Genomic DNA, 88,401 nt, shown 5'->3' on the forward strand with positions numbered 1-88,401 from the left:
AAAATAGTTGCTAATGTTTCAACACTATACGTTGAACGAATCATTTCTTCTTCTTCAGCTGTAAATTCAATTCCTTGTTCTGCAGCTGCAGTTTTAGCTTGGTCGATTGCATCATTGATTAATGCGTCCATATCAACTGCTGATTCTAAATCAGCCCATAATTCGTTAGCATCGATACCTTGTTTTAAAGTAAAGACATAATCAGTATCCGTTTCAGTCAGGTCTGCATATTTGTCAACTAAAGCTAGTTGATCTGCCGTTAATTCAGTTTGATTGGCTTGTGCTTCGTTGATTGCAGTGTAAACTTGGTCTGAAATTTCATATTCTTGTGAAGAATAGTCTTCTACAGTCCACTCATTGTTTACTCCATCAAATAAGTAAGCAATACCTTCTGATGCCCATGCTGATAAAGTATAAGCTTCAGAACCTAAGAATGGAGACACGATTTCACCTTGGAATTCCATTGCGAAACGCGGATCTACGTTATAAGATAAGTCAAAGTTAAATTGACCGATATCTGCTGATTGTTCGCCTGACACAAATGCTACTGAAACAAAACCATTAGCATGCATTGACTCCAACGCAGCCGTTTGGTTAGCTGCATTAATTTCTGAGAAAACTTCGCCTGCAGTTGATTGTGCAGAAACAGACGGTAGTACGTTTAATGCCATTAACAGAGCTACTAATAAGCTACTTAGAAGTTTAAATCCTTTTTTCATTAATATCACCTTTTCTTTCTTTATTATGTGTTAATTATAACACAGACATTTTATCCATGACTAATCAAAGGCCTTACGATTTTATTACAATCTTGATAATAATATAATCAAAACACTGTCAGAATATGCTTTCATTACTGATTTCCTTTCAGATTTCCTCTTAATCCTTTGTCATATTTATCAATGTTTTAACTCGAATGTCCTTCGCCTAAACTTATTCTATCTCAGCAAATTCAATCGCTCATTCAGTGTAATAGTCTGTAATATATTCGATACTATGCTGCGAAAATTTATAGTAATTGGTCAGAATTTATCTTTAATATCCAGTCATTGACAGTCATTGATATCGTTAACTCGTGAGTTCATTCGCCTAAAAACGTGAATTTTGCCCAACTTTACCTATTGAAAAGAGCATCATCCAAGAGAAGATAAGGCTTCTCAATATTAATTTAATCCCTATCACTGCTCACCTCACTTTATCAAAAGTATAGCATGTATAGACTGACATTCCTAACGAAACGCTAACCTATGCCTTTTGAGGCTTCGACCAGATAGCTATTCGTCCTATTTTGCTCAAAAAGCTGATGAGATGCTTTTGAGCACTCACCAGCCTTTGATGTTTAATGAATAATTTTAACACGGTCTTCGTAATCATTCCAACTTGGTTTAGCCATCGATTCGGCCTCAACTCCACGTGAACTGACTTTATCAAATAAGATTTTAACTGTTTGGAATAACAATTTGAAATCAAAGGCCATCGAATAGTTCTTAATGTACAACAAGTCAAAATTCAGCTTACTGTTGAAGTCTGTACTGTACTTGCCATAAACCTGCGCATAACCTGTAATTCCTGCACGCACATGGTGTCTTAGCGAATAATATGGATTTTCTGCTTTAAACTGATTCACGAAAAACGGACGTTCAGGGCGTGGGCCCACTAAAGACATGTCGCCTTTTAAAACATTAATCAATTGCGGTAATTCATCAATTCGAGTGCTACGAATGAATTTTCCAACTTTTGTGATACGGCTGTCATTTGAAGAGGCTAAGACTGGCCCAGATTCTGCTTCAGCAGTTGATGACATCGATCTAAATTTAAGGATATTAAATGAGCGGTGGTTCATTGTAATTCGCTCTTGCTTATAAAAAATCGGTCCTGGTGAATCTAACTTTACAACAATTGCTGTAATTAATAAGATTGGCGAAGCGATCACTAGTAAAACTAATGACACTAAGATATCCATCAGACGTTTTATAATTTCTTCTTCGCCAGAAATTTTAAAAGGTGACACTTCTATAATACTTTCATCTTCAAAATTCATAATGTTTGGGTTTACCATCATTAAGTTTTGGAATTCTGTACTAATGAAGAGCTTTTTATTCTGTCTCATTAAAAAATCATAGATTTTAATTCGTTCTGATTCTTCGATAAAACCAGTTAAGTAGACGATATCTACTTTGTCTGCCAACTCTCGAACGTGATAGAAATAATTTGATAAGACGACATGCGTTACCTCGTGACGTCGGTTTTCCATCATATCAAAGTTACGCATGGCTTCAAGGGCACGCTCTTGATTACCGACAACGAGAATGTGCTTTTTCCCTCGTATCCGGTGGTATAGGAGGTAAGCGACCACGTTATAAATATAAATACCCGCTGTTCCGACAAAAAAGTTCACCAAAATGACTGAACGTGGAAAGGTTAGCCAACTCCCTGCATAAGTTAAGGCCATCATAAACACACTTAACATAAACTGACTCAACATCGTAAAGTAGAATAGGTCTAATAGCGATTTGTTATAGAAAACATAAGTTTCAAATAACATGTTGATAAAAATAAATCCGATTAATATCCAGATGTAACTTCCCTCAAAGGCTCTAAAGTTACGTGCCGGGATATCTCCCCAGAATTTCAAATAAAACGAAACATAAATACACAGTAAGGAAACAAGGGCACCCAGAATCACTACACCGAGTCGAAGGAAATTATTCCATTCATAACGGTTTTCAATCTTATTCATTTTTCTGTCCTCCAATCGTTTGTTCGATTATTATATAATTTTTTTATGAATCACACCGTTGCATCTTAACTAGTTCTCGTCCGATCAACGACTGAAGTTTTCTTCGCTCGTCCAGTCAACGACTGAAGTTTTCTTCGCTCGTCCAATCAACGGAGGTTATGTCGATATGATTTTATTTTGCTTAAAATTCAACAGTTCCTATCATAGCATGACTTTGCCAGAAAACAATCATTTTTTCATCCTTACCATTATATTGTTTTCTTCAATAATTTGCTACTTTAGTGCCGTAAAGGGCTAGTCAAGGTTTAGTTGGTCGACTGAGACGAAAGTGAATTCTGGCAAGTGAGCAGTGATGTTAAACCTGTGTATTGCATGAGGTTAGTTAGGCCTTTATGCACATAAAAAGCGCTATGAGTACACTTTCGCATACTCACAACGCTTTATTCTTCATTTTGACATTAATGACTTACTTAATTTCCCGTCAATTAGTCGATCATTTTGAATTTTTCAACAAATAATGGACTCACTGAACGGTTTTCGTGAATACGTTTGATTGCTTCACCAATTAATTGAGATACAGAAACAATTTCCATATTAGGTAACAGACGATCTTCTGGTAATAAAATCGAGTCTGTTACGATAATTTTCTCAATCTCAGAATCTCTTAGACGATCAATTGCTGGTCCAGATAACACTGGATGTGTACAACATGCAAAGACAGCTTTAGCACCTTTTTCTTTCAAAGCTTTTACTGCTAAAGTAATTGTCCCCGCTGTATCAATCATATCGTCGATTAACACACACGTTTTACCTGAAACTTCACCAACAATATTCATCACTTCCGCCACATTCGCTTTTGGACGACGCTTATCAATAATGGCAATAGGTGATTTTAAGAATTCAGCTAATTTTCGTGCACGCGTTACACCACCGTGATCAGGAGAAACAACAACAACGTCGTCTCCGTGTAAACCATTATCTAAGAAATAGTTCGCCAATAATGGCGCGCCCATTAAATGATCAACTGGAATATCGAAGAATCCTTGTATTTGAACAGCATGTAAGTCCAATGTAACCATTCTTGTTGCACCAGCCATTTGTAGCATGTTTGCTACTAACTTCGCAGTGATTGGCTCGCGTGATTGAGCTTTACGATCTTGACGAGCATAACCATAATAAGGCATTACGACGTTAATCGTCTTAGCGCTCGCACGTCTTAAAGCATCAATTGTAATTAACAATTCCATTAAGTTATCGCTGACCGGGAAAGAAGTTGATTGAATAATATAAACATGGTCTCCACGTATACTTTCCTCAATATTTACCTTGATTTCTCCATCTGAGAAATGCGAAATTTCAATTTCTCCTAAGTCTAGCCCGATTGCCGCAGCAATCTTTTCTGCTAAAGGCTCGTTAGAACGTAATGAAAAAATCTTTAATTTCGGATCATTATAATGTTTTATAGCCACTTTTTTTTGCCCTCCGTTTGGTATGATTTCTTGCCGTCTGTTAGTTATATTATAACCCTGATAGGGGTTAAAACCTATTTAAATTGCTTACTTTTTCGAAAGTTTTTCCCAATAATTTGGTACGTTTTTTTGCTCTGTACGAGATATTGCTAATGCTTCAGCTGGAACATCATTGATAATCGTTGATCCCGCAGCAACAAAGCCTTTCTCGCCAACGTTTACTGGCGCAACTATGTTCGCATTGCTACCGATAAACGCTTGATCTCCAATGTTAGAACGTGCTTTACTTTTGCCATTATAGTTAACAAAAATAGTGCCACAACCTACATTGATTTTCTTGCCTAAATCCGCATCTCCGATATAAGCTAAATGACCGGCCTTTGTTTCATCACCGACACGACTATTCTTAACCTCTACAAAGTTACCAATATGTACTTCTTTTCCTAAGACACTATTTGGACGAATATGAGCAAAGGGTCCAATGTCTGTACGCTCGCCAATTATTGATTCTTCAATAACTGATTGAGTAATCGTCACATGATCAGCAATTTGACTATCGACAATTTCAGAATTCATTCCTACGAAACAGTTTGATCCGATGATCGTTTGTCCTTTTAAGTGAACTCCCGCTTCAATTACCGTATCATTACCAATCACTACATCTGGCTCAATATAAGTTGAATCAGCGTTACCGAATGTCACACCATTACGCATATGTGCTAAATTAATACGACGCATCATCGTTCTTTGTGCTTGACTTAAGGCCACTCGATCGTTTACACCAATTGCTTCATCCATATCATCCATAATATGAGCAGATACAACATCGCCATCTGCTTTAATTAATTCGATCACATCTGGAAGGTAATATTCACCTTGAGCATTATCATTTGTAACATGACTCAATGCATTAAATAGTGCTTGGTTATCAAAAACATACGTTCCTGTATTAATCTCTTTAATCGCTAATTCAGCTGCTTGCGCATCTTTTTGCTCAACGATTTTAGCAACTTCATCATTAGCTGAACGAACAATTCGTCCATAACCTGTTGAGTCATCAGCAATTGCCGTTAAAATTGTCGCCTTGGCACCACTTTTCTCATGAGTATCAAATAGCTCAGTTAAAGTCTCACCAGTTAAAAGAGGCGTATCCCCACAAATGACTAAAGTCGTTCCATCAAGTGTACCTAGCAAGTCTTTCGCTTGTAAGACTGCATGACCCGTTCCTAGTTGTTCTTCTTGTAAAGCATATTGAGAATGATCACCCAAAACTTCCTGTACCTTCTCTGCTCCATGTCCAACAATTGTCACGATTTGACTGACACCACTCTGCTTAACAGAGCGAATGACATGTTCCACCATTGGCAAACCACACACGGGATGCAATACTTTATATAAACTAGACTTCATCCGCGTACCCTTACCTGCGGCCAAAACGATCGCCATCCGATTACTCATTTTTACACTCCTCATTCTAAAACGAATTATTTATTAATTTTCCATTACTTATTATAGCTATTTGAATACCATAGGTCTATTGATTATTTTCCATCGAAAAAATTTCCTGGCAACATCTGAAGCTCAAAGTGCCCTGCGTCTTTATTGTAAACTATTTCAATCTTTAAGAAAGAAACATAATTTTCAATATGTACACGCTCTTTATGCGTGTTTTCAGCGAACACACAAACCCCGGCCGGCTGACAATCGAACTCATCCAACAAGGATATTAAACCACTCACTGTTCCACCATTACGCAAAAAGTCATCAATAATTAAAACTTTACTACCAGCCTTCAGACTACTTTTAGTCAATTCCATCTTCTTAACCGTCTGATGTGACCCCGAAATATAGTTAATCGAAATCGTTGAACCCTCTGCTTCAGCAGAATCGCGACGAACAATCACATGTGGCACATTTAAATAACGAGCCACCGCAACAGTTAAACCAATCCCCTTGGTTTCAATCGTCATTACTGCATCAATCTCTTCTTCTTGATAGAAAGACGCAATATGACGTGCGATTAAATTTAAGGTCTCAGCTTCCTGAAGGATATCCGCCAAATAAATATAATTACCTGGCATGATACGCTTACCCGTTTGTAACTTCTCCTCAATCTCCGCAAGCAACTGATCCGTCTCTATCTGAGCCACTTGAGGATAAAAAATAACCCCACCAGCAACCCCCGCTACCGTAGAAATTTGACCAATCTTATTAAAAGCAAAAACCTCTCGAATAAAATCAATATCTTCACTAATCGAAGACTTCGCACTACCAAAATACTCAACAAAATAAGATAAACTGATTAGCTTGTTGGGACGCTCTGTTAAATAGTTACTAATATATAAAATACGGTGATTCCTCTTAATCTTAACTGGACTTTCAGCCATGGCGCTACTCCTTATCTCTCGTTAATACCCCTAGTATAACAAAATAATTAACGTTAAGATATATTTCTAGAGAATAGTTCGTATAAGAATCAATCTATCACAAGAAAAATGACCGAATGTTACTTCACTCTTACTCCCCTTGTCACCTCAAAAGACTCGCTTTTTATTGGAATCTCTCAATAAAACACACTTGTCAACCACACGTCCTCTGCCACTTCAAAAAAGACTATCAGGCTTTTTTTTTCAGCGTGATAGTCTCTTAAAAGGCTTATAAAGTCTCTACAGCGGCCTTAATTTCAGCCACTAGACTCGATTCTTCAATTCCTGTTACTTGTTGAATCACTACATCTAACGGTTTCTCAGCTAGTAAAGATTGTAGCTCAACGCTTTGCTCATCTGTTTCTTCATCGTATTTAAAGATACGTGCCACCGTCGCCAATAAGGCTTGATAACTTAAGCCACGCTCACTGGCTTCTCTTAGAGGACGAATGAAACGCTCATCATAACCTAATTTACGAATAGGTGTACGTGCCACACGTGTATTCAAGTCCGAAATATAAGGGTTTTCGAAACGACCAATAATTTTTTCAATATACGCTTGATGTGTTTCATGGTCAAACTGCCATTTAGCTTCTAATAAGGCACCAGTCTCATTTAAAACCGCTTTTAATAAAGCTAACACTTCTGGATCACCCATGGCTTCATCAATCGTTTCAAAGCCCTTATAGCTCCCGTTGTAAGCCACAGTCGCATGCCCAGTATTTACTGAGAATAATTTACGTTCAATATAAGGTTCTAAATCCACCACATATTCAACACCTTCTAAATGACTCTCTTTCGCTTTACTATGCGTCGCATCGATGACCCACTCACTAAAAGGCTCAACCGAGACAAATAAAGGGTCCTCATGTGATTGCAATGGTACAATCCGGTCAACCGCTGCATTCGGGAAGCCGACATATTCTTCGACATAAGCTAAATCTTCTTCAGTTAAGAAACCAAGGACTTTTTCTTTTAAGAAATCTGAGCCGCCAATCATGTTCTCACAAGCTATCACATCGATTGCTTGCATGACATTATTGGCACGGCGCTTTTGCAAGCCCTTAGCAATCAATTCAGCAATAAAGGGTAACACATTCGGCCCGATGGCTGTTGTCACAAGGTCTGCTTCTGCAACAGCTTTTACGACAGCTTCTGGTTCTGTTTGATTGTTTAAGCCCGTCACGCCGGTCACTGTGATTCTCTCTTTAGATTCATCTGCTAATTCAATCTCATAAGTACCACGCTCTTTTAAAGCGTCAATCAACGTCGCATTGATATCCACAAAGGTAATTTCAAATCCATTTTGAAATAAGATTTCCCCTATGAAGCCACGTCCAATATTTCCTGCGCCAAAATGTACATTCTTCATTATATTTCTGCCTCCCCAAGCATTGCGATCACTTCTTCTTCCGTTTGAGCATCCGCTAAACGCACAACATTATCCACATCTGAACAAAAGACTGCTATTTTAGCCAATAAATCTAAATGTTCATTGCCAATGCCTGCAATACCAAAAATCGCCATCGCTAATTTCTCTTCATCTTCGCCGGAAGCAAAATCGACCCCTTCTGGCACTGTAATTAAAGCTATCGCCGTTTTCTGCACGTGTTTTTTTCCTTCATCCGTTCCGTGAGGAATCGCAACAAAGTTCCCCATGTGTGTCGTGACAATTGTTTCACGTTCAAGCATCGATTCAATATAACTTGGATCCACTGCACCCCCTGCGACTAACAAGTCACCGACCGCGCGAATCACCTCTTCTTTACTTGTATAGGATTGGTTCAGTTTAATCATTTCATGTGTTAATTCCATTATTTATCCTCCTCGCTTCATTTCAAGTCAAGCGTCTTTAATCTATTTTTCGAATCTCGTCGACCAATAACGAACTTAATAATTGATAAATCAGTTCTTTAGACCCTGACTTATATATTTCAGTATTTAAATCACTTTCAATAATCGAACTACTGATTTTACCTAATAACATTTCATTTGTTGTTGATAACGGTTCAGGTGCCAGCATCAAAAGAATTCGCTGCAAATCAATACTGCGTCGATCCATCCCCATAATCGGGAAGGTCCGGTCCAAATCAAAAATGGCAAAATAGGGCTCTGAGACCCACCGATTCGTACTATGAAACAGTGCAATATTAGAATTCGGAATGCCGATCGGCGCTTGCAAATATCTTTGAACCACTTGATTCGTCACTTGCGTGGCATCCGTCACAATAAAGCCCTCTATCTCAAGTAAAATTTGATATAAGCTATCCTCTAAAGTCTCTAAGCTGTTGCTTTGTTTCACATCAAAGCGCTGCAAAAGGTTATTCGCAATTTTCATGGTTTGATACACATCTTCAAAGTTTTCGGCCGACTTTGGCGCCTCTGTAGGAGCTTCTTTTCTTGGTAAATCATTGAGTAATGCCTGTTTCATATATTCTCGGATCTCACGTACTTCATCATCTAATAATAAAGGTGAAATCACCCGGTAGCTATGCTGGAAACCTGGTAAAAAGATAGTCGACAAAATAATATCGTAATGTTCGAAATGGATGTTATCCATCTGAGATATTTTCGAGACATCCACTACATTAATTTCAGGTAAATATTTCAGAATACGACTTTCCAAAATTTTAGACGTCCCAATACCACTCGAACATAATACTAAGGCCGTTATATTACGATTTCCTGGATATCTTTCTAAAGAAGAGGCGAAATGAATGACAATATAAGCCATCTCTTCTTGTGATAATTTTTTATCCGCAAAAATTTCTCGCCTGGCAACTTTGACCCCTTCGTAAATTAAGTCGTATTCATCTAAAATTTTCTGGAGCAAGGGATTGTCAATTTTCTGAACCAGAGAAATCGGACGTTTAATGGCTGCTTTGATATGAGCCATTAAGTCTTCATACAATGTCTCGTCTTTACGAAAATCGTAGCCTGTTTCCTGAGAGGTAATCCGAATAAACTCCTTAATTTGATAAGATATTTCAGCATTAAAACTCTCGATAAAAATGTTTTGAGGCGTCTTATAATTCAAGCCTTCCAATTGTAAGGCAAAGAAGTGACGTTCGTTCATGTTCACTGGACACTTCAATATCGTCTCAATAAAACCCAAAATTTGATGGGACAACTTAATAATATCGGTTGGGATGTCCCGTGCAACAATCGCAGTATCAATAATAGACCCTTTTAAAATCCGATCAATCGACAAAGCGAGAATAATAATAATTTGCTGCAACTGATTATCCGTCACACTATCAAAGAGATCTTTGGTTTCGTTCATAATGACTTTTCTTGCTAAATATAGAGCATTAGGTGACATCACATTAATAAAGAAATGATCACTAAATGGTAAATCTTGAGCGGTCAGTTGGTGTAAATATTGAAAGAAATCATATTCGTTAATGTTCCCATAAAGTAAACTGCTCACAATTTGCCGCCGCTCTTTTTCCCCACCTTTGACATGAATGCCTCGTGTTTTCAAGCGTTCAATTTTAAGGGCAAAACCCTCTAGACTTTCGTCAATCATACTTAAATCTGCATGGATGGTCCCGACACTGACTTCGAAATCATAAGCGAGTGCGTCCATCGTAATAGCCTCATCCGCTAACAATAAAGTAATGGCCAAGGCATGCTGACGCTGAATCATATCAAAACTTGTATGAGTTGTTTGATATACTTTCTGCTTTAGAGTTTGAATTTGAAAAGGTTCGCCCATTAAGCGATAACCCGCTCCTCGAGGCTTGTTAATTTGAAGTTGAAATTTAGCTAGACTTGCTTCGATACTAGCAATTTCGCGGTAAATAGTGCGTTTACTTACATTGAGAATTCGTTGCAGTTCTTCCAATGTCACACCATTTGGATATTCTATTAAAAGTTCAAGAATTATTTTCTCACGATTTGTAAAATACACTTTATCCCCCCTCAAACAGCTTCAAGCAGTGAATAATGTCCACTGCTTAAGGCTCCTCAATTGCTTATTTAAATTTTAACACAAGATCACGGTATTGACCTTCTTCATGTAATGAAGCAAGCGTTAAGTGTTGCGCTGACGGTGCAGTTTCTTTAGCTGCTGCACTCAAATCAGCTACAGTAATAATTAACGAGTGTGCATCATCGGCAATATTTGCTAATGGAGACGTGGTCACAACAAGGTTTAAGCCTTGTTTTTTCGCTTGATTGCGTAGTAGAGACGCACCCATTGCACTAGAAGCTATTTGGTCGCCGTGTGCAAAGATGACGCGTCTTACTTTAGTGTAAGGAGCAGCTGTTTCTGTAACTGTATCCGTTGCTTCAACGACTGCCTCAGACTTTTTTACTGATGATGGCCCACTTTGCATATCTGCCAGTATTTGGTCATAGCGTTTATCATCTAAGAAATTCTCTACAGAAACATGAGTTGACGAAGGTGCTTGTTTACGCGCACGAGTCGTTAATTCTTCTTGCGTAATCACTAATGTTTTACCATCATCTTTTAAACTGTTAATCGCAGAGTTAGTTACTAATAAACCTAAACCAGCTGCTTTAACTTTCTTACGTAGAAGTGAAGCTCCCATGGCACTTGAACCCATCCCAGCATCACACGCAAACACGATGCGATCAATAGTATCTACACTTGGTACAGCATCAGATTTAACCACTGTATCACTTGGTAAGCCTTTTGATTCAGCTTTAGCCGCTGCGATTGCTGCTTGTGATTGTTCAAAACTATCGTCTGCTTCAACTGTTTTATCTGCTTTTAAAATGACTGCTCCGACTAAGAATGATACTAATGCCCCTGTCGCAACCCCTGCAAGAACAGCCACATGACTACCTGGTGCTGTCATACCTAAAATTGCAATAATTGAACCTGGTGAAGCTGCGCCACTTAAACCAGCGCCTAATGTTTGTAAAACAAATGTCCCTGAAACCCCACCGGCAATAACCGCCAAGAACATTAAAGGTTTCATCATCACGTATGGGAAGTAAATTTCATGAATCCCACCTAAGAAGTGAATAATGATTGCTCCTGGAGAAGAGGCTCTAGCTGAACCTTTACCAAAGAACATGAAGGCTAATAAGACACCTAAACCTGGTCCAGGGTTCGCTTCTAATAGATAAAGTATTGATTTTCCGACTTCTGCCACTTCTTGAGTCCCTAAAGGCGTTAAGATTCCGTGGTTAATCGCATTGTTTAAGAATAATATTTTGGCTGGTTCGATAAAGACATTAGCTAAAGGTAATAAGTTTGCTTCAACAATCGTATTTACACCTGTTGCTAACGCATTTGTCATTGACGTTACAACTGGTCCAATCGCATAGTAACCAATGATGGCTAAGATGAAACCAATGATACCTGACGAGAAGTTGTTGACTAACATTTCAAATCCTGATGGAATGTTGTCAGCAAACTTTTCGTCAAATTTCTTCAATACCCAAGCAGCAAACGGTCCCATTAACATTGCACCAATAAACATTGGCACTGAAGACCCTACAATCACTCCCATTGAAGCAACCGTTGCAATCACTCCACCACGATGTGCGTGTACCATATTACCTGCTGAATAAGCAATTAATAAAGGTAAAAGATACGTTTGCATTGGTCCCACTAACGATGATAGTTCCTCATTCGGCAACCAACCTGTTGGAATAAAGAGTGCTGTAATGATCCCCCAAGCGATAAACGCTCCAATATTCGGCATAACCATGCCACTTAAGTGACTTCCTAGTTTCTGCACGCTTGCTTTAAAGCCTTTGTTATTCTGCGCCATAAAACTTCCTCCTTTTATTTTAATTTCATCCTAATTGTACGGCTTAATGGTTGCGTTTTCAATTTCTTTCACCTATAGTTTTGGCACAAAGCTTAGTGACACACTTCTAGATAACCCAATTGACAAAATAGGACATCGATTGTTATAGTTGATATATAACAAGCGGTCGTAATAAATGAGAGGTGATGAAATGTTTTTCGAAATTGATCCCAATAGCCAAGTTCCTTTATATTTGCAACTGACCCAACAGATTAAACAAGCTGTCGTCAATGGACAAGCTGAGATTGGTCAAGCACTACCAAGCGTACGTATTCTTGCTAGTGACTTAGGTGTGAATATGCACACCGTCAATAAAGCTTACAATATGTTAGTAGATGAAGGGGTTCTCAGAAAAAATCAACAAGGTTATAGCATCTACTTAAACAAGATTCAGTTGGAATCACCGATGTATCAGCTTGAACTCAAAGAACAACTGAAAAACCTGATGATTAACAGCTTCATTCATGGTGTGAATCTGAAGGAATTTACTCAATGGACACACGTTATTGCGCAAGAACTTAAAGAAACACCAAAGGAGAGATGAGTATGTGGATTTTTAATATTATTATGATACTAACCATTGTTGCAACTGGCTTTTTAGTAGGTATCACCCCATTAATCAGCCGTCAGTCTACTCCTTTTGGTGTGTCTTTACCTAGTCAATATGTTCAAGATGACAAAATCAAACAGGCTATTAAACAATATACTTACTGGACGATTGGTGTCAGTATACTGGCTGTTTTCCCCTTGTTGTTTGTTCCTTTTGTCATTCAAGATGACAAACAATTAGAATTTTTCTTGACAATTTATTCAACGTTTGTGATCATCTTGCAAATGGTTGGATCTTTCTTTCTATATTTAAGATACCGTCGAAGTATTCTTAAATGGAAACAAACATTACCAGCTGAAGCTTTCGCACAGAGAAGTAAAACCGTTGTCGATACAAATTATCACGAAAAATTAACGACGATTAGCTTTAAAACCTTCTTCTTATCTCAAATCGCCATCATCATCGTGCCGATTGTTCTAGCAGTTATTTATTTCGACCGTATTCCTGAGCAAATCCCCTTCAATTGGGATATCAATATGGAAGTGAATCGTTATGTCACTAAAAGTTGGTCCTCAGTCTTGGCAATACCCGCTTTACAATTACTGCTGATTCCAGTTTTACAGTATGCTTACTACAGTTTTATTAAATCACGTCAAAAGTTATCTCCCGTTTCACCACAAGTTTCAAGTGAGAAGAGCCGTTTGTTTAGAGAAGCATGGTCACGCCTCTACTATATTACTGCTATTTTGACTCAATTGTTACTTTCTATAATCTTTCTATATTCGATGTTTATCCAAGAAGGTTATTTCGGTTGGATAATTACTTTTATCGTCGTCTTTCTCGTCGTTATTATTGGCGCCTCGCTTTATTTGTCCGTTCGCTATGGGCAAGCGGGTGAAAAATTACATTTACCTGGTGATCGCCCAGAAGATGTACAGCCCTATTTTGACAATGAGGATGACTCGCGTTGGCTCGCGGGGATGATTTATTATAATCCTGACGATGCGGCGATTTTTGTTGAAAAGCGTTATGGTATTGGGTCGACGCTGAATATGGCTCGTTGGCAAGCATGGCTAGCAGTCGTTGGTTTGCTGTTGTTTATCGTTTTAACAATTGTATTATCACTCAATTTAGATTAGTTCTTATAAAACCCCTAATTAACGATAATCACCGTTAAATAGGGGTTATTGTTTTACTTAACTATTAATACTTGATTCACGTAGATTACATTGGTCGTTAAAGCATTCCAATTTTTCAATTGTTCAATTGTGCTACCAAATTGCGTCGCAATTTTCCATAAGGAATCGCCTGTTTTAACTGTATAAGTCACACTTGGCAAACTCACACTCAACTGTTGGCCAATCGATAGAAAGCTAGATGTTAGCTTATTCCAAGTCATCAGCTGATTGACTGTCACACCATAGCGGCGACTAATCGCCCACAAGGTATCACCTGATCGAACGGTGTAACGTGTGGTCGTCGGTGGATTTGCTGTAGCTTCACCAGCCACAATCAATCTTTGTCCAACTGACAATAGGTTCGTCGTTAAGGCATTCCACTCTTTCAAGTGGGCTACAGTTACGCCATATCGGGTCGCAATACTCCATAGAGTATCGCCAGAACGAACAGTATAGCGTGTGTCATCCGTTGGGGGCGGCGTTGGGGTTTGGGTGCCGATGCTCAACCTTTGTCCGATGGATAGGAAGTTGGTTGTTAAATGGTTCCATTGTTTAATTTGATTGACTGTCACACCATAACGGCGACCAATTGCCCATAAGGTATCGCCGGAACGGACGATATGAACTGTCACTTCTTCTGGTGGATCCTCAGGGTCAGTTGGTTCTGGTGCTGGAACTGGCGGAATAAGTTTCAACTCCTGACCAACCCTCAAGATGTCGTTCGTCAGATGATTCCATAAACGAAGGCTATTTAAACTCACATCGAAGCGGTTACCAATACTCCATAAAGTATCGCCAGCTTTTACAATATAAGTCACAACATCTCCACTATGGTCATCCGGATCTTCAGGGTAGGTTGGGTCGGTAATATCGGGAATCAACTTCAGTTCTTGACCAATTTGTAACAGATCGGTCGTTAAGTGATTCCATAAACGTAAATCATTTGTGCTGACCCCAAATCGTGTCGCAATGGCCCATAAAGTGTCCCCAGCTTTAACGATATAACTCACAACATCACCGCTATGATCGTCATCATCTGCCGGAGGGTCAGTTGGTGTTGGCGTTGGGGTAAGCGTGGCTGGTATAATTTTTAATTCTTGTCCAATCTGTAATGTATCGCTCGTCAGATGGTTCCACAAGCGCAGTTCGTTTGCTGTCACACCATAATTACGAGCAATTAGATTAAGATACTCACCGGCTTTTACCACATGAATCACAACGGTCCCACTACTGTAATCTTCCTCAACACTAGCTACTTGCAGTGTTTGAATGTCGGTCGTTGCAACGGGCTGGGCTTCTGGAGTGGCGGCCTCTTCTTGAGCCGCTACCGTCATCATTACCGGCTCGACAATTTCAGTTTCATTTGGTACTTTTACATCTACTGCTGTTTCTGCTGTTTCTGCTGTTTCTGCTGTTTCTGCTGTTTCTGCTGTTTCTGCTGTTTCTGCTGTTTCTGCTGTTTCTGCTGTTTCTGCTGTTTCTGCTGTTTCTGCTGCGTCAGGGTCAGTGATTAGATCGGTTTCGACTAACTCGGATTCAATTGTGTCAGGGGCGGTAACTAGGTCCGTTTCGACCAATTCAGATTCGATTGTTTCCGAGTCAGTGACTAAGTCCGTTTCGACTAAATCAGATTCGACAACATCAGATTCTGGACTGGTGACTAGTAATTGTACGCCAACGTGAATGTCATCACTTGCTAAATGATTCCATTCTTTCAATTGACTGACTGATACACCATATTGTTGTGCGATTGAATAGAGGTACTCTCCTGCTTGGACGGTATGTGAATTTGTTTGGGCTAGAACGGGTTGACTTGCCATCGCCAAAATGATTGCACTTGTAATGAGCGATAGCGGAAACGCGATAACTTGACGTTTAGATTGCCGCTTTTTCATCTTTCACACCTCTTTCTATTGTTACAAAAAGATTACACTCTCTTTAATTTCATTTTACGCCCAATCAGATGAAATCTCAAGGTAAGCGAATTCATTTTTATATTTTTCCTATAAAAAACCTAAGAAAGTTCACACTTTAACGTAATAAAATCTAAATCCGTTACTTTTAGTCAGAATACGCTTCCTTTTGGGCGCCTAATAAATCTTTGAGATATTTTCGAAAACTCTAGATTGGTAATTTTCTATTATCCTTTAACATTAATGTCAACGACTGAAACTTTCTTCGCTCGTCCAGTCAACGACTGAAGTTTTCTTCGCTCGTACAATCAACGACTGAAGTTTTCTTCGCTCGTACAATCAACGACTGAAGTTTTCTTCGCTCGTACAATCAACGACTGAAACTTTCTTCGCTCGTCCAGTCAACGACTGAAACTTTCTTCGCTCGTCCTGTCCAAGAGTGGAATCTTCCCCACTCTCACAGCCTCTTAAACTCCACTCAATATACTCCACCCAATAAACTGGACACCTTATGACGAGGGGCTAGAATTATTGGTCAAGAACAAATAAGCACCCAGCTTCTCACATATAGCGAGTCACTAGGTGCATTAGATTATTGTTGGGTAGGTTCTGTAATTGAGCCGGCCATCTTGATAACTGACATGGCTTCAAAATGGCTGACGCGGTAAACTACTGTTCCTTCTTGCCAAATTGTAGTGCTTGCGTTGAAGTCATCTTTAGAAGAGGCTTCTAACGTAATTTGCCCCGCTGTTTCTGGGGCTGGCAAGTAGACTTTTTCAAGGTATTCTACAACTGCTTGGCCTAGTTCAACAGGATCCTCTTCTTCAGCATTATTCGCTCTGACTATTAGACTCCAGTTTCCTTCTTGCCAATTCAAGTAAGTTGATCCGGCGGCTCCTTGTAGATAGCCGGTCAAATTGTAACCAAGATCGACTTCTTCTCCTTGTAAATCAATAATCTGGTTAACTGCTTCAATCGCTTCTTGTTCAGTTTCATAAGTTAGTTTTTGATAAGATGCGATGGGTGTCAGTTCATTGAGCACTTGATTATCAACAGCAATCGGGTCATCTTGCGCATAATATAAAATATTGAAGTTGTCTTGATCAGCTGATCCTGTCGTGGCAGCAGTTACATAATTGGGCGTTTGTTCAGTTAAGACAAATGTCGGGAGTTGCGCACTCGGATACAACTCTTGTAAGGTCGCAATAATTTTTTCAGCATGTTCTTTTGGCAAGAGAGTCTGATCATAAGTAGTGGCAGCGTCTGCTGTTTGGAGAGCAAAATTAGTCTGGCTTAAATTAGTTAAGTTAATGCTCGCTGTCCCCGTGACGATGAGTGCTGCCAATAGTATGATGCTTCTTCTTTTTACATTTCTCATAAAAGTTCCCTCCTAGTAAAATCATACCACTCACTTTCTTAAGCAACTATCGATATGAACTTCCTTGAAAATTTGTCATGACTCTTTTATAAGAGGATTTTCGAGACAAGATAATCATGCTAAAATTTTTCACAGACAATTGAATCAGCCTTCAATTTGTTGCACAAACAAAAAGCATTCGACAATTTGTCGAACGCTTTGAGGTTATCATTACTATTTTGTTAGAATTAACGGTTCATTCGGTGTTTGAGGGCTGTTGCGATTGAAACTATAATGAAAATAATGACAAAGCCGATGGTGATTGAGGCGCCTGGTGGGGTGTCAAATTGGTAAGAGGCGCTCAGACCGCCGAATATGCCGATAATATTGATAATGACCCCGAATAGAATCGTCTGTGTGAAGCTTTTTGAGATTTTAATCGCGGTCGCTGAAGGTATCACAATTAAGGCGGATACTAATAGAGCGCCTACGATTGGCATCATGATACTGATGGTGACTCCTGTGACGATTGAAAATGCAATCGTAATAAAGCGAACGGGCAAACCTGCAGTTTTAGCAGATGCTTCATCAAAACTCATGACATAGAGTGGCTTTCTGAAAATCGTGTAGAGTACGATTAAAATCAAGGCCAAACCGATTAACATATTGACTTCTTCCGTTGATATTAAAATAATTGAGCCGAAGAGGTATTGGTCAATTTGGAAGGAGCCGGCATTTGTATTTAAGCTCATTAAAATTAAGGCCACAGCCATTCCGGATGCCATCATAATCGCCACGGACACGTCGGAGAAATCTCGGTAGATTTGACGTAAGTATTCAATCAGAATCGCTCCAATTATAACAACTACTAGAGTGGTGTAGGTCGGAACGATACCTAGAAAGGTCCCCAAAGCGACTCCTGCTAGTGAAATGTGCGACAAGGTATCAGCCATTAAAGATTGTCGTCTTAGGATTAAAAACAAACCTAAAATCGGCGTGATTAACGAGATGGCTGCGCCGGCAATGAATGCGCGTTGGATGAAGTCATACTGAAACATCTCCATGGGGAGCCCTCCTCTCTTACTAAACGAATTTCTCGGCTATAATAGCCTTCAATTTCGGTGTCCGCATGGGTCACCATTAAAATTGTTTTATTGTGGTGATCGATATTGTGTTTCAATAGCTTATAAAAAGCGCGTCTTGATTCAATATCCATTCCGGTAGTTGGTTCGTCTAAAACAAAGACATCCGGATCGGTCGCAAAAATTCTTGCTAAACTGATTCTTTGCTTTTGACCGCCTGATAACTCTCCGATTTTCTTATGACGTAATTTATCCATGCCGACCGATTTTAATGCACGGTCTACATGTTCATAATCTATTTCATCTAAACGTTTGAACCAGCGGCCTTTAGGGTAGCGACCAGATTCTACGAATTCCTGGACGGTACTCGGAAAGCCAGCATTGAATGATGACACATTCTGTGCGACATAACCAATCGATAATTTCTCGCCTTCATGATTCACTTTGGCTAGTTTGACAGAGCCAGTGGCCGGTTTAAGTAAACCAATGACATTTTTAATCAAAGTCGACTTGGCTGCGCCGTTCTCACCTGTCAAAATAACAAATTCGCCTTGGTCTACAGTAAAGCTGATATCGTTCAAAACTTTCTCATTATCATAATAGTAGGAAAGATTAGATACTTCGAGAATTGACAATTTTTTCACCCTTTTCTTTCATTGATTTTACACAATAGTAACCGAACAAAGTAAGCCATAGTGTGCTGGCTGTTTGTTCGGTTAAGTCTTTACATGTTTATATTTTACTGACTACTTTAGAAGCATAGGCGATTTAACGGGTTAATTCAACTAAATTATCGCGCATAATTGAAAAATAATCGACGCCTTGAGCTTCTTCATCAGTTGAAACAAATTCAAGTGTTCTTAAAGGACGTAACTCAACCTCACTGTCGCTTGTGACAGCCTTTGCGATCGCTGAATCAAGGGATGGTTCAACGAAGACAACATTGACTTGCTCTTTTGCTATAAAATCTTGCATCGTGGCTAATTCTCGTGCGCTAGGCTCTTGAGTCGTTGAAATCCCTGCAATGGCAACCTGCTGTAAATCATAAGCATGGGCTAGATAACCAAAGGCTGCATGTTGGACAACCATTCGGCGATTTTCTAAAGCACTCAATTGCGTCTTGAATTCATCATTTAGTTGAGTCAATTCTTCAATCAATTGGGCTGCATTCTCTTCAAAGACGGTTTGATTGGCTGGATCTAGTTCAATCAGAGCATTTTTAACATTATCGGCTTGCTTAGCATAAATCATTGGGTCTAACCAAGTATGTGGATCATACTCGTGTGAATGTCCGTGATGATCATCTTCATGGTGATGATGGTCTTCGTCGTCTTCGTGATGTTCGTCTTCGTGGTGTTCTTCTTCATGGTGTTCACCTGCTAACAAGTCAATCGAAGCCGTAGATTCCAATACTTGAACAGCTTGCGTATCGATTAAGGTCAATAAACTGCTGACAAAATATTCCATTTCGTCATTTTGATAAATAAACAAATCGGCTGCTTGGGTTCTCGCTGCATCTTTAGCACTCACTTCATAGTCATGAGCACTTTGGTTACCTTCCAACAACATCGATACTTCAACTGCATCGCCTCCGATACGTTGGGCTAAGTAATAGACGGGATAGAAAGTTGTCATCACTTCTTTCTTATCTTGTGCCACAACAGTTGGTAATTGTCCTAGTCCAAAGCACAGGACAGCTAGTAGGGCCAATAATCGCTTGGTTAATTGCATTGTTTTTGTTTTCATAAGATCTCCTCAAATTATCTAATTCGTAACAGTTACCATTTACATTAAAGTATATTACTGGACCGCTTATCATTTGTCAACAGTTTATCCTTAGCCCTTATCTTTAAGTTTTCCAATGGCCGTATGCTATAATAAGACGACTTTTCTATCTGCTAGACTATAAAATATTCAGCCGTTAGTATGATTTTATAACTTTCTACAACTCACGCCTGATTTCTTTAGGACTGAATCATGCGATACTGACCTTATCCAATCATCACACCCGATGAATTGCTACCTATGAAAGGACGACCTATAATGAATGAAGCTATTTTAGAAGTAAAACAATTAACGAAACGTTATGGCAAACAACTTGCCTTAAATAACTTTGACCTGACCGTCAACAAAGGAGATATTGTCGGAATTGCTGGACGAAACGGAGCTGGTAAAACAAGTTTTTTCCGAATTGTAACCGGGCTGACTCCTGTTTATTCTGGTTCCCTCAGTTTGTTTGGCTCTTTAGATGAGAAAGGAACACAAGACAATCGTCATTTTGTTGGAACAATTATCGAATCACCTGCTTTTTTCCCGGATTTAACAGCCAAGCAGAATTTAGAATTCTACCGTATTCAACGAAACGTGAATGAAAAAGAACGCGTTCAAGAAATGTTAGAACTCGTCGATCTTGCGGATACAAATCGCAAAAAATTTAAAGAGTTTTCTTTAGGGATGAAGCAAAGATTAGCCATAGCACTGGCTTTATTACATCGCCCTCAATTACTGATTTTTGATGAGCCAACTAATGGGTTAGATCCAACAGGTATTATCCAAGTGAGAGAGTTATTGATTAAATTGGCTAAAGAGGAAGACTTAACGATCTTGGTTTCTTCTCATATTCTGTCAGAATTAGAACACTTAGCCACACGTTTCGTCGTGTTAGAGCAAGGTAATAAGATTGATGAATTTACTAAAGAGGAGTTGCAGGAGAAAATCCAAAGCTTCTATGAGATTAAAGTAGATAAGCCCTTGCAAGCCATTAATTTATTACAAAACCACTTTAGCGAAGCTAAAATGGATTTAGGTAATGACCAAACGATTAGAGTTTACGAACTGAGTATACTTGCAGAAGACATGGCGGATCTTTTGATTCATAATGATTTCAAACTTTCGCATCTTGTACGTAAAACACATAACTTAGAAGAAGTCTTTCTCAATATGATTCATGCGAAAGGAACGGTACTAAAAGATGATTGATTTAATAAAAGCTGAATTTTACCAATTGAAGATTCGTCGTTCATCTAAAGTTTGGCTATTGATGGCTATTTTGATGAGTGTTGCCATGGTGTTACTTCCTTATTTTCTGGGGGCAAACTTTGATTCTCAAATGATGATTCCTAGTTTTATCATCGTTAGTACCTATGCTGACTTTGCGACTGCTATGGCTCCTTATTTATTACTAGGTTTAACCATCACAGCATTTAACAATGATAATAAACATCGAACAATTGTTAACAGCGCGAGCGTGGGCTATTCCAGACCCAGCCTATACTTTAGTAAATCAATGGTTGCTTTAGTTTTTGCTCTTGTCTTCTTATTGATATCCTTTTTATCATTTGCCATCACGCTTCAAATTTTCTATCCAACTGACTTTCAACTGCTGTTCGATAGGATTGTTATGGATAATTTCTTAGCATATTTACCTATTTGGCTAGCCTATCTGTCATTATATATAGCTGTGTTATTTGTATCCGATGGTGCGATGCCAATGATTGTACTCATGACATCACTCGTGATGATGCCGATGATTTTAAGTTTAGGTTCCCTTGCGACCACTATCATTCGCAACATTAGACCCTATGTTCTGACTGAATTAAGACCCACGAGTAACGTTTCACTGTTTGGTGTTGAGAATGCAGGGAACTTACTCGCCATTCTTTACATTCTTAGCTTCACTTTTATTGGAATGACTTTATTTAAACGTAAAGAAATTAAATAATAATCGCAATGAATAAAAAGCCTTGAGATTTTTCTCAAGGCTTTTGCATTTGACTGCTAAGCGTACAAACTGTTCCAAATATAAAACTTCCTTTACACTTTATGCCGCATAAAGTGTAAAGGAAGTTAAATGTATCTATCAATCGCAAGATTGACTATAGCTATTTAATAAAGTAGTCTAACCATTCAGGCACAAAGCGGTTTTTTATTGAGTCAGGCAGAATATCCGATACAATAGCAAGTTGATCTTTCAAACTCTGATTCATCAGCTTTTGAATTTCGACTAACTTCAGATCTTGACCTGTTGCTTCAGCCATTGCAATTCGCTTTAGCACTTCGATATAACTATAAGCCAAAGTGACGGTTAACACACTAGCTGTCGCGCCGCTAATCACACCACCAGTAATTGTCCCAATACCCGGTATGACTTTAAAAGCTGAGCTAACAAGGAATTTACCGAATAGAGTTGCCCCACCTGTTCCACCGATACCTGCAATCATACTTAATATTTGAGATTTGTCTAATGACAAACCAAAGATTGCTGTAATATGACCTAGCATTGTAATCTGCATCGGAACCAGCAAACTTGCATCTGCAATCGGGATTGGTGTAAAGCCCACTCCAAAAGCAGACGAAATATATGTTTTAGCCCAACTCTTAGCACTGTCTTCTTTAAGTTGGATATCTATTCGTTGGGCGTTGATAAAAGCCTTATGGACCTCAGACGGAATCACTTCAAGTGTGATATCAATCAGTTCTTGTAGACCAAACGATTGAATACTGTAACTCTTCTGTATTCGGTAATCTTTAGCTAATACAGGGACAATTGCTTCAACCGGCAGTGCCATTGATTGCAGATACTGTTCAAAGCGCTCAGTTTCTTCCCCAATTGTTTGTGTCAAAACCAGTATGACTGGTAACTGTTGTGCAATAGCAGAAATTAATTCTATTTCATAAGATTCAATTCGTGACATATTTGCATTTAAACAATAATAAGCAAGGTGCAACTGATGGCGCTCCCCTTTAGCTTTTTCTTGTTTAATCAAAGCGGATAAACTAGTCAATACGTCATGTTGAACGTCCACATTTAACTCTAAACCTTGTGTGTCAAACAGTGTCAAAGGAATACCTTCTTTTGTCAACTTTTGTACCTCTTGTGTGATGGGCATACCAACACCTGTTTCTGCAATTTTTTCTCGAAAGAGTGCATTGATGAGGGTACTCTTACCACTCCCAGTTTTTCCGGCAATCATAATATTGATAGGCTGCATCTTGCTGAGTTCAGCATGAGACTTTGCAAGTAAGTCCTGCGCTAGCTGGGGATTCATGTTTCTTTTCTTCATCTTCGACCATAAACTCATCGCAACATTCCTCCTAATAAATCTCTAATTTCTACGTCTGTTTGAAATTAAAATTAAACGCAATAACTGTAAGGCTGTACTTAGTGTCGCCGCAATATAAGTAAAAGCAGCTGCATTCAAGACTTTCTTCGCACCTGGCACCTCGCTAGCAAGGATAAAGCCGCCATCTTCAAGAATCGTTAGTGCACGTTTACTTGCATCAAATTCTACTGGCAAAGTAACTAATTGAAAGACGAGTACTAAGGAAAATGCAATAATCCCTAATGTGACAAGCCCCATCCAGCTAAGAATCAGACCGATGAAAATTAGAGGCATCGCAATCGTTGATCCAATTTGTGTCAAAGGTGCGAGAAAACTACGTAACTTTAGATAATGATAATTTTGCGCATGTTGGACTGCGTGTCCACATTCATGAGCAGCTACTGCTACAGCAGCAATCGAATTTGAATTATACGTTGCATCTGACAAACGCAACACTTTATTTCTTGGATCATAGTGATCTGTCAAATTGCCTTGGATGTGTTCTATCGTTACATCATGGATATTACTGTGTTGTAGAATAGCCCTTGCAATATCGCGCCCTGTCATGCCATTGACTACCTCAACCGAGTCAAACTGTGCAAACGTAGACGTCACTTTGTGTTGAGCAAACATAACAATTCCCATGCCAATTAAGACTAAAATATATGTCGAATCAAAATACATAACAATTCCTCCTGTGTTTATAAAATTTTAGTGGATAAAAGACATAATAAGTTTATCACGTCCTAGTCACTGCAACAATATAATAACATACTTAAAAAAACTGCATATGAACTAATACTCGCTCACATGCAGTTTATTCATTATATTTGGTGAGTGAATTTCATTATACTTCACTCACAGCTGACTTGCGTCACGCTTAAGACTGATTTTTTTTAAGATAAAAGCATGGCATCATTCGTAATACTTTCACCTGATTCACGTTTAAACATTTCTAATAAGTCGGTTACTGTCATATTAGCTTTTTCTTCACCTTTTACATCAAGAATAATACGTCCTTGGTGTAACATAATGGTACGATTACCATAGGTTAAAGCATCTGCCATATTATGAGTAATCATTAAAGCAGTTAATGATTGTTCTTGAATAATTTTATTTGTTAAATTGAGAACCATTTCACTCGTTTTAGGATCTAGAGCCGCTGTATGTTCATCTAAAAGTAATAATTCTGGTTGGCGTAAAGTAGCCATTAACAATGTCAACGCTTGACGTTGGCCACCTGACAAATACATAACATCCGTTGTTAAACGGTTTTCTAGACCTAGTTCCAAGGTAGCTAAACGCTCACGCATCATTGCTTTGTCATCAGCTTTTACACCTTTTGTCAAACCACGCTTTAAACCACGTTTGTTTGCTAAGGCCAAATTTTCTTGAATGGTTAAACGAGCTGCTGTACCCATCTTCGGATCTTGGAAGACGTGTGAGATAAGTTTAGACCGTTTGGCAGTGGAAAGTGCCGTTACATCTTGATTATCAACAATGACTGAACCTGAGTCTGGTGACAAGGCTCCTGTGATGGTATTTAATAAAGTTGATTTCCCTGCACCGTTCCCACCAATAACTGTGACAAAGTCACCTGCATCAAGTGTCAAATTCACACCTTTTAATACATGGTTTTCATTCACTGTGCCAGCTTCAAATGTTTTATGAATATCTATTAATTCTAATCGTTTTTCTGCCATCGTTATCTTCTCCCTCTAGCAAGTTCTCGACGTCTTTTACTACCCGCTTGTTGTTTTTTAAACTCCGGCAAGTAAAGTACAAGCATTAAGAGAAGTGCTTGGAATAATCTTAAATCGGTCGCCTTGACACTGATAAATGGCTGATTCAAGATGGTGTCAATAATTAGACGATAGACAAAACTTCCGAGAATCACTGTTGTTAGTCGTTTGCCTAATGATAAGTTTGGAACAACAACTTCAGCAATAATAACTGAAGCTAAACCAATAACGATTGTACCTGTTCCCATACCTATATCAGCGAAACCATTATTCTGAGCCAGCATTGCCCCAGATAAGCCAATTAAACCATTACCAATCATATAGCCAACAATCTTCATACGGTTCGTGTTAATACCATTTGCTTCACTCATCTTGTCATTGTCACCTGTTGCTCTTAAGGCTAAACCAATCTCTGTATGTAAGAACAAGACCAATAAACCAATGATTAACAGTAAAATAAGAAGCGTCACAATGGCAACCACTGTATTTTTATCTAAACCTGTTGCTGCTTGTAGACCTGTAAAAATTGTCGTTTTTCCAAGTAAAGCAATATTAGGACGTCCATCCATAATGTTTAGGTTGATTGAATACAATCCTGTTAAAACTAAAATACCAGTCAATAGAGGAGGTATATTTAATTTTGTATGAATCAAACCTGCTGCGAACCCTGCGATTGACCCTGCAAAAAACGCGGCTAATGTTGCTAAAAACGGTATATATGGTGCGAGTTCTTGACTGTACTCCATTGAAATAATCGAAGCACTAACGGCTGCACCAAGCGGAAATACCCCTTCAGCTGATAAATCTGCAATGTCCAACAAACGGAAAGTAATATACACCCCGACCGCCATGACTGCCCAAAGCAAACCTTGGGTAAAACTTGATGCGATAACATCTAACATAATGATTTTCCTCTTTTCTAACGTGACTAATTAATCTATTTAGTTGTTTAACACAACTAGTCTAATCCTACCAATGAACTTGGTTCAATTCCAATTTCTTCAGCAAATTCTTCATTCACAATCATAACAAAATTTTCACCTATTTCAACAGGCATTTCTGCAACAGTTAAGTCTTCTTCGATATAACGAATCGCCATTTCTGCTGTTTGGATACCATAATCAATATATGAATTTGAAATTGTCATTAAACCATTGGCTTTCACAACCGAATCAGAAGATCCTACAGTTGGAACGTCGGCTTCTTTAGCCATATCTCCGACTAAAGCGATTGAGCTGTCGACAGTATTGTCCGTTACCATAAATAATACATCAATTTCCTCGAGTAGGGAACTCAATACTTGCTGAATATCATTAGTACTTGTAATAGTTCCTAAGACTGGTGTTAATTCCTTTGCTTCCATGGCTTTCGTGGCGATATCTACTTGATGTTGTGCATTCACTTCACTTGAATTATAGAGTATGCCAATCTTTTTAGCTTCTGGGAAGTTCTTGATTAGTAACTCAACATGATCTTCAATTGGCCCAAGGTTAGTGGTTCCTGTTAAGTTGCGTCCTGGTTCATCCATTGAGTCAACCAAGCCAGCTTGTAAAGGTGCGGCGACTGCTGAAAAGAAAATTGGTTTTTGCGTTTCAACAGAAGCTAACGTTTGAGCTGCAGGCGTCGCAATCGCATAAAGAATGTCACTTTCACGGGCTAATTTTTCTGCAAGTGATTGAAGCCCAGCAATATTCCCACTGGCATTTTGAATATCCCAAACAATACGATCACCGTATTCTTCATTCATTCGATCAATGAAGCCTTGTTGCGCATCATTTAACGCTTCATGCTCTACGTGTTGTAAAACCCCTATTTTAATCGGTGTTTCTTCTTGAGCGGACACAGTATGATTAGGCGTCGTAGCAAGCACTGATAATAAGGATAGTGATGTGGCTATTGTCGCTATTTTTTTTATTAATTTCATCTTTTGCACCTCATTTCTTTCGATTTATTTGATTGATTCTGGATCGATTCCAATGGCTTCCGCAAATTCTGGGTTCACCACAATATTAAATTCTTTCGCTAATTCAATTGGCATGTCACTTGCATCTAACTCTTCATCTAGCATACGAATAACCATCTCGGCTGTTTGAATGCCGTAATCCTCATAAGAACTAGAAAGTGTCGCTAAACCATTTGTTAGCACAACCGAATCGGATGATCCAATGGTAGGAATACCTGCTTCTTTGGCAATATCTCCTACTAAAGCAATCGAGCTATCAATTGTATTATCCGTCACCATAAACATAGCATCGACTTTTTCAACTAGTGACGTCATATTCTGTGCAATATCATTCGTGTTGGTCACTGTTGATATTTCTACTGTGAGACCTGCTGCTTCTAAAACTTTTGTCGCAACCTCTGCTTGAACTGTTGAATTCACTTCACTTGAGTTATAAATAATCCCTACTGTTTTAACATCAGGAAAATTTCTAACGAGTAAATCTACTTGCTCATCAATGGGTGCCATATCACTTGTTCCTGTCACATTTCGTCCAGGTTTTTCTAAAGAGTCTGCGAGTCCCGCTTCTACAGGATCTGTTACAGCAGCAATAAAAATTGGTTTCTTTGTTTCTGCAGTTGCTAAAGCTTGTGCGGTTGGTGTGGCAATCGCAAGCAAGATATCGTTGTCGCGTGCAATTTTTTCACTCATTGATTGTAGTGTTGATTGGTCTCCATTGGCATTTTGAATGTCCCATTCAATTCGGTCTGCATAGTCCGATGCATCAAGTGTTTCAGTGAACCCTTTTAAAACTGCGTCTAACGCTTCGTGTTGAACTAATTGTAAGACGCCAACTTTAATCGGCTCATCACCTTGTGCGTTGACTGTTTGAAGCGTAGCGAATGGCGCGAGGAGTAAACTAACTGCTGCTGAAAACTTAATTGATTTGATTACAATGTGTTTGAATTTAGATAACATACTAATTAGCTCCTTTAAGCTGTTTATTCTGTTGAGTCGTCTTCTTTATCAGATTCATCTTCAGTTGTTGTTTCTTCTGTGTTGTCAGTATCTTCTGTAGCAGTTGGTGCTTGAATACTTGCTGGGTCAATACCAATTGCTTCGGCATATTCTTCATTTATTACTAATTCTAAAACAGCTGCAGATTCAACTGGAATACTTGCAGTGTCTAAGTTGTCTTCGATTTGTCTTACTAGCATTTGAGCCGTTTGTTTACCCAGTTCATAATAATCTAAACCGTAGGTTGCTAAGCCATTTTCAACAATCATATCTTTTGAACCACCAACAATTGGTAGACCTGCTTCTTTGGCTAAGTCTCCTACTAATGGCATTGCACTAGCAATTGTATTATCTGTTACTGTAAAGATTGCGTCGACTTCTTTTACTAAGTTACCCATTACTTGGCTGATATCATTAGTAGATGTCACTGTACCTGTGACAACTTCTTTACCTAACTCTTCTAAATAGTCTGTTGCTTTTTGAGCTTCACCTTTAGAGTTTGTCTCTCCGGAGTTATAAATGATCCCGATTTTTTCTGCATCTGGTGCAATGCTTAATAACAAGTCTACTTGTTCTTTGATTGGTCCAGCATCAATTGTTCCGGTAATGTTTTTCCCTGGTGCTTCTAAGCTTTCTACTAAACCAGCATCTACTGGATCCGTTACTGCCGAGAAATAAACCGGTAAATCTGAAACAGCGTTAGCTACTGATTGAGCAGCTGGTGTCGCAATGGCGAAGACATAATCATTGCCATTGCCTAGTGTTTCAGCCATTGATTGCAAGTTAGCATTATCTGCTCCTGCGTTTAAATAATTCAGTGTTAAGTTTTCGCCTTCAACATATCCAGCTTCTTCCAAACCATCAATGAATCCATCACGCGTTGCGTCTAACGAGTCATGTTCAACATATTGTAAGATACCTACACTAATAGCTTCTTGTGCTTGTACGACCATCGTATTGCCTAAGGGTACTACCAATGTAGCTGCAGCTAATACAGTTGCTAAAGTTGACTTTAAATAACGATATGTTTTTTTCATAGTAAATTCCTCCTGAATTTGTTTTTTATAATATTGGACAACAACGAAAAAAGACCTTAGTTAGATATAATTAAAATCTAACTAAGGTCTTTTTATAACTGATTAATTAACCCTTGGCTAATTAAGCTAGTTTAATATTACACCCGCTTAGATTTTAATCTGTATAGATTATCTATGCGGGGCACTCTAAATCACAGCTCCTCATAGATACAAACTTTCGTTTATCGTTTGTATCTAAAAGTTCTAGACACAAACCTATCTAAAGTAGCCGTAATAGAATGTTGAATTTTGTAATATTAATTGCTTAATCATTTTTATTCCTCGCTTTTAAAGGTTATATTTCTTCGTTAGATTTATATTAAATTAGAAAACGGCTAATGTCAACCGCTTTTTTTAATCCTATTACTATCTTCTCATCTAAAACTAATCTTTCTACTCTGTTGGTGCTTTGATTGTCGTTGGATCCACCCCAATCGCTTCAGCGTATTCTTCATTAATAATTAATTCTAATGTTTTTGCTTTTTCTACTGGAACAGTTGCAGGATCTAAGTCTTCTTCAATTATTCTTACGAGCATTTCAGCTGACTGTACGCCTAGTTCATAATAATCTAAACCAAAGGTTGCTAAACCATTTTCGATAATCATATCGTTTGAACCACCAATAACTGGTAAACCAGCTTCTTTAGCGATGTCTCCTACCAATGGCATTGAAGATGCGATGTAATTGTCTGTTACTAAATAAATGCTATCGACTTCTTTCACTAGATTCCCCATCACTTGGCTAATATCATTCGTCGAAGTGATGGTCCCTAGGACAGCTTCTGCTCCGTGAGCTTCAATTTCTGGCACTGCAATATCGACTTGGTGTTGAGCGTTCACTTCACTTGAATTATAAATGATGCCGACTTTCTTAGCATCTGGTGTAATCTCAAATAACATATCAATCTGTTGAGCAATAGGACCAATGTTCGTGGTTCCTGTTAAATTACGGCCTGGTTCTTCAAAGGAGTCCACTACACCCGCTCCTAAAGGATCTGCTACAGATGAGAAGATGATTGGTTTTTCCGTTGTTGCTCCTGCTAAAGATTGAGCAGTTGGTGTAGCAATTGCGAATAAATAATCATTATTATTCACTAAAGATTCACTCATCGATTGTAAATTTGCAATATCAGCATTGGCATTCATGTAATCAATCGTCAGATTTTCGCCTTCTACGTAACCTAACTCAGCCAGTCCATCTATAAACCCTTCACGGTTAGCATTTAATGAACCATGATCATTAAATTGAAAAATCCCTACACTAATTGCTGCTTTAGCAGCATCTTCTTGAGCAAGGGCGACATGATTTGTTTGTGTATAAACACTAACTAAACTCGCAGCTGTTGCAAGAGTTGCCATAACCATTTTTGAGTATTTGTATAATTTTTTCATTATTATTCCTCCCAGAATATTGATAGCGTTCAGTAGTAAATCAACAAAAAAAAGACCTAATTGGATTCGATTAAAATCCTAATTAGGTCTTTATAACTGTTGCATAAGCCTCTAAAAATGGCTATACAGACGGCTACTCATTACAACCCGCTCATAGATTTTAATCTTATCAGATTTATCTATGCGGGCATGTTTTTTTAAACAACTCCTCATAGATACAAACTTTCGTTCTGTGTTTGTATCTATAAGTTCAGACACAAACACTATCTAAAGTAGTTGTTAAAAAATCGTTTAGCTTGTAATAAGTAAGTCGTTTGCATAAAAGTTGCCTCATTTCATATTTTATAGGTTTATTTGATAATTATAGTCTAAAGTGTATTCTTCTCAAAGTCAAGCTGAATTTTAACCAAATTATCATTTAACGAAAATAATCGTTAGTTAATCAAGTAAATTCGTTTTATCGTTAGTTTCATCGCCCATCATATTTAAATCAAAGCTTTCAGCTAAATTTGGTCGATTTTCCTCTTGGTAACCTAAATAAGTCACCGCAAAATCTTTTACTCTTGCGAATACTTCCCTTACTTCACGGTATACACGACTCGACTTTGAATCAGGAGCCGGCACACCTACCGCATCGATCCCTAATCCTCTAGCAAGCATTAACGCGCGCGAAAGATGATAGCCTTGTGTCACGATAATGACTTTATCTTCACCGATGACATTCTTTAAACGATACAAACTATCATATGTCGAATAACCTGCATGATCTAAAAACAGTTGATTACTCGGCAAACCTTGTTCAATTAAATAGTCTTTCATGACAGCCACTTCATTGTAATATTGATCCCGGTGGTCGCCACTCATAATAAATTGCTTATCTGGTGCAACTTCAAATAAAATGGCTGCTTGATCCAGTCTTTGTTTTAATATTTGGCTCGGTTCGGCATTATCAACAACTCCTGCGCCTAATACAATCACTGGCACGTCCTCAGCAATAAACTCACTTTCGACTAATTCATCAATCGAAAGCATTGATTGATAGGTCGTACCAATCGTGAATAAATTGATTAACAGTAGGATACTCATAAATAATGTGATTGCTAAAAGGATGAGTTGTATCAATCGTTTTATACCTGTGCCAATCACTTTTACCAATCTCAACATCATTATATCTCCTTGTTCATACAAAATAATTTTGACAATATGATTTATGGTATCAGTCATCCTAGCGTTCTGCAATTTATTTTGAAGTCCTTTTAAAAAACTTAACCTTTTGATTTTCTCCACTTGTCTGTTCTAACAAGTACGAGACGCCATCAAATAGGGCCTAAGACCGCTTTGACTACTAAAGTAATCCTAGCACTCAACCTTTTGAACCCAACCCTCTGGTGCTTCTACATCTCCAAATTGAATACCGACTAATTCATCATATAAACGACGTGTAATGGGCCCTACTTCTGTTTCAGAATGGAAGACATAGATTTCTTCCCCATAGGTAATTGAACCTATGGGCGAAATAACGGCTGCCGTTCCCATTGCCCCAGCTTCTGAAAATTCAGCTAAATCAGTCACATAGACATCCGTTTCAATAGCTTCCATGCCTAATCGCTCACGTGCAATCTCCAGCAAGGAATACTTGGTAATACTTGGTAAAATCGAAGGGGATTTCGGTGTTACTAACTGCTTATCCTTGGTAATCGCAAAAAAATTGGCTGCACCGACTTCTTCAATCTTAGTTTTAGTGGCTGGGTCTAAAAAGATTGCATCTGCATAACCATTATCTTTTGCTATCTTACTGGCTATGTTCCCTGCGGCATAATTGCCTCCCACCTTAGCGGCGCCCGTTCCGTTAGGAGCGGCACGGTCAAAGTCACTAATAAGGAACTTAAAGGGTTGTAAGCCACCTTTAAAATAAGGCCCCACAGGTGTAACAAAAATCGCAAAAATATATTCCTCAGCTGGTTTAACACCGACAACATCCCCCACCCCGATTAAAAATGGACGGATGTATAAAGTCGCCCCACTTTCATAAGGTGGCACCCATTCAGCATTCGCTTTAACAATCTCATGAACCGCCTTAATAAACGCCTCTTTAGGATAAGGCGCCATTAATAATCTTTCGGCTGAGGCAATCATACGATCAGCATTTTGATCTGGTCTAAATAGTTGAATTTCACCCTTTTTCGTTCGATAAGCTTTTAGCCCTTCAAAACAAGCTTGTCCATAATGAAAGACAGGCGATGCCTCACTAATACTAATGTGTTTACTTGCTTCAATTTCTCCTTCGCTCCATTGCCCGTCTTTATAATACGCACGGAAGCTTTTTCCTGTATCGATATAACCAAAATCTAATGTTTCCCATTGAATTGTTTCGGGAGCTATTTCTAACATGTTAAAACCTTCTTTCTAGGTTGTGATACAAAAAGGACCGCACTAGCTTAAGAAGCATAGGATGCGGTCATATTTTATAAATATGCGGTTTTGAAAACTTTTGACCATTGCGCACATTGATGAATCAATTTTATTCTTTCATCAAGCAACTGTCAATCTAATCAAACTCTCATTTTAAAAGTCTGTTATTTATGTTGTAGCAAACTGACTATTGTATAGGTTAGCATAACGGCCATCTTTGGCGATAAGCATCTCATGATTTCCTTGTTCAACAATGTCACCTTGCTCCATATATAGAATTAAGTCGGCATCTTTAATCGTCGATAAGCGGTGAGCGATAACGAAACTCGTCCGCCCTTTCATTAATTCATCCATTGCCTCTTGAATTAAAATCTCGGTACGTGTGTCAACCGAACTTGTCGCTTCATCTAAAATCAGAATTGGGCGATCGGCTAAAATTGCACGCGCAATCGTTAATAATTGTTTCTGACCTTGCGAGACGTTAGACGCTTCTTCGTTAATTTCAAATTTGTAAGCACCAGGTAATTGCTTAATAAAATGATGAACTCGAGCCGCTTTGGCTGCTTCTATAACTTCCTCATCAGTAGCATCCAAACGTCCATAACGAATGTTCTCTAGAATGCTACCTTTGAATAACCAAGTGTCTTGCAATACCATGGCCATCGCTTGTTGATAACTTTGACGGCTAAACTGATTAGTCGGTTGGTTATCCACTAGTATCGAACCATTATCGACGTCATAGAAACGCATCAATAATTTGACGACTGTTGTTTTCCCTGCACCGGTCGGTCCTACTAAAGCAACCTTTTGACCTGGTTTCACACGTGCACTGAAATCATTAATAATCGTTTGATCTGGATTGTAACCAAAGGCTACATGATCGAACTGAATTTCACCTTTAACTTGAGAAACATCTAAGATATCTCCTTCTGTTTGACTCTCTTCATCTTCATCTAAGAATTCAAAGACACGCTCTCCAGCCGCAGCCATCGTTTGCATCATCGAAACAATTTGAGCCAGTTGAGAGATTGGTTGCGTGAAACGGTTGACGTATTGCGTGAAGGCTTGAATATCACCAACGTTCATTGCGCCAATCATGACCATGTAAGCTCCAACAAGTACGACAGCCACATAACCTAAACTACCTAAAAAGCGCATGAATGGGAATAGAACACCTGAAAAGAATTGAGACTTCCAGGCTGATTCTTTTAACTTCTCATTTTCAATCAAGAATTCTGCTAAGGTACGCTCTTCTTGGTTATATGCTTTAACAATTTGGTGACCCGAGTATACTTCTTCAACTTGTCCGTTAATGACACCAACAGATTTTTGTTGTGAACGGAAGTAACGTTGCGAACGATTCATAATAAAACGAATGACCGCAAAACTAATCGGAACAATCATCATCACAACAATCGCTAAGACCCAGTTCATACTTAACATAATACCGGCAATACCAACCATTGTTAATACGGAGGTTAATAATTGGGTCACACCTTGACTCAAGGATTGGCCCAATGTATCCACATCGTTGTTGATACGCGATAACACTTCACCGTAGGGACGCGATTCAAAATAACTCATCGGCATACGGTCGATTTTGGCAATCATATTCTTTCTTAAATCATAAGTCACTGTTTCCGTTACATTTGTCATTATAAACCCTTGTAAGGCTCCAAAAATAGAACTTACAACATACAAGAACAACACAAATAACAGAATGCGACCAATCGCAGTATAGTCGATGCTTCCGGTTCCTTGCGTTTGTCTGACGATACCGTTAAATAATTCTGTGGTAGCTCCTCCTAAGGTTTTAGGACCAAGGATACTGAAGATGACTGATAAAACAGTCGTCAGAAGCACTAGGATCATTTTCCATTTATGAGAGAAAATTTCTCGCCCAATTCGCCAAATACTTGACATAAAGTTTTTTGGTTTGCCACCAACATTCTGTTGACGCGAACCAGGTCCAACCGCTTTTTTTGGTTCATTTTCTTTTGACATGCTTATTCCTCCAATCCTAATTGAGATGAATCACTCTTTTGTGATCGGGCTTCTACTCGTTCATTCCCTTTAATCTCTTGTTCATCTAACTCTGCTTGAGAGAGTTGAGAAGTTGCAATTTGACGATACACAGCTGAATTAACCATCAATTCATTATGAGTCCCAATTCCTTCAATAACCCCTTCATCTAAAACTATAATCTTTTCAGCGTCCAGAATCGTACTAATTCTTTGTGCAACAATAATGGTTGTCACATCAGAAATTTTTTCTTTTAACGTTTGTCTTAATGAAGCATCTGTACGATAGTCTAGGGCAGAGAAACTGTCATCAAAAATGAGTATTTTTGGTTGTTTAGCAATCGCTCGAGCAATCGATAATCGTTGTTTTTGACCGCCGGAAACGTTCGTCCCTCCTTGAGAAATGGAAGAACTATATCCTTCATCTTTTTGTTCAATAAATTCCGTTGCATGCGCGATTTCTGCTGCTTCTTTTAATGCCTCTTCTGACAGAGACTCTACACCATACGAAATATTACTGCGAATATCCCCTGAGAAAAGAACTCCTTTTTGAGGAACGAAACCGATTATTGCACGTAATTGCTTTTGACTTAATTGACGGATATCCACCCCATCAATTAAAATTGCCCCTTCTGTTGGGTCGTAAAAACGCATTAATAGACTAAGCAAGGTTGATTTTCCGCTACCCGTACTACCAATAATTGCGGTTGTTTCACCTTTTTTAGCAGTAAAATTAATGTCTTTCAATGTTTCCTCTTCAGAATCTTGGAAACTGAAGGTCACATTATCAAACGTTACTTCACCTTTAACGTCCTCAAGTACAGCTGGTTCAACAGGATCTGCAATGGATAAAGGTTTATCCAACACTTCTTGAATACGACCTGCTGAAATTAACGCACGTGGTATTTGCATCGACATTAATGAGAACATTAAGAATGAGAAAATAACTTGCATTGTGTAGGTAATGAAAGCCATCATTTCCCCTACTTGCATTTCGCCTGCACCAATACGACTTCCAGCTACCCAAACAATTAAGACCGAAATAGCATTGGCAATCAACATCATCGTTGGCATCATTAGGGACATCGTGCGACCAACAAATAGGAAGGTATTTCTGAGATCAGTATTTCCTCCATCAAAACGTTCGCTCTCTTTGTCTTGGCGGCCAAAGGCACGAATGACTTGTAAACCTGTTAAGATTTCACGTGCTAATAAGTTTACACGGTCAATTAGTTGTTGTAACATCTTAAATCTTGGCATTGTCAGTTTGAAAAGTATCGCTACTAAAATTCCGATTAAAGTAACGGCTAATACCAACACCCAAGCCATGCTAAAGTGTGTTGTAAAAATAGTAAAGACTCCAAACATTGCAAGAATTGGAGAGAAGATAATCACTCTCAACAGTAGTGTGACGATTAATTGTAACTGTTGAATATCATTAGTGCTTCGAGTAATTAACGAGGCAGTAGAAAATTCACCCATCTCGTTTTGCGAAAATGTTAACACTTTACTGAATATTTTGTCTCTTAAATCATAACCAACCTCAGCACCAACAATTGATGCTAGATAAAAGGCTAAGGCTGCTGAGCCGAATGTTATCAAAGCGATTAGTAACATCGTTGCTCCTTCTCGGAACAAGTAATCTATTTTAACTGCATCTGCATCGTTACCTGTCGCAATATATTCAGAAATCACTAGTTGAATCCCCGCATTACGAACGGCAGACTCGCCTAGAACTTCTAATTCTGGCACGATGGCTTCACGCATACTCGTCACAGCATCCGCGTCTCCAGCTACTTGACTAATCATCTGCTTAGCTTGGGTCGCTTCTGTTTCTGGTAAAGTACTGATCGTTTGTAAAATCGCTAACGGTAAAGAAAAATTGCTTTCCAACGTTTCAAAATCATCTGTAGAAACACTGTCTACATCAACTAAACTATAATGGCCCTCATCATTAACTGCATAGTTTTCTTCAAGCACTTCACGTTCTTGCGGTAACATCACAGCTGAAAGATAATGATGGGTTTCTTCTGTTAATTCTAATGGCACAGCGTGCTCAAAACCACTATTCTGAATCCCAGTGTCAACTAAATTTGACGTATGGCTTGGTAATAAAATGGTTGTATAGGCTTGGACAATATGGGCAATTAAAATAATGGCAATATATTTCCAATGCGGTTTCAGTTGTACTAATAAATACTTCATAAATTTACACCTCTTCTTTTACTTATTACTTTTATTGACAGTCTCTGCCAAGGTTTCACCTATTGCTTGATATATTTTATCCCCCGTTTCAAAGAAGGCAAGCACTTCTTCTTCACCAACTTTATTCAAAGATTCATTCATCAAGTTATAAATAATCGCATTTGCTTTGGTGATTTCTTCGCTTCCTAAGGCTGTTAATTCTATAAAGGAATTACGGCGATCATCTTCATCGATTTCACGCACAATCCACTGCTTGGCTTCTACATTTTTTACTGTCCGCGAAATAGCCGGACTAGACAGTTTTAGTTCCTGTGCGATTTGAGATAGAGTTAAGCGATGATTTTGCATTTGACAATTATTTATTTTTCTCAATAAAATATACTCACTTTTCGACATCATAGGCAGTAGGTCCCAATTGGCTACACGAGCCATATTATAGAATAATTGGAACATCTTCTGTGCTAAGTCATTCTCTATCATATTTTTACCACCTTTATAAATTATTTAACTGTTTGAATAGTTAACCTTGTTAATTATAAGTAACGAATTAGAGATATGCAAGTAGTTCGTCCTTAAAGCAGCAAAAAAAACGCACAAATCCTTCTTCGCTCTGGCAATTTAATCTGGCTGTTATCAGTTTGTTATAGAGTATCCGTCCTATTTTGTTATAATTGACTGGATGAATGACCTAGTCCAATACTAAGTCGAAAGAAGGGAACATAAAATGAAAAAGTATATATTAAGTCTTCTCAGCCTTGTTCTTTTAACAGGGTGTCAATTGTTTACTGAGGACGCACAAACAGACAGTGATTCTGTTGAAACCTCAAGCGCCTTAGTTGAAACCGAAACTGAACGCGTCACTGTTATTGAAGAAGATGAAGAAACTAATGCCGTTAACTCGTTATTTAAGGAAGAAATAATTGGACAATCAGACTATCCTGTATCCACGAGCCCAGACAATATTGATCCCGCTCAATTACTGGTCGCAGTGGAAGAGTATTATCTAACAAACTTTAGCGAGGAGGAACAGTTCGCTAATACGCCTCAAGTAACCGACGGTGCACTTACAAATATTACTGACACTATTCACTCTAACGAAGCCTTAGCTCAATTAGATGTCTCTGTTGACCAAATTTCGATGCAATTAAATGGCCAAACGCTTTATATCCCGCGCATCATTGTGCCAATGCCATATAGCGAATCAGCGCAGCTTGTAGTTGAAAATGACGTTGCTTTATTCAACTCAGCCATCACCGAAGTAGGTAACCGCTTAGTGATGATTGCTTACTATAATCCAGCAACCGACATTCTCACACCGATGCATGTGATGAACTTAAGCCACTCCTTGTTTTACTACGAACCTAACTAATTAATCGGACCAAATATCCCTCAAAACCACCAAGTGGTCATGAGGGATATTTATTTTTAATGACTATGTTTGAGAGAAACCATGACGATAATTATGCACTAATTGGCGACTCATCATAATTTTCTGATCTTTTAGTAATTCCACTACTTCTTCATCAGAGATCTCATCCGAATGTTTTTCTAAAATTTCATAAATTAATTGCTTAATATTAGACGCTGATAGCCCACTGCGCCCTCTTTTAGCTGTCACATTAATGAAGTCTGTGAGTGGGCAGACATACTTATCAAACTCTAGATTTTTGTTTGTGACAATTAAGTTAACAATAGGTTCTGACAAACGTACGGTTTGTGCAATATCTTTGATTAATAAAGGCAAGTGTTCTTGAGTTTTCTTCGTAAAGAAATCTTTTTGAGCAATGACAATCGCTTTGGTTACCTCTAAAACTAATTGTTCTCTTAAGCGTAAATTCTCAGATAGTTTTAAATAATTTGCTTGATGTGGCTCGATATAAGCAAGTAACTCACTATCTTTTTTATTCTTCATTTCATCATAATAAGCTTGATTGAAGTTAATTTTAGGATAGTATTGACGATTATACCTCACACCTAACTTAGATTGTGTTTTAACAACCGTCACATCAGGGATTAAATTAATTTTTTCTTGTTGGTCAAATAAGGTCGCTGGTGAAGGGCGCAAGGTGTGGAAATAGTTCACACATTCCATCACTTCTTCGTAGCTTAAATCTGTTTGATCGATTATTTCAGCATAATCTTGTTCAGACAATGAAGCGAAATGTTCTTCCAATAATAGATAAGCGACGTTCGGCGCATGATTATCTTGTTCCGTTTGCAACATCAAACTCTCTTGCAAGTCGCGTGCTCCTACTCCTGCTGGTTCAAGCTGCTTAAGTAGCGTAATCGCATCTAAGACTACAATCGGTGGCATGTTAATTTTTTTAGCCAAGTCTTGATAAGAATCCGGCAAGTAACCTCGTTCATCTAGATAATCCACTATTTGGACCATCGCATCACGAATGTCTGTTTGACGATATAACATGATTTGTTCAAATAAAAATGTCGATAAATTTTGAGGCATACGTGGCAGTTGCGGATCCACACCTTGAATCGTCGCATCTTTCTCATGATGATGAATGTTGGCAACACCTTTTTCTAAAGCATAATCTAAATCAATAAATGGATTTTCTAGGATAGCCTCTTCTAAATAATAAGTTAATTGTTCGGCATTTAAATCAAGAATATCCAATAATTGACGATTATTCGTAATAGCCGTTTGAGTCAATCCTTGAAACACTTTAATCTCATCATGATCATTTTCTGGATGTGATGGACTATTTAAATGTTTTTCGCTCACTTTTCTCCCCTCTTTTCTTTAAAGTTTAATTTCTGAATAAGGAATAATTTCTATACCCTTCTATTATAGAGCATATTTAGACACCCGTCTATCACAAGGACGCACGATGTAAGGGGTGACAATCCCGTCGTTCGTGATAATATTGAGGATAACATAGTAGAAAGAGGTATAGAAATGCTATCATCGATGAGAATTAAGTTAGATCTTTTGAATAAATGTTAATTAAATAGATTATTCAAAAGTCTTGTACTAACGACACTTTCTTAGGATGAGTATGCTCATTTTTACATTCAAACATGTCGAAGGATAGCTAGGCTATCCTTTTTTGGCGTACTTTCTTCAGGATTGTCGCAAACGTGCACGACTGAAAAGGAGTGCAATACATTGGAAAATTTAATCGTAGATTTACAGAATATTCACCATAACTTTGGCCGCAAAGAGCTCTTTACAATCGATGGGCTGAGCATTTATGAAAATGACCGTATCGGAATCATTGGTGGTAACGGGCATGGAAAATCTAGTTTACTTAAATTAATTGCTGGCGAACTAGTACCTGATCAAGGAAGGGGTCATACCTATACAGCTTTTAATTACTTCTCTCAAAGTGCTGAAATCGACGAACTCTACCGAGCAGAAGATTTAGACAGTGACTTAATGAGTCATTTCAATTTATCTAATGTGCCCCTTCATTCACTGAGTGGAGGCGAATTAACTAAATACCGCCTCATTCAAGCGCTTAGTGTTTATCAAGCGGCTTTAATCTTAGATGAACCAACCACTCATTTAGATCAAACAAGTATTGATTTACTAACTGAAGAACTTCGTGATTATTATGGGACCTTGATTTTAGTCAGTCATGACCGCTATTTGTTAAATCAGCTAACAACTACCATTTGGGAAATAGAAAACGGAACAATGAATGTTTATCCTGGTAACTATGATGCGTATTTAGCTCAAAAACATCAAGCAATCGTCGAACAGGACCATGCGTTTGAAAAGTACCAACTAGAAAAAACTCGTCTAGAAAAAGCAGCCTCAGTAAAGCAACAACAAGCTAAATCGGCGGGAACGGTTTCGTCTAAGCAAAAAAAGAGACACATAAAACCGAGCCGCTTGAATAGTTCCAAACAAAAGGATACTGTTCAAAAGAATTTACACAAATCCGCTAGTGCGATTGTCAAACGGTTGGAACAACTCAAGCAAGTTGATGCGCCTAAACGAGAAGATCGGATCCAATTCCCAACGATTTCTCATCTTACACTCCATAATGATTACCCTATCATGGGAGAAGACATTACATTGAAACGTGGGGATAAAACACTACTGGATAAGGTCAGCTTTCAATTCCCATTGAATAAAACGATTGCTCTGACAGGCAATAATGGGACAGGTAAAAGTAGTTTACTATCTTATATCCTCGAACAAAATGAAGGAATTAGCGTGTCACCTAAAGCTGAGATTATGACTTACCAACAGATGGACTATCACTTAACTCAACTTCATTCACCACTAGAGTGATTACTATCAGAATCAGATTATCCAGAGCACATCATCCGCGCTCTCTTGATCCGATTAGGTTTTGATCATAATCAGGTCCATTTACCTCTTAAAACATTAAGCGGAGGCGAAGCGACACGCATTGCCTTAGCACGAGTATTTGCCAAGCCGTCAAATATTCTTATTTTGGATGAGCCGACTAATTTTATTGATTTAAACACTAGGGAAGCCTTAGAAGATTTCATTATACCCTATCCAGGGACTGTCTTATTAGTTTCTCATGATCGCTATTTTGTTGAAAAGGTAGCTGATCACCTTTATAAAATCGAGGATACACAACTGAAATTAATTAAGTAAAGCATGTGTTTATTATGAATGGGATCATAGCTTTCTTGAACGCCTATAAAAACAGCAGGTCACCTTCTTTTTAAAAGAGAAGATGACCTGCTGTTTTGTTTATTCGTAGTATAAAAATTCCATCCCTACTTCTAATGGGTCGACGAATTCATAACCTTGATCGAGTAAATCTGGGATAATGAGTTCAAGTGAATCAACCGTCGATTGGTGCTTATCATGCATTAAAATAACCGTATGCGGCAACATATTGGCAGCAACGTTTTCGTAAATTAAGTACGCATCATCGCTAATCCAATCTTCAGAGTCTACATTCCAAATAACAGACTCCAATTCGGGAAATAGATTGACGACACGAGCGCCCCCTGCCCCATATGGCATACGATACATTGTCGGTGTGACACCCGTCGCATCAAATATAACGTCTTGCGTTTGATTGATTTCCTTCAATACTTCCTCATCTGAAATTTCAGCCAAATTCGGATGACCAAAAGAATGGTTGGCAACCATATGACCTTCTTCAACAATTTTCTTAGCTAAATCAGGATGACGTTCCACTTCTTGTCCCAACAAGAAAAACGTTGCTTTTACTTCATATTTGGCCAATATATCCAAGACTTGTTGTGTGTAAAGTGGATTAGGTCCGTCATCAAAGGTTAACGAAACTAATTTACGTGAATCTAAAATCGATCCACTAAGATTTTTGGACAAAGTATTACATTTAAACATCGTCTCCAGTAGCGCTTCATCAAACTCCGTTGTCTCAGCTTGTTCTTTAATGACGTCGGCTACCTCCGTTACTTTATCCTCAAAATCTGATTGGAAAGTTTCAATTGAAGGCTGCCCCTCTAAACGTTCTAGTTCCGTTTCAACTTCGATTAATTGTGGTAAAAGTTCAGTTAAGTTAACCTCACCTGACAGGTCATTCGGCAATGTTCCCAGTAGTTCTTCAACAGTAGCCACTTCCTCAAGCACCTGCGTCGCTTCAGTATATAGACGATTGATTTGTGTAGTTAACTCATCTTCACCCGTTAATTGATGACGGGTACTTATTTCTTGAATTGAAGCGAGCGTTAAATCCTCTTTTAATTTAAGATCGGCTTGAACGCTCTCTCCTTCAATCACAGCTGTTTCTGTCGCATAAACATTAGACAAAGCCTCAATCGCCAAGAATTTTTGGCGTGCTTCTTGAGCTTTTTGATAAACAGCTTCTGTTTCCTTTATTCCTAAGTGCTCAACTTTTTCAACCGTGTCTTCAATCATTTCACGAGTCACATCTGGATTTAAATAATCCTGTTGCTCATTTAAATAGAGTTGTTGGACTGCTGCTTGAACTTCCTGTGTATTAAATTGCGCTGAATCCGAAGGGATAAACATCGCAGCAGCTACACAAACAAGCAAACCCAATCCTATCACCACAATCTTACTTATCAAATTGCGCTTCTTTCGCTCTTGACTTGCTCGGCGTGATACTCTACTCTCAGCACCATCTGTATGTGACACATTCAACAACTCCCTTAACAAAATAGTCTTAATAAACTTTTAGTGTATCAAATTACATTATAATTGATTTAAGCAAGAATTGAGTGACGAAACAAATTCTTGCTTAAATCTTTAGACTTCGTTCGATTATTAATCAATCGAAGTATTAAACGTGTCTCCACCTTCAATTGTTCCACTTTCAAAACCACGCATAAACCATTCTTGCCTCTGTTGCGACGTGCCATGAGTAAATGAGTCAGGCATTACACGGCCATAGGCTTCTTCTTGCAAAGTATCATCCCCTACAGCATGTGCAGCTTGCATCGCTTCTTGGATATCGCCTCTTTCGAGAATTCCTTCTCCTTCAACGTAACGTGCCCAAACGCCTGAGAAATAATCCGCTTGTAATTCTAATCTAACAGTCAAAGCATTCGCTTGTGATTCTGACATTCTCTGTCTTGCTGAATTGAATTCATCCATTGTCCCCAATAAGTTTTGGACATGATGTCCTACTTCATGCGCAACAACATACGCCATAGCAAAGTCACCTGGTGCGTCATATTGATTAGTTAAATCACGATAGAATTGTAAATCAATATACAGTGTTTCGTCTGCCGGACAATAAAACGGCCCCACTTGAGTCGTTCCAAAACCACAACCTTCAGTCTCAACACTGCCAGAGAATACAACCAGTGTCGGATAACGATATTCTAACCCATACCTTTCAAATTCTTGTGCCCAAAAGTCTTCCGTACTCCCTAGAACAGCGGATAAAAATTCATACTCTGCATCTGTTGTATCTGCAGCTAGTGAATCGTTCTGCAATACGTCTCCTTGACGTTGTGTTTGTGACACGTTATTGTCTGTGTTAAACCCTAGATCAAACAAGCCACTACCACCACCACCTATCAACATAAAGGCAACAACTGCAATGAGGATCCATTTACTCTTGCCACCTGAACCCAGTAACAGCCACAGTAAACTAGAGCCCATGCCACCGCTACGGTTACTACCACCACCAAAGTTCGGCATTGAGTTTCGACCACCTCTTTGACCACGTCTGTCCTTTATGTTTCGACTTTTCCTTAAATCTTCCCATTTCATGTACACCCCTCCTTAAGTGATTTTTTTCTTCTTTTATACAAATGGCGCTAATATTCTAAGAAACGAATCCCATAATTCTCCTAAGAAATTTGTTCGCGTATCTTCTAAGTAAATTTCTTGCGATTCTGCTTGTGACTCTAAAAAATCTTGCTTAATAACATCAACCACAGGATGATAATATAGCATTGTGCTCGTTTCAAAATGCAAATATAACGAACGATAATCCAGATTAATTGTGCCAATCGAAGCTATCTTATCATCACAGACAAAAGTCTTCGCATGTAAAAACCCTGGTGTATACTCATAGATTCTTACTCCAGCCTCAAGTAAAGGCGCATAGTAAGATTGAGTCATCCGGTAAACTGCTTTTTTATCTGGTGTACCTGGCGTCAATAAGCGTACATCCACACCTCTTTTAGCAGCTAGCGTTAGAGCTTGTTGAAGCTCGTAAGAAATAACTAGGTAAGGTGTGTAAATATACACATAATCTTGCGCGATATTGAGAATATCACGATAAACATTTTCACCCAACGCTTCATCATCCAATGGCGAATCACCAAAAGGCTGAACAAAGCCTTTTGCCAAAACCGCTTCTTTACTATCCATCAATTGGTTTGTCTGCAAACGGACTTCTTTATTTATAAATTTATCATAACTTTCATCCGTTGGATAAAATGCGTTCCACATATCTAAAAAGAGCGTCGTTAAGTTCCAAATTGCAGGTCCTTGGAGTCTGATCATATTGTCTTTCCAGTAACCAAAGCGATCAATCGTATTAATATACTCGTCTGCTAAGTTTAAACCGCCCGTATAAGCAATGGTACTATCAATTTCAATGATTTTTCTATGATCACGGGTATTATAAGCCAAGGTTAAATTCGGTTTAATCGGATTAAACTTTAACGCTTTGATGCCGATTTCTTCCATCTGTTTGTCGAAGTTGCTTGGTAAGCGCATCAAGCAACCAAAATCATCATAAATTAGGCGGACATCGACGCCTTCCGCCGCTTTTTTCTTTAATACATTAAAAATTGCGTCGGACATTTGTCCCCCTTCAATAATAAAGAACTCTACAAATATATGATTTTGAGCACTCTCTAAGTCTCTAATAAGTGTCTCCATCATTGACTCACCGCTTGGAAAATATTCCACGTCTGTATTCGAATAAACTGGCATATTAGCATAATTATTAATATAGTTTGCTAAACTTCCTACTCGAAAATCGTGTTCCAATAAGGCCTCTTTAGCATTAGGTACTTCATACATTTTATCTAAGTCTTTATGAACTTGTTCTTGAATTTTTTTAGACATTTTGCGTGCGGGTCTCTTATTACCAAATAAGAAATAAAATAAGCCACCAAAAACCGGAAATAGTGAAATTAGAATAATCCAACTCATCCGATAGGCAGGAGATTCATTTTTAATCACAAGATATAAAATCATCCCTACTGAAAATAGTGTTAAAAGAATATTTAACCACACTGAATACGCTAACAGATTATTGAATGTTATAATTAACCAGACAATTTGAATGATGAAAATGATCATCAGTAACGCAGCCTTAATCGAACGTGTTCTTGGCCTAGGCAACTTCATTTGACGATTCTCCTATCTACAAGCTTAATTATTTAAGAATACTTAAATTTTATCATAACTAACTGATTCTTTCATCTTTTGGGACTGATCGTTCATCTAAAGTAGAGTCAAAAAAGCTACTAGCAACCATAGGTCACTAGTAGCTTAAACTCATTGTACTAATTATTTTTTAAATGCATCTGTATAAACTTTTGTGATGTTTTCTGCTGTGAAACCAAAATCTGGTAGAACGTCTTTTTCAGGTGCAGATTTACCGAATGTATCAATTCCGTAAGTTACTCCATCAAGCCCTACATATTTAGCCCAACCAAAAGTTGATCCCATTTCTACTGATAAACGGTTACGAACTGCGTTTGGAAGAACAGATTCTTTGTATTCTGCAGATTGCTCATCGAACAAGTTCGTTGCAGGCATTGAAACTACTGATACATCGATTCCTTGTTCTTTTAATTTAGCTTGTGTTTCAACTGCTAATGAAACCTCAGATCCTGCTGCAATTAAGATACCTTCTGGTGTCTCAGCTTCAGATGGTGAAATCACATACCCACCTTTACGTACGCCTTCTTCAGCAAGTTTATTAGAGTTTGGCAAAACAGGTACGTTTTGACGAGTTAAAACTAACATTGTTGGACGAGTTTGAGACTCTAATGCAATTTTCCAAGAGACGAATGTTTCATTCACATCTGCTGGACGCAAAACATTTAAGTTAGGCATCGCGCGGAAAGCGGCTAATTGCTCGATAGGTTCATGGGTCGGTCCATCTTCTCCAACAGCGATTGAATCGTGAGTCATTACATAAGTAACTGGTAATTCAGAAATTGCTGACAAACGCACAGCTGCTTTCAAGTAGTCAGTAAAGACGAAGAAAGTCCCTCCGTAAATTCTGTTACCACCATGTAAAGTTGCACCGTTCATCATTGCTGCCATTGCAAATTCACGAACACCGAACCAAATGTTACGGCCATCGCGCGATTCAGGCATGAAGTCTTCTGATGAGTTGTTCATCGTTTTGTTTGATCCAGATAAGTCAGCTGATCCGCCCCAGAAGAATGGAACTTTTTCTGCGATGGCTTGGATTGCTTTACTACTTGAGTTACGAGTCGCATCTGCCTTTGTATCTACATCAGCAAATGTTAATAATTCATCGTAATCAGCGGGTAATTGACCTGAGAAAGCAAATTTTAAAGCGTCTGCTTTTTCTGGCTCAGCTGCAGCGTAAGCATCAAATGCTTTTTCCCACTCAGCATGTGCTTGTTGGCCTCGTTGAGTTACTTTTTCTGAGAATAATTCAGCGGCTTCTGTTGGAACAGAGAATGCTTCATGTTCCCAACCGTAAACACCTTTAGTAACTGTCCAGTTGTCAGCTCCTAATGGGTTTCCGTGAACATTCGCCGTTCCCTGTTGCGGTGAACCGTAGCCAATAACTGTCTTAATTTCAATTAGTGTTGGTTGTTCAGCATGAGCTTTGGCTGCTTCGATTGCGTCAGAAATTTCATTTAAGTTATTTCCATCTTCAACGCGTAAATAATGCCAGCCTTGTGCTTCGAAACGACCTTTAACGTCTTCAACGAAAGCTTGATCTAAATCGCCATCTAATGAGATGTCGTTTGAATCATATAAAACAACTAGTTTACCTAATTTTTGTTTACCAGCAAATGAAACAGCTTCATATGAAATACCTTCCATTAAATCTCCGTCACCTACTAAAGCGTATGTATAGTGATCAATAATTTCATGTTCTGGTGTGTTATATAAAGCAGCAGAATGAGTTTCTGCCATTGCCATACCTACAGCTTGAGCGATCCCTTGTCCTAAAGGACCAGTTGTTGCTTCAACACCATCTGTATGTGTCACTTCAGGATGTCCTGGTGTCGCACTATTCAATTGACGGAAATTCTTTAGGTCTTCGATTGATAGGTTAAATCCTGCTGTATGTAACAAGCTATACAGTAAAGCAGAACCGTGTCCTGCAGATAATACAAAACGGTCGCGGTTAATCCACTTCGACTGTTTAGGGTTAATATTTAAATGTCCTGCCCACAATGCATATGCCATTGGTGCTGCACCCATCGGTAAACCTGGGTGTCCTGAGTTAGCTTGTTCTACTTGGTCAACACTCAGCGCACGTAAAGTGTTAACAGCAATGATATCTTTTTCGTTAAACATAATTTTCCCCCTTCTCTCTTTCCACATCATTATAACATGTTCAATCCATTAAGTTAATCATTTTTTGACATTTGCCATACCTTTCGACAAATTCCAAAAGATGGCGTTTAGTTTAGTTTTTAGAATTCAGCTTCAGATGTCTCATCTAGTTCGTGTCGATATTTTTTCATTACTTCAGCAAATATTTCAGCAGAAGTTGGTGGCGTGTAAGTAATAGCATTTGCTCCGGCTTCAATCGTTGCTGTGATATCTTCTCCTGATGGTCCCCCTGTTGCGATGATTGGAACCTCAGGTCCAACTGTATCGCGGATATGTTTCACTAAAGCAACTGTCTCTGCGCCACCTGATATATTTAATATATCTGCTCCCGCTTTTAATTTGGACATGAAATCATCATGGAAACTAGAAATGGTGGCAATCAAAGGAATATCAATCGTTTTATTAATTTCTTCTATCACTTCGCTTTTCATTGGTGAATTGACGACTACACCATAAGCCCCCATAATTTCTGCTTGGAAGGCTAGCTGAACACTTCGCTGACCAGTTGTTGTTCCTCCACCAACGCCTGCAAATACCGGAACTGATGATGAATTAATCACTGCTTGCGTAATGGTGCCTTGTGGCGTAAAAGGATAAACCGCCATAACTGATTGAGCATTACTATTACGAATCACTGCAACATCCGTTGTAAATAATAAAGATTTAATCCGGCTTCCAAAAATCATAATACCTGACGCCTCGTAGATTTCTTTAGGGACTTCTACAATTCGCCCTCTTAACTGCGATGTATACTCAGGTACTTGTTTACGCCTAGGTTTACTAATGTTTGTTAATACAACATGTTGCTCGTTATGTTCATCAATTTCAGTTGTAACTGCTTGATAAGGGTTGATATTATAATCAAATTGTTCTATTTTGATTTTATCAACGTTTACTTCTTCTTGCTTATTCTCATCTTTTGACATCGAAATTCCCCCTTTACTTGTCTGTTTAATATTAACGAATATCCAGTCGAATATCTATTAGAACGATACCAACTTAGAAAATGGGATAGCTTTGAGAGTTTTGATGCCCTCTCTTAGATCGTTGAATTGTCTCTTTATAAAAATAATCGATACATCAGATCATTTTATCCACATCTAGCCAATTATCTAAATCAGCTGCATTTGCATATTCTAGTGCCATAGCCGCTTCTTTTAATGTCAGTTCATTAATAAACGCATATTGAGCAATTTTAGCAGCCTTCTCGTAACCGATATATGGCGTTAAGTTCGTGACCAGCATTAATGAAGAGTTTACCCAGTCAGTCATTTGGTCGTCATTGACCTGGATACCTACTAAACATTTTTCTCTAAATGATTGCATCGCGTCTGACAACAGTGTGACAGATTGTAAAAAATTATAGATAATCACAGGTTTATAAACATTCAACTCAAAATTCCCTTGGCTTGCAGCCATTTGAATAGTCACATCATTACCCATGACTTGAGTGACAACCATCGTTAAAGCTTCGGCTTGAGTTGGATTAACCTTCCCTGGCATAATCGAACTTCCTGGTTCATTAGTCGGTAAGGTAAGTTCACCCAATCCACCTCGAGGGCCGCTCGCTAACCAACGGATGTCATTAGCAATCTTCATTAAATCAGCAGATAATGCTCGCAAAGTGCCATGGACTACTGACAGTGGCTGATGACTCGTTAAAGCTAGAAATTTATTAGGCTCGCTAACGAATGGATAACCCGTCATACTAGCCAATTCCATCGAAACGCTCTCTCCGAAATTAGCCGAGGCATTCAGTCCTGTTCCAACGGCTGTCCCTCCAATTGCCAGTTTTAATAAACGTTCATTATTTGAGCGAATCATATCAAGGCTACCCTCTATCATTCCTTTCCAACCACTCACTTCTTGTCCAAACGTAATCGGTGTAGCATCTTGTAAATGAGTGCGACCTAACTTAATTTTATCGATCGTCCGTCGCATCCAGGTATCTAACTCACTTATCCATGCTTCTAATTCTGGCAATAGTCTTTTTGTCACCTGAGAGTATGCTGCCATATGCATGGCAGTAGGAAATACATCATTCGAACTTTGCGAAAGATTAACATGATCATTCGGATGAATGGCTAATTCTTTAGACGTTAAATGAGCGATAACTTCATTAACATTCATATTCGTTTGCGTCCCACTCCCCGTTTGCCATACTGACAGGGGAAAATTCTCCGTGGTCATTTCAGAAGTTTCTTGTAAGTTTTGACAGACCTCTTGAATACTTTCACTGATATCTTTCGAAAGCTTCCCTTCTTTTTGATTCACTACCGCGCAAGCTTGCTTAATTTGAATTAAAGCTTTAATAACTGGTAATGGCATTTTTTCATCACCAATTTTAAAATTTTCTAAACTCCTTTGCGTTTGAGCGCCCCATTTAGCCTCTTTAGCTACTCTGACTTCACCTAAGGAATCCATTTCTATTCTATCCATGAAAAGCTCCTTCGCTGGCTTTAGTGGCAACTCCAGTGTCGATTGCTGCTTGAGCGACATACTTAGCCACTTGATTGGCTACGCTTTTATTTAAAGCGTCAGGAATAACGTATTCTTCGGATAATTCCTCATCAGTCACCATATCTGCGATGGCTTTGGCTGCCGCAAATTTCATCTCTGGATTAATTGTTGTCGCCCTAACAGATAAGCTTCCTTTAAAAATACCTGGAAAAGCTAACACATTATTAATCTGGTTTGGAAAATCTGAACGTCCAGTTCCAACAACTTTTGCCCCAGCCTCTTTTGCTTCATGATATAAAATCTCCGGTACTGGATTAGCCATTGCAAAGATAATCGCATCGCGATTCATTGCTTTTACCATCTTCTGTGTAACGATTCCACCAATTGATACTCCGATTAAAACATCCGCCCCTTTTAAGGCTTCAGTTAAATCGCCTACCGTTTGATTTGGATTCGTTCTGCTAGCTAAATCACGTTTGTGATCGATTAGTGGCGCTTTTCTATCTAAACTTAAAATTCCATGTTCATCACACACAATAACATGTTCAACGCCTAAATCTAATAACATATTAACTATCGCTGTCCCAGCTGCTCCCGGTCCGTTTAAAACTACTTTGATTTCATTTAATTGTTTATGAACTAACCGTAAACTGTTTAGAATACCTGCTGTAACAACAATCGCAGTTCCATGTTGGTCATCATGAAAAACAGGTATTGGTAATAAGCTATCTAACCTTTTTTCAATTTCAAAACATCGTGGAGAAGAAATATCTTCTAAATTAATACCGCCAAATGTAGGGGCAATATTAATAATGGTTTGAATAATTTCTTCTGTTTCTTTCGTATCTAAACAAATCGGAAAGCCATCTATTCCTGCAAATTCTTTCAAAAGAATCGCTTTACCTTCCATTACTGGCATGGCTGCTTCAGGACCAATATCACCTAAGCCAAGAACTGCAGTACCGTCCGTAATAACCGCAACAAGATTACCTTTGGCTGTGTATTTATAAGCATCTTCTTTATTTTCTGCAATTTTTTTGCATGGTTCCGCAACTCCAGGTGTATAAGCTAACGCTAAATCCTCACGTGTATTGATCGCTACTTTACTCTCAACTGAAATTTTGCCTTTCTTTTCTTGATGCAAAGCTAAACTTTTCTCTATCATATCCAACTATATCACCCTTCTTTAATGTGTTAATTTCATATTCATTATAACAGAGGTTACTTAAAAATAGATGTATTCGTTTACATTTTAATAAAAGGATTATCGACACAAAAATAAGCTGACTGCTAGGGTTTATTTCCTTTGCTCATCAGCTCGTTCATTTACTTATTTACTTTAAATGAGTTTAGTTATAGACAATCTTAGACTCTTGTGCTAGCATTCTCTTCTGTCTTACTGTACGACATTCGATGTTTAAATGACTTGCTGTATTAACTAAGTCTGAAATTTCATTGTCTTCTAGTGAATAAATCACACGTTTGCCTTCTTTTTCTGACTTAATAATACTGTTTTTTCTTAGTGTAATTAAGTGGTGAGACGTTGTTGCTACTGAAGCATCTATAAAACGAGAAATTTCATAGACACATAAACGGTCATAGTTCATTAAAACTTCGACAATTTTCACACGATTCAAATCACCTAACACCTTAAAAACGGTTGCCTTACGCTCCAAGTTGGCAGAACTTAAAATTTCATTTACTTTATCCATCTCTTGTTCGATCTCATGATCGTTAAGACACTCATAATCAGCCATGATGAGCCTCCTTTTTTTATTTTTATATCATGTATATTATATATATTCATTCTAATCCCTATGCCATTAACATCTATTGTACCAAGTAAATAGATAAAAAGCCAAGGAAATTTTGAAACACATGGAACACTATAGCATATTCCAAGCGACGAGACTTCCAGTAAACTAGAGTAATCCCTGCTGATAGGATGAAATATACTACGAAATCTATCCAGTTCGAAGGCCCATGTAGCAATGTAAAGAAAACCATTGAAACTAAAGCACCTATCACAGGCAACAAAGAAAACGTATATTTCATTACTAAACCACGACAAACAATCTCTTCAATAATCGGAGTTAAAATCACGATATTAAAAAACATCGCCAAAGGATGCATTTTTTCAACCATTTTTATGACAGCTTCTTGGTTATCTGCTTGAGTATAATCAGGAACTAAACGGTCAATTCCTAAGCCAAAGAGCATTTGAATAATCATAAATAGAATGAACAATAAAAATGTAACTAACAAGCCTCGCCAAGTTAACGAGTGAAAAGAAAATAATTTCATTTTAAATAGTTTGACAATTAAGAGAACAGCAATCACTGTTACTATTGCTTGTAAATGATAGAACAGTTCTGCTTCAGCCATGATGCTCATCAAGTCACCAACAGTCGTCAACGAGTCCATTGAAACAGAAGAGTCCATCGCGTCTAATCCGCGATGAACAACTTCTAATTCAAGTAACAGACGAACATAAAAATACCCTAGAATAATCAATGGAGCTTTCCACCAACTCCCTTTGACACGATCTTTCCAAGTCGCTGTTAAAGGAACACCTTCGTTACCAAACATAGTCTATGCCTCACTTATCTTTAAACTACTCCGCTGTCTCTTGAGCTTCAGTACGAATCGTTCTGTACTCAGAAATCACATCAAATCCTACTCTTTCAATAAATTCGTCTGCAGTGAACAATTGATCTTCTGTAGGCAGAGGCACCTCAAATTCTTCTAATCGAATGAAGTATTGAATACCTCCGCCTTCTCCAACCAGACCTAAACCTAATTCTCCTAATTCAAAGTTAAGGGCAATGTTCCCTTGGAAACCAGTAGGAAATTGAGATAATAGGGACTCCAATTCAGGATAGTCTGGAGCATGTTTAGTAATGATTTCTCTAAACACTGGTTCAGTTGTTGCGTCTAAGCCGAATACTTGCCCGTCATCAACAGCTACACCTGTTCCTATAACGGCTTCATTTTGAAGCCATTCAGACATTACAGTCAGTAAGAAATTATCCAAAGCGATTGTTTCATCAAGCACGTCCTGGTAATGCGTTTGTGAGTTTGTTTCCTCAACAAATTTCCCCATAAATTCATCCATATTCTCTTGACTTATTTGATAGAAATCTTCGATAATTGTTCCAACATGAGCATCAGGATTCGTATTTAAAGCTTCCGCAGCTAAACTCATTAAATCGTCAATAGACGTAAATGAACGAGCGACTTGCCCCTCTTCAACTGACAGCATGAACATTTCTGGTAAAGTTAAACCGTCTAGTAAAATCAAATAATAAATATCCTCATCTCGTATATAAGCTCTGGATGATTCATTGAAAACATCTTCTGACACATTTTCAAAAAATGTCACATCAGAGGTAGTATGCCCTTGCTGGGCCAGAATCGCTTCAACTAAAGAACTTGGTGTGGCAGGATCAATCTCGTTTGTTAAATCCACAGCTGATTCTTCAGAGGTTACTTCAGAGAAAAGCTCGGTATCCTCAGTCACGGGTGTCTCATTTTCAGGTAAACTTTCCTCTTCTTGTGAAGCTTCTGGTTCTTCGGATTCTTCAGTTGGAATAGCCTCTTCGATTTGTTCGATAGGTGAAATGTTTACTCGCTCATCATCTTGAGCTTGAATTAAAGTTGCAGGCTGCACACTCATACTAATCAGTAAAGCAATTGATAATCGTTTGAAATAGTTAATCATATCGTTCATCCTTCCATTTCGGTGTTTATTTTTTCAATTAACGCTGGGATTTCTTTAAATGACTCGATTACATAATCGGCTGCTGTTAAATGCTCAAGATGACTAGGTTCTAACGCTAAACCGATAGCTGCTCTCGTTAGCTTACCGTATTCCATATCAACACTCGAGTCACCTACATAAACCATCTCATCCAAGTCGATTCCATGCTTTTCTTTCAAATCATATAACGCAGAAGGATCTGGTTTGGGTTTAAAGTCATTCGCACTCGCAACATAATCGAAATACTTGTTTAGTCCCGTTTTAGTTAAGGTGGCTTCTGTAATTCGGCGGTTATCATTTGTAACCAGACCTAGAAAATATGTTTCTTTTAATTCACTTAGAGTGGTTTCAACATGGTTCACAACATTAAGTGATACTTCAGAAGCAGAAATATAATCATAATATAATTGCTCTAATTTCAATTCAATTTCTGATATAGGTAAAGGAACAACTTCTGATAGGAAAACAGATTGTTCATGAATACTTCCTGCTGCAACCATCGAATTTGGTACAATCTCTGTTGCCTCAACACCCATTTTTCTTTTAAATGCCGTTCGTTCTTCTGGGGATAAATTCGTTAACTGCATCATAACGTCCATCGCATGAATGGTAGGTTCATCCCAAGTATTGCCTAAATCTATAATCGTGCCATCTTTATCGAATATAATCGCTTTTATCATGTTCTTATAGCTCCTAGATCCTATTTAGTAAATTTTGACTAGTACCATTGTAACATATTCAGCTTCTTGGCTGATTAAAAAAAACAATCGATCACAGCAATGAATAGTCAGTGCCTTAGCCGATTGTTTTCTATTGCCTTGATAGGCATTAATTTGTAATAGTTTTTAATATATCTTCAAAATAGTCTACTAATGTCAGATTAAAATCTGATACTACTTGCCCTTCATAAGGAAAAATGAGTAACTGCCCCAAAGGAACCATGACTCTAAATAATTTCTTAGTCACATTGCCATAATAATTGATAATTCGACGAACTGTTGTAGGAACATTGACTGGTTCTAACATGTTCATTGGTTTAATCATTAAACTACCTGGCAAAATATTCTGAACGGGTGTTTCATCTGGTGTAGAATCCTTCGATTCTTCCTGACTACTTGTCTGGCTGGTGCTTTCACTATTACTTTCGCTTGATTCACTCTCGTTTGAAGTTTCATCTGAACTTGATTCACTACTTTCGATTAATGATTCACTTGAATTCGTTTCATCTGCTGAAGTTTCTTCTGGTGAGTCTGAAGGTGTAACAGCACTCGAATCAACTGGTGGATCGAAATCTTTTGGTGGTTCTGGTGGGGTATCACTACTAGAATCTGACGCTTCGTAAGATTCAGAGTTTTCTGGAGTATTCATTTGACTTGGGTTAGCTTCTGTTTGAGCATTGATTGCCCTCATCGCATGGCCAATGGGTAAATTGAACTGACTAAAAATTAGCCCAACAGCCATACAGCTTAATAAAAAACGCTTAATTTTATGCACAAATTCCCCTCCTTGATATCTCCTATTATGACTTAGTCTATCATAACATCGCCCCACAATAGCGTTTGTAATCAATTTGTAGCACAAGCATAATCATTCAACTACATTCTGTCATTTACTTAATTTGCTCAGTATTCACTTAATTCGCTTGATATCTCTTTTCTCCATCTAAATAAGTCGCTAACAATTCTAACTCGTCATTTAATACGATAAAATCTGCTTCTAAACCTGGAGCAATTTGTCCGCAAAGATGATCAATCTCAACAGATTTCGCAGGCGCCAAGCTAGCCATCCTAATGGCTTCTTCCGGAGTTGCTATTCCCCATTTGACAACATTTTTTACCGAGTCTTTTAACTCTAGAATAGAACCTGCTAAGTTGCCGGAATCCGCTAGACGGGCTTGACCATCTTTTACAACGACATCAAATTCGCCTAAAGTTGAGTGGCCTTCTCCTTGCCCACCAGCACGCATACAGTCAGTAACTAAGACCATTTCTTCTGCACCTCTAGCTTTTTTAACAACTTTTGCAGCGGCTGGATGTACATGGTATCCATCACAGATGACTTCCGCATAGACATTATCCAAAGCTAATGCCGCCCCAACCATTCCCGGATTTCTATGGTGTAAGCCACTCATTCCATTATAAGTATGGATAAAAATATTAGCTCCGGCTTCTACTGCAGCTTCTGCTTCTTCAAAACTCGCATCACTATGCGCTAATGCCGTTTTGATTCCATTTTCGCTAGCGAAGCGAATGAAAGATGATACCCCTTTTCTTTCTGGTGCGATCGCAATTTTATTTACTAAATTATCAGAAAGTTGATTCCATTTATTTAATTTTTCAATTGAAGGGTCACCCATATATTTAGGATTTTGGGCACCTTTATATTTTTCAGTAAAGAAGGGACCTTCTAAAAAAACACCTCGTATCTTTGCCCCAGTCATTTCCTGATAATGAGTTCCTATTGTTTGACACACAGCGTCTAACGCCTCAGTAGAAGCGGTTAAAGTCGTCGGTAACCATGAAGTTACGCCACAAGATAATAATCCCTCTGACATGATCTTCAATCCTTCTAGATCATTATCCATGACATCAAACCCTTTGTACCCATGGATATGCGTGTCGACCAAGCCAGGTGCAACGATTGCTTCACTGTAATCAATAACTTCTCCTTTTGATGGTTTATCCGTCGAAACTCCTACAAATTTCCCTTGATCGATTGTCAAATAGGCATTTTTCACGACTTCATTTGGCAATATGATTTCTTTAGCTAAAATATGTTTTACCATTCTAATTCCCCTCAATCTCTTTTTGGTTTTAGACACAGCGTTTAACTTAATTATAATACAATTGTAATGAAAAATCTTAGTATTTAATTGAACGCTTTATTGGAATAACGTTATGCTTGTGATAAAATAAACTATAAACTATTTTAACGGAGGTTATTCAATGCAAGTATTAGTATTTGACACTGTAAAAGAAGCATCACAAAAAGCATACGACGTTTTTAAAGAAGCATTAAACAATGGTTCAAAGGTATTCGGATTAGCAACAGGCTCTACTCCCGAAACTCTTTATGACATAATGGTTCAATCAGATATTGATTTCACACAATCAGCCTCTATAAACTTAGACGAGTATTATGGTTTAGCTGGCGATCATCCGCAAAGCTACAACTATTTCATGAATGAACATTTATTCAACAAAAAACCTTTCAGAGCTAATTATTTACCAGACGGAAAAAATACTGATTCAGCCAATGAAGTTGAGCGTTATAACCAAATTATTGCTGACAATCCAATAGATTTACAATTATTAGGAATTGGTGGAAACGGGCATATTGGTTTCAACGAACCTGGGACTGATTTTAACGAACGCACTCAATTAGTTGACTTAGCACCAGAAACGATTGAAGCGAATAAACGTTTCTTCGAATCAGCAAACGATGTCCCTTCAAAGGCATATAGCATGGGAATTGCTTCTATCTTAGAGTCTAAAACAATTCTTTTATTAGCTTTTGGTGAAGGTAAAGCAGAAGCTGTCAAAGGAATGGTTGAAGGACCAGTGACAAATGATTTACCAGCAAGTGCTTTACAAAATCATGACAATGTCATCGTCATCGTTGATAAAGCAGCTGCAAGTTTATTAAACAAATAATTATATAGCATCTAAAGGCTTTGACATTGCGACTTACTTTGTCAAAGCTTTTTTTATACATTAAAATCCTAATGATTGAGGTGTTGTTGACTTGCCTATTAACTATCGTCCTTCTAATCTTGATGAACCAATCCAACTCTCACAAATACCTACTCGTTTTACATACGCTAATTCTGACCAGCCTTTTAAAACACATCTACACTATCATCTACAGTTCGAATTTCTTTATTTATTAAATGGACACCTCACGCTAACAACAGAATACGGAGGTCAGCAGTTACTTGCCCAACAAATGGTCATCATTCCGCCCTACCTTGAACATAATCTCAAAAAGATAGCGTTCGGAGATTGCGAATATCTATCCATTGAAATTCAAAACTATCCATTAAGATTTCCAAACGACAAACTTCTAAATGGTACGACTTTTTTCTATGATCAACAAGGTCTATTACTAGCAACCATTCGTCAAGTGATTACTGAACTTAAACACTCGCACGTCAATAAAGACTTGATACTTCAATCATTTGTCAATGTTTTGACATGGCATTTGGCATCTTTATCAAAGTCTGTGGAACTAACTAAAGTAGAGTCATTACAACCGGCGATTCAACTATGTAAAAATTATATTGACCATTATTTTCCCGACGATATCCCCCTATTTTTATTATCAGAGAAAAGTCAACTTTCTTCTTATTATTTGTCACGGAGATTTAAACAGCAAATTGGTTTGACTCCTACTCAATACTTGACACAAGTACGTGTCAAACATGCTAAACAGCTTTTAAAACATTCACGTATATCGATTCAGCAAATTTCAGAAGAATGCGGTTTTAAAAACGCTGCTTATTTTAGTCAGGTGTTTAAGATAGCCACTGGTCTTACACCCTCCCAGTACCGACAATCTATTGCTAAACACACTAATGGGGCACAGTAAAACAATCCTACATTCCTCTCAGTCAGATAAGTTATTATAATAATTTAAGACAACGCAAAAACGATTATACTTTTATTCAAGGCCAATGAATGTGTACTTGAATCTAGCATAATCGTTTTTTTACGGTTAAATTTTAAGGGCTAGTTATAACTTTAAGATTAAATGGTAAACGTTTCTTTTACAGTGTAAATCCTGGTGTTAGACAAGCCTGATAAATAGCGAGAACATCTCCAGCGTTTAAGGGAACATAAGACTGTGTCAAAAGTGGTGCAACTTTTTCAGACATCTCTTCTAAGTGCGTTTCATCAATTCCAACTTCTGGAAGAGTCATAGGTAACCCACTATCTGCAAAGAATTGATACGTTTTGTCGATGGCTTCGCGTGCCATTGCAAATTTGTCTTCTATAAATGGAATTTGCCATACATTGTGTGCATAGGTTGCAAAACGATCAACGGTGTCATCATTCAATACATATCCCATCCAACGTGGGGTTAAAATCGCTAAACCAACTGCGTGAGTGATATCATAATAAGCTGACAGAATATGTTCCATCGGATGACATGACCATGCACCACCCTTACCAACTGAAATCATCCCATTAAGCGCAGTCGTCGCTGCCCACATTAAATTGGCTCGTGCTTCGTAATTTTCTGGCTCCTCAAGGGCAATTGGTAAATAATGAATACATAACTTCAGAATATCCTCTGCTAAACGATCTTGTAAGTAAGCATCTTGAGTTGAACTGAAATAATTTTCAAAAGTGTGAGACATAATATCAGCCGTACCTGCTGCTGTTTGATTTCTCGGAACCGAGTACGTATAAGTTGGGTCTAAAATAGAAGCGTAGGGATAGGTATGATAATTACCTGTTCCAAGCTTTTCTTTCGTTTCGAAATTCGTAATGACTGCGTGGAAATTCATCTCAGAGCCGGTTGCTGATAAAGTAAGTACGGTAATTAAGGGTAAGGCGTCTGTGATTAAGCGACGATCTAATACAAACTCCCATGGATCGCCTTCATATTTAGCGGCTGCCGCAATTGATTTAGCAGCATCAAGAACAGACCCTCCTCCTACAGCTAGTACAAGGTCAATCTCCTGCAACTTACATAACTCGCCACCTTCACGAATGGATTCAATCCGAGGATTAGGCTCGATGCCAGATAATTCAAATATTTCACATTCCGGAAGTAATTCAAGAATCTCATCATACAGACCACTGCGTTTAATACTGCCTCCTCCATAAACTAAGAGTACTTTCTTGCCAAATTGGTCTACTAGCATCGGTAATTGCTTTATTTGTCCTTCACCAAAAAACACTTTTGTCGGTATATCGTAAACAAAATTATTCATATTATCACCCTTTCTTTTTCTATTATATACAATGATAGCGTTTTTGCGACTGTTTTCTCTCCTTTAAATCCTTTCTTTTTTAATTTTTTGTTCTTAAATTTTAATTTATTTTAAGTTTTTATCTTTGTTTTATTTAACTCAACTTAAATCGCTTACATTTTCAGAGTTGCTTTTATTCATTACAGCTTGTGAATTTTCTAATGGTTCTGAAGGATTGTGTTAATCGAGTTAATTGGCAATATAATATTTGATTCAAATATAAATTTAATCAAAATTTAATGATTTTACCCCCTGTTTATTTGTTATTTTTATGGTTGTTTCTTTCTTTTCAACTTATATTGTTGTATCATATAATTATAAAAACTAGTATTTTTTTAAAGAAATGGAGGGAAATTAATGTATATTTCAAACGTGAACTCTGCCTCTATCAAATTGAAATCGATAGAATCAGAAAAAACTGCCGTTACTGAAACTCAGACAATCCAATCAGATGACCAACTAATTCTATTGTATATCCATAAAGGCGCTCTAAACTATAAACACGATGGCCACCAAGGTGAAATTAAGAAAAGAGATTTGGTCATTCTTAATCCGCACCAGACAATTGAAATCGAACCTATTCGTAAAATTGAGTGGATTCAAATTAGATTGACTGGCATTCTATTTACTTCTTCTTTAGAAATCAACTCAGCTAACCAACTGTTTATTATCTCTGATACAAGCCAAACACTCAAACAATATTTAGATTTAGCTTTGATTGAAAAAGACCAACGTTTCCGTGGTTCTGAGATTATTCTCAAGAAATTACTTGAATGTGTGATGGTACATATCTTAAGGAATAACGAATTATCGATTAAAGACTCAAGTGTTCAAGTTAAACACAGTGAAATCGAAACGATTCAACAGTATATTCGAGATAACTATTCTCAAAAGTTATCACTTGATGATTTGTCTGAGCTAGTAAATATTAATAAGTACTATTTAATCAGACTGTTCAAACAACAGACAGGTTTATCACCTATTGATTATCTTATTCATGTTAGACTTGCCGAAGCTGAAAAATTACTTGCACATTCAAACGTGACGATTTCAAAAATTTCAGACATGGTGGGCTTCCACTCCCCTTCACATTTCTCAAAAACTTTCAAAGAAAGCAATCACTGTACTCCTTCTATCTATCGTAAACGTTATGCAAATAAAAACGAATCAACTGAAATCCTATAATAAAAAAGACCTTGATAGAAGCAATCATTCTAGTATTCTAGAATTTTCTACTTCTAACAAGGTTTATTTTTTTCGATGAATTAGCACAGTTACATCTAAAGTAATCTTAAGGCCTAGACTATCTAGTAAGTCTTTTCTTTGTTCTTCGCTTAAGCGCCAGGTTAAAGGCGTCATTTCAATTAGTGCTTGCATTTGCTCGCTAGTCAAATCAACGGTATCTTGAATCCGTTCTACTTTTGCATCGGCATAATGCTTCATGAAAGTTTCGACAATAAGAGTATTATCATAAGATTCATCTTCTAAATGCCCGAACTCAGCTAGCTTATTTCTAATTTCTTTCAAGTAGCCTGCATTTGGCACTATTTTGATCAAGTGGCCGTTGGGTTTTAGGACACGATTGAATTCTTCATAGTTTGCTGGTGAAAGAATAGATAAAATCACATCAAACTGTTGATTGGCAAATGGTAATTGCGTCAAATCTGCTACTAAAGAGAGCATATGACCGTTATAATCACTCGCCAATTGAATGCCTGCTTTGGCTAAGTCGATGCCTATTAGTTGAGAATCGACTGGTAAATGCTGTTTTAATTGTTGTAAATGACTGCCTTCTCCGCTTCCGGCATCCAGTATAGCTAGTGGTCTTGACGCATCATCGCTTACCAATTCAATTAAGCGTCGATGTAATTGATGATACAAGTTGCTATGCGTTATGATTAAACGTCTTGAAGAAAAGAGGGCTTGATCGTAGCGATTAGACATAGATTTATGAGCTAAAAAGTAATAACCCTGTTTACTCATGTCAAATTGATGCCCATTTGGGCAAGTCAAACTCTTCTCATTTAATGTCAACGCTTCTTGGCAATGAATACATTGAAATTGAACGTGATTAACTTGTTCAAACCAATGAAGTGTTCGGTCACTTTTGCTCATCGAGGTTAAATCTACTTGCATAAGTTTCTCCTTTTGAATCTTATAAAAAAGTGATGCCAGTGCGTATTTACACACCTGCATCACTTAGTCATTAAAGTTAATTATTATTCAATTCCACGAACTTCACGAATGACATCTGCAATTTGGTCGACATAAGTATTCACTTTTTCATGTGTGGACGCTTCTGCCATTACACGCAATAATGGTTCAGTTCCACTTGGTCGAACTAAGATACGCCCATCGCCATTCATTTCGCTTTCTACCGCTTCAATGATTGCTTTTACTTCTGGCTCGTCCATCACTGTATGTTTGTCACGTACGCGAATGTTAACCAGTTTTTGAGGGAAAATAGTCACTTCCGCAGCAAGTTCTGATAATGATTTGCCTGTTTCTTTCATAACAGAAAGTAATTGAACTGCTGAAAGTAAGCCATCACCGGTCGTATTTAGGTTTAAAAACACAATATGACCTGATTGCTCGCCACCTAATGTATACTTACCTTTACGCATCTCTTCAACAACATAACGGTCACCTACTTGAGCTTTCAGTGCCACCATACCATTTTCTTCGATTGCTTTATGGAAGCCAATGTTACTCATAACAGTTGATACAATTGTGTTATCCGCTAAGCGACCTTTGCTCTTCAAGTGTTTACCACAGATAAACATAATTTTATCTCCATCAACTAATTCGCCATTCTCATCAACAGCAATTAATCGATCGCCGTCTCCGTCAAAGGCTAAACCAACTTGTGCGCCTTTTTCTTTAACGAATTCTTGTAAGGCTTCTGGATGTGTTGATCCTACACCATCATTAATGTTAAGACCATTTGGTCGGTCACCCATTGTATAGAAATCAGTTTCTAAATCAGCGAATAATTGGTTAATTAATGGTGCTGTTGCACCATTAGCTGCGTCGACACAAACTGAAATGCCTTCTAAATCACTAGGGATTGTCGTTTGTAAGAATTGAACGTATTTAATAGTACCTTCCGGGAATTCATCAACTGTTCCTAAACCTTCTGTACTTGGGCGTGGTAAGTCATCTGCTTGTGAGTCTAATAAGGCTTCGATTTCATATTCTTGGTCATCAGATAATTTAAAGCCGTCTGCTCCGAAGAATTTAATTCCATTATCTTGAGCTGGGTTATGTGATGCACTAATCATCACTCCCGCTACCGCATTTTGCGTACGAGTTAAATAAGAAACAGCCGGTGTTGGCACAACGCCTAATTGCATTACTTCAATCCCAACGGATAGTAAGCCAGAAATTAAAGCTGCTTCTAGTAATTGTCCAGATATTCTTGTATCACGAGCCACTAACACACGTGGATGTTCGATTTCTGGAGCATGTTGCATCAGAATGTAACCCCCAAAGCGTCCTAATTTAAAAGCTAATTCGGGTGTTAATTCCTCATTGGCAACACCTCTAACACCATCTGTACCAAAATATTTTCCCATTGTATAAATTCTCCTAACTTTCTCGAAATTAATTTCATTTTAATTGAATAAAGTAAATGACTTGTCTCGGCTTTATTCGGATGATTCGGATGTTTCAGATTGTGAAGCACTACTTTCAGTTGATTCCGAAGTCGTTTCGTTCGGAGTTGAAGACTCGACAGGGCTTTCTTCCGAGATAACTTCACTTGTCGATTCAACTGTCTCTTCAGACTCTACAGATTCTTCTATCGTTAGTGGGGTTAAGGTCACAAGTACTTCACTTTGGTCAATACTACTACTGATAATCGTTTCAGGTAGCTCTAAGTAACCCGTAACGGTCCCAGTTTCTGTCAATGCTGACACATCTACCGAAACATTAATACCGTTAATCTGATCGAGCACCGATTGATTAGCTTGTAAGTTGACTGTTGCCGGCCCTGAAAATTTATAAGCATACGTATACTTCTCAGGATTTTCACCAACTGGAATAATCGATAAGCTGACTTCTTTGACAATCGGGCGTACTTCTACATCCGCATCAATTTCAGTCGCACTTGCATTGATATCTAGTAATTGACCTTCACTGTTTAAAATTTGAAGACGATATTTCTGTATAAAATTCTCTGTTTGAGGGCTATCACTGCTTATTTTAATCACCACTTGTTCAATTTCCGCAATCGTTTCAGCCTTACCTGTTAACGTAACTTCTGCTAATGATAAGTTAACTTCTCCAATTTTATAACCTTCAGCGACCAAATTATCGGCGATAATATAATCAACTGGAACCGTGATCGTCTCTCGACGTGATATTTGTACCACATGGCGAACTGGTGTGATTTGATACTCAACTTCTTCTGGTAGGCCTGTCGCTATTAAACGAATCGTTTGACGACCGGTTGATATCCCTCGCAGATCTTCAGTTTGAACGATGAAATCTTCAATCGTGACTTGAGCGATAATATTACGCGGCCCTGTCAATTTGACCGTCACACTCTCAGGCAATTCACTGACAAAGACATCTTCATCGTGATCTCCTAAATAGACTGGCACATTCGAAATGGTTTCACTTGTTTCAATGCTAGCAAATTGTTGATTGCTAATTGCTTGAAATTGATCACTGTTTTCAGAAGATACGAAAGCGTATAAGAACAATGCAAAGACAAAAGAAATAATTCTGACAAACCATATATTATCGAATACTGATTGTTTCATTATTACTTACCACCTTTCTGAGTAAATTTGGCGGTAAAAAAATTACGAATATCATCGAAAATATCTTGTTCGCTATCATCTTCGTCACTAACCATTAGATTTTGGTCTAATAAAAAGCGTAAGTTCTTCTGATCCAAATCACGGTGCAGATGATCATGTTTTACCATACTGATACTTCCCGTTTCTTCGGATACTATTAACGTCAAAGCATCGGTCACTTCACCCAAACCAATCGCTGCACGGTGACGTGTCCCTAATTCTTTTGGAATCAGATTACTTTCCGAAAGCGGAAGATAACAAGATGCTGCAGCAATACGATAGTTTGAAATAATAACCGCTCCGTCATACAAAGGAGTGTTAGGAACAAATATATTAATCAGCAATTGATTACTAATTTCAGAGTGCATCACCGTTCCGGTTTCAATATACTCTTCTAGCTTATCGTTAGCTTCAATTGAAATTAGCGCACCAATTTTTCGTTTTGACATGTATAAAAGTGCATTTTCTAAATCATCAATTAATTTTTGACTAGGATTCTTTTGATTTCGACGGTTTCTAAAGAGATTCCGTCCTAAATTCTCAAGCGCTTTTCGTAACTCAGGCTGGAATAAAATAATTGAGGCAACGACTCCCCAAGAAATAATCTGACCAAGCAACCAATCAATGGTTTGCAAACCGAGCGTCGAACTGATGAATTTAGCCGCAATTATGATTGCTACACCTTTTAGCAAATTCATTGCCCTTGTACCGCGTGCATAGATAATTAGACGGTAAATCAAGTACCAAACCAATAGGACATCTAGAATACTAGATAATGGACGATTCGTAAAAAAGTTAATTATCCAATCTATCACAGTATCACCACCTTATTTTCATTTCTCTGTTTTATTATAACATATTCTTGATGAGTCTCTCTTCTAACATCTTTTATTATAACAGTATCAAATCATCCGATAAAGCCTTCAAACATTACAATAAAATAAAAAAACACTTTAATAGACTTTGAGTCAGCCATTTAAAGTGTTTGGTTTTAATGCGTATGGTGTGTATGGTCACACGTTTCGTTTTTTGAAGGATATTGACGTTTGAATGTGAAATGATCAGGAACGGGATCACGTCCCCCTTTAAAAAATGGATTACATCTCAAAATTCGAACAAAGCCCATTAGGCTCCCTTTTAAAGCACCATGGCGCTCGACTGCTTGAATGGTATAACTCGAACAAGTCGGATAATAACGACAACTTGGTGGAAACGCTGGTGAAATAAACTTCTGATAAAAGCGAACTATACTGATAATTATTCTTTTCATTTACATCATACTTTCTATATGAACTACCAACCAAAAAATAAGTCAGCAAAAAATTTAATAATATTAGAAGACATAAAAGTGAAAACAAATAAAGAAATCGGCCGGTAAAATAGAACCAGTTTGAAAAATTCTTTAAATGACATCTTAGACATTCCAGAAATAATACAGAAAATATCATCTGGAAAAATTGGTAAGATAAAACCTACAATTAACAGCTTCTTAAAGCCGTTCCCGCGGTCCATTCTTTCTTTGTAGCGTAGATAGGTTTTGTCATCAATAAAGGCTAACAAGAAACCTTCTCCGAATCGACGGCCTAAGTAGAAATTAATACTCGAACCAATCAACATGCCAATACAATTGAATACAAACCCCCACCAATGTCCGAAAATTAAATCACCTATCACATTTGTTAAGCCAAAGGGAATAATCGGATAAATAATTTGCGAAATTTGAACGAGTATAAAAATGATTGGACCAAAGAAGCCTAGCTTAATCAACAAATCACCAAAGCCGCCTCCTGGTCTAAAATACGTTGATTGGAGAATAAAATAAGCGCCAATAAGCGTGATGATTATTCCAAGTATGGTTGTTATGCGAATAATTTGTCGCTTTTGCTCTAAAGTTAATGAAAACATACGATTCTCCTTTTGAAAGTAATACATATTTGTTCCAATTATAAGATAAGATAAAAAAAGAAAAAGCGACTTTAGCCTTATTTGTATTCAATACTTTTAACTTTTACGTATTAACCATATAATAACGGTATATGTTATAAAAGCGTTTATAATTAAAATAACACAAAGGAGCGAAATTATGTACCTTAATCGAATAAAAACCCTACTTAATGAAATGAATAAAGAAAATGTCGCTAATTTACTCATTAGCGATCCGACGAGCATCGCCTATTTAGTGTCTTACCACACGTCTCCAGGGGAACGTTTACTTTTACTGGACGTTCAACAAGATGGACGCCTTACCTTGTATCTAAACCAACTCTTTCCAGCTTTTGAGACTCAAGAATTACTTGAGGTGGTTGAAGTTAGCTATTACTCGGACGGAGAGCCTGTTCTTTCAAAGATAGCACAGTGCCTTAAGCTTGGAAAAACTGGGATTGATAAAAATTGGCCTAGTCATTTCTTGTTAGATTTAATGCAAATTGTACCTGACTTCCAACCCGTTAAAGGCAGTTATTTAATCGATCAGTTACGCTCAATTAAAACTGATGATGAACAAGCTGCAATGAGAGTCGCTTCTTTAAAAAATGATCAAGCAATGGAAGAGCTTTTTAAGTTAATTCCTTTAGGGCTACCTGAAGATAAAATGGTTGCACACCTAGCAGGTTTATATTCGGCATTAGGCTGCGAAGGTTTTTCTTTTGAACCGATTATCGCTTACGGTGCTAATGGTGCCGATCCTCATCATGAAACCAATCAAGATCAACCTGATTTAGGGGAGAGTGTCGTCATAGACATCGGTAGTTTTTATCAAGGTTATGCCTCAGATATGACGCGAACCGTCTTTTACGGTCAACCAGATGACGAATCGCTTAAAATCTATCATACCGTTCGTTTAGCTAATGAAGCAGCTATTGCAATGATTAAACCTGGTGTCAAATTTTCAGAAATAGACTTAACCGCTCGTAACATTATTGAAGAAGCAGGTTATGGCCCTCACTTTACACACCGTCTTGGCCACTCGATTGGTCGTGAAGTTCATGAAATTGGGGATGTCAGTCAACATAACCATGACCAAGTAAAAGTCGGAAATGTATTCTCAATTGAACCAGGTATTTATATCCCTGGAAAAATCGGCGTAAGGATTGAAGATTTAGTCATTGTCACTGAGAATGGTTGCGAAGTGTTGAACCATGTGACAAAAGAACCACTCATATTCCAACCCAATCATTTAGAGAAATGAGGCTAGTAAATGGAGACAAATCCCTATTACAGAAGTTTTAAGCATACTCTCTTGCTGAGTTTTGTTTTAGTGATTCCTTTTCTGATTCTTTGCGTGATGGGAATCTTTGACAGCTATATTTTACAAGTGTTTGACACATCAATCGGCAGTTTGTTTTACAATCGTGGGAGCGACTTATTAACAAAAATAGTAATAGCTTTTACTACAATTGGTAACCCAATGTCCGTTGCCCTCATTGTGTTGGCTATCGCAGTGCTTGTTTTAGTCATTCAACGCGATTGGAAAAGCACACTGTGGTATATCCTGACTGTCTTTTTAGGAGCAGCTGTTTTGAACAGCTTAGTAAAAAATGTTTTCCAAAGAGTTCGTCCTGAATTGACTCACTTAATCGAACAAGAAGGTCACTCTTTTCCAAGTGGACATGCTATGGGAGCTGTCATTTATTTCGGAGCACTCGCTTATTTAATCTATTATTTCTCACAGAATAAGTCATCCCAAGTAAAACAAAGCCTAATGGGTTTAACTGTTATTTTTGTTCTTTTAATGGGTATTAGCCGTTTATATTTAGGCGTTCATTACCCAAGTGATGTGTTAGGTGGCTATTCATTGGGCAGTGCTTTTCTAGTATTGGCCATTGATTATCATCGTCGCTGGCTTCGTGCAAACAAGTCTTCGAAGTTTTAGCTTGGTACGATATATGCTATAATAAAAGAAAGAAAGTGGCTTAGTTACATCTGTCTAAACATCAGTATTTGTTTGTCTCTACGTATGTCCTCATTAAGGAGATGATAATGATGAATGAACTATTGAAGCAATATTTCGATGCGTTTCATGAATCTTTTCCTGTGTCTGATTTTAAAGGCAGCCGTGAAGAATTAGAAGAAGTACTCCGTCGCTGTATAGAAAGTGGAATCGCTTATCATGACGACTATCTTGGGCCAGAAGAATTTGAATAAAAATAAAGCATTTATAGGCTACGTCACAGTGACTGGCCTATAAATGCTTTTTATTATTTTCTGATACCTGACATACCTACACCAATCGCAATTCCAATCGCGATTCCTACGCCTATATTCTTCATGGCTAAACCAATGACAATACCGACGATTAATCCAATGATAATACCGAAGCCGCTTTTTTTTAGAGGTTTCCCATTTTTATGATGACTCATATCCCCACTCCTCAGTTTTTTTCAGTTTATCACGAATGAGGAGAAATCGAAACAATTTCGCTGTGCAATGCATTTGCTTTTTCCAGTTCAAATGCAATTTCTAACAGTGTTATTTCTTGGCCTTTTCTAGCGGACAGTTGTACTCCTAAAGGCATCTTATTTTCTGTTTCATAAATAGGCAAACTAATGGCAGGTTGCCCCGTTAAGTTCTGTTGCTGTGTAAAAGGAGTATACGCTAAAGACTTCTCAAACATCTCCCAAATCATTTCCTGTTGTTCAGCCGGCTTAAAATCATCGATATTGGACAGATTTTTTTTGACTGCTTGTGTCAAACTGAATTCTTCTTGTAAAGGTGCAATGTTGTTTGTCGCTGGCATCAACAACAAATCAATTTGTTGACTTTCAAAAAAATGTTCTGACATAACGGTTAAATAATCCCAATACGATAGTGCTTCTGTAAAATCGACACCTGTAATTGATAAGCCTGAACGATATAATGCCCAACTCATCAACTCCATATCATCTTTACCTACTTGTCTTCCTAAAGCTTGTTCAATCCTTTTCATCATCGCCGCTGTTTCTACACCGTTCATTTGATAGTAACTCTCCATAGCTTTCACACCGTCTACTTCAGGTTTAGCTTCAACTAGATGATGCCCCAGATCTTCTAAGTACTTAACTGCTTGTTTGACAGCTGATTCTGCTTCAATGCTGACTTTCGTTTGGATTGGAGAGGTCAGTGTAAAAGCGATTTTTAATGGACGTTTAGGAATACTTAATGTTTCTGTTTGAATCATTGGCAAACTAAAGGGTGCTTCTAATTGCTCAACTTGTAAAGCTTTTAACAGGTTAAACGTATCTCTTACTGACTTAGTCAAAGCAAAGTTCACCAAAGCTCCTTGCCAACCTCTGTAACCATTAGGACCTACTGGTATGCGACCTCGTGAAGGCTTTAAGCCAATTAGTCCTGTAAAGCTCGCAGGAATTCTAATCGAGCCACCTCCATCACTGGCAGTGACAATTGGTACTAAACCTGCCTTTAAAGCAGCAGCCGCACCTCCACTTGAACCACCTGGATTTCGTTTCAAATCTAGAGGCGAACTAACAACACCATGCAACTCAGAATCACTAATGTTCTTAAAACCAAACTCTGGAGTATTCGTTCGCCCTACCACTACAAAACCAGCAGCTTCAATTTTACTGACAAACAAATCGGTTTGACTGGGAACATCATTCTGTGTCAAACGAGCGCCACTTGTGCTTAATACCCCGGCTTGATTTTGCCCCAAATCTTTCAAGAGAATCGGCACACCATAAAAAGGCGGTAGGGCAAGTTGATCCTCTTTAGCCATTGCTTCGAATGCTTGATCCATTTCTAGAGCTCGTTTAATGGCACGCTCTTTTTCAACGATTGTTACCGCATTTAAAATTGGATTGAATGTCTCTATATTCTCGAGTGACCTTTGCACTAGTAATTCACTTGATACGATTCCAGCTCGTATTTGTTGTGCGTAGTAAGTAGCATCTTGTATAAATAGCAAAAATAACACCTCCGTTAATTTAATCATAGTTTAGCACAGTCTAACAGAAACATAAAAAATACAGCCTGCGTTGTCACCTTTAATTTAATTTAGGTTGACGAATAAGCGTCATTCTGTTATTTTTAGTCTAACAAGAAGAAAAGATCAGGAGAAATGAATCGATGAGCGTACAAAAATTAGTATTAGAGTATCTTATGTCGCATCAAAATCAGCCAATATCCGGCCAAGCTTTAGCAGATGAATTTTCAGTCTCTCGCAATGCGGTTTGGAAAGCGATTGAGATTCTTCGTCAAAAAGGCTATCAAATAGTTAGTCAAGGAAACACGGGGTATCAGTTAAAAGGGATGAGTCATCAGTTAGATCCCGAACAAATTCTTCATCAGATTGATGAAATGTGGGAAGGCTTGTACATTGAAAATCATAAAGAGGTAACCTCTACCAACGATTTGGCTAAACAATTTAATATTACAAACAGGGGGCAAAACGGACTATTCATTGCCGAAAAACAAACGCAAGGCCGCGGTCGAAGGGGGCGCAATTTCCATTCTGATTTATCAAAAGGTCTATATTTTTCATTAACCATTAGACCTAAAGTTGATGACCCACAAGATGTGCCACGTTATACAATTGCAGCAGCAACAGCCGTTGTTCAAGCAATCGAAGCACTCACAGATAAAGACATCAAGATTAAGTGGGTTAATGATTTATTTTATAACGGACGAAAAATTTCTGGCATTCTTTCAGAAGCAGTCACTGACTTAGAAACAGGCGGTTTTTCAGCCATTGTTATTGGAATCGGCATAAATTTATCAGGTGATTTTTCAGCCGCATCGCAAGATGTTCAAGACGTGGCCGGCACACTTTTTGGTGAGTCTCTACCTGAGAGTTTTAATCCCAATCAATTTTTGAAAACTTTTCTGAATTATTTTGGTCGTTACCATTTAGATTTATTAGCCCCAGATTTCCTATCTATTTACCGAGATCACTTATTGGGATTAAATCAAGAGGTGACCTATCTTATTAATAAAGAAAAGCACCGCGGAATAATTGAAGGAATCGATACGGACGGCCATTTGCTCGTTCGCCAGACCAACGGACAATTAGAGACACTCATTGGTCAAGAAGTACATTTTTCAAGTAAGCAATTCGCCCAACAAGCAGACACTCAGGAGGATACCCAAGATGAAAACTAGAGATATTACATTATCAGCTTTAATGATTGCAATTCTGGCGATCAGTTCACAACTATCCATTCCGATTGGACCAATTCCGATTACTTTACAAACATTTGCGGTTCTATTGATTGGTATGATTTTGCCTAGCAAACATGCTTTCATCGTCACTAGTGCTTACCTTCTATTAGGACTAATAGGATTTCCAGTCTTTGCGAATGGTTCAGGTGGTATCCAATCATTTTTAAGCCCTGCTTTTGGCTTTGCCATAGGTTTCATCCCAGCAGCCACAGTCATGGCTCGCTTTCTTGAAAAGAAAAACCAACCAAGTTTACCTCATTATCTCATCGCCTCATTAGTTGCAACACTCGTTTTGTATTCAATCGGACTAAGTTACATGAGCTTTATACTCAATGTTGTCCTAGGTGCTCAAATGACCCTACCTCAAGTATTAATGGCCGGCATGTTGCCTTTCTTACCAGGTGATATCTTAAAAGTTTTTCTCAGCATAGTTGTAGCACAAAGACTCAGAACGCCTTTACAAGCAAGCATCAGACCGTCCATTTAAGTCGCACGTTTTACACAATAGGACCAACAGCAAGACAAACTAAAAAAAGAGAATATAAAATTAAACGAGCGGAAATATTGAGTGTTACCTCAATATTTTCGCTCGTTTTTGTTTCCATTTAATATAATTTTCTCTTTACTTTAATCGTATTTAACAGGATAAATACTCTTTTGATTCTGATAGAAAGTAAAGAACGAAATTAAAAGTGAAAAAATCAGACAGACAATCGCAACGATTCCTAAGAACGCATCGCTTCCACTTGTGTTAAGTTCCATAAAAATACCGAAAAAGGCCCATGCTATCGGTAATGGAAACGATGCATTCTTTACAATAAATAGCACAAGAAATGTGAATAAAGCCGCAACAACCATTAAAATAGTTGCCCAGTTACTATCTGTTAGCCCCCAACCACCCCAGTTTATTTGAACGAGAAAAGCCGCTAAATTGACAACAGACGCAATAAATAGCCAACCTGTGTTTAAACCAATCGTTAAAGGAATAAGCCACTCACGCTTTTGATTTATTTGTTTCAATCGCATCATCATAATACTTAAACTAAATAAATAAGCAAAAATAAACAGTGTAGATAAGCCGATTAATTGATAAGAAAACAATACAATCCAAATCATATTGCTAAGATAGGATAACCAGAGAAATGGGGTAATTCGCTCAATGACTTTACTGTAATAGTGATCCTTATGCTTAACTACCATTGTAATCATGCTTATAATTAACAGACTATAAATGACACTCCAAATACTGAATGTAAAACCAGCTGGTGTGATAAGCGTGTGGTAAGTATCTGAAACTTCCGCTTGAGATGTTCCGTTAATCTGTCCAGTTCCTCCAAGAAAGTTAACAAAAATTGTCAGTAATAACAAACCTAGATTAATCCACGCTTTAGTTTTCGTTTCCATTTTCATTTCAATACCTCCATATTATTGAGTGATGACATCAGAACTTGTGATTAATAGCGTCTAATTGTTTTTGGAGTAAGTCTAATTGTTTCATTAATTCTAGTAAGTTCAGCCCTGCAAAATCACATGCTGCTAAATGCGTTAAAATTGATCTATTAATAGTAGCCTTATGTCCATAAGCTTTCTCTGTTAAGAAAATTAACCGCATTCGTTTATCAGTTTCAGGTGTTTGACGTTTAATCCAACCATTTTCCGTCATACGCTTTAGAATTGGATTCAGTGTTCCTATGCCCATTCCAGTCCGAGCAGCGATGTCAGAAATCGCTACCCCATCCCATAAAGCCAACAAAACCAAATACTGAGAAAAAGTTAATTCAACCGGTATCAGTGTTTGAGAATATAGTTTTCCTATGCCACTAGAGGCCCTATACAAGCGAAAGCATAACTGTTCGTCTAATAGACTATCAAAAATTGTATCGTCCATTTCATCTCCTTTTCTTTAATCCTTGCTTTGCTTCTTTAATTAGTTAAAGCGTTTTTAAATGTATTACAAAAGTTCATCTCTTTATGGTTTGAAGAGATACTGTCCATTATTCTGTGATAAAAGCTTGCAGCTAATCAAACGGTAAGCGACACCCCCATCAACTTAATCAATCCTTTCCTAAAACTTCTCAATGCTCGCATGAAAGTTTTGGACCACTTCCTCCCATAAGCGAATAAAGCGTCATGGAATACTTCCCTCTGGATTTTTATTTACTAGTTCAACTACTTCTCGATCCTGCTTTGCCTCTCTTTCAAAGTGTAAACGACGTCAAATCATCAGCCAGCCTTTTAACACATGTTCTTTTCCTACCAGTTAAAATTTTTTCTCATAAAATTAAACTTGATATACTTTAGACACTCGAACTGCGCTGGGTAAAAACCAGTCATATCAATTCCTACAACGATTCCCTTTATCTTTCATTTCATCATTGTATTTCATTTGACAGCTTTAGCCTATTATATGATAAGTATTGCGCGCTGCACATTAATATCACCGCTATCGTATAATGTATTTTCTATTCTAAATTTTTTAAATACAAGCGCTTAGTTTTTTCGATAGCTAATTCTTTACAAGCACAGTAGCGCCAAGTAAGATTAAAGAAACTCAAACGCATCACTTAATAACATATTAACATATGACTTACTGTGTCAAAATTCATTCGAGCTTACTCGATTAGAAATACAATTTAAACCGCCTGCTCTGAACTTTACTTTCACTTGTTTCTGAATAAAACACATCCTCAACGAGGCCATCATATTTTATTTTTTCAAAAGACTCTGAAAGTTGTTCAACACTGTGATTGATAGCCATCATTTACTCTTGAAGCTAATGATAGGCTAGGCTAATGTCTTAAAAATTAATCAGACTTGAATATTTCTAGGTAATGAAAACATTAAACCTCTGTCAATCTACTTAACAGTCCTGACAAATCTTTTACAGCATTAGATTATAAAATAATAGAAAACAAAACCTTTGACACACTAGAAAGAATAAGGCTGACAAACCTAGCCGAACGCATAGTAAACAAGCCTATAGGTATCGTAATGTATATGTAAAATCAGACTGTCCTCCATCAGATCTCAATGTATGCCGACCTTTCTAAACAAAAGAAACATCAGGGGGTCAATCCACCATGAAGTGTCACTTACATGATTCATTGTAAGCGATTGAAAGAACAATCAAACTAAGTTGTGACACTATATTGCCCCAATGTGGCAATAATATCATGGTAATATTCTTAAAAATAAGTGACAAATGAATTCATTAATAAAGGAGTGGAGTAAACATGACAAAAACATTTATGCCCAATGTATTGGAAACTGTTCAAAAGATGCAAAGATTGCGTAGTCGAACGCTCGGCAGTCGCGGTTTATCTTTACGTCTTGACGGGTTAAACCAGATAAGGAGACTACTAGTTGATCATGAAGATCGTTGGCTTTTGGCTTTAAAAGAAGACTTAGACAAACCCCTTTTAGAAGCTTATGCAACTGAGATAGCCTTTTTACTAAATGAATTAGAGGATACCATAAAACACTTGGCTAAATGGATGAAGCCGGTTGTCAAACATCGATTATTAATTAGTGGTGCAGAAAAAACAAGCGTCACTGCAGAGCCATTTGGAAGTGTACTAATACTTTCACCTTGGAATTATCCTTTACAACTCGCACTGGGCCCTGTGATTGGAGCAATTGCCGCAGGTAATGGGGCTGTCTTAAAACCCTCTGAGTCTGCTCCAGCTGTCAGTCGGTTACTAGCTGAGCTTGTGCCACAGTATCTGGATCCGGATTTACTTTATGTCGTTGAGGGCGACGCTGATGTTGCGAAAACTTTAACTGATATGGAATGGGATTTTGTGTTTTTTACAGGAAGTCCGCAAATCGGAGCGAAAGTCTATCAAGCGGCGGCAAAGCATTTAACTCCAGTTGTTTTAGAGCTTGGTGGCAAAAATCCTTGTATTATTGACGAAACAACTATGAATGAAGAGACGATTAAACATATTATATGGAGTAAATTTTTGAATGTTGGACAAACTTGCATTGCTCCCGACACCATCTTCGTACCACGTTTATTCTATCAACAATTTTTAGAACAAGCCAAGCAACAGATCGTTGACTTTTATGGCGATACCCCTATCAAGTCACCTGACTATGGGCGAATTGTACATAAACAGCATTTAGCAAATTTAACACGTTTTTTAAAGGATGGCCAAGTGTACTACGGCGGAGAAATAGATGAAGCAACGCGCTTTATGGCTCCCACTTTAATGACTGATGTCAAAGAAGGGAGTGCATTGGCTGAGGAGGAAATTTTCGGTCCAATTTTACCGATTATTCCCTACGATTCGATTGATGATGTGATTAAGCAATACCAGACACGACCTGTTCCGTTAGTAATCTATCTCTTTACTAAAAATAAGAAGATGGTTCAGTATGTACAAGAGCGACTAGAAAGCGGAGCTTTGAGTATTAATCAATTAATGGTGCATGTGACTAGTCCTAATACACCATTTGGTGGTAAAGGGCAAAGTGGCTTAGGTAATTATCATGGTGAGGCCAGTTTTAAAACCTTCACCTACCAACGAACTTTATATCAAAAAAAGATGCCCTTTAGCTTACCTCAACAATTCCCACCTTATAGTAAAGTAGCTTTATCTGCCTTAAAACGTTTTAGACGAATTGTCTTTTAAGGAGATTCTTGAAGCTCTCACTTTATCTTTTAAAGTGTCTCTTCTCGTTTACAAGCAATTGGGAAGTGCTTTAGAGGGTAGGTTTATTTAACAGGACTGCCTGTTTGGAAAATTGGAATGAAACTATTTAATATAATTTCTGCTCATAATGAATCAAACGGATGAGTTTTAATAAAGTTCTTAGCTACTTATAAAAGCTATTCCTTGAAACACTTGGATTTAGAAATCGATACGACTCAAGAAACAACGAAATATTGTATTCGAGACATTTATTTTTCGCCAAGTTGCTTATCAGAACCTAGCCAAATCATGATTAGATATGTCAATCATAATTCGTGTGTTATCAGATTCCTCCTCTTTGATAGCTTGTCACACTGTGAAACTCGGAAAATGTTATACGTTGGGTAATTAAAAAAATGTAGGAAAAGCGACAACTTTATTTTGCGCTTTTCCTACATTTTATTATTGTCCTTTACACTTCAAGTTCAAGTCTATGACATCTCGTCATGTATATAACCTCATAATATAACTTTTAACACTACTGTTTTACTTTATGATTTGCACGTGCTCCTTTGTTCCTCAACCCTTTGACAGTGAATTGAAGCAATTTGACAAAGAGATAGACAAGCAAGTATATCAGTAAGAATAATAAATATTCTTGCCAAATACTCTCTTTGACATCCACTAAGTCTGTCCGCTCTAGGATTTCTTTGCTTAAAAATGTGACTGTGAAAATACACAATGACATCATCGCATTCATCAATCGTTTCATTTGAACACCGCCTTGTTATAATTTTATTGTTAAATAGATTATAACAGGTAATCTATGAAAAAAATCAAGGATCTTAGTTTTCTAAAGCATCTAGTAAAATACGCTTATATTCAAGAAAGACTGGACTAAAAATAATCTCTTCAAAATCTTCCTTAGCTAAGTCCACGTCAAGTGTTAATACTACTTCACCTGGTTGACCTTTCAGCACATAAATTTTATCGCAAAGAATTAAGGCTTCTTCTACATCATGTGTGATCAATAAAGTTGACCAATTCATTTTACTTTTAACTCCATGAAACCAACGATGCATTTGCCGACGAGTGATAGCATCCAAAGCTCCAAAGGCTTCGTCGAGTAACAACCATTCTCGCCCAAAGTTAATCGTTCTTAAAAAAGCAATTCTCTGACGCATCCCACCACTTAATGAGCTAGGATAATAGTTTGCCCATTTTTCTAATTCAAACTCTTTTAATAAATTTTCTGATCTTAAACGCGACTGTTCTTTTGAATAGCCTTGAATAAGCAAGGGTAACATAATATTTTCAATGACTGATTTATGTTGGAAAAGCATATCCTTTTGTAGCATATAGCTTATTTTCCCTTTTATTTGATCAGTCCCATCTATTGTGATGCTACCAGATTGCAATTCTAAATTACTGGCGATCAAATTAAATAACGTTGTTTTACCTACACCACTTGTTCCTAGAATACCAACAGTCTGTTGTGGTTTGACAGTCATATTCACATCATGTAAAACAGAATGATGTTCGAATTGATAATTAATTTTTTGAATAGTTAACACGTTAATCCTCTAAATATTCATTTGTAAAATAGTTACCTAGTGTCAAATCAACCTCAACTAAATCATTTTCATATAACCACTTATAAAATTGATTCCATCTTGATTCGTCTATATGTCCCCATTGTGATGGTTCTTCTGCATATTGCTCACTAATCCATATTTGAGAAGCAAGCACCATGTCTTTTTGGCTCTCCAATTCTGGTGCATTTTTGATTAGAATCTCAGCTGATTCTTCTGGATGCTCCATAGCATACTGATAGCCTTTTTTAATCGCTTGAATGACTTTCGTCGCTTGATCTCCTTGCTGTGACAAATAATCATTATTAGCAATTATAATGGGTGAGTAAAAATCTAATGCTTCAGCATAATCTGCGAAGTAAAAGAAATTACTTGCTACCTCTTGATAGTCAGCCATTATTCCATCCCATGCATAATAAATCCATGCAGAGTCAAACATCTCGTTGGCTAGACCTACCACAGAATTATCTGCTTGGTTAGGTACTAATTTGACAGCCTCATAATTTCCACCTTCTTGATTCACCAAAAATTGAATCATTGCTAATTCAATTGGGTCATTCCAAGTACCATAACTTTTGTCAGTTAAATCTTGAGGTGCTTTAATTTCAGCAGCTTCATTTGAAATGACTCCTGACGTATTGTGTTCTAGAATAGCCGCGACAGCTGTTACTGGTAAACCACCCGCAAAACGCGATGCAATTGAATCTTGGAAACTAATACCAAATTCTGCTTGGCCTAAACCGACTAATTCGGTTGTACTACCTTCTGGTGGTCGTCTAATTGTGACATCTACGCCTGCTTCTGTAAAATAGCCTTTTTCAACTGCTACATATAAACCAGTATGGTTGGTATTGGGTACCCAGTCTAAAATGAAATCGACAGAGTCATTTTCAGCGACAGCAGATACAAGTGTTACCTGGCTAATTGAGAATAATAAACTTAATGTAATAACTGATTGTACAAGTAGATTAAACATTTTTTTCATTTATGATAGCTCCCTTAAAATCTTATCTTACGTTCTCTATACATCCATGGGATAAACACTCTTTCTAAAAGCGAAACAACCCACATAAAAAACAGACTAATTAACGAAATTAGAACAATAACTGCGAACATTTTGTCATAAGCAAATGCTTTTTTAGTTTGAATCATGTAAACTCCTAAGCCTTCAAAGCCCCCCAGCCATTCAGCTACGACTGAACTGACAAAAGCATAGGAAACACTGACACGTAACCCACTAAAAAAATATGACAAACTATTGGGTAATTTGACATGTAAAAGAACTTGCCATAAATTTGCTCCCATTAATTGCAACAAGCGAACAGCGTCTTGATCACTATTAGCAAATCCATTTAAAATACTAATAATAATTGGAAACAGTGTGGTTAAAACAACCAAAACAATTTTAGGTGTCATATCATAACCTAGTAACAATACTAATATGGGTGCGATAGCAACCGTCGGTATCGTTTGAGTCACAATTAACATTGGATAAAGTGCTCGATTTAACCATTCGATTAAATCCATTACAATTGCTAATATAAAAGCCAAAACAATTCCGATTCCTAAACCAATAAAGGCTTGTAATAACGTCACTCGGCTGTTGTCCCAAAGATTGGCACGATCATTAACTAATGCTGTAATTATCTGACTTGGAGTGGGAATGATGAATCGTGGTAGCCACCCCATGTATCCGCTAAACTCCCAAAGTAAAATTAGCGTCAGTCCAAAAATTAATCCTGCATATTTATTGGCGATGTTTTGATACTTTTTCATCGATACCCAACACTTGCCCCTCTGCGTCATAGCTAATTTTAACGTTTGTAAAAATTTTGTGATGGTGTGAACCGGCTACTTCAATCGCACCTTTTAATATAGCCATCAATTCATCAAATTCACCCTCAATAGTGGTTTCAAAAGCACTTAACTCAATACTTTTAGCATTCACTCTCAAATAGTCGATTACCTTATCGACCGTATTAAGAACTGTTGCTTGATCCGTTTGCTGTGGTAAAATTTGAATAGCTAAACTACAATTTGACATACAAAAAAAACCTCCCTATTCTTTTCACACAAATGCGCAAACATAGAAATAGACAAGTTTATCCACCATAATATATATATGAAATAAACCACATCCCTACGTAAGTGTTAACTTAATCAGGTTATTAGAGTTCGGGCAAGTCCCATCTCAGCATATTGCACCCCTTGTGTGTTGAAGCCATCATAGCATAAGATAATTTCAAGTACAAGTTAAGCAAACAAATCCGTTAGGACTGATTATGAAAAATCAATCCCAACGGGTCCATTAGTCTTACAACCATTATTTTGCTCATGAATGGTTACACCTTTTACCCCACGGGTCACCGTTCCTGTGGGAGAAGGATTTTCTGGTATATTCCTCACTTTAATCGCAGACAATAAAGCCACCGTTTGTCATAAGATAATATATGGCAGAACAAGGTAAGCATCTGGCACATGTTTTTGTCCTTGCGTGATGTTAAAACCGTTCATGGCCATCTGATCTATTTGTTCAACTTGAACAGGTAAAACTAAAGCGGCTAGTTGATCACCTGTTACTTCAGATATAATATCTAAATCATATTGTCTCGTATACTCATCATTTGAGACAAAAACGAAAATAAGTGACTTTTCACTGATAAAAGATGTTGGACCATGACGAAAGCATTGAAGAGTCGAAAACAGTCGTTACTTTACCAGCGGTCAATTCTAAAATTTTAAGTTGAGCTTCTCGAGCAAGCCCTAAAAACTTCCAGAACCCCAATCTATCACGCGGTCAACGTCAGTTTTCACGATTACTTAAACCTCTCTAGAAAAGGCTGTACTTGCCATCTTTATTACTGATTTTACATAATCTTCTTCGTCAGTATTATTTGTCATGTCAAACGTTAAAAGAGCTGTCAAAGGTATGCGTATAAAACTCCCTGTCGTAGCGAAACCTTAATCGTTTGATGTAGACGGCTGTAAAATCATAAGGTTTTTATCGTCATCTACAGCGGCTTCACTTTCAGGTGAGTTACCGCTTCTTGCCATCATTCTGATTGCTGTTTAATTTCACGCGTTATAATTTCAGCGTCTAATGAGACTAATTCATCTGTAGTTAAATCACATATACTTTCAAACTCCTATATTTCATCTTAATATTCAATCTGGCTTGTCCATGAGGTCGTAGTTCTTTGAATGACTTCATTTAAATTTTGAATGCTTTCGCGACCTTTAATTTGCAATCATTTGACAGCGCTTATTGACCACCCGATATAAATCCATCGACTGAAAGCTTCCAAATTGCTCGAGCCCATAATACGTCATTAACGCGATATCTGCTTCATTAGCACACTCTAGAGTGTGTTGGAACAATTCAGCATAGATTCCTCCATCTTAGTGTTTAATAAATTTCAATTCGACTCTCGTTTTGAGCTCATATTAATAGGGGGTAATTACCACCCTTTTACAGGAGCTTTTTTGGCAGTATTACTCGCACGATATTACGAGACATTCATGTTGATAAGTCCTTTATTAGGGTTTACGCCATTCATCAGAATAATCTTTACAATGCGAATACTGATGAAGGAATTATCGAGCGTTTTATATTAGAAAACACAGGAAAAACCTATATTGTTGCAGAAAAAAGCAAATTCAATCAAACCGCTTTTTATCATTGTTATGATCTTTCTTTAGCAGTTATGTTGCTAATTGATCGTCAATTTTCTAAAGATTTACTGACAAGTTACTCATAATTCGTCAAGGTCAAACCTGCATAATGAAACTATAACACCTTGGACATTCTAAAAATGAATGCGCCAAGGTGTTATAGTTTACTAGAATGAAGCCTTCCCTTCGATTATTATTAAGACCGGATCATTACTCATTGTAACAATCAATGGTTTTGCTTTTTCGATTAAATTTTTAAACACATCGAGTTCTAATGAAGCACGGTGAGCCGCTTGATTCTCCCACAATTCATGCATATAATCAGCGTCAGGTTCTTCTTCATTCACACCAACGAAATAACAGTAACAGTTATCCACAGCTTCCATTGCTTTGGAAGCTTCTAATAAATACTGTCTTAATAAGGCGTCTTTACCGGAACTGGCGACAAATTTTCCGTTAATAGATTATCTATTTATCTCATTATCCTTCTCATCACAAAAACTTCTTCAGTATTGGTTATAAATATTGCTCGACTGCATTATAAAACGCTCGGCGATCAGCTTCTGGCACCATACTTCCTCCGGTTGCCCACGATATGTGATTTGCCTCTTTCATTTTGTTTTCCAAGCCTTTTTCTTTAATATAAGCTTGCCCCTGAACACTACTAAACAAACGGGCGGGGCCGGTCACTCCGACGACAGCTGCCGGCTCTAACGCAATCTCTTTTATATCAACTAATTTTCTTAAGAATGTAAAATTGTCTTTTTCAGAAACGGTATACCCGCCATCAAAAAAGTCATGCATTAATTTTGCCACAAAGCCCGATGTTCTTGGAACGGCTAAACCATCCATATTTGTTAAGCTGCCATCAATATTAAAATCCTCAATCGACACTTGATCATACTCTTTGGTCATTAAGCCAATTAACATCGACGGCATTTGAGTAGGTTCTGCGAAAAAGCAATGAACATTGTCACCGTACACTTGCTTCAAACCGAAAGTGATTCCTCCTGGACTCCCTCCAATACCGCAAGGTAGGTAGACGAATAGTGGGTGGTCCTCATCGACTTGGATATCCATTTGACTTAATTGTTCTTGCAGACGATTACCCGCGACCGTATACCCTAGGAAAAGTTCCTCTGAGAATTCATCATCTACAAAATAGGACGTCTCGTCTTGTAGCGATTGGCTACGCCCCATCTGAACGGCTTGTGTAAAGTTTGTTTCATGCTCCACGACTTTAACGCCACGTGAACGTAATAAGTTTTTCTTCCATTCTTTTGCTTCAACTGACATATGAACCGTTACTTCAAAGCCAAGTTTAGCACCCATGACCCCTACACTAATTCCTAGATTACCGGTCGTTCCTACAACAATACGGTAGTTAGAGAAGAAATCTTTAAAAGCTTGACTAGCAAATTTAGTATAATCATCTGTCTCTGAACTTAACATTCCCTGCTCTAAGGCAAGGGCTTCTGCATGCTTCAGAACTTCATAAATGGCTCCTCGCGCCTTGATTGTACCCGCAATAGGAAGTAAATCATCACGTTTTAGCCATAAATGTCCATCAATTTTGGTTTGATAATAAGATTCTAATTCATCTTTTATTTCATCAATCGAGCTTAATTTAGATTCAATCAAACCCTTAGCCTCTACCGTTTCAGGAAATGCTTCCATAATATAGGGTGCAAAACGAGCTAAACGATCCTCAGCATCTCTTATATCTTGCTTAGTAAACTTTGTTCTTTGATCCGCTTCCTTAAAATTAGGTTTAGATGTATTACTTAAAAATACCCGCTTTGTGTCAGCCACTTCTTTTAAATAAGGCACACTTTCTAACATTGATTGAATCTTTTCACTTACAATCATTTTTATCCTCCTGCGTCACAATACTTAATAAACTCAGTTTATCAGACTAAAGAGAAGAAAAAAACAGCTCTAAGTGCTTCTAACGAAACTATCATATAAAACAAACATCTACCGTTCGGTTTTTATGCTTAATTGTCAACTTCTAAACGGTTGGCTCATTCTTTTGTATCTCCACTTCAGCCATGTCGAAAGCATTATCTTTAGGTTCATAGCCAATTAATGTTTTCAATGATTCGATTTCTAAACGATTGAAGCTATTGTTTGATATTCCATTAACAATTAGAAAAGGTTCTGACAACTCTGTGTTTAAACAACAATCAAGCAAATGATTGAAGTCATTTTCTGTAATAATTTCAGCCAAACCATGTAGATTAATTTCCTTAGAAAACTTTGAACCGGTTGTCGAATAATTACCGATTCGAATACCAATCGCTTCTATTCCTTTTTGATAAGCATAATAATTTGCAACTGATTCCATATATAATTTCGAAATACCATAATAACCATCAGGTCTAGTTGGATCATTGACCTGTATTTCTTTACCTTCTGGATAGCCATCTACCGCATGCACAGAACTCGCAAATACTATTCTTTTTAGCTTGCTCGCTTGTTCTGCATATTCAAATAACAGCTTAGGAATAATGAAGTTAGGTTGCCACACTTCTTCAAATTTGGCAAAGGCATCGGGATTACCCGCAAGATGAACAATGTACTCAATATCCTCTAACAAGCCCTCCCAAGCCTCGCTATTATCCAAATCAATTGCTATTTTTACTGCATCGAGTGCTAAATTTTCAGGATAATCATCAAAGTTACGATCGACTAAAGTTAAATGATAATCCCCTTCTAAATGCTTGGTGATAGCCTGGCCAATTGCACCTGCAGCTCCAGTAATTAACATTTTTTTCATTATCTTGCCTCCTGATTTATTTCGTTATTCACTTTTAGTATAGCACTTTGACTCTTTTAATAAAAAAAATAAAACCTCTACTCTTAAGTAAAGGTTTTAATATTTATCTATTATTCCGTATAATAACGCAGATCAAAGCCAACTTCCGTAGGTGCGACAAATTCATACCCTTGATCTTTTAATACTGGAATTAACAAATCAATGACATCCGGTGTCGCTTGATGGGTATCATGCATCAATAATAAAGATTTCGGCTGTAAGTTCTCCATAATATGATTGTAAGTTAATGTCGTATCTTGGTAATACCAGTCCATCGAATCTATATTCCATAAGATCGATGTCATATCATCCATTAAATCAATTACTCTTTTACCACCTGCTCCAAAAGGTAAACGATAAATAGTGGGCCATACTCCTGTGACATCATGAATTGATTCTTGTGTCCATATAAATTGCTTGACAACCTCTTCATCGGACACTGTACTTAAATCGGGATGATTATAAGTATGATTCGCTATCGTATGCCCATCAGAGACAATTCGGCGGGCGACTTCTGGGAACTCATCAACATAGGCTCCCATCACAAAGAATGTCGCCTTTACGTCATGTTTAGATAAAACATCTAATAACTGTGTCGTAAATTCCTCATTCGGCCCATCGTCGAACGTTAAAGAAATAAGTTTTTCACTCACTTGTATTTCCCCTTCAAAGTAATAAACTAACGTATCTGTCCAATAAACTTCTTCCCAAAAAGTCGAATCATACTCTCCCATTTCTAAGCCACTCACAATGATATCTCCTACCTTATTTGCGTAAAATTGAAGTTGTTCATATAACTCTACTACTTTTGGTTGTTTACTATAGTCTGTTAATTGTAATTCAACCGCCTGTATTGCATTTATAACATCCAATAATTGTGAACGATTTTTTATACTTTTGGGTAAATTATTAATGGAAGTCTGAGCAATTTCGGTATATGCTACAACTGAATCAGCGTACTGATACAAAGACTTAATTTCTGCTGATAACAAATCACTCAACTGTTGATTCTGATTAGCTTCGAACGCTGCATGCTTTTCGTCAAGTAAACTTTGCGTAACAGATGCACGAACAAGTAATTCATCGGCAGGCAATACCTGATTTCCTTGTATGATTAAATCGTCCTGTTCATAAATAGTGCTTAATTCATTGATTGCATCGTACATTAATTGAGCTTGTTCATAACTTTCTTTATAAACCGATTGATTCTTATGACTTAAATCATCAATCGCTTCTATGGCTTTCACAAAATCAAACTTTGAAAGTTCGGGATTCAAAAAAATATGTTGTTCATCCATGAATAAAGCCTCTACTGCTTCATCAGCACGAGCGATTTGTTCATTTGAATCACCAAGTAAGCCAGATAAAATAAATATAAGTAATGAAATTCCAATAACTGCTATAAGAGTCAGTAGAATATTTTTGCTTTTAATTAGTCTTTTATCTGTTCCCGCATTAGCTTTATAAGTATCTGCACTTTTAAACTTTTCAGCGATAGTTACTCCATCTAAATCAGTAGCGTCTTCACTTATTCGTTTACTTTTAACAGTCTGATTATCAATGGTGGCTTGCTTGTCAGCTGTATCAACTGAATCTTTACACCTACCAATTTCCTTGTCTATATCTTCACGATTCATTAACCATTCGCCTTCCTTAATAAATATTTCGGGTATTAAAAAATACCATTTTGTAAATTATATCACAAAATATATCCACAACGCATTCAAAGTTGCAACTATATAAAAAAGTCAATATACTTACATGAATATCAACAAACTATAACCCCTGAACTCCCGAGACTCATAACGATTAATCCTGTGCTAAAGATTGATATTATCATCTTTAGCAACACGTTTTGTTTCCAAAAACTTCGTTATGTGTTATTAATATCATCATAACGAGGTGAGAAAAAATGTCAAAAGAAAAACAACCCACTATTATTAAACAACACGATAAACGCAGTGGACAAACGCATCTGTATGAATCGATATCTTATTGAGATCCAAAAAAAACAATCGCGAGCTAAGCGAAAACTGATTGGGAACTAAAACCCGAGACAGAAGAAGTGGTACAAAGAGATGGCCAGATAACAAAGAAAAAATCTGACGTGAGGCCTTTGCCTCCTTTAGCAGAAATCCAACGCGTTTCTATGGTGCGACGGATGTTTTAGCGCAATTCGTGAAACAAGTCAGTTTAACAGACGACTTAAAAGTTATTTTTACAAATGATTATGCCTCTCTAAGATAACTAAACGAATTGAAAGTGGGGTCTTAGTCAAGATTAAAGAAGAAGCAGTAGAAGAAAAGTTAACGTATGCGGGCTACTTCGTTCTATTATCCAATAGTCGCATGACGCGTGCCCAAGTGTTGCGCCATTACCGTGATAAAGATCAAGTGGAGAAGGCCTTCATGAATCTAAAAGTTAGGTTAAACATGCGTCGCTTGAGAATGTCATCGCAACCTGGATTGGAAGGTAAACTCTTTGTCCGATACCTCGCCTTAATTTTAGCACCAGAACTAGAACATCGTATTGAGCAGGCAAATCTGTTTAAAGACTATAAGTTGGATGAAGTGTTGAAAGCATTTAATCACGTTGAATGTTTCATCCACTCATCCTTTAGTATGATAATCGGCGAAATCCTCCTAAAAACAAGAAACGTTATATGAACAACTCAGTCTAAACATCTCGTCTCGTTAGGAGTACGGGATGTTAGGATAAAACATAAGAGCCACCAAAATTTCAATGAAAATACAAAAAAACCTTTAGTCGAATGAACAACTAAAGGGATTCAAAATTAAAACTGAATTGTTGTCTAATAACATACAACACTTGCGTGGCAACGTCCTACTCTCACAGGACCAAAGGTCCAACTACCATCGGCGCTAAGAAGCTTAACTGCTGTGTTCGGCATGGGAACAGGTGTATCCTTCTTGCCTTCATCACCACACACAGTGTCTGTTGTTATTTTTTTTAGAGTGCTTGATTGATCACTCAAAACTGAATACTCTCAACAAAATCAGACCATACCGTCAAATTGTTCTCGTGGTTAAGTCCTCGACCGATTAGTACTAGTCCGCTCCGTACATCGCTGCACTTCCACTTCTAGCCTATCTACCTGATCGTCTCTCAGGGGTCTTACT

78 protein-coding genes, 2 rRNA genes, 3 pseudogenes and 1 riboswitch (1 of these 84 cut by a window edge) are annotated in these 88,401 nt (G+C 37.7%); of the genes and pseudogenes, 18 read left to right on the top strand and 65 right to left on the bottom strand.

Annotated elements, in window-relative coordinates; genetic code table 11:
• From ACTQ45_RS09050 to ACTQ45_RS09090, 9 genes are all read right to left on the bottom strand, one after another.
• On the bottom strand, window positions 1-719 hold the 5' portion of the coding sequence (locus ACTQ45_RS09050; RefSeq protein WP_441763492.1) for a hypothetical protein. Its footprint begins 367 nt before the window's first position; 719 of the gene's 1,086 nt are visible here — the first part of the coding sequence; it begins with the start codon at window positions 717-719; its stop codon lies off the left edge, out of view.
• A gap of 620 nt (window positions 720-1,339) precedes the next feature.
• On the bottom strand, window positions 1,340-2,731 hold the full coding sequence (locus tag ACTQ45_RS09055; RefSeq protein ID WP_441763540.1) for a sugar transferase: 1,392 nt from the start codon (window positions 2,729-2,731) through the stop codon (window positions 1,340-1,342).
• A 494-nt stretch (window positions 2,732-3,225) separates the two neighbouring features.
• A complete protein-coding gene (locus ACTQ45_RS09060; RefSeq protein ID WP_441753175.1) occupies window positions 3,226-4,203 on the bottom strand; it encodes a ribose-phosphate diphosphokinase in 978 nt (325 codons plus the stop codon).
• Between the two features lie 93 nt (window positions 4,204-4,296).
• On the bottom strand, window positions 4,297-5,667 hold the full coding sequence (glmU, locus tag ACTQ45_RS09065) for a bifunctional UDP-N-acetylglucosamine diphosphorylase/glucosamine-1-phosphate N-acetyltransferase GlmU (RefSeq protein ID WP_441763493.1): 1,371 nt from the start codon (window positions 5,665-5,667) through the stop codon (window positions 4,297-4,299).
• An 83-nt stretch (window positions 5,668-5,750) separates the two neighbouring features.
• On the bottom strand, window positions 5,751-6,596 hold the full coding sequence (gene purR / locus ACTQ45_RS09070) for a pur operon repressor (RefSeq protein WP_441763494.1): 846 nt from the start codon (window positions 6,594-6,596) through the stop codon (window positions 5,751-5,753).
• A 268-nt stretch (window positions 6,597-6,864) separates the two neighbouring features.
• Window positions 6,865-8,007, bottom strand: coding sequence for a mannitol-1-phosphate 5-dehydrogenase (locus ACTQ45_RS09075; RefSeq protein ID WP_441763495.1), 1,143 nt, complete (start codon window positions 8,005-8,007; stop codon window positions 6,865-6,867).
• A complete protein-coding gene (locus ACTQ45_RS09080) occupies window positions 8,007-8,450 on the bottom strand; it encodes a PTS sugar transporter subunit IIA (protein ID WP_441753048.1) in 444 nt (147 codons plus the stop codon). Before ACTQ45_RS09080 ends, ACTQ45_RS09075 begins: the two co-directional genes overlap by 1 nt.
• Before the next feature lie 37 nt (window positions 8,451-8,487).
• Window positions 8,488-10,548: a BglG family transcription antiterminator gene (locus ACTQ45_RS09085; RefSeq protein ID WP_441763496.1), complete on the bottom strand. Its 2,061-nt coding sequence runs from the start codon at window positions 10,546-10,548 to the stop codon at window positions 8,488-8,490.
• A gap of 64 nt (window positions 10,549-10,612) precedes the next feature.
• A complete protein-coding gene (locus ACTQ45_RS09090; RefSeq protein WP_441763497.1) occupies window positions 10,613-12,385 on the bottom strand; it encodes a PTS mannitol transporter subunit IICBA in 1,773 nt (590 codons plus the stop codon).
• A 175-nt stretch (window positions 12,386-12,560) separates the two neighbouring features.
• Between ACTQ45_RS09090 and ACTQ45_RS09095 the strand changes: the two genes are divergently transcribed.
• Together ACTQ45_RS09095 and ACTQ45_RS09100 are read left to right on the top strand one after the other, a co-directional pair.
• Window positions 12,561-12,968 carry a GntR family transcriptional regulator gene (locus ACTQ45_RS09095; protein ID WP_441763498.1) on the top strand — a complete coding sequence of 136 codons (408 nt, stop codon included), beginning with the start codon at window positions 12,561-12,563 and terminating at the stop codon, window positions 12,966-12,968.
• A 2-nt stretch (window positions 12,969-12,970) separates the two neighbouring features.
• Window positions 12,971-14,113: a DUF1648 domain-containing protein gene (locus ACTQ45_RS09100; protein WP_441763499.1), complete on the top strand. Its 1,143-nt coding sequence runs from the start codon at window positions 12,971-12,973 to the stop codon at window positions 14,111-14,113.
• Between the two features lie 53 nt (window positions 14,114-14,166).
• Here the strand turns inward: ACTQ45_RS09100 and ACTQ45_RS09105 are convergent, their stop codons facing one another.
• From ACTQ45_RS09105 to ACTQ45_RS09125, 5 genes are all read right to left on the bottom strand, one after another.
• Window positions 14,167-16,047 (bottom strand): LysM peptidoglycan-binding domain-containing protein, encoded by a 1,881-nt coding sequence (locus ACTQ45_RS09105; RefSeq protein ID WP_441763500.1) that lies wholly within the window; start codon window positions 16,045-16,047, stop codon window positions 14,167-14,169.
• A 610-nt stretch (window positions 16,048-16,657) separates the two neighbouring features.
• Window positions 16,658-17,443 (bottom strand): hypothetical protein, encoded by a 786-nt coding sequence (locus ACTQ45_RS09110; protein ID WP_441763501.1) that lies wholly within the window; start codon window positions 17,441-17,443, stop codon window positions 16,658-16,660.
• A gap of 227 nt (window positions 17,444-17,670) precedes the next feature.
• Window positions 17,671-18,486, bottom strand: coding sequence for a metal ABC transporter permease (locus ACTQ45_RS09115; RefSeq protein ID WP_441763502.1), 816 nt, complete (start codon window positions 18,484-18,486; stop codon window positions 17,671-17,673).
• Window positions 18,423-19,139, bottom strand: a complete 717-nt coding sequence (locus ACTQ45_RS09120) for a metal ABC transporter ATP-binding protein (RefSeq protein WP_441753062.1) — start codon at window positions 19,137-19,139, stop codon at window positions 18,423-18,425. The genes ACTQ45_RS09115 and ACTQ45_RS09120 overlap by 64 nt, the downstream gene beginning before the upstream one ends.
• 133 nt (window positions 19,140-19,272) lie before the next feature.
• Window positions 19,273-20,250 carry a metal ABC transporter solute-binding protein, Zn/Mn family gene (locus ACTQ45_RS09125; RefSeq protein ID WP_441763503.1) on the bottom strand — a complete coding sequence of 326 codons (978 nt, stop codon included), beginning with the start codon at window positions 20,248-20,250 and terminating at the stop codon, window positions 19,273-19,275.
• Between the two features lie 297 nt (window positions 20,251-20,547).
• Between ACTQ45_RS09125 and ACTQ45_RS09130 the strand changes: the two genes are divergently transcribed.
• Together ACTQ45_RS09130 and ACTQ45_RS09135 are read left to right on the top strand one after the other, a co-directional pair.
• Complete coding sequence (locus ACTQ45_RS09130) at window positions 20,548-21,483, top strand: ABC transporter ATP-binding protein (protein WP_441753066.1); 936 nt, start codon at window positions 20,548-20,550, stop codon at window positions 21,481-21,483.
• Window positions 21,476-22,225: an ABC transporter permease gene (locus tag ACTQ45_RS09135; protein ID WP_441763504.1), complete on the top strand. Its 750-nt coding sequence runs from the start codon at window positions 21,476-21,478 to the stop codon at window positions 22,223-22,225. The genes ACTQ45_RS09130 and ACTQ45_RS09135 overlap by 8 nt, the downstream gene beginning before the upstream one ends.
• A 160-nt stretch (window positions 22,226-22,385) precedes the next feature.
• Here the strand turns inward: ACTQ45_RS09135 and ACTQ45_RS09140 are convergent, their stop codons facing one another.
• The 13 genes from ACTQ45_RS09140 to ACTQ45_RS09200 form a co-directional block, all read right to left on the bottom strand.
• The gene (locus ACTQ45_RS09140; protein WP_441763505.1) at window positions 22,386-23,585 is read right to left on the bottom strand and encodes a GTPase; all 1,200 of its coding nucleotides are present in this window, start codon (window positions 23,583-23,585) and stop codon (window positions 22,386-22,388) included.
• 24 nt (window positions 23,586-23,609) lie between these two features.
• Window positions 23,610-24,290 (bottom strand): zinc metallopeptidase, encoded by a 681-nt coding sequence (locus ACTQ45_RS09145; protein ID WP_441753071.1) that lies wholly within the window; start codon window positions 24,288-24,290, stop codon window positions 23,610-23,612.
• 212 nt (window positions 24,291-24,502) lie between these two features.
• On the bottom strand, window positions 24,503-25,309 hold the full coding sequence (locus ACTQ45_RS09150; protein WP_441753073.1) for an ABC transporter ATP-binding protein: 807 nt from the start codon (window positions 25,307-25,309) through the stop codon (window positions 24,503-24,505).
• 2 nt (window positions 25,310-25,311) lie between these two features.
• On the bottom strand, window positions 25,312-26,250 hold the full coding sequence (locus ACTQ45_RS09155) for an ABC transporter permease (protein ID WP_441753075.1): 939 nt from the start codon (window positions 26,248-26,250) through the stop codon (window positions 25,312-25,314).
• 56 nt (window positions 26,251-26,306) lie between these two features.
• Window positions 26,307-27,272 carry an ABC transporter substrate-binding protein gene (locus tag ACTQ45_RS09160; RefSeq protein WP_441763506.1) on the bottom strand — a complete coding sequence of 322 codons (966 nt, stop codon included), beginning with the start codon at window positions 27,270-27,272 and terminating at the stop codon, window positions 26,307-26,309.
• Window positions 27,273-27,296: 24 nt separating this feature from the next.
• Window positions 27,297-28,268, bottom strand: coding sequence for an ABC transporter substrate-binding protein (locus tag ACTQ45_RS09165; RefSeq protein ID WP_441753078.1), 972 nt, complete (start codon window positions 28,266-28,268; stop codon window positions 27,297-27,299).
• Between the two features lie 23 nt (window positions 28,269-28,291).
• The gene (locus ACTQ45_RS09170; RefSeq protein ID WP_441753080.1) at window positions 28,292-29,344 is read right to left on the bottom strand and encodes an ABC transporter substrate binding protein; all 1,053 of its coding nucleotides are present in this window, start codon (window positions 29,342-29,344) and stop codon (window positions 28,292-28,294) included.
• 432 nt (window positions 29,345-29,776) lie between these two features.
• A complete protein-coding gene (locus tag ACTQ45_RS09175; RefSeq protein ID WP_441753082.1) occupies window positions 29,777-30,775 on the bottom strand; it encodes an ABC transporter substrate binding protein in 999 nt (332 codons plus the stop codon).
• A 438-nt stretch (window positions 30,776-31,213) separates the two neighbouring features.
• Entirely contained in the window at window positions 31,214-31,939 is a 726-nt protein-coding gene (locus ACTQ45_RS09180; RefSeq protein ID WP_441763507.1) for a SanA/YdcF family protein, read from the bottom strand.
• A gap of 192 nt (window positions 31,940-32,131) precedes the next feature.
• Window positions 32,132-33,166 (bottom strand): branched-chain amino acid aminotransferase, encoded by a 1,035-nt coding sequence (locus tag ACTQ45_RS09185; protein ID WP_441763508.1) that lies wholly within the window; start codon window positions 33,164-33,166, stop codon window positions 32,132-32,134.
• 189 nt (window positions 33,167-33,355) lie between these two features.
• Window positions 33,356-35,197: an ABC transporter ATP-binding protein gene (locus ACTQ45_RS09190; RefSeq protein ID WP_441763541.1), complete on the bottom strand. Its 1,842-nt coding sequence runs from the start codon at window positions 35,195-35,197 to the stop codon at window positions 33,356-33,358.
• Window positions 35,194-37,413, bottom strand: a complete 2,220-nt coding sequence (locus ACTQ45_RS09195; RefSeq protein ID WP_441753087.1) for an ABC transporter ATP-binding protein — start codon at window positions 37,411-37,413, stop codon at window positions 35,194-35,196. Before ACTQ45_RS09195 ends, ACTQ45_RS09190 begins: the two co-directional genes overlap by 4 nt.
• Before the next feature lie 18 nt (window positions 37,414-37,431).
• Window positions 37,432-37,893: a MarR family winged helix-turn-helix transcriptional regulator gene (locus ACTQ45_RS09200; RefSeq protein WP_441753089.1), complete on the bottom strand. Its 462-nt coding sequence runs from the start codon at window positions 37,891-37,893 to the stop codon at window positions 37,432-37,434.
• A gap of 244 nt (window positions 37,894-38,137) precedes the next feature.
• Between ACTQ45_RS09200 and ACTQ45_RS09205 the strand changes: the two genes are divergently transcribed.
• A complete protein-coding gene (locus ACTQ45_RS09205) occupies window positions 38,138-38,782 on the top strand; it encodes a lipoprotein (RefSeq protein WP_441753090.1) in 645 nt (214 codons plus the stop codon).
• A gap of 63 nt (window positions 38,783-38,845) precedes the next feature.
• On the opposite strand, the gene ACTQ45_RS09210 is transcribed toward ACTQ45_RS09205, so the two are convergent.
• A complete protein-coding gene (locus ACTQ45_RS09210; RefSeq protein WP_441753091.1) occupies window positions 38,846-40,153 on the bottom strand; it encodes an RNA polymerase factor sigma-54 in 1,308 nt (435 codons plus the stop codon).
• Window positions 40,154-40,537: 384 nt separating this feature from the next.
• Between ACTQ45_RS09210 and ACTQ45_RS09215 the strand changes: the two genes are divergently transcribed.
• Both ACTQ45_RS09215 and ACTQ45_RS09220 read left to right on the top strand, forming a co-directional pair.
• A complete protein-coding gene (locus ACTQ45_RS09215; RefSeq protein ID WP_441763509.1) occupies window positions 40,538-41,671 on the top strand; it encodes an ATP-binding cassette domain-containing protein in 1,134 nt (377 codons plus the stop codon).
• Window positions 41,672-41,716: 45 nt separating this feature from the next.
• A complete protein-coding gene (locus tag ACTQ45_RS09220; RefSeq protein WP_441763510.1) occupies window positions 41,717-42,007 on the top strand; it encodes an ATP-binding cassette domain-containing protein in 291 nt (96 codons plus the stop codon).
• Between the two features lie 99 nt (window positions 42,008-42,106).
• Here the strand turns inward: ACTQ45_RS09220 and ACTQ45_RS09225 are convergent, their stop codons facing one another.
• The 13 genes from ACTQ45_RS09225 to nagA form a co-directional block, all read right to left on the bottom strand.
• A complete protein-coding gene (locus tag ACTQ45_RS09225; RefSeq protein ID WP_441763511.1) occupies window positions 42,107-43,507 on the bottom strand; it encodes a polysaccharide deacetylase family protein in 1,401 nt (466 codons plus the stop codon).
• A 129-nt stretch (window positions 43,508-43,636) separates the two neighbouring features.
• A complete protein-coding gene (gene ypfJ, locus ACTQ45_RS09230) occupies window positions 43,637-44,590 on the bottom strand; it encodes a KPN_02809 family neutral zinc metallopeptidase (protein WP_441763512.1) in 954 nt (317 codons plus the stop codon).
• A gap of 33 nt (window positions 44,591-44,623) precedes the next feature.
• The gene (gene cls, locus ACTQ45_RS09235; protein ID WP_441763513.1) at window positions 44,624-46,186 is read right to left on the bottom strand and encodes a cardiolipin synthase; all 1,563 of its coding nucleotides are present in this window, start codon (window positions 46,184-46,186) and stop codon (window positions 44,624-44,626) included.
• Window positions 46,187-46,348: 162 nt separating this feature from the next.
• Complete coding sequence (gene tkt / locus ACTQ45_RS09240) at window positions 46,349-48,352, bottom strand: transketolase (protein WP_441753101.1); 2,004 nt, start codon at window positions 48,350-48,352, stop codon at window positions 46,349-46,351.
• Between the two features lie 119 nt (window positions 48,353-48,471).
• Complete coding sequence (locus ACTQ45_RS09245; RefSeq protein WP_441763514.1) at window positions 48,472-49,317, bottom strand: hydrolase; 846 nt, start codon at window positions 49,315-49,317, stop codon at window positions 48,472-48,474.
• Window positions 49,318-49,471: 154 nt separating this feature from the next.
• Window positions 49,472-50,830, bottom strand: a complete 1,359-nt coding sequence (locus tag ACTQ45_RS09250; RefSeq protein WP_441763515.1) for a class II fumarate hydratase — start codon at window positions 50,828-50,830, stop codon at window positions 49,472-49,474.
• The gene (locus tag ACTQ45_RS09255) at window positions 50,823-52,022 is read right to left on the bottom strand and encodes an NAD(P)-dependent malic enzyme (protein WP_441753105.1); all 1,200 of its coding nucleotides are present in this window, start codon (window positions 52,020-52,022) and stop codon (window positions 50,823-50,825) included. Before ACTQ45_RS09255 ends, ACTQ45_RS09250 begins: the two co-directional genes overlap by 8 nt.
• 178 nt (window positions 52,023-52,200) lie before the next feature.
• Window positions 52,201-52,608 carry an ArsR/SmtB family transcription factor gene (locus ACTQ45_RS09260; protein WP_441753107.1) on the bottom strand — a complete coding sequence of 136 codons (408 nt, stop codon included), beginning with the start codon at window positions 52,606-52,608 and terminating at the stop codon, window positions 52,201-52,203.
• A gap of 73 nt (window positions 52,609-52,681) precedes the next feature.
• Complete coding sequence (locus tag ACTQ45_RS09265; protein WP_441753108.1) at window positions 52,682-53,440, bottom strand: CPBP family intramembrane glutamic endopeptidase; 759 nt, start codon at window positions 53,438-53,440, stop codon at window positions 52,682-52,684.
• A 25-nt stretch (window positions 53,441-53,465) separates the two neighbouring features.
• Window positions 53,466-54,572, bottom strand: a complete 1,107-nt coding sequence (locus ACTQ45_RS09270; protein WP_441763516.1) for a hypothetical protein — start codon at window positions 54,570-54,572, stop codon at window positions 53,466-53,468.
• Window positions 54,573-54,577: 5 nt separating this feature from the next.
• Window positions 54,578-55,291 (bottom strand): HAD family hydrolase, encoded by a 714-nt coding sequence (locus tag ACTQ45_RS09275; RefSeq protein ID WP_441753112.1) that lies wholly within the window; start codon window positions 55,289-55,291, stop codon window positions 54,578-54,580.
• A gap of 148 nt (window positions 55,292-55,439) precedes the next feature.
• Window positions 55,440-56,105: a hypothetical protein gene (locus ACTQ45_RS09280; RefSeq protein WP_441763517.1), complete on the bottom strand. Its 666-nt coding sequence runs from the start codon at window positions 56,103-56,105 to the stop codon at window positions 55,440-55,442.
• Window positions 56,106-56,244: 139 nt separating this feature from the next.
• Entirely contained in the window at window positions 56,245-57,396 is a 1,152-nt protein-coding gene (gene nagA / locus ACTQ45_RS09285; protein ID WP_441763518.1) for an N-acetylglucosamine-6-phosphate deacetylase, read from the bottom strand.
• Between the two features lie 160 nt (window positions 57,397-57,556).
• Here nagA and ACTQ45_RS09290 point away from each other — a divergent pair, with 160 nt between their 5' ends.
• Window positions 57,557-58,264, top strand: a complete 708-nt coding sequence (locus ACTQ45_RS09290; protein WP_441763519.1) for a glucosamine-6-phosphate deaminase — start codon at window positions 57,557-57,559, stop codon at window positions 58,262-58,264.
• 91 nt (window positions 58,265-58,355) lie between these two features.
• A complete protein-coding gene (locus ACTQ45_RS09295; protein WP_441763520.1) occupies window positions 58,356-59,198 on the top strand; it encodes an AraC family transcriptional regulator in 843 nt (280 codons plus the stop codon).
• A gap of 178 nt (window positions 59,199-59,376) precedes the next feature.
• Here the strand turns inward: ACTQ45_RS09295 and ACTQ45_RS09300 are convergent, their stop codons facing one another.
• Complete coding sequence (locus tag ACTQ45_RS09300; protein WP_441763521.1) at window positions 59,377-60,549, bottom strand: iron-containing alcohol dehydrogenase; 1,173 nt, start codon at window positions 60,547-60,549, stop codon at window positions 59,377-59,379.
• Between the two features lie 396 nt (window positions 60,550-60,945).
• On the opposite strand from ACTQ45_RS09300, the gene ACTQ45_RS09305 reads away from it, so the two are divergent.
• A complete protein-coding gene (locus tag ACTQ45_RS09305) occupies window positions 60,946-61,773 on the top strand; it encodes an AraC family transcriptional regulator (RefSeq protein WP_441753121.1) in 828 nt (275 codons plus the stop codon).
• Window positions 61,774-61,836: 63 nt separating this feature from the next.
• Here the strand turns inward: ACTQ45_RS09305 and ACTQ45_RS09310 are convergent, their stop codons facing one another.
• From ACTQ45_RS09310 to ACTQ45_RS09335, 6 genes are all read right to left on the bottom strand, one after another.
• Window positions 61,837-62,724 carry a methyltransferase domain-containing protein gene (locus ACTQ45_RS09310; RefSeq protein ID WP_441753123.1) on the bottom strand — a complete coding sequence of 296 codons (888 nt, stop codon included), beginning with the start codon at window positions 62,722-62,724 and terminating at the stop codon, window positions 61,837-61,839.
• Window positions 62,725-62,807: 83 nt separating this feature from the next.
• Entirely contained in the window at window positions 62,808-64,163 is a 1,356-nt protein-coding gene (glmM, locus tag ACTQ45_RS09315; RefSeq protein ID WP_441763522.1) for a phosphoglucosamine mutase, read from the bottom strand.
• A 72-nt stretch (window positions 64,164-64,235) separates the two neighbouring features.
• Complete coding sequence (locus ACTQ45_RS09320; RefSeq protein ID WP_441753127.1) at window positions 64,236-65,354, bottom strand: CdaR family protein; 1,119 nt, start codon at window positions 65,352-65,354, stop codon at window positions 64,236-64,238.
• A gap of 2 nt (window positions 65,355-65,356) precedes the next feature.
• Window positions 65,357-66,208: a diadenylate cyclase CdaA gene (cdaA, locus tag ACTQ45_RS09325; protein WP_441763523.1), complete on the bottom strand. Its 852-nt coding sequence runs from the start codon at window positions 66,206-66,208 to the stop codon at window positions 65,357-65,359.
• Between the two features lie 176 nt (window positions 66,209-66,384).
• Entirely contained in the window at window positions 66,385-66,663 is a 279-nt protein-coding gene (gene yidD / locus ACTQ45_RS09330; RefSeq protein ID WP_441753129.1) for a membrane protein insertion efficiency factor YidD, read from the bottom strand.
• Window positions 66,664-66,686: 23 nt separating this feature from the next.
• Entirely contained in the window at window positions 66,687-67,298 is a 612-nt protein-coding gene (locus ACTQ45_RS09335) for a TVP38/TMEM64 family protein (protein WP_441753131.1), read from the bottom strand.
• Window positions 67,299-67,476: 178 nt separating this feature from the next.
• Between ACTQ45_RS09335 and ACTQ45_RS09340 the strand changes: the two genes are divergently transcribed.
• The 3 genes from ACTQ45_RS09340 (at window position 67,477) to ACTQ45_RS09350 (ending at window position 69,536) form a co-directional block, all read left to right on the top strand.
• A complete protein-coding gene (locus ACTQ45_RS09340; protein WP_441753132.1) occupies window positions 67,477-68,580 on the top strand; it encodes a M24 family metallopeptidase in 1,104 nt (367 codons plus the stop codon).
• A gap of 9 nt (window positions 68,581-68,589) precedes the next feature.
• Window positions 68,590-69,264 (top strand): phosphatase PAP2 family protein, encoded by a 675-nt coding sequence (locus ACTQ45_RS09345; RefSeq protein WP_441763524.1) that lies wholly within the window; start codon window positions 68,590-68,592, stop codon window positions 69,262-69,264.
• A 107-nt stretch (window positions 69,265-69,371) separates the two neighbouring features.
• A complete protein-coding gene (locus tag ACTQ45_RS09350) occupies window positions 69,372-69,536 on the top strand; it encodes a hypothetical protein (protein WP_441753135.1) in 165 nt (54 codons plus the stop codon).
• 53 nt (window positions 69,537-69,589) lie between these two features.
• Here ACTQ45_RS09350 and ACTQ45_RS09355 read toward each other — a convergent pair whose 3' ends face one another.
• Both ACTQ45_RS09355 and ACTQ45_RS09360 read right to left on the bottom strand, forming a co-directional pair.
• Window positions 69,590-69,751, bottom strand: coding sequence for a hypothetical protein (locus ACTQ45_RS09355; protein WP_441753137.1), 162 nt, complete (start codon window positions 69,749-69,751; stop codon window positions 69,590-69,592).
• 29 nt (window positions 69,752-69,780) lie between these two features.
• Complete coding sequence (locus ACTQ45_RS09360; protein ID WP_441763525.1) at window positions 69,781-71,292, bottom strand: amidase; 1,512 nt, start codon at window positions 71,290-71,292, stop codon at window positions 69,781-69,783.
• A 161-nt stretch (window positions 71,293-71,453) separates the two neighbouring features.
• Here ACTQ45_RS09360 and ACTQ45_RS09365 point away from each other — a divergent pair, with 161 nt between their 5' ends.
• Both ACTQ45_RS09365 and ACTQ45_RS09370 read left to right on the top strand, forming a co-directional pair.
• Window positions 71,454-72,485, top strand: coding sequence for a biotin--[acetyl-CoA-carboxylase] ligase (locus ACTQ45_RS09365; protein ID WP_441763526.1), 1,032 nt, complete (start codon window positions 71,454-71,456; stop codon window positions 72,483-72,485).
• A complete protein-coding gene (locus ACTQ45_RS09370; RefSeq protein ID WP_441763527.1) occupies window positions 72,475-73,032 on the top strand; it encodes a biotin transporter BioY in 558 nt (185 codons plus the stop codon). The genes ACTQ45_RS09365 and ACTQ45_RS09370 overlap by 11 nt, the downstream gene beginning before the upstream one ends.
• A 140-nt stretch (window positions 73,033-73,172) precedes the next feature.
• Here ACTQ45_RS09370 and ACTQ45_RS09375 read toward each other — a convergent pair whose 3' ends face one another.
• Window positions 73,173-73,955 carry a tryptophan-rich sensory protein gene (locus ACTQ45_RS09375; RefSeq protein ID WP_441763528.1) on the bottom strand — a complete coding sequence of 261 codons (783 nt, stop codon included), beginning with the start codon at window positions 73,953-73,955 and terminating at the stop codon, window positions 73,173-73,175.
• 31 nt (window positions 73,956-73,986) lie between these two features.
• Window positions 73,987-74,433, bottom strand: a complete 447-nt coding sequence (locus tag ACTQ45_RS09380) for a MarR family winged helix-turn-helix transcriptional regulator (protein ID WP_441763529.1) — start codon at window positions 74,431-74,433, stop codon at window positions 73,987-73,989.
• 1,345 nt (window positions 74,434-75,778) lie between these two features.
• Between ACTQ45_RS09380 and ACTQ45_RS09385 the strand changes: the two genes are divergently transcribed.
• On the top strand, window positions 75,779-77,179 hold the full coding sequence (locus ACTQ45_RS09385; protein WP_441763530.1) for an aldehyde dehydrogenase family protein: 1,401 nt from the start codon (window positions 75,779-75,781) through the stop codon (window positions 77,177-77,179).
• Between the two features lie 538 nt (window positions 77,180-77,717).
• Here the strand turns inward: ACTQ45_RS09385 and ACTQ45_RS09390 are convergent.
• From ACTQ45_RS09390 to agaS, 7 genes and pseudogenes are all read right to left on the bottom strand, one after another.
• On the bottom strand, window positions 77,718-77,951 hold the full coding sequence (locus ACTQ45_RS09390; RefSeq protein ID WP_441753151.1) for a hypothetical protein: 234 nt from the start codon (window positions 77,949-77,951) through the stop codon (window positions 77,718-77,720).
• A gap of 73 nt (window positions 77,952-78,024) precedes the next feature.
• The gene (locus ACTQ45_RS09395; protein WP_441763531.1) at window positions 78,025-78,753 is read right to left on the bottom strand and encodes an ABC transporter ATP-binding protein; all 729 of its coding nucleotides are present in this window, start codon (window positions 78,751-78,753) and stop codon (window positions 78,025-78,027) included.
• Window position 78,754: 1 nt separating this feature from the next.
• Window positions 78,755-79,756, bottom strand: coding sequence for an ABC transporter substrate-binding protein (locus tag ACTQ45_RS09400; RefSeq protein WP_441763532.1), 1,002 nt, complete (start codon window positions 79,754-79,756; stop codon window positions 78,755-78,757).
• Window positions 79,757-79,770: 14 nt separating this feature from the next.
• Window positions 79,771-80,547, bottom strand: a complete 777-nt coding sequence (locus tag ACTQ45_RS09405) for an ABC transporter permease (protein ID WP_441763533.1) — start codon at window positions 80,545-80,547, stop codon at window positions 79,771-79,773.
• Window positions 80,519-80,815, bottom strand: a complete 297-nt coding sequence (locus ACTQ45_RS09410; protein ID WP_441763534.1) for a thiamine-binding protein — start codon at window positions 80,813-80,815, stop codon at window positions 80,519-80,521. Before ACTQ45_RS09410 ends, ACTQ45_RS09405 begins: the two co-directional genes overlap by 29 nt.
• Before the next feature lie 76 nt (window positions 80,816-80,891).
• Window positions 80,892-80,990, bottom strand: a riboswitch (TPP riboswitch).
• Window positions 80,991-81,051: 61 nt separating this feature from the next.
• On the bottom strand, window positions 81,052-81,177 hold the full coding sequence (locus ACTQ45_RS09415; RefSeq protein ID WP_441763535.1) for a hypothetical protein: 126 nt from the start codon (window positions 81,175-81,177) through the stop codon (window positions 81,052-81,054).
• Window positions 81,178-81,329: 152 nt separating this feature from the next.
• Window positions 81,330-81,576: pseudogene (gene agaS, locus ACTQ45_RS09420) on the bottom strand (SIS domain-containing protein); the annotation flags it as partial.
• Between the two features lie 680 nt (window positions 81,577-82,256).
• On the opposite strand from agaS, the pseudogene ACTQ45_RS09425 reads away from it, so the two are divergent.
• Window positions 82,257-82,529, top strand: a pseudogene (locus tag ACTQ45_RS09425) (DeoR/GlpR family DNA-binding transcription regulator); the annotation flags it as partial.
• An 81-nt stretch (window positions 82,530-82,610) separates the two neighbouring features.
• Here ACTQ45_RS09425 and ACTQ45_RS09430 read toward each other — a convergent pair.
• The 4 genes from ACTQ45_RS09430 to ACTQ45_RS09445 form a co-directional block, all read right to left on the bottom strand.
• Complete coding sequence (locus ACTQ45_RS09430; protein WP_441763542.1) at window positions 82,611-82,904, bottom strand: putative quinol monooxygenase; 294 nt, start codon at window positions 82,902-82,904, stop codon at window positions 82,611-82,613.
• A gap of 55 nt (window positions 82,905-82,959) precedes the next feature.
• A complete protein-coding gene (locus ACTQ45_RS09435; RefSeq protein WP_441763536.1) occupies window positions 82,960-84,312 on the bottom strand; it encodes a D-serine ammonia-lyase in 1,353 nt (450 codons plus the stop codon).
• A 142-nt stretch (window positions 84,313-84,454) separates the two neighbouring features.
• Complete coding sequence (locus ACTQ45_RS09440; RefSeq protein WP_441763537.1) at window positions 84,455-85,222, bottom strand: NAD-dependent epimerase/dehydratase family protein; 768 nt, start codon at window positions 85,220-85,222, stop codon at window positions 84,455-84,457.
• A 110-nt stretch (window positions 85,223-85,332) separates the two neighbouring features.
• Window positions 85,333-86,898 carry a polysaccharide deacetylase family protein gene (locus tag ACTQ45_RS09445; protein WP_441763538.1) on the bottom strand — a complete coding sequence of 522 codons (1,566 nt, stop codon included), beginning with the start codon at window positions 86,896-86,898 and terminating at the stop codon, window positions 85,333-85,335.
• Window positions 86,899-87,501: 603 nt separating this feature from the next.
• Here ACTQ45_RS09445 and ACTQ45_RS09450 point away from each other — a divergent pair.
• A pseudogene (locus ACTQ45_RS09450) lies at window positions 87,502-87,958 on the top strand (IS1634 family transposase); the annotation flags it as partial.
• 134 nt (window positions 87,959-88,092) lie between these two features.
• Here ACTQ45_RS09450 and rrf read toward each other — a convergent pair.
• Window positions 88,093-88,208, bottom strand: a 5S ribosomal RNA gene (gene rrf, locus ACTQ45_RS09455).
• A 95-nt stretch (window positions 88,209-88,303) separates the two neighbouring features.
• Window positions 88,304-88,401, bottom strand: a 23S ribosomal RNA gene (locus ACTQ45_RS09460); the annotation flags it as partial.

It is taken from the genome of Fundicoccus sp. Sow4_D5, from assembly GCF_052116365.1.
In the GTDB taxonomy this organism is placed as follows: Bacteria; Bacillota; Bacilli; order Lactobacillales; family Aerococcaceae; genus Fundicoccus.

Coding starts and splice junctions, on each gene's coding strand:
- glmU (WP_441763493.1), bottom strand. CDS start 5,667: ATGAGTAATCGGATGGCGATCGTTTTGGCCGCAGGTAAGGGTACGCGG.
- purR (WP_441763494.1), bottom strand. CDS start 6,596: ATGGCTGAAAGTCCAGTTAAGATTAAGAGGAATCACCGTATTTTATAT.
- ACTQ45_RS09075 (WP_441763495.1), bottom strand. CDS start 8,007: ATGAAGAATGTACATTTTGGCGCAGGAAATATTGGACGTGGCTTCATA.
- ACTQ45_RS09080 (WP_441753048.1), bottom strand. CDS start 8,450: ATGGAATTAACACATGAAATGATTAAACTGAACCAATCCTATACAAGT.
- ACTQ45_RS09090 (WP_441763497.1), bottom strand. CDS start 12,385: ATGGCGCAGAATAACAAAGGCTTTAAAGCAAGCGTGCAGAAACTAGGA.
- ACTQ45_RS09095 (WP_441763498.1), top strand. CDS start 12,561: ATGAGAGGTGATGAAATGTTTTTCGAAATTGATCCCAATAGCCAAGTT.
- ACTQ45_RS09100 (WP_441763499.1), top strand. CDS start 12,971: ATGTGGATTTTTAATATTATTATGATACTAACCATTGTTGCAACTGGC.
- ACTQ45_RS09105 (WP_441763500.1), bottom strand. CDS start 16,047: ATGAAAAAGCGGCAATCTAAACGTCAAGTTATCGCGTTTCCGCTATCG.
- ACTQ45_RS09110 (WP_441763501.1), bottom strand. CDS start 17,443: ATGAGAAATGTAAAAAGAAGAAGCATCATACTATTGGCAGCACTCATC.
- ACTQ45_RS09115 (WP_441763502.1), bottom strand. CDS start 18,486: ATGGAGATGTTTCAGTATGACTTCATCCAACGCGCATTCATTGCCGGC.
- ACTQ45_RS09125 (WP_441763503.1), bottom strand. CDS start 20,250: ATGAAAACAAAAACAATGCAATTAACCAAGCGATTATTGGCCCTACTA.
- ACTQ45_RS09130 (WP_441753066.1), top strand. CDS start 20,548: ATGAATGAAGCTATTTTAGAAGTAAAACAATTAACGAAACGTTATGGC.
- ACTQ45_RS09135 (WP_441763504.1), top strand. CDS start 21,476: ATGATTGATTTAATAAAAGCTGAATTTTACCAATTGAAGATTCGTCGT.
- ACTQ45_RS09140 (WP_441763505.1), bottom strand. CDS start 23,585: ATGAGTTTATGGTCGAAGATGAAGAAAAGAAACATGAATCCCCAGCTA.
- ACTQ45_RS09145 (WP_441753071.1), bottom strand. CDS start 24,290: ATGTATTTTGATTCGACATATATTTTAGTCTTAATTGGCATGGGAATT.
- ACTQ45_RS09150 (WP_441753073.1), bottom strand. CDS start 25,309: ATGGCAGAAAAACGATTAGAATTAATAGATATTCATAAAACATTTGAA.
- ACTQ45_RS09155 (WP_441753075.1), bottom strand. CDS start 26,250: ATGTTAGATGTTATCGCATCAAGTTTTACCCAAGGTTTGCTTTGGGCA.
- ACTQ45_RS09160 (WP_441763506.1), bottom strand. CDS start 27,272: ATGAAATTAATAAAAAAAATAGCGACAATAGCCACATCACTATCCTTA.
- ACTQ45_RS09165 (WP_441753078.1), bottom strand. CDS start 28,268: ATGTTATCTAAATTCAAACACATTGTAATCAAATCAATTAAGTTTTCA.
- ACTQ45_RS09170 (WP_441753080.1), bottom strand. CDS start 29,344: ATGAAAAAAACATATCGTTATTTAAAGTCAACTTTAGCAACTGTATTA.
- ACTQ45_RS09175 (WP_441753082.1), bottom strand. CDS start 30,775: ATGAAAAAATTATACAAATACTCAAAAATGGTTATGGCAACTCTTGCA.
- ACTQ45_RS09180 (WP_441763507.1), bottom strand. CDS start 31,939: ATGTTGAGATTGGTAAAAGTGATTGGCACAGGTATAAAACGATTGATA.
- ACTQ45_RS09185 (WP_441763508.1), bottom strand. CDS start 33,166: ATGTTAGAAATAGCTCCCGAAACAATTCAATGGGAAACATTAGATTTT.
- ACTQ45_RS09195 (WP_441753087.1), bottom strand. CDS start 37,413: ATGAAGTATTTATTAGTACAACTGAAACCGCATTGGAAATATATTGCC.
- ACTQ45_RS09200 (WP_441753089.1), bottom strand. CDS start 37,893: ATGATAGAGAATGACTTAGCACAGAAGATGTTCCAATTATTCTATAAT.
- ACTQ45_RS09205 (WP_441753090.1), top strand. CDS start 38,138: ATGAAAAAGTATATATTAAGTCTTCTCAGCCTTGTTCTTTTAACAGGG.
- ypfJ (WP_441763512.1), bottom strand. CDS start 44,590: ATGAAATGGGAAGATTTAAGGAAAAGTCGAAACATAAAGGACAGACGT.
- cls (WP_441763513.1), bottom strand. CDS start 46,186: ATGAAGTTGCCTAGGCCAAGAACACGTTCGATTAAGGCTGCGTTACTG.
- tkt (WP_441753101.1), bottom strand. CDS start 48,352: ATGTTTAACGAAAAAGATATCATTGCTGTTAACACTTTACGTGCGCTG.
- ACTQ45_RS09245 (WP_441763514.1), bottom strand. CDS start 49,317: ATGTCAAAAGATGAGAATAAGCAAGAAGAAGTAAACGTTGATAAAATC.
- ACTQ45_RS09250 (WP_441763515.1), bottom strand. CDS start 50,830: ATGGATAGAATAGAAATGGATTCCTTAGGTGAAGTCAGAGTAGCTAAA.
- ACTQ45_RS09260 (WP_441753107.1), bottom strand. CDS start 52,608: ATGGCTGATTATGAGTGTCTTAACGATCATGAGATCGAACAAGAGATG.
- ACTQ45_RS09265 (WP_441753108.1), bottom strand. CDS start 53,440: ATGTTTGGTAACGAAGGTGTTCCTTTAACAGCGACTTGGAAAGATCGT.
- ACTQ45_RS09270 (WP_441763516.1), bottom strand. CDS start 54,572: ATGATTAACTATTTCAAACGATTATCAATTGCTTTACTGATTAGTATG.
- ACTQ45_RS09275 (WP_441753112.1), bottom strand. CDS start 55,291: ATGATAAAAGCGATTATATTCGATAAAGATGGCACGATTATAGATTTA.
- nagA (WP_441763518.1), bottom strand. CDS start 57,396: ATGGTAAAACATATTTTAGCTAAAGAAATCATATTGCCAAATGAAGTC.
- ACTQ45_RS09290 (WP_441763519.1), top strand. CDS start 57,557: ATGCAAGTATTAGTATTTGACACTGTAAAAGAAGCATCACAAAAAGCA.
- ACTQ45_RS09300 (WP_441763521.1), bottom strand. CDS start 60,549: ATGAATAATTTTGTTTACGATATACCGACAAAAGTGTTTTTTGGTGAA.
- ACTQ45_RS09305 (WP_441753121.1), top strand. CDS start 60,946: ATGTATATTTCAAACGTGAACTCTGCCTCTATCAAATTGAAATCGATA.
- ACTQ45_RS09310 (WP_441753123.1), bottom strand. CDS start 62,724: ATGCAAGTAGATTTAACCTCGATGAGCAAAAGTGACCGAACACTTCAT.
- glmM (WP_441763522.1), bottom strand. CDS start 64,163: ATGGGAAAATATTTTGGTACAGATGGTGTTAGAGGTGTTGCCAATGAG.
- ACTQ45_RS09320 (WP_441753127.1), bottom strand. CDS start 65,354: ATGAAACAATCAGTATTCGATAATATATGGTTTGTCAGAATTATTTCT.
- yidD (WP_441753129.1), bottom strand. CDS start 66,663: ATGAAAAGAATAATTATCAGTATAGTTCGCTTTTATCAGAAGTTTATT.
- ACTQ45_RS09335 (WP_441753131.1), bottom strand. CDS start 67,298: ATGTTTTCATTAACTTTAGAGCAAAAGCGACAAATTATTCGCATAACA.
- ACTQ45_RS09340 (WP_441753132.1), top strand. CDS start 67,477: ATGTACCTTAATCGAATAAAAACCCTACTTAATGAAATGAATAAAGAA.
- ACTQ45_RS09345 (WP_441763524.1), top strand. CDS start 68,590: ATGGAGACAAATCCCTATTACAGAAGTTTTAAGCATACTCTCTTGCTG.
- ACTQ45_RS09350 (WP_441753135.1), top strand. CDS start 69,372: ATGATGAATGAACTATTGAAGCAATATTTCGATGCGTTTCATGAATCT.
- ACTQ45_RS09355 (WP_441753137.1), bottom strand. CDS start 69,751: ATGAGTCATCATAAAAATGGGAAACCTCTAAAAAAAAGCGGCTTCGGT.
- ACTQ45_RS09365 (WP_441763526.1), top strand. CDS start 71,454: ATGAGCGTACAAAAATTAGTATTAGAGTATCTTATGTCGCATCAAAAT.
- ACTQ45_RS09370 (WP_441763527.1), top strand. CDS start 72,475: ATGAAAACTAGAGATATTACATTATCAGCTTTAATGATTGCAATTCTG.
- ACTQ45_RS09375 (WP_441763528.1), bottom strand. CDS start 73,955: ATGAAAATGGAAACGAAAACTAAAGCGTGGATTAATCTAGGTTTGTTA.
- ACTQ45_RS09380 (WP_441763529.1), bottom strand. CDS start 74,433: ATGGACGATACAATTTTTGATAGTCTATTAGACGAACAGTTATGCTTT.
- ACTQ45_RS09385 (WP_441763530.1), top strand. CDS start 75,779: ATGACAAAAACATTTATGCCCAATGTATTGGAAACTGTTCAAAAGATG.
- ACTQ45_RS09390 (WP_441753151.1), bottom strand. CDS start 77,951: ATGAAACGATTGATGAATGCGATGATGTCATTGTGTATTTTCACAGTC.
- ACTQ45_RS09400 (WP_441763532.1), bottom strand. CDS start 79,756: ATGAAAAAAATGTTTAATCTACTTGTACAATCAGTTATTACATTAAGT.
- ACTQ45_RS09405 (WP_441763533.1), bottom strand. CDS start 80,547: ATGAAAAAGTATCAAAACATCGCCAATAAATATGCAGGATTAATTTTT.
- ACTQ45_RS09410 (WP_441763534.1), bottom strand. CDS start 80,815: ATGTCAAATTGTAGTTTAGCTATTCAAATTTTACCACAGCAAACGGAT.
- ACTQ45_RS09435 (WP_441763536.1), bottom strand. CDS start 84,312: ATGATTGTAAGTGAAAAGATTCAATCAATGTTAGAAAGTGTGCCTTAT.
- ACTQ45_RS09440 (WP_441763537.1), bottom strand. CDS start 85,222: ATGAAAAAAATGTTAATTACTGGAGCTGCAGGTGCAATTGGCCAGGCT.
- ACTQ45_RS09445 (WP_441763538.1), bottom strand. CDS start 86,898: ATGAATCGTGAAGATATAGACAAGGAAATTGGTAGGTGTAAAGATTCA.